This window comes from Bacillus sp. FSL R7-0672 (assembly GCF_038601465.1).
Taxonomy (GTDB): domain Bacteria; phylum Bacillota; class Bacilli; order Bacillales; family Bacillaceae; genus Bacillus; species Bacillus pumilus.
This window is the reverse complement of record NZ_CP152010.1, coordinates 2934806-3050148: the sequence shown is the minus strand read 5'-3', so window position 1 is coordinate 3050148 and position 115343 is coordinate 2934806. Positions and strand designations below refer to the sequence as shown.

The 115343-nt window shown below is 41.5% G+C and carries 123 protein-coding genes, 1 other RNA gene and 2 riboswitches (2 of these 126 running past the window's edge); of the genes, 94 read left to right on the top strand and 30 right to left on the bottom strand.

Annotated elements, in window-relative coordinates:
• From MKY18_RS15600 to MKY18_RS15560, 9 genes are all read left to right on the top strand, one after another.
• Positions 1-1142: the 3' portion of a phosphoglycerate kinase gene (locus MKY18_RS15600; RefSeq protein ID WP_342497568.1), read on the top strand. 43 nt of this gene lie to the left of the window's left edge; 1142 of the gene's 1185 nt are visible here — the last part of the coding sequence; the start codon falls outside the window, past its left edge; the stop codon is at positions 1140-1142.
• A gap of 30 nt (positions 1143-1172) precedes the next feature.
• On the top strand, positions 1173-1934 hold the full coding sequence (gene tpiA, locus MKY18_RS15595) for a triose-phosphate isomerase (protein ID WP_003213530.1): 762 nt from the start codon (positions 1173-1175) through the stop codon (positions 1932-1934).
• On the top strand, positions 1927-3462 hold the full coding sequence (gene gpmI, locus MKY18_RS15590; RefSeq protein WP_342497567.1) for a 2,3-bisphosphoglycerate-independent phosphoglycerate mutase: 1536 nt from the start codon (positions 1927-1929) through the stop codon (positions 3460-3462). The genes tpiA and gpmI overlap by 8 nt, the downstream gene beginning before the upstream one ends.
• 29 nt (positions 3463-3491) lie before the next feature.
• A complete protein-coding gene (gene eno, locus MKY18_RS15585; protein ID WP_003212752.1) occupies positions 3492-4784 on the top strand; it encodes a phosphopyruvate hydratase in 1293 nt (430 codons plus the stop codon).
• Between the two features lie 257 nt (positions 4785-5041).
• Positions 5042-5311 carry a hypothetical protein gene (locus tag MKY18_RS15580; RefSeq protein WP_044138975.1) on the top strand — a complete coding sequence of 90 codons (270 nt, stop codon included), beginning with the start codon at positions 5042-5044 and terminating at the stop codon, positions 5309-5311.
• A gap of 58 nt (positions 5312-5369) precedes the next feature.
• Positions 5370-6137, top strand: a complete 768-nt coding sequence (locus MKY18_RS15575) for an ABC transporter ATP-binding protein (protein WP_342497566.1) — start codon at positions 5370-5372, stop codon at positions 6135-6137.
• The gene (locus MKY18_RS15570) at positions 6109-7506 is read left to right on the top strand and encodes a hypothetical protein (RefSeq protein WP_185107837.1); all 1398 of its coding nucleotides are present in this window, start codon (positions 6109-6111) and stop codon (positions 7504-7506) included. Before MKY18_RS15575 ends, MKY18_RS15570 begins: the two co-directional genes overlap by 29 nt.
• On the top strand, positions 7503-7871 hold the full coding sequence (locus tag MKY18_RS15565) for a hypothetical protein (RefSeq protein ID WP_044138972.1): 369 nt from the start codon (positions 7503-7505) through the stop codon (positions 7869-7871). The genes MKY18_RS15570 and MKY18_RS15565 overlap by 4 nt, the downstream gene beginning before the upstream one ends.
• On the top strand, positions 7868-8149 hold the full coding sequence (locus MKY18_RS15560; protein ID WP_044138971.1) for a hypothetical protein: 282 nt from the start codon (positions 7868-7870) through the stop codon (positions 8147-8149). Before MKY18_RS15565 ends, MKY18_RS15560 begins: the two co-directional genes overlap by 4 nt.
• Positions 8150-8171: 22 nt before the next feature.
• Here the strand turns inward: MKY18_RS15560 and MKY18_RS15555 are convergent, their stop codons facing one another.
• Both MKY18_RS15555 and MKY18_RS15550 read right to left on the bottom strand, forming a co-directional pair.
• Positions 8172-8636, bottom strand: coding sequence for a GNAT family N-acetyltransferase (locus tag MKY18_RS15555; protein WP_106066225.1), 465 nt, complete (start codon positions 8634-8636; stop codon positions 8172-8174).
• A 15-nt stretch (positions 8637-8651) separates the two neighbouring features.
• Positions 8652-9116 carry a hypothetical protein gene (locus tag MKY18_RS15550; protein ID WP_185107839.1) on the bottom strand — a complete coding sequence of 155 codons (465 nt, stop codon included), beginning with the start codon at positions 9114-9116 and terminating at the stop codon, positions 8652-8654.
• A 117-nt stretch (positions 9117-9233) separates the two neighbouring features.
• Here MKY18_RS15550 and MKY18_RS15545 point away from each other — a divergent pair, with 117 nt between their 5' ends.
• Positions 9234-9866 carry an NAAT family transporter gene (locus MKY18_RS15545; protein WP_044138969.1) on the top strand — a complete coding sequence of 211 codons (633 nt, stop codon included), beginning with the start codon at positions 9234-9236 and terminating at the stop codon, positions 9864-9866.
• Between the two features lie 55 nt (positions 9867-9921).
• Here MKY18_RS15545 and MKY18_RS15540 read toward each other — a convergent pair whose 3' ends face one another.
• Entirely contained in the window at positions 9922-10458 is a 537-nt protein-coding gene (locus tag MKY18_RS15540; RefSeq protein WP_342497565.1) for a GbsR/MarR family transcriptional regulator, read from the bottom strand.
• A gap of 269 nt (positions 10459-10727) precedes the next feature.
• Between MKY18_RS15540 and MKY18_RS15535 the strand changes: the two genes are divergently transcribed.
• Genes MKY18_RS15535 through MKY18_RS15520 form a run of 4 tightly spaced genes read left to right on the top strand, consistent with a single transcriptional unit; the run spans position 10728 to position 14185 of the window.
• Positions 10728-11876, top strand: a complete 1149-nt coding sequence (locus MKY18_RS15535; RefSeq protein ID WP_003212926.1) for a betaine/proline/choline family ABC transporter ATP-binding protein — start codon at positions 10728-10730, stop codon at positions 11874-11876.
• A gap of 13 nt (positions 11877-11889) precedes the next feature.
• Entirely contained in the window at positions 11890-12543 is a 654-nt protein-coding gene (locus tag MKY18_RS15530; protein ID WP_003213477.1) for an ABC transporter permease, read from the top strand.
• Positions 12544-12556: 13 nt separating this feature from the next.
• A complete protein-coding gene (locus tag MKY18_RS15525; RefSeq protein WP_065098004.1) occupies positions 12557-13474 on the top strand; it encodes an osmoprotectant ABC transporter substrate-binding protein in 918 nt (305 codons plus the stop codon).
• A 21-nt stretch (positions 13475-13495) separates the two neighbouring features.
• Positions 13496-14185 (top strand): ABC transporter permease, encoded by a 690-nt coding sequence (locus tag MKY18_RS15520; RefSeq protein WP_065098005.1) that lies wholly within the window; start codon positions 13496-13498, stop codon positions 14183-14185.
• 80 nt (positions 14186-14265) lie between these two features.
• Here MKY18_RS15520 and MKY18_RS15515 read toward each other — a convergent pair whose 3' ends face one another.
• The 3 genes from MKY18_RS15515 to MKY18_RS15505 form a co-directional block, all read right to left on the bottom strand.
• Positions 14266-14586 (bottom strand): helix-turn-helix domain-containing protein, encoded by a 321-nt coding sequence (locus MKY18_RS15515; RefSeq protein ID WP_044138965.1) that lies wholly within the window; start codon positions 14584-14586, stop codon positions 14266-14268.
• An 82-nt stretch (positions 14587-14668) separates the two neighbouring features.
• On the bottom strand, positions 14669-15070 hold the full coding sequence (locus MKY18_RS15510) for a helix-turn-helix transcriptional regulator (protein ID WP_065098006.1): 402 nt from the start codon (positions 15068-15070) through the stop codon (positions 14669-14671).
• 130 nt (positions 15071-15200) lie between these two features.
• Positions 15201-15605 carry a helix-turn-helix transcriptional regulator gene (locus MKY18_RS15505; protein ID WP_044138963.1) on the bottom strand — a complete coding sequence of 135 codons (405 nt, stop codon included), beginning with the start codon at positions 15603-15605 and terminating at the stop codon, positions 15201-15203.
• 153 nt (positions 15606-15758) lie between these two features.
• Here MKY18_RS15505 and MKY18_RS15500 point away from each other — a divergent pair, with 153 nt between their 5' ends.
• The 8 genes from MKY18_RS15500 (at position 15759) to MKY18_RS15465 (ending at position 22191) form a co-directional block, all read left to right on the top strand.
• Entirely contained in the window at positions 15759-15992 is a 234-nt protein-coding gene (locus tag MKY18_RS15500; protein ID WP_106067294.1) for a helix-turn-helix transcriptional regulator, read from the top strand.
• 26 nt (positions 15993-16018) lie between these two features.
• Positions 16019-16309: an AbrB/MazE/SpoVT family DNA-binding domain-containing protein gene (locus MKY18_RS15495; protein ID WP_044138961.1), complete on the top strand. Its 291-nt coding sequence runs from the start codon at positions 16019-16021 to the stop codon at positions 16307-16309.
• A 186-nt stretch (positions 16310-16495) separates the two neighbouring features.
• Positions 16496-16729: a preprotein translocase subunit SecG gene (gene secG / locus MKY18_RS15490; RefSeq protein ID WP_003212746.1), complete on the top strand. Its 234-nt coding sequence runs from the start codon at positions 16496-16498 to the stop codon at positions 16727-16729.
• 123 nt (positions 16730-16852) lie between these two features.
• Complete coding sequence (locus MKY18_RS15485; RefSeq protein WP_044138960.1) at positions 16853-17599, top strand: carboxylesterase; 747 nt, start codon at positions 16853-16855, stop codon at positions 17597-17599.
• Between the two features lie 19 nt (positions 17600-17618).
• Entirely contained in the window at positions 17619-19961 is a 2343-nt protein-coding gene (gene rnr, locus MKY18_RS15480; protein ID WP_065098008.1) for a ribonuclease R, read from the top strand.
• A gap of 139 nt (positions 19962-20100) precedes the next feature.
• Positions 20101-20571: an SsrA-binding protein SmpB gene (gene smpB, locus MKY18_RS15475; protein WP_065098009.1), complete on the top strand. Its 471-nt coding sequence runs from the start codon at positions 20101-20103 to the stop codon at positions 20569-20571.
• Between the two features lie 176 nt (positions 20572-20747).
• Positions 20748-21109, top strand: a transfer-messenger RNA (tmRNA) gene (gene ssrA / locus MKY18_RS15470).
• A 362-nt stretch (positions 21110-21471) separates the two neighbouring features.
• On the top strand, positions 21472-22191 hold the full coding sequence (locus MKY18_RS15465; RefSeq protein ID WP_342497564.1) for a hypothetical protein: 720 nt from the start codon (positions 21472-21474) through the stop codon (positions 22189-22191).
• Positions 22192-22526: 335 nt separating this feature from the next.
• On the opposite strand, the gene MKY18_RS15460 is transcribed toward MKY18_RS15465, so the two are convergent.
• Complete coding sequence (locus MKY18_RS15460; RefSeq protein WP_278176568.1) at positions 22527-22766, bottom strand: hypothetical protein; 240 nt, start codon at positions 22764-22766, stop codon at positions 22527-22529.
• A gap of 245 nt (positions 22767-23011) precedes the next feature.
• On the opposite strand from MKY18_RS15460, the gene MKY18_RS15455 reads away from it, so the two are divergent.
• The 10 genes from MKY18_RS15455 (at position 23012) to MKY18_RS15410 (ending at position 33944) form a co-directional block, all read left to right on the top strand.
• On the top strand, positions 23012-24601 hold the full coding sequence (locus MKY18_RS15455; RefSeq protein WP_342487487.1) for a histidine kinase N-terminal 7TM domain-containing protein: 1590 nt from the start codon (positions 23012-23014) through the stop codon (positions 24599-24601).
• A 276-nt stretch (positions 24602-24877) separates the two neighbouring features.
• Positions 24878-25333, top strand: a complete 456-nt coding sequence (locus MKY18_RS15450) for a DUF6376 family protein (RefSeq protein WP_185107848.1) — start codon at positions 24878-24880, stop codon at positions 25331-25333.
• 99 nt (positions 25334-25432) lie between these two features.
• Positions 25433-25738, top strand: a complete 306-nt coding sequence (locus MKY18_RS15445) for a metal-sensing transcriptional repressor (protein WP_065098016.1) — start codon at positions 25433-25435, stop codon at positions 25736-25738.
• 74 nt (positions 25739-25812) lie between these two features.
• Positions 25813-26019 carry a copper chaperone CopZ gene (copZ, locus tag MKY18_RS15440; protein WP_012011271.1) on the top strand — a complete coding sequence of 69 codons (207 nt, stop codon included), beginning with the start codon at positions 25813-25815 and terminating at the stop codon, positions 26017-26019.
• An 80-nt stretch (positions 26020-26099) separates the two neighbouring features.
• Positions 26100-28535 (top strand): heavy metal translocating P-type ATPase, encoded by a 2436-nt coding sequence (locus MKY18_RS15435; protein ID WP_342497563.1) that lies wholly within the window; start codon positions 26100-26102, stop codon positions 28533-28535.
• The gene (locus tag MKY18_RS15430; protein ID WP_260564453.1) at positions 28532-28666 is read left to right on the top strand and encodes a hypothetical protein; all 135 of its coding nucleotides are present in this window, start codon (positions 28532-28534) and stop codon (positions 28664-28666) included. The genes MKY18_RS15435 and MKY18_RS15430 overlap by 4 nt, the downstream gene beginning before the upstream one ends.
• Positions 28667-28842: 176 nt before the next feature.
• Positions 28843-30120 carry a cation:dicarboxylase symporter family transporter gene (locus tag MKY18_RS15425; protein WP_003213370.1) on the top strand — a complete coding sequence of 426 codons (1278 nt, stop codon included), beginning with the start codon at positions 28843-28845 and terminating at the stop codon, positions 30118-30120.
• A 16-nt stretch (positions 30121-30136) separates the two neighbouring features.
• Entirely contained in the window at positions 30137-31582 is a 1446-nt protein-coding gene (gene aspA / locus MKY18_RS15420; protein ID WP_058013682.1) for an aspartate ammonia-lyase, read from the top strand.
• Positions 31583-31698: 116 nt separating this feature from the next.
• Positions 31699-33015, top strand: a complete 1317-nt coding sequence (locus tag MKY18_RS15415) for a sensor histidine kinase (RefSeq protein ID WP_065098019.1) — start codon at positions 31699-31701, stop codon at positions 33013-33015.
• A complete protein-coding gene (locus MKY18_RS15410; RefSeq protein WP_342487484.1) occupies positions 33012-33944 on the top strand; it encodes a response regulator in 933 nt (310 codons plus the stop codon). Before MKY18_RS15415 ends, MKY18_RS15410 begins: the two co-directional genes overlap by 4 nt.
• Before the next feature lie 17 nt (positions 33945-33961).
• On the opposite strand, the gene MKY18_RS15405 is transcribed toward MKY18_RS15410, so the two are convergent.
• Positions 33962-34570: a TetR/AcrR family transcriptional regulator gene (locus MKY18_RS15405; RefSeq protein ID WP_065098020.1), complete on the bottom strand. Its 609-nt coding sequence runs from the start codon at positions 34568-34570 to the stop codon at positions 33962-33964.
• An 89-nt stretch (positions 34571-34659) separates the two neighbouring features.
• Between MKY18_RS15405 and MKY18_RS15400 the strand changes: the two genes are divergently transcribed.
• Complete coding sequence (locus tag MKY18_RS15400) at positions 34660-35208, top strand: hypothetical protein (protein WP_126740893.1); 549 nt, start codon at positions 34660-34662, stop codon at positions 35206-35208.
• A 37-nt stretch (positions 35209-35245) separates the two neighbouring features.
• On the opposite strand, the gene MKY18_RS15395 is transcribed toward MKY18_RS15400, so the two are convergent.
• Genes MKY18_RS15395 through MKY18_RS15385 form a run of 3 tightly spaced genes read right to left on the bottom strand, consistent with a single transcriptional unit; the run spans position 35246 to position 37813 of the window.
• Positions 35246-36184, bottom strand: coding sequence for a metal ABC transporter substrate-binding protein (locus tag MKY18_RS15395; RefSeq protein WP_113768086.1), 939 nt, complete (start codon positions 36182-36184; stop codon positions 35246-35248).
• Between the two features lie 13 nt (positions 36185-36197).
• Entirely contained in the window at positions 36198-37070 is an 873-nt protein-coding gene (locus MKY18_RS15390) for a metal ABC transporter permease (RefSeq protein WP_044138947.1), read from the bottom strand.
• Entirely contained in the window at positions 37070-37813 is a 744-nt protein-coding gene (locus MKY18_RS15385; protein WP_058013687.1) for a metal ABC transporter ATP-binding protein, read from the bottom strand. The genes MKY18_RS15390 and MKY18_RS15385 overlap by 1 nt, the downstream gene beginning before the upstream one ends.
• A gap of 432 nt (positions 37814-38245) precedes the next feature.
• Here MKY18_RS15385 and MKY18_RS15380 point away from each other — a divergent pair, with 432 nt between their 5' ends.
• The 10 genes from MKY18_RS15380 to MKY18_RS15335 all read left to right on the top strand — a co-directional run bounded on the left by MKY18_RS15380 (position 38246) and on the right by MKY18_RS15335 (position 48950).
• On the top strand, positions 38246-40345 hold the full coding sequence (locus MKY18_RS15380; protein WP_113768084.1) for a heavy metal translocating P-type ATPase: 2100 nt from the start codon (positions 38246-38248) through the stop codon (positions 40343-40345).
• A 143-nt stretch (positions 40346-40488) separates the two neighbouring features.
• Positions 40489-41175 carry a DsbA family protein gene (locus MKY18_RS15375; RefSeq protein ID WP_058013689.1) on the top strand — a complete coding sequence of 229 codons (687 nt, stop codon included), beginning with the start codon at positions 40489-40491 and terminating at the stop codon, positions 41173-41175.
• Complete coding sequence (locus MKY18_RS15370) at positions 41172-41591, top strand: disulfide oxidoreductase (RefSeq protein WP_268454029.1); 420 nt, start codon at positions 41172-41174, stop codon at positions 41589-41591. Before MKY18_RS15375 ends, MKY18_RS15370 begins: the two co-directional genes overlap by 4 nt.
• Before the next feature lie 139 nt (positions 41592-41730).
• Positions 41731-42342, top strand: coding sequence for a trimeric intracellular cation channel family protein (locus MKY18_RS15365; protein WP_003212961.1), 612 nt, complete (start codon positions 41731-41733; stop codon positions 42340-42342).
• A gap of 322 nt (positions 42343-42664) precedes the next feature.
• Positions 42665-44680, top strand: coding sequence for a Na+/H+ antiporter (locus tag MKY18_RS15360; protein WP_003212699.1), 2016 nt, complete (start codon positions 42665-42667; stop codon positions 44678-44680).
• 63 nt (positions 44681-44743) lie between these two features.
• Positions 44744-45613: an ROK family protein gene (locus MKY18_RS15355; RefSeq protein ID WP_342487483.1), complete on the top strand. Its 870-nt coding sequence runs from the start codon at positions 44744-44746 to the stop codon at positions 45611-45613.
• Positions 45614-45682: 69 nt separating this feature from the next.
• Positions 45683-46528 (top strand): aldo/keto reductase, encoded by an 846-nt coding sequence (locus MKY18_RS15350; protein WP_012011253.1) that lies wholly within the window; start codon positions 45683-45685, stop codon positions 46526-46528.
• Between the two features lie 208 nt (positions 46529-46736).
• Complete coding sequence (locus MKY18_RS15345) at positions 46737-47240, top strand: hypothetical protein (protein WP_185107858.1); 504 nt, start codon at positions 46737-46739, stop codon at positions 47238-47240.
• A 110-nt stretch (positions 47241-47350) separates the two neighbouring features.
• Positions 47351-48013, top strand: a complete 663-nt coding sequence (locus MKY18_RS15340; RefSeq protein ID WP_044140931.1) for an ATP-binding cassette domain-containing protein — start codon at positions 47351-47353, stop codon at positions 48011-48013.
• Entirely contained in the window at positions 47988-48950 is a 963-nt protein-coding gene (locus MKY18_RS15335) for an ABC transporter permease (protein ID WP_342487481.1), read from the top strand. The genes MKY18_RS15340 and MKY18_RS15335 overlap by 26 nt, the downstream gene beginning before the upstream one ends.
• 29 nt (positions 48951-48979) lie before the next feature.
• Here MKY18_RS15335 and modB read toward each other — a convergent pair whose 3' ends face one another.
• From modB to MKY18_RS15315, 4 genes are all read right to left on the bottom strand, one after another.
• Positions 48980-49645, bottom strand: a complete 666-nt coding sequence (modB, locus tag MKY18_RS15330) for a molybdate ABC transporter permease subunit (RefSeq protein ID WP_044140928.1) — start codon at positions 49643-49645, stop codon at positions 48980-48982.
• Positions 49645-50421 carry a molybdate ABC transporter substrate-binding protein gene (modA, locus tag MKY18_RS15325; protein ID WP_319610286.1) on the bottom strand — a complete coding sequence of 259 codons (777 nt, stop codon included), beginning with the start codon at positions 50419-50421 and terminating at the stop codon, positions 49645-49647. Before modA ends, modB begins: the two co-directional genes overlap by 1 nt.
• A gap of 151 nt (positions 50422-50572) precedes the next feature.
• Positions 50573-52423 carry an LTA synthase family protein gene (locus MKY18_RS15320; protein ID WP_342487480.1) on the bottom strand — a complete coding sequence of 617 codons (1851 nt, stop codon included), beginning with the start codon at positions 52421-52423 and terminating at the stop codon, positions 50573-50575.
• 123 nt (positions 52424-52546) lie between these two features.
• Positions 52547-53038 (bottom strand): metal-dependent hydrolase, encoded by a 492-nt coding sequence (locus MKY18_RS15315; RefSeq protein WP_044140925.1) that lies wholly within the window; start codon positions 53036-53038, stop codon positions 52547-52549.
• 171 nt (positions 53039-53209) lie between these two features.
• On the opposite strand from MKY18_RS15315, the gene MKY18_RS15310 reads away from it, so the two are divergent.
• The 3 genes from MKY18_RS15310 (at position 53210) to MKY18_RS15300 (ending at position 55763) form a co-directional block, all read left to right on the top strand.
• Positions 53210-53638 carry a MarR family winged helix-turn-helix transcriptional regulator gene (locus tag MKY18_RS15310; protein ID WP_044140924.1) on the top strand — a complete coding sequence of 143 codons (429 nt, stop codon included), beginning with the start codon at positions 53210-53212 and terminating at the stop codon, positions 53636-53638.
• Between the two features lie 82 nt (positions 53639-53720).
• Positions 53721-53864 (top strand): small acid-soluble spore protein SspJ, encoded by a 144-nt coding sequence (gene sspJ, locus MKY18_RS15305; RefSeq protein WP_003213383.1) that lies wholly within the window; start codon positions 53721-53723, stop codon positions 53862-53864.
• A 121-nt stretch (positions 53865-53985) separates the two neighbouring features.
• Positions 53986-54164, top strand: a riboswitch (Lysine riboswitch).
• A 192-nt stretch (positions 54165-54356) separates the two neighbouring features.
• A complete protein-coding gene (locus MKY18_RS15300; RefSeq protein WP_319610284.1) occupies positions 54357-55763 on the top strand; it encodes an amino acid permease in 1407 nt (468 codons plus the stop codon).
• 74 nt (positions 55764-55837) lie between these two features.
• Here MKY18_RS15300 and MKY18_RS15295 read toward each other — a convergent pair whose 3' ends face one another.
• Positions 55838-56737 (bottom strand): iron-hydroxamate ABC transporter substrate-binding protein, encoded by a 900-nt coding sequence (locus MKY18_RS15295; protein WP_342497562.1) that lies wholly within the window; start codon positions 56735-56737, stop codon positions 55838-55840.
• 259 nt (positions 56738-56996) lie between these two features.
• Between MKY18_RS15295 and MKY18_RS15290 the strand changes: the two genes are divergently transcribed.
• The 20 genes from MKY18_RS15290 to MKY18_RS15195 all read left to right on the top strand — a co-directional run bounded on the left by MKY18_RS15290 (position 56997) and on the right by MKY18_RS15195 (position 78459).
• Positions 56997-58049 carry an iron ABC transporter permease gene (locus MKY18_RS15290; protein ID WP_065098029.1) on the top strand — a complete coding sequence of 351 codons (1053 nt, stop codon included), beginning with the start codon at positions 56997-56999 and terminating at the stop codon, positions 58047-58049.
• On the top strand, positions 58050-59072 hold the full coding sequence (locus MKY18_RS15285; RefSeq protein ID WP_065098030.1) for an iron ABC transporter permease: 1023 nt from the start codon (positions 58050-58052) through the stop codon (positions 59070-59072).
• Positions 59073-59093: 21 nt separating this feature from the next.
• A complete protein-coding gene (locus MKY18_RS15280; protein WP_065098031.1) occupies positions 59094-59909 on the top strand; it encodes an ABC transporter ATP-binding protein in 816 nt (271 codons plus the stop codon).
• 175 nt (positions 59910-60084) lie between these two features.
• Positions 60085-60807 carry a response regulator transcription factor gene (locus MKY18_RS15275; protein WP_113768078.1) on the top strand — a complete coding sequence of 241 codons (723 nt, stop codon included), beginning with the start codon at positions 60085-60087 and terminating at the stop codon, positions 60805-60807.
• Between the two features lie 3 nt (positions 60808-60810).
• Positions 60811-62565 carry a HAMP domain-containing sensor histidine kinase gene (locus MKY18_RS15270; RefSeq protein WP_265208501.1) on the top strand — a complete coding sequence of 585 codons (1755 nt, stop codon included), beginning with the start codon at positions 60811-60813 and terminating at the stop codon, positions 62563-62565.
• A 136-nt stretch (positions 62566-62701) separates the two neighbouring features.
• On the top strand, positions 62702-64138 hold the full coding sequence (gene uxaC, locus MKY18_RS15265; protein ID WP_185107872.1) for a glucuronate isomerase: 1437 nt from the start codon (positions 62702-62704) through the stop codon (positions 64136-64138).
• A gap of 68 nt (positions 64139-64206) precedes the next feature.
• Positions 64207-65217, top strand: coding sequence for a LacI family DNA-binding transcriptional regulator (locus tag MKY18_RS15260; RefSeq protein ID WP_065098035.1), 1011 nt, complete (start codon positions 64207-64209; stop codon positions 65215-65217).
• 59 nt (positions 65218-65276) lie between these two features.
• Positions 65277-66734 (top strand): tagaturonate reductase, encoded by a 1458-nt coding sequence (locus tag MKY18_RS15255; protein WP_065098036.1) that lies wholly within the window; start codon positions 65277-65279, stop codon positions 66732-66734.
• On the top strand, positions 66731-68224 hold the full coding sequence (locus MKY18_RS15250; RefSeq protein ID WP_065098037.1) for an altronate dehydratase family protein: 1494 nt from the start codon (positions 66731-66733) through the stop codon (positions 68222-68224). The genes MKY18_RS15255 and MKY18_RS15250 overlap by 4 nt, the downstream gene beginning before the upstream one ends.
• A 20-nt stretch (positions 68225-68244) precedes the next feature.
• Positions 68245-69636, top strand: coding sequence for a glycoside hydrolase family 28 protein (locus MKY18_RS15245; RefSeq protein WP_065098038.1), 1392 nt, complete (start codon positions 68245-68247; stop codon positions 69634-69636).
• A 172-nt stretch (positions 69637-69808) separates the two neighbouring features.
• Positions 69809-70759, top strand: a complete 951-nt coding sequence (locus MKY18_RS15240) for an ABC transporter substrate-binding protein (protein ID WP_065098039.1) — start codon at positions 69809-69811, stop codon at positions 70757-70759.
• Entirely contained in the window at positions 70725-71783 is a 1059-nt protein-coding gene (locus tag MKY18_RS15235) for an iron ABC transporter permease (protein WP_217012151.1), read from the top strand. Before MKY18_RS15240 ends, MKY18_RS15235 begins: the two co-directional genes overlap by 35 nt.
• Positions 71780-73060 (top strand): heme ABC transporter ATP-binding protein, encoded by a 1281-nt coding sequence (locus MKY18_RS15230; RefSeq protein ID WP_065098041.1) that lies wholly within the window; start codon positions 71780-71782, stop codon positions 73058-73060. The genes MKY18_RS15235 and MKY18_RS15230 overlap by 4 nt, the downstream gene beginning before the upstream one ends.
• A gap of 123 nt (positions 73061-73183) precedes the next feature.
• Positions 73184-73753, top strand: a complete 570-nt coding sequence (locus tag MKY18_RS15225; protein WP_065098042.1) for a cob(I)yrinic acid a,c-diamide adenosyltransferase — start codon at positions 73184-73186, stop codon at positions 73751-73753.
• Between the two features lie 166 nt (positions 73754-73919).
• Complete coding sequence (locus MKY18_RS15220) at positions 73920-74312, top strand: hypothetical protein (RefSeq protein ID WP_065098043.1); 393 nt, start codon at positions 73920-73922, stop codon at positions 74310-74312.
• A 15-nt stretch (positions 74313-74327) separates the two neighbouring features.
• Positions 74328-74990 carry a PspA/IM30 family protein gene (locus MKY18_RS15215; RefSeq protein WP_065098044.1) on the top strand — a complete coding sequence of 221 codons (663 nt, stop codon included), beginning with the start codon at positions 74328-74330 and terminating at the stop codon, positions 74988-74990.
• A 111-nt stretch (positions 74991-75101) separates the two neighbouring features.
• Positions 75102-75971: a DUF4097 domain-containing protein gene (locus tag MKY18_RS15210; protein WP_106067281.1), complete on the top strand. Its 870-nt coding sequence runs from the start codon at positions 75102-75104 to the stop codon at positions 75969-75971.
• A 30-nt stretch (positions 75972-76001) separates the two neighbouring features.
• The gene (liaF, locus tag MKY18_RS15205; RefSeq protein ID WP_044140904.1) at positions 76002-76766 is read left to right on the top strand and encodes a cell wall-active antibiotics response protein LiaF; all 765 of its coding nucleotides are present in this window, start codon (positions 76002-76004) and stop codon (positions 76764-76766) included.
• The gene (gene liaS, locus MKY18_RS15200) at positions 76763-77827 is read left to right on the top strand and encodes a two-component system sensor histidine kinase LiaS (protein WP_044140903.1); all 1065 of its coding nucleotides are present in this window, start codon (positions 76763-76765) and stop codon (positions 77825-77827) included. Before liaF ends, liaS begins: the two co-directional genes overlap by 4 nt.
• Positions 77824-78459, top strand: a complete 636-nt coding sequence (locus MKY18_RS15195; protein WP_268454003.1) for a response regulator transcription factor — start codon at positions 77824-77826, stop codon at positions 78457-78459. Before liaS ends, MKY18_RS15195 begins: the two co-directional genes overlap by 4 nt.
• 47 nt (positions 78460-78506) lie before the next feature.
• Here the strand turns inward: MKY18_RS15195 and MKY18_RS15190 are convergent, their stop codons facing one another.
• Genes MKY18_RS15190 through MKY18_RS15175 form a run of 4 tightly spaced genes read right to left on the bottom strand, consistent with a single transcriptional unit; the run spans position 78507 to position 82536 of the window.
• Entirely contained in the window at positions 78507-78875 is a 369-nt protein-coding gene (locus MKY18_RS15190; protein WP_003212877.1) for a hypothetical protein, read from the bottom strand.
• Positions 78876-78912: 37 nt separating this feature from the next.
• Complete coding sequence (locus MKY18_RS15185) at positions 78913-80034, bottom strand: Ger(x)C family spore germination protein (RefSeq protein ID WP_065098046.1); 1122 nt, start codon at positions 80032-80034, stop codon at positions 78913-78915.
• Complete coding sequence (locus MKY18_RS15180; protein ID WP_106067280.1) at positions 80031-81125, bottom strand: endospore germination permease; 1095 nt, start codon at positions 81123-81125, stop codon at positions 80031-80033. Before MKY18_RS15180 ends, MKY18_RS15185 begins: the two co-directional genes overlap by 4 nt.
• Positions 81112-82536: a spore germination protein gene (locus tag MKY18_RS15175; protein ID WP_034620118.1), complete on the bottom strand. Its 1425-nt coding sequence runs from the start codon at positions 82534-82536 to the stop codon at positions 81112-81114. The genes MKY18_RS15180 and MKY18_RS15175 overlap by 14 nt, the downstream gene beginning before the upstream one ends.
• A gap of 114 nt (positions 82537-82650) precedes the next feature.
• On the opposite strand from MKY18_RS15175, the gene MKY18_RS15170 reads away from it, so the two are divergent.
• Together MKY18_RS15170 and fumC are read left to right on the top strand one after the other, a co-directional pair.
• Positions 82651-82818: a YvzF family protein gene (locus tag MKY18_RS15170; protein WP_003213147.1), complete on the top strand. Its 168-nt coding sequence runs from the start codon at positions 82651-82653 to the stop codon at positions 82816-82818.
• Between the two features lie 88 nt (positions 82819-82906).
• Complete coding sequence (fumC, locus tag MKY18_RS15165) at positions 82907-84301, top strand: class II fumarate hydratase (protein ID WP_065098049.1); 1395 nt, start codon at positions 82907-82909, stop codon at positions 84299-84301.
• 79 nt (positions 84302-84380) lie between these two features.
• Here the strand turns inward: fumC and MKY18_RS15160 are convergent, their stop codons facing one another.
• Positions 84381-85259 carry a TetR/AcrR family transcriptional regulator gene (locus MKY18_RS15160; protein ID WP_342497561.1) on the bottom strand — a complete coding sequence of 293 codons (879 nt, stop codon included), beginning with the start codon at positions 85257-85259 and terminating at the stop codon, positions 84381-84383.
• A gap of 192 nt (positions 85260-85451) precedes the next feature.
• Between MKY18_RS15160 and spxO the strand changes: the two genes are divergently transcribed.
• Complete coding sequence (spxO, locus tag MKY18_RS15155; protein WP_095285802.1) at positions 85452-85616, top strand: anti-adapter protein SpxO; 165 nt, start codon at positions 85452-85454, stop codon at positions 85614-85616.
• A gap of 20 nt (positions 85617-85636) precedes the next feature.
• On the opposite strand, the gene MKY18_RS15150 is transcribed toward spxO, so the two are convergent.
• Positions 85637-86968 (bottom strand): HAMP domain-containing sensor histidine kinase, encoded by a 1332-nt coding sequence (locus tag MKY18_RS15150; protein WP_065098051.1) that lies wholly within the window; start codon positions 86966-86968, stop codon positions 85637-85639.
• Positions 86965-87642 carry a response regulator transcription factor gene (locus tag MKY18_RS15145; protein WP_185107886.1) on the bottom strand — a complete coding sequence of 226 codons (678 nt, stop codon included), beginning with the start codon at positions 87640-87642 and terminating at the stop codon, positions 86965-86967. Before MKY18_RS15145 ends, MKY18_RS15150 begins: the two co-directional genes overlap by 4 nt.
• 336 nt (positions 87643-87978) lie before the next feature.
• Here MKY18_RS15145 and MKY18_RS15140 point away from each other — a divergent pair, with 336 nt between their 5' ends.
• Positions 87979-89349, top strand: a complete 1371-nt coding sequence (locus MKY18_RS15140; protein ID WP_044140893.1) for a trypsin-like peptidase domain-containing protein — start codon at positions 87979-87981, stop codon at positions 89347-89349.
• A gap of 45 nt (positions 89350-89394) precedes the next feature.
• Here MKY18_RS15140 and MKY18_RS15135 read toward each other — a convergent pair whose 3' ends face one another.
• Positions 89395-90240, bottom strand: coding sequence for an oxidoreductase (locus MKY18_RS15135; RefSeq protein ID WP_260406834.1), 846 nt, complete (start codon positions 90238-90240; stop codon positions 89395-89397).
• 111 nt (positions 90241-90351) lie between these two features.
• On the opposite strand from MKY18_RS15135, the gene MKY18_RS15130 reads away from it, so the two are divergent.
• From MKY18_RS15130 to MKY18_RS15120, 3 genes are all read left to right on the top strand, one after another.
• Positions 90352-90798, top strand: a complete 447-nt coding sequence (locus MKY18_RS15130) for a YusW family protein (protein WP_170965972.1) — start codon at positions 90352-90354, stop codon at positions 90796-90798.
• Positions 90799-90946: 148 nt separating this feature from the next.
• Positions 90947-91777 carry an ABC transporter ATP-binding protein gene (locus MKY18_RS15125; protein WP_003213584.1) on the top strand — a complete coding sequence of 277 codons (831 nt, stop codon included), beginning with the start codon at positions 90947-90949 and terminating at the stop codon, positions 91775-91777.
• Between the two features lie 72 nt (positions 91778-91849).
• Positions 91850-92101 (top strand): YusU family protein, encoded by a 252-nt coding sequence (locus MKY18_RS15120; RefSeq protein ID WP_044140890.1) that lies wholly within the window; start codon positions 91850-91852, stop codon positions 92099-92101.
• Between the two features lie 32 nt (positions 92102-92133).
• On the opposite strand, the gene MKY18_RS15115 is transcribed toward MKY18_RS15120, so the two are convergent.
• The 3 genes from MKY18_RS15115 to MKY18_RS15105 are packed head-to-tail and all read right to left on the bottom strand — an operon-like array spanning position 92134 to position 92908.
• Positions 92134-92481: a spore coat protein gene (locus MKY18_RS15115; RefSeq protein ID WP_106067276.1), complete on the bottom strand. Its 348-nt coding sequence runs from the start codon at positions 92479-92481 to the stop codon at positions 92134-92136.
• Positions 92482-92492: 11 nt separating this feature from the next.
• Complete coding sequence (locus MKY18_RS15110) at positions 92493-92726, bottom strand: hypothetical protein (RefSeq protein WP_260406843.1); 234 nt, start codon at positions 92724-92726, stop codon at positions 92493-92495.
• A gap of 44 nt (positions 92727-92770) precedes the next feature.
• Positions 92771-92908 carry a YuzL family protein gene (locus tag MKY18_RS15105; protein WP_003212904.1) on the bottom strand — a complete coding sequence of 46 codons (138 nt, stop codon included), beginning with the start codon at positions 92906-92908 and terminating at the stop codon, positions 92771-92773.
• Positions 92909-93107: 199 nt separating this feature from the next.
• Between MKY18_RS15105 and MKY18_RS15100 the strand changes: the two genes are divergently transcribed.
• The 20 genes from MKY18_RS15100 (at position 93108) to MKY18_RS15005 (ending at position 110828) form a co-directional block, all read left to right on the top strand.
• Positions 93108-95495 (top strand): 3-hydroxyacyl-CoA dehydrogenase/enoyl-CoA hydratase family protein, encoded by a 2388-nt coding sequence (locus MKY18_RS15100; protein WP_185107890.1) that lies wholly within the window; start codon positions 93108-93110, stop codon positions 95493-95495.
• 12 nt (positions 95496-95507) lie between these two features.
• The gene (locus MKY18_RS15095; RefSeq protein WP_113768066.1) at positions 95508-96683 is read left to right on the top strand and encodes an acetyl-CoA C-acetyltransferase; all 1176 of its coding nucleotides are present in this window, start codon (positions 95508-95510) and stop codon (positions 96681-96683) included.
• 14 nt (positions 96684-96697) lie between these two features.
• Positions 96698-98479 (top strand): acyl-CoA dehydrogenase family protein, encoded by a 1782-nt coding sequence (locus MKY18_RS15090; RefSeq protein ID WP_185107891.1) that lies wholly within the window; start codon positions 96698-96700, stop codon positions 98477-98479.
• 309 nt (positions 98480-98788) lie between these two features.
• Complete coding sequence (locus MKY18_RS15085) at positions 98789-99145, top strand: arsenate reductase family protein (RefSeq protein ID WP_034317446.1); 357 nt, start codon at positions 98789-98791, stop codon at positions 99143-99145.
• 66 nt (positions 99146-99211) lie between these two features.
• Entirely contained in the window at positions 99212-99595 is a 384-nt protein-coding gene (gcvH, locus tag MKY18_RS15080; protein WP_003213614.1) for a glycine cleavage system protein GcvH, read from the top strand.
• A gap of 44 nt (positions 99596-99639) precedes the next feature.
• Positions 99640-99876, top strand: coding sequence for a YusG family protein (locus MKY18_RS15075; RefSeq protein WP_342497560.1), 237 nt, complete (start codon positions 99640-99642; stop codon positions 99874-99876).
• A 128-nt stretch (positions 99877-100004) separates the two neighbouring features.
• A complete protein-coding gene (locus MKY18_RS15070; protein WP_044140882.1) occupies positions 100005-100349 on the top strand; it encodes a toprim domain-containing protein in 345 nt (114 codons plus the stop codon).
• A gap of 12 nt (positions 100350-100361) precedes the next feature.
• Positions 100362-100664, top strand: coding sequence for a thioredoxin family protein (locus MKY18_RS15065; RefSeq protein WP_106067272.1), 303 nt, complete (start codon positions 100362-100364; stop codon positions 100662-100664).
• A 120-nt stretch (positions 100665-100784) separates the two neighbouring features.
• Positions 100785-101126: an SCP2 sterol-binding domain-containing protein gene (locus MKY18_RS15060; RefSeq protein WP_003212918.1), complete on the top strand. Its 342-nt coding sequence runs from the start codon at positions 100785-100787 to the stop codon at positions 101124-101126.
• Positions 101127-101228: 102 nt separating this feature from the next.
• Positions 101229-101337: riboswitch (SAM riboswitch) on the top strand.
• A 154-nt stretch (positions 101338-101491) separates the two neighbouring features.
• Complete coding sequence (locus tag MKY18_RS15055) at positions 101492-102517, top strand: methionine ABC transporter ATP-binding protein (RefSeq protein WP_106067332.1); 1026 nt, start codon at positions 101492-101494, stop codon at positions 102515-102517.
• Positions 102510-103178: a methionine ABC transporter permease gene (locus MKY18_RS15050; protein WP_044140880.1), complete on the top strand. Its 669-nt coding sequence runs from the start codon at positions 102510-102512 to the stop codon at positions 103176-103178. Before MKY18_RS15055 ends, MKY18_RS15050 begins: the two co-directional genes overlap by 8 nt.
• Before the next feature lie 14 nt (positions 103179-103192).
• Positions 103193-104014 carry a methionine ABC transporter substrate-binding lipoprotein MetQ gene (metQ, locus tag MKY18_RS15045; protein ID WP_003212678.1) on the top strand — a complete coding sequence of 274 codons (822 nt, stop codon included), beginning with the start codon at positions 103193-103195 and terminating at the stop codon, positions 104012-104014.
• Between the two features lie 104 nt (positions 104015-104118).
• Positions 104119-104487 (top strand): carboxymuconolactone decarboxylase family protein, encoded by a 369-nt coding sequence (locus MKY18_RS15040; RefSeq protein ID WP_003212803.1) that lies wholly within the window; start codon positions 104119-104121, stop codon positions 104485-104487.
• Between the two features lie 215 nt (positions 104488-104702).
• The gene (locus tag MKY18_RS15035) at positions 104703-104840 is read left to right on the top strand and encodes a hypothetical protein (RefSeq protein ID WP_162839378.1); all 138 of its coding nucleotides are present in this window, start codon (positions 104703-104705) and stop codon (positions 104838-104840) included.
• Positions 104841-105051: 211 nt separating this feature from the next.
• Complete coding sequence (gene sufC / locus MKY18_RS15030) at positions 105052-105837, top strand: Fe-S cluster assembly ATPase SufC (protein ID WP_044140878.1); 786 nt, start codon at positions 105052-105054, stop codon at positions 105835-105837.
• Positions 105838-105855: 18 nt separating this feature from the next.
• Positions 105856-107169 carry a Fe-S cluster assembly protein SufD gene (gene sufD / locus MKY18_RS15025; RefSeq protein ID WP_268453979.1) on the top strand — a complete coding sequence of 438 codons (1314 nt, stop codon included), beginning with the start codon at positions 105856-105858 and terminating at the stop codon, positions 107167-107169.
• The gene (locus MKY18_RS15020) at positions 107169-108389 is read left to right on the top strand and encodes a cysteine desulfurase (protein ID WP_268453978.1); all 1221 of its coding nucleotides are present in this window, start codon (positions 107169-107171) and stop codon (positions 108387-108389) included. Before sufD ends, MKY18_RS15020 begins: the two co-directional genes overlap by 1 nt.
• The gene (gene sufU, locus MKY18_RS15015; RefSeq protein WP_003212941.1) at positions 108379-108825 is read left to right on the top strand and encodes a Fe-S cluster assembly sulfur transfer protein SufU; all 447 of its coding nucleotides are present in this window, start codon (positions 108379-108381) and stop codon (positions 108823-108825) included. The genes MKY18_RS15020 and sufU overlap by 11 nt, the downstream gene beginning before the upstream one ends.
• A gap of 17 nt (positions 108826-108842) precedes the next feature.
• Positions 108843-110240: a Fe-S cluster assembly protein SufB gene (gene sufB / locus MKY18_RS15010; RefSeq protein ID WP_003213112.1), complete on the top strand. Its 1398-nt coding sequence runs from the start codon at positions 108843-108845 to the stop codon at positions 110238-110240.
• Positions 110241-110693: 453 nt separating this feature from the next.
• On the top strand, positions 110694-110828 hold the full coding sequence (locus tag MKY18_RS15005) for a hypothetical protein (protein ID WP_306461731.1): 135 nt from the start codon (positions 110694-110696) through the stop codon (positions 110826-110828).
• Between the two features lie 528 nt (positions 110829-111356).
• On the opposite strand, the gene MKY18_RS15000 is transcribed toward MKY18_RS15005, so the two are convergent.
• Complete coding sequence (locus MKY18_RS15000; protein ID WP_137054428.1) at positions 111357-112082, bottom strand: DUF5626 family protein; 726 nt, start codon at positions 112080-112082, stop codon at positions 111357-111359.
• Between the two features lie 327 nt (positions 112083-112409).
• The gene (locus MKY18_RS14995; protein ID WP_268453974.1) at positions 112410-113060 is read right to left on the bottom strand and encodes an NAD(P)H-dependent oxidoreductase; all 651 of its coding nucleotides are present in this window, start codon (positions 113058-113060) and stop codon (positions 112410-112412) included.
• A gap of 83 nt (positions 113061-113143) precedes the next feature.
• On the opposite strand from MKY18_RS14995, the gene MKY18_RS14990 reads away from it, so the two are divergent.
• Positions 113144-114076 (top strand): WYL domain-containing protein, encoded by a 933-nt coding sequence (locus MKY18_RS14990; protein ID WP_106067268.1) that lies wholly within the window; start codon positions 113144-113146, stop codon positions 114074-114076.
• Between the two features lie 76 nt (positions 114077-114152).
• Here MKY18_RS14990 and MKY18_RS14985 read toward each other — a convergent pair whose 3' ends face one another.
• Positions 114153-115343 carry the 3' portion of a DUF418 domain-containing protein gene (locus MKY18_RS14985; protein ID WP_065098064.1) on the bottom strand. 9 nt of this gene lie beyond the right edge of the window, so only the last 1191 of its 1200 coding nucleotides appear in the window; its start codon lies beyond the right edge, outside the window; the stop codon is at positions 114153-114155.

Genomic DNA, 115343 nt, shown 5'->3' with positions numbered 1-115343 from the left:
TTGTGTTCTGCCGCGTAGATTTTAACGTTCCAATGAAAGACGGAAAAGTGACGGATGATACTCGTATTCGCGCAGCATTACCAACGATTGAGTATTTAACAGGACAAGGCGCAAAGGTACTATTAGCTAGTCATTTGGGTCGTCCGAAGGGTCAAGTTACTGAAGAACTGCGTCTGACACCTGTAGCGAAACGTCTTCAAGAGCTTCTTGGACAAGAAGTGAAAAAAGCGGATGAAGCTTACGGCGACAACGTGAAAAAGCAAATCTCTGACTTAAAAGAAGGAGATGTGTTAGTGCTTGAAAACGTTCGTTTCTATCCTGGTGAAGAAAAGAACGATCCTGAACTATCAAAAGCATTTGCTGATTTAGCCGATGTGTATGTCAATGATGCGTTCGGTGCTGCACACCGTGCACATGCATCCACTGCTGGTATTGCAGCATATCTTCCGGCTGTTTCGGGCTTCCTCATGCAAAAAGAGCTTGAGGTTCTAGGAAAAGCCATTTTAAACCCTGATCGCCCATTTACAGCGATTATTGGTGGCGCCAAAGTAAAGGATAAAATCGGTGTGATTGAAAGTCTTCTTGATAAAGTGGACAACCTCATCATCGGCGGCGGACTTGCTTACACATTTGTGAAAGCACTAGGCCACGAAGTAGGAAAATCTTTATTAGAAGAAGACAAAGTAGATTTAGCGAAATCCTTTATGGACCGTGCAAAAGAAAAAGGCGTGAACTTCCTGATTCCAATAGATGTTCTGGTAGCCGACGACTTTTCAAATGATGCGAATACAAGCATTGTGCCAATCTCTGAAATTCCAAGTGATCTAGAAGCACTTGATATTGGAACAGAGACAATAGGCAAGTACGCTGATGTTATTAAAAACAGCAAACTTGTTGTTTGGAATGGACCAATGGGTGTATTTGAAATCGACGCATTCGCTAAAGGAACAAAAGCAATCGCAGAAGCACTGGCAGAAGCAAAAGATACATATTCTGTCATTGGCGGTGGAGATTCAGCAGCAGCTGTTGAGAAATTTGGTCTTGCTGATCAGATGAGCCATATTTCTACAGGCGGCGGCGCTTCACTTGAATTTATGGAAGGCAAAGAGCTTCCAGGTGTTACTGCATTAAACGATAAATAAGACCAAAACTGCTATAAGGAAGTGTCAATCATGAGAAAACCAATTATAGCTGGGAACTGGAAAATGAACAAAACACTTGGCGAAGCGGTTAGCTTCGTTGAAGAAGTCAAGTCATCCATTCCATCTCCTGACAAAGTGGAATCCATTGTCTGTGCGCCAGCCCTTTTCCTTGAAAAGCTAAACAGCCTTTCTAACGGAACAGACCTTAAAATTGGTGCACAAAACATGCACTTTGAAGAAAATGGTGCATTCACTGGTGAAATCAGCCCTGCTGCACTAAAAGATCTTGGCATCGGCTACTCAGTGATCGGTCATTCAGAGCGCCGTGAATTCTTCGCTGAAACAGATGAAACAGTGAACAAAAAAGCACATGCTGCATTCAAGCATGGCATCGTTCCAATTATCTGTGTAGGTGAAACGCTTGAAGAGCGTGAAGCCGGCAAAACAAATGAACTTGTCGCTGATCAAGTGAAGAAAGCACTAGCTGGTTTAACAACTCAGCAAGTCGCTGAATCTGTTATTGCATATGAGCCAATTTGGGCAATCGGTACTGGGAAATCTTCTACAGCGAAAGATGCAAACGACGTTTGTGCGCATATCCGTCAAACGGTTGCAAGCGAATATGGTCAAGAAGCGGCAGACAGCCTTCGCATTCAATATGGCGGAAGCGTGAAACCTGCGAATATTAAAGAATATATGGCAGAATCCGATATTGACGGTGCTTTGGTAGGCGGCGCAAGCTTAGAACCTCAGTCTTTCGTTCAATTATTGGAGGAAGGTCAATATGAGTAAGAAACCAGCTGCATTAATCATCTTAGACGGATTCGGTTTAAGAGGCGAAACAGTTGGTAACGCTGTTGCCCAAGCAAAGAAACCGAACTTCGACCGCTACTGGAACGAATTCCCGCATCAAACCTTAACGGCTTCTGGTGAGGCAGTAGGCCTCCCGCAAGGTCAAATGGGGAACTCTGAAGTTGGGCATTTGAACATCGGTGCAGGACGCATTGTGTATCAAAGCTTAACAAGAGTGAATGTTGCCATTCGTGATGGGGAATTTGAGAAAAACGAAACGTTCCTAGAGGCAATGACTTATGCAAAAGAGAATGACAAGGCCCTTCATTTATTCGGTCTCCTGTCAGACGGCGGTGTGCACAGCCACATTCAACATCTCTTTGCCCTGCTAAAGCTGGCGAAAAAAGAAGGCTTAACAAAGGTATACATTCATGGCTTCTTGGACGGACGTGATGTTGGTCAGAAGACAGCCAAAGTGTACTTAAAACAGCTTGAAGAACAAATCAAAGAAATCGGTGTCGGAGAAGTGGCAACACTTTCTGGACGCTATTACTCAATGGACCGTGACAAACGCTGGGATCGTGTGGAGAAAGCATATCGCGCGATGGCGTATGGTGAAGGCCCAAGTTATCAAAACATCTATGATGTCGTTGATGACTCCTATGAAAATGGAATCTACGATGAATTCGTTATTCCATCTGTCATCACGAGAGAAAATGGTGAGCCAGTTGCAAAAGTAAACGACGGCGATTCTGTGATTTTCTATAACTTCCGCCCAGACCGTGCGATTCAAATTTCGAACACCTTCACAAATGGAGATTTCCGCTCGTTTGATCGCGGAGAAGCACATCCGAAGAATTTACACTTCGTCTGCTTCACACACTTCAGTGAAACAGTTGATGGCTATGTTGCCTTCAAACCAGTGAATTTGGATAACACAGTAGGAGAAGTGCTAGCGCAAAATGGATTAAAACAGCTGCGGATTGCTGAAACAGAGAAATATCCTCACGTGACGTTCTTTATGAGTGGTGGACGTGAAGAAGAATTTCCTGGTGAAGACCGCATCTTGATCAATTCGCCAGATGTGGCAACCTATGACCTCAAGCCAGAAATGAGCGCTTATGAGGTAAAGGATGCACTTGTTGCAGACATCAATGCTGACAAGCATGATGCGATCATCCTGAACTTTGCTAACCCGGATATGGTTGGTCATTCAGGTATGCTCGAGCCAACAATCAAAGCCATTGAAGCAGTAGATGAGTGCTTAGGAGCTGTTGTCGACGCAATCCTAGCAAAAGGCGGACATGCCATCATCACAGCAGACCACGGTAACGCAGACGTGCTGATTACCGAAGAAGGAAAGCCGCATACTGCACATACGACAAACCCTGTTCCAGTCATCGTAACGAAAAAAGGTGCAACGCTTAGAGAAGGCGGCATTCTAGCCGATCTATCTCCAACGCTTTTAGACTTACTTGGTCTTGAAAAACCAAAAGAGATGACAGGAACATCATTGATTCAGAAATAACAAATTGATTCAAAAGGAGAGAAATAACGATGCCATACATTGTTGACGTATATGCACGCGAAGTATTAGACTCTCGCGGTAATCCAACAGTTGAAGTAGAAGTTTACACAGAATCTGGCGGCTTTGGCCGTGCACTAGTACCAAGTGGTGCTTCTACTGGTGAATATGAAGCAGTAGAACTACGTGACGGAGACAAAGACCGTTACCTTGGAAAAGGTGTTCTGACAGCTGTAAACAACGTAAACGAAATCATTGCACCAGAGCTTTTAGGCTTTGATGTCACTGAACAAGTAGCAATTGACAAAATGTTAATCGAACTTGACGGAACAGAAAACAAAGGGAAATTAGGCGCAAACGCAATCCTTGGCGTATCTATCGCTGTAGCACGTGCGGCTGCTGATTTCTTACAAATTCCACTTTACCAATACCTTGGTGGATTCAACTCCAAAACGCTTCCAGTGCCAATGATGAACATCGTCAACGGCGGAGAGCATGCGGATAACAACGTAGACATTCAAGAATTCATGATTATGCCTGTAGGTGCTCCGAACTTCCGTGAAGCACTTCGCATGGGCGCACAAATCTTCCATAGCCTGAAATCTGTATTAAGTGCAAAAGGCTTAAACACTGCTGTAGGTGACGAAGGTGGATTCGCTCCAAACCTTGGTTCTAACGAAGAAGCACTTCAAACAATCGTTGAAGCGATTGAAAAAGCTGGTTTCAAACCAGGTGAAGAAGTGAAGCTTGCAATGGATGCTGCATCTTCTGAGTTCTACAACAAAGAAGACGGTAAATATCATTTATCAGGCGAAGGCGTTGTGAAAACATCTGCTGAAATGGTTGACTGGTATGAAGATATGGTATCTAAATACCCAATCATCTCGATCGAAGACGGCCTTGATGAAAACGACTGGGAAGGTCACAAACTATTAACTGAGCGCCTTGGCAGCAAGGTTCAGCTAGTAGGAGATGACTTGTTTGTTACAAACACGAAGAAGCTTTCTGAAGGAATCAAAAACGGCGTTGGTAACTCAATCCTAATCAAAGTAAACCAAATCGGTACATTAACTGAAACATTTGATGCAATCGAAATGGCAAAACGTGCAGGATACACAGCTGTTATCTCTCACCGCTCTGGTGAAACAGAAGACAGCACAATTGCAGACATCGCTGTTGCAACAAACGCTGGACAAATCAAAACAGGTGCTCCGTCTCGTACGGATCGTGTGGCGAAATACAACCAATTACTTCGCATCGAAGATCAATTGGCTGAAACAGCACAATATCACGGCATTGCAACATTCTATAACTTAAATAAATAATGCCAGCAACGCGCTGCGTTCCGCTCTTATATCAGAGTGGGCGCAGCGTTTTTTGTGTTGAATGAGATCCCGCAGCTGTTTCAATAGTCTCATCCTATTTTTGTAAAAAGTCATCCTTCAGTCAGAGGAAAAACGCGCAGCTCCACCATTTATAAGCAATAGATCATGAAAAATCGACTAAAAATATGATCTGAAATGAACTTATGTTTTCTGTATGTGGGATGGTATCATTTTACATATATTGGGGGGGTGATGAGATGCTGAATCCTTTTAGCCTTCGTTTTCCAGTAGGTGTGTATATGTATATCCTTCAACTACTGGCGGCATATGATGAAAGGAAGCAACGAATTCTAACTTCTAAGAATGTACAGAAAAACGCATTTTGGATTTATGTCCTTGCCGCTATATTGGGCATTATTTCACTTGGAGCATTGATTTGGGCATGTAAGACCTTTGGAAAGGGCTCCAAATTTTTAGGAGAGTTCAAATTATTAGGCATGTACGTTAAAATCCAATGCGGTTTCTAACAGGGATGAGAACAGATGCAAGGTCATCTGTTCCATCTGAAACAAACGGAGGGATATGATGCTGTCACTACAATTACAAGAAAAAACGTATAGCCGCACCTTCTCTCTCCGTAATATTCAAATGAACGTGGAGAAAGGCCAGACGATGCTTCTTTTAGGGCATAATGGTGCAGGAAAGACAACGATGATTCAAGCTATGTTTGGGCTGACGCCATTTACTGGATACGTTTCCTTACATGGTGAACAGCTGAACCTTCAATCCGCAGCTCATATTTCCCTTTTGAAAAAACATGTTTCCTATATTTCTGACGATCATGCGTTGTTCGATTATTTAACACCGAGGGAATACTTTCAATTACTTCAGCTGCCAAATGAGAAAGATGTCACACGAGAAGAGACATTCACCGATTTGTTTGAGCTGAGTCCGTATATGGATCAGCCAATCGCTCAGCTGTCCCATGGCAATCAAAAAAAAACACAGATCATTTCGCAGCTTCTCAGACCATGTGATTATTATGTGTTCGACGAGCCAACGAACGGACTTGATCCAGATATGATGATCATCTTAAAAAATGTGCTCATGAAGCTGAGAGATCAAGGCGCTGGCATCCTGATTTCAACTCATCATTTGAGCTTTGGTGATACATTATATGATCATCTCATGATCTTAAGAAATGGTGACGTGAAGCTGAATATGTCCCGCCAAGAAACGAATGAGACATTTCCTCATCAGGCACTTGAAGAGATTTATAAAGAAGTAAATCGAGATTACTATATGCAGGTGGAGAGGTTACTCAATGATTTGGACACGACACGTTCTTCATAAAATCGAATGGGGCATGCTGACAACGAAAGGAAAGCAGCTTGGAAAAAAGTATCCTTTGCAGCTTCTCGCAGCTGCCGTTTTTTTCTTGCTCATCTATGCAATATACGTTGTCATCAGCCTGCGCTTTTACATGCAGGCAGGTGAAAGTGAGCCAGCTGCGCTATACCTCCAATTTGTCAAAATGTCGCTCTTACTATTAGGAGCAGGGATTGTGTTATCCCGCAATAAACTGAAGCGCCAAGAATATCAATTCTACTTTTTGAACAGTGCGATACAAAGTGTACCCTTTGTCCTTTGTGCGTATTTCTTTCCAGTGCTTTTTTGCTTCCTCATGGCTGGATTACTTTTTTTACCGATTGTATTAGGTCTTTTGATCACGGGTGTCACCCCATCTCTGTATTGGATCATCGTTGTTTGCATCACATGCGGCATATTGGCACTTTATACGCTCTCTTCATGGATGCTAATGCGGATCGGTGTAAGTCATTTCGTATCAAAAACAAAGGAGCATTTACTGCTACAAACAATCGGCTTTGCGGCATTTCAAGTACTCATATTTCATCTTTTTCAAAAAGCAGTGGAGATGATCCATGTATGGCCGGCTGTCTATCTGACGTTGCTGGTGATTCTTCTAAGCGCTGGCTGGCTATGGGTGAAGGGCTTAGCAGCTTGCTATGTTCATCAAATGTTTTTGCAGCTGAAAACAGAGGTAAAGTCATTTTCTTACCAGAAAATTAGGACGTACTCTTCCTTTCTGACGCATGTGCGGCAGGAAATGGTCTATTTCATCCGATCAGCTGTTTTTAAAGAACAAGGCATTTTGTTCCTCTTTCTTGTTTGTTTGACGATTGGGCTGCCATTTGTTTTTACGCCGGAAGAAACTGGATGGCTGTATGCCTTTATTGTGCAGTTTGCGTTAAAGGAAATATTGATCATGCTTCCGCTGATGATTGGCAGAGAATATCATCTCAATCAACGGGCCATCTTTATGTTAAATACATCAAAGGGCGCGTATATATTGTCGAGAATTTTATTTTATTACGCAATCAATTTACTCATTTATTTTGTGTATATTGGCCTTGCTTATTTGGTGATCGGTATTGAAAGTGAAGGTCATGGCTTGGCGAGTTTGTCCATTTTATTCATGACCGTCATGGCAGCCTGTACGGGGTTTGTCGTGAAAATCAGTGATTTTAATAAACTGTTTGTCATCGTGATGATGATTGCTGTATTCAGCTTCATCGATATGCTTTTATTAGAGTGGCTGTCATCTAATATGTCTCTACTCGCCACCGCTTATCTGCTTGGTTCACTTGCCTTTTTCAGTTGTATATATGCAGTGATGTTAAAAAGGCCGATATTGCGATGATGGGGCTTGTCATTAGTTTACTAGCGGTTGTGCTCATTCATGAACTCGGTCATATGCTGATGATCATGGTGTGCAACAAAATTGAAAAAAGACCGCTCTTTGATTTTGTGGTCACGATTGATTGGAAGCATGTGGCGATCGTCCATGAGACATTTGCCAGGCCGAGCTTTAATCTGATGGTGGCACTTGCGGGTCCGCTGTTTCCGGTGCTCTGCTCGATTGTGCTTTTCTTAATGTGGAAGCATCCGGTGAGTCATCAGCTGCTGTTTTTTTCTTTACTGAACACTGTGATGCTGCATCCAGCTTGCCCAGACGGGAAAAATATCACAGCCAGTTTAAAAGAGATGAAGGAGAGAAAGAGATGATCAAAGTATTTCATTCGTTTTCTAGCGGCTTAACACTTGCGATGCTGTATATATTTTCTGTGTTTATGACCCCTGTCTTTTTACTGCTGCTAGAGGTCAATCATATTGAATCAAGTCCAACGCTGTTTGGCATGCCATTTTATATTATGAAAATTGAAGAGTATCAATTCAGCTCTGAGGCGACGCTTTTTGGATGCGTTGTCTGCTTTTTAGCTGGCGCTGTGCTTTATTTTTTCATTCAATATGTGATTCATGCTATGAAGAAACGAAGAGCATAAGAAAAGCAGGCTGAACAAATAGTCAGTCTGCTTGAAATGTGAGAGACAGCCGTACCATATCCATACACTGAATCCCGTTTTCATAAATTGGTTCATCATAATGCTTAAGGAAGAAATCGTGATCGATCGACGTTAGGCGGAAGCCGCATTTTTGATAAAGTGCGAGCTGCTGAATACTCGAGTTGCCTGTGCCGATTTCAATCGTATGAAAACCAGTGGCTTTCGCTTCAGCGATCGCATGGCGGATCAACTGCTTCCCAATTCCCCTTCCTTGCCATGACTCCTTCACAGCAACATTCATGATTTCCACTGAATGCTGAGAGAGCGATGATAGCACATAGACACCAATCACTTCCTGTTCATGAAAGGCGGCATAACAAGAGCCGGATTGCACATAAGCGAGAACCTTTTCCTTTGAAGGATCAGCTAATAGTAAAAGATCCATAGGGAGAGATTGATCATGAGATAATGGCCGAATCTGTATCACATTTTTTCATCCTTTCTATTCTTTAATATACCCTTGTTTCACGCCCCAATCATATTGGTCCTGTACCCACTGAGAGGGAGGATGATGAGTGACATTCGGGTCTTTTTTGACAGTTGGTTTCCTTGTAGACTGAGTGGTCTGCTTATTTGCTTGAGCAGTGGCTTTTGCTGCCGTCAGCTCTTTTTGAAGCTGGTCGACTTTTATCTCAAGCGCTTTACGCTGTTTGACCTCTTTTTCATAGGCTTTCTTTTCTTTTTTGAGCTTTTTTGTGACGGTGGCTATTTGCTTTTTTTGTTCATCGTTTTTATGCTTCATATCTGTTTGATCTGATGTTAACTGCGAGAGCTTCAGATCGCTCGTTTTGCTTTCTTGCTGGAGTGTTTTCTCTGCTTTTTCGATGGTCTGCTGCTGCCAAACAATCCAGCCACCTAAGGCAATAACTGCTACAGAAAGAAGAATGATCGTCATTGTTTTCTTCATGTGTGAACCCCTTTCTTTAAACCTCTATTATCATCGGTTAAAGATATACAGGTTTTAACATCACAAGGGCATATTCACATCAGAATGGCAGACACTATGAAAAAAGGAGGGTGTCTGTTGATTTCCTTTATGATTCATGTTGTCGTCTCATTATTTGCTGTATCAAATCCCATTGGAAACGTACCTCTTTTCATCACCTTAACAGAGGGCTATACAGAGAAAGAGCGCTCCCAGACAGCCAAAAAAGCCATCGTGGTCTCTTTTATTATTCTGATTGCCTTTCTATTAGCAGGCAGGCTCATTTTCAAATTGTTTGGGATCGATATTCATGCACTCCGCATTGCTGGCGGTATTTTTATTTTTGGTATCGCTTACAATTTGCTGAATGCAAAAGAATCGCACGTCCAAAATCCTCATTCGGAGGAAAAGGCAGAAAGCAAAGAGAAGGCAGATATCTCCGTTACGCCGCTCGCCATTCCGATCATCGCTGGTCCCGGTACAATCGCTACAGTGATGAGTTTAACCCCGGGAAGTCAAGGGATGCTCCACATGTTTTCGATTCTAATCGGCATTGTCATCGTTCTTGCCATGACGTATTATGCCTTTCATTATTCAAGTTTTATTATGCGGAAAATGGGGAAAACAGAGATGAATGTCGTGACGCGTTTGATGGGATTAATTCTGGCTGTAGTGGCAGTTGAAATGATCGGCGCAGGCTTAAAAGGGATGTTTCCGATGTTTATATCATAAGTGTATATAAAAAAGCTGTTTTTTTCTACAATGATGTAAAATAAAACAGCTTTTTTTAAGGTTTCGGCACATGCTTAAATACTTCTTCACTTTCAAAGAACTCAATTAAGCGGCTAATCCAATCATAGTAATCAAGACTTTCCTTGATTTCTGAAAGAAGCAGGTTGATTTTATCCTCTGTTTCTTCTGGTAAATCTTCCCGTTCAAGCAGCTCTTGCAATTCCTTGCACGTTTTCTTATGTGCTTTACGGTTTTTACTGACAACACGTGTCCAATTGGCTGCAAACAATGAAATAAACGTTTGGTATTGATCTTGCTCAACATCATAAAGATCTTTACGTATTCCTTTTTCATAAACCTTTTCCGCAATATTTAAATCAAGCATTTCTCGAACGACTTGACTCATCCTCGTTTTGCTCATGCCGGTCGCCTCTGATAGCTCTTCCAGCGTCATTGGTTTACGGTTCATGTGAATGATACCAAGCACTCTACCCACTGTAGAAGAAAGACCAAAGGCATTCATGTTCTCTGCAGCTTTTTCAATATAATGATCCTGTGCTTTTTGAATGGCGCCTAGCGCTTGCTTGTCCACTCCCCGCTTCATCCCTTCACGACTGACAATTTGTAACACAATATATCATATACCTGTTTGTTGATGAAAACAATAAATATTGAGTAATTGCTAGTAATTTGGAGGAAAAAGGAGAGATATCTAGATATTACGTCGTTAACTGAAAATTTTATATAAATGTTATGCAATACAAACACATTATAAACTTTTTATTTTATAAAGTTTGCACTATAATTAATAAGGTGTAAATTTTCTGAATATATAGATCCAACTAATTGGAGGTGTCTCATTTGCTGAAACTAGAGAATGTATCTAAGACGTATAAAGGTGGAAAAAAAGCTGTCAAAAATATTGATTTAGACATAGCAAAAGGAGAATTTATTTGTTTTATTGGACCGAGTGGCTGTGGTAAGACCACAACCATGAAGATGATCAACCGACTCATCGAACCTTCCTCAGGAAACATTTTTATCGAGGGAGAAAATATTATGAAAAAAGATCCAGTTCAATTAAGAAGAGAAATCGGTTATGTGATTCAGCAAATTGGACTGTTCCCCCATATGACCATCGCGCAAAACATCTCACTTGTGCCGAAGCTCTTAAAATGGCCGGAAGAAAAACGGAAGGAACGAGCACGCGAACTGCTGAAGCTCGTCGACATGGGCCCAGAATTTTTAGAGCGCTATCCTCATGAACTCAGTGGAGGACAGCAGCAGCGCATCGGAGTTCTTCGCGCACTGGCAGCAGAACCCCCTCTGATCCTCATGGACGAACCATTTGGTGCACTTGATCCAATTACACGAGATACATTGCAGGAAGAATTTAAGAAACTGCAAAAAACGTTAAATAAAACCATCGTATTCGTCACACATGACATGGATGAAGCGATTAAACTGGCTGACCGAATTGTGATTTTAAAAGATGGAGAGATTGTCCAAGTAGGCACACCTGAAGATATTTTGCGTAACCCAGCCAACGAGTTCGTAGAAGAATTCATCGGAAAAGAACGCCTGCTTCAATCAAATCCGAATATGGAACGTGTAGAACAAATGATGAACACGTCACCAGTCACCATTACAGTTGAACAAACGTTGACTGATGCCATCTACATCATGAGAGAAAAGCGGGTCGATTCCTTGCTTGTAGTAGACGAACATGATGTGTTAAAAGGCTATATCGATATTGAAACAATTGATGCGAACCGCAGAAAAGCGGCTTTCGTTGGTGAGATCCTAAATACAGAGTTCTATACTGTACAAGAAGGCGCACTTCTCAGAGACACCGTTCGGAAAATTTTAATACGCGGTATTAAATATGTACCGGTTGTCGATGCCAAAGGGCATTTAAAAGGCATTGTGACACGGGCAAGTCTTGTAGATGTTGTGTACGACTCCATTTGGGGAGACGATACGCCAGCGTCTGCCATTGAAATGAACTAAGGGAGGTGGACACATGGATCAAATCATCGATTTTCTAGAGAAAAATGGTGGGGAACTCCTCACAAAAATGTGGGAGCATTTATATATTTCCTTAATTGCTGTCGTGCTAGGAATTATCGTTGCCGTTCCTTTAGGCGTCGTTCTCACGCGAATGAAACGAGGCGCAGGCTTTGTCATCGGTGTCGTGAATATCTTTCAAACACTCCCTAGTTTAGCGATTCTTGCATTTTTTATTCCTATTTTGGGGGTTGGGAAAATACCTGCAATCGTTGCTCTCTTTTTCTATTCGGTATTGCCTATTTTGAGAAATACGTATGCCGGCGTCCAAGGTGTGAACAAAAATCTGCTTGAATCCGGTAAAGGGATCGGCATGACGACATGGGAGCAAATTCGTCTTGTGGAACTTCCGCTTGCTGTACCGATCATTATGGCAGGTGTCCGAACGTCAACGATTTATTTAATTGGTTGGACAACACTTGCTGCTTTTATCGGTGGAGGCGGTCTTGGTGACTACATTTTGATTGGACTTCAGCTATACCAGCCGGAATACATTATTGCAGGTGCCATCCCAGTCACTATTTTAGCGGTTATCATTGACTTTACATTGATGAAGCTGGAGAAAAAAGTAACACCAGAAGGCTTAAAAGGATTGAAGGAAGTTTCATAAGGAGTTGGCTTATGTGAAAAATCGAAAAACAAAATGGATCAGTGCACTGCTTGCCGGATGCTTGCTATTGATAAGCGGCTGTTCACTTCCTGGACTAGCCGGCTCCTCAGGCAATACGCTGCGGGTGGGAGCACAAAACTTTACCGAATCAGAAATAATGGCCTATATGGTTAGCGAAATCATCGAACATTACACAGATAAAAAGACAACGATTGTGAAAAACTTAGGCTCCAATACCGTACAGCAGAAAGCAATGGAAAACGGTGATATCGACATTTCGGCGACAAGATATACAGGGACAGATTTGACAAGTACGCTTGGAATGGATGCGGAAAAAGACCCGGAGCGTGCAATGGAAATCGTCCAAAAAGAATTTAAGAAACGCTATGATTACAAATGGTTTGATTCCTATGGCTTTGATAATACGTATGCCTTTGCCGTGACGCAAAAGATGGCGAAGGAAAACAAGTTAGAAACGGTCTCTGACTTGAAAAAGAATGCGAAGAATTACCGGTTCGGTGTCGATAATATATGGCTCAAAAAGAAAGGCGACGGGTATGAAGGATTCGTGAAAACATACGGAATTGAATTTGGAAGCACGTATCCAATGCAGATTGGTTTAGTCTACGATGCATTAAAAAATGAAAAAATGGATATTGTGCTTGCCTATTCAACAGATGGACGAATCAAAGCCTATAACCTCAAAATCTTAAAAGATGATAAGCGGTTTTTCCCGCCATATGATGCATCGCCCGTTGTCCCGGAAAAAGTTTTAAAAGAGAACCCAGGGCTTGATAAGGTGATCAACAGACTGATCGGAAAAATTGATACAGAACAAATGCAAGAGTTGAACTATCAAGTCGACGGAGAGCTTCAAGAACCAGCCACCGTTGCGAAGAATTTCCTGGAAAAGCACAATTACTTTGAGTAAGATGGGGAGGTGTCACGGCTGATGGACACACTGCAGCAATTATGGACGTATTATCAGCAGAACGGTTCATATGTGTTAGAAGAATTTTATCGGCATTTTCTCATGTCAGCGTATGGGGTGCTGTTTGCGGCGATAGTCGGAATTCCAGTAGGCATCTTTGTGGCGCATTACCGTAAGCTGAGCAATTGGATCTTCGCCATTACCAACGTCATTCAAACCATACCGGCGTTAGCGATGCTTTCCGTGTTGATGCTCGTGTTAGGACTTGGCGCAAATACAGTCATCTTATCACTCTTTCTGTATTCGCTTCTGCCGATCATCCGCAACACGTATACAGGAATTGTCAGCATTGAACATGCTTATTTAGAAGCGGGTAAAGCGATGGGCATGACGAAATGGCAAGTGCTGAGAATGGTTGAATTACCGCTTGCTTTATCAGTTATTATGGCTGGTTTAAGAACTGCACTGGTCATCGCCATCGGCATTACAGCGATTGGGACATTTGTTGGTGCAGGAGGTCTAGGTGATATCATCATCAGAGGATCAAACGCCACAAACGGAACAGCCATCATTTTAGCAGGCGCTATTCCAACTGCACTCATGGCCATTATCGCTGACCTAGTCATGGGCTGGCTTGAACGCTATTTAAGCCCAACGAACAAGAAAAAAGAAAGAAAAGCATTAGCTGAAAAAAACATGACATCTGCTTAAGCGGTTGAAAAGACAAAACCTCCCTTACATCTGTAAGGGAGGTTGTTTTATAATGATCAGGCAGTTCACATGCGGTTATTTTATGATTCGAGCGTGATCCATTCAGTAGACCACTTCGAAATTTCCTCAAAAACGGGTGCAAGGGAACGCCCCATATCAGTTAAAGAATACTCAATACGCACGGGTGTTTCAGCAAAAACCTCCCGTTTTACAATGCCTGCTGCTTCCAGCTCTTTTAATCTCTCAGATAATACTCTTCCGCTTAAATTTGTCAGAGCGGCCTCAATTTCACTAAAGCGCTGCGGACTTGAGAGAAGCTGAAAAACAATCAGTGCAACCCAGCGTTTACTCAATAACTCAACTGCTTTTTCAAACCGCGGGCATATGTCAGATTGATTCATCTTTCTTCACTCCAATCTGAACTCATTATACCGTAAATTTGTCATAAATCAGCTCTAAAAGCTTGTCAATGATCAAAACATTCTATGATGACGAACGGCTGTTTAATATAAATAACAGATAGCGGTTAAGATCTTCTATTTCTTTTTTCGAAAGAGTTGACCAAATGTCTCCATCAAATAGCTCGAGATCACCAAGTTCATATTGCGTTGCGGCTTCCTTTATTTTGGATAATGCAATTTCCTCTTCCTTCAGCTGATGGACAGAAGAGGCTTCCTCAATATAGCCCGCAGCCTGCATCATTTCCTCATAAGGGACCTTTAATGCACCGGCTAGTTTTTTTATCGTAGGAGGCTTCGGAATGCCGCGTTTCCCATTTTCAATACGAGAAATACCAGCAGCACTGACCTCTGAATACATCGCTAATTGGTTCACTGACAGCTTCTTTTCCTCACGTAATGCTCTTAAGTATGCACCAAAGTTCATCAAGGCAAAACCTCACATGGTTATAGATTAGATATGTCTATTTTACTTGATTTGTTGACTATTGGCAACAAGTATACCATGAAAATATTGACATTAGTTAATAGTGAATGTATCTTAGGGTTATGCCCCGCTATTTGTTCGTCTTTTTTTGGTTGATGAGCGTGAGAAAGTATTCATTCAGCTGGCTGATGTCTTGTGCGGATAGCCTTTCCCATAGGTCTCCGTCAAAAATGGGAAGATGTTCTACATCCTTTTGAAGCGCCGTTTGATAGATTTTCAACACGGATTCATATTTTGGTTTCATTTCATGAACTTGTTCCTGTTCAATATGACCGGCAAGCAGCATTAAATCCTCATAAGGCACCTTCAAGGCGTGTGCTAATTTTTTTATGGTTAAAGGCTTCGGCACACCACGCTTTCCATTTTCAATACGAGAAATACCAGCAGCGCTTACACCTGAATACATGGCGAGTTGATTGACAGACATTTTTCTATTTTCTCTTAAAATGCGTAATTGTTCACCAAAGTGATTCATGACATCGAACCTCACATTTCAGTATATGACTTATTTTAGTATGATCATTGACCAAAGGAAATAGCAGAGGGGTAAAAGTGTTGACTTAAGTTAATGGATCTGTTTCATGTGAGCACCTACACGTTGTACATATTGATTCCATAGGAGGTTGTAATGATGGTCGAAAAGATTCAGATCAGGCGGACTTTTGTCATGCAGTATATGATCGAAAACGATATGTCTTTAAATCAGCTCGCTGATGAAATTGGCATTTCTCCTGCCACACTCAGCAGGGTATTAAATGGTCATCGGAAACCAGGCCAGCTTGTCATTGGCAAAATGATTCATTACTTTGATAAAAAATTTGAAGATCTATTTTACTATGAAGATGTTGACAAAAGTCAATGAACAAAATGATCAAGGAGGCAATGTCGTTGAAAAGAACTGGGATGGTCAGACATATTGATTCACTAGGCAGAATTGTTCTGCCTTCAGAAATGCGCAAGGTACTCAATATTAAAGAAGAGCAGCTTTTAGAAATTTTCATTGAAGATCAAACCATTATGCTGAAAAAATATGATGCAGATAAGAGCTGCCTGTTAACTGGACAAGTGACGAAGTATAACAAAAGCTATGGAAATGGGAAAGTGATGCTGAGTCTTGAAGGAGCTGAACGTTTGTTAGTAGAATTAAAACAGCTATTGAAAGAAGAAGCAACCCGTTAAAAACGTGTTTTTAACCGAAAATTGCATATAAAAAATGCTGCATACTACTCTTTGGAATGAAATTGAATCAAAATAACAAATAAAGTCGACAATATAGAGGGAATCTTTATTTTGATGTTTCGTGACATGCACCTTGTTTTCATGTAAAATAAAGTTATGTGTACCAGTTTGTCTGGAGGTGTTTTCATGCACGCATTTGTTATCACATTACTCGTAATTGTCAGTATCGCACTTATCATCGTTGTATTGTTACAATCTAGTAAAAGTGCTGGACTGTCAGGCGCTATTTCAGGTGGAGCCGAGCAGCTTTTCGGTAAGCAAAAAGCGAGAGGTCTTGACTTGATACTTCACCGTTTAACGGTTATTTTGTCAGTGCTTTTCTTCATCTTAACACTTGCATTGGCATATTTAGGCGTGTAAAGCGCGAGTAACAGAAGGTCTGATCTTTTTTCAGACCTTTTTTTATTATCAGCACTCTTTTGTTTTGTTTCATACATACAAGTGGAAAATATAAACCATATCGGAAGGAAAGGAAGTCACATCATGAAAGTTGTTACACCAAAACCATTTACGTTTAAAGGTGGAGAAAAGGCGGTGCTTCTTCTTCACGGTTTTACTGGGAATACAGCCGATGTTCGAATGCTTGGCCGTTATTTGAACGAAAGAGGGTATACGTGTCATGCACCACAATATAAAGGACACGGTGTGCCGCCAGAAGAGCTTGTCCATTCAGGCCCTGATGACTGGTGGAAAGATGTAGAAGAAGGCTATCAATTCTTAAAAGATGAAGGCTATGAGGAAATTGCGGTTTGCGGCCTATCCCTCGGAGGAGTTTTTTCATTGAAATTAGGTTACACTGTACCTGTAAAGGGAATTGTACCTATGTGTGCACCTATGTACATAAAAAGTGAAGAAGTCATGTATCAGGGTGTACTAGAATATGCCCGTAACTATAAGAAATTTGAGGGTAAGTCAGAGGAGCAAATTGAACAGGAAATGGAAGAGTTCAAGAAAACGCCAATGGATACACTGAGGAGCCTGCAAGAACTCATTGCAGATGTTAGAAACAATGTCGACATGATTTATTCACCTACTTTTGTTGTTCAGGCACGTCACGATCATATGATTAATACAGACAGTGCGAATATCATTTACAACGAAGTAGAGACAGATCAAAAGCATTTGAAATGGTATGAAGAATCAGGCCATGCGATCACGCTTGATAAAGAGCGCGAGAAGGTTCATCAGGATGTATATGCATTCTTAGAATCACTTGATTGGTCAGTTTAAATATATAGGGGGTTAGAGTGTGCAAAAAGAAGAATTTATGAATGAATTACTCGCTTTTATGAAAGATGAAGCGTATAAACCGTTAACCGTTCAAGAGCTGGAAGTGATGATGGAGATTACCAATCCTGATGATTATAAAGAGCTCGTCAAAGCACTTGTGATCCTGGAAGATCAAGGGCTCATCGTTCGCACGCGCAGCGATCGCTACGGTGTACCAGAAAAAATGAACTTGGTAAAAGGGAAGCTGTCTGCTCATGCAAAAGGTTTTGCATTTGTGACACCAGAAGAGTTTGGACAGGATGATATTTTCATTCCACCTAATGAGCTAGGCACAGCGATGAATGGTGATACGGTCATGGTTCGTGTCAGTCACAAATCAAACGGCACAAAAAAAGAAGGGACGGTCATCCGAATTCTGGAGCGTAATACTCAGACGGTTGTCGGTACCTACACAGAAACGAAAAGCTATGGCTTTGTCATTCCTGATGATAAAAAAATCACAACCGATATCTTCATCCCGAAATCCGCTAAAAATGGAGCGGTCGAAGGGCATAAAGTGGTCGTGACGCTGACTAGCTACCCAGAAGGAAGAATGAGTGCAGAGGGCGAAGTGACTGAAATTCTTGGTCATAAAAATGACCCTGGCATTGATATACTATCAATCATTCATAAACACGGCCTGCCAGGGGAGTTCCCTGAAGAAGCGCTTCAGCAGGCAGTAGACACACCTGAAACGATTGATGAAAAAGACCTAGAAGGCAGACGTGACTTACGCAACGAAACGATTGTAACCATTGACGGAGCAGATGCGAAGGACTTAGATGATGCCGTTACGGTGCAAAAGCTGGATGATGGCAAATATAAGCTAGGGGTGCATATTGCAGATGTCTCTCATTATGTCACAGAGAATTCCCCCATTGATCAGGAAGCTTATGAGCGTGGAACGAGTGTGTATCTCGTAGACCGCGTCATTCCGATGATCCCTCACCGCCTGTCAAACGGTATTTGCTCATTGAATCCGAAGGTCGATCGTCTCACGCTGTCTTGTGAAATGGTCATTGATCGAAATGGGAAGGTCGTCAAACACGAGATTTTCCAAAGTGTGATCAAAACGACGGAAAGAATGACCTATACTGATGTGAATAAGATTTTAGTCGATCAAGACGAAGAGCTTATAGACAAATACGAGCCGCTTGTGCCAATGTTCCAAGAAATGGAGAAGCTTGCAGAGATTCTTCGCGAAAAACGAATGGAGCGCGGGGCAGTAGACTTTGACTTCAAGGAAGCAAAAGTGCTTGTAGATGATGAAGGAGCGGCGAAAGAAGTTGTCGTTCGTGAGCGTTCTGTCGCAGAGAAATTAATTGAAGAATTCATGCTTGTTGCAAACGAAACGGTTGCAGAGCATTTCCACTGGTTGAATGTACCTTTCATCTATCGAATTCACGAAGAACCAAATCCTGAGAAGCTTCAGCGCTTTTTAGAGTTCGTGACAACGTTTGGTTACATTGTAAAAGGAACGTCGACAAACATCCACCCGCGTGCACTTCAAAGTGTACTTGATGCTGTGAGGGATCAACCAGAAGAAGTTGTGATACAAACTGTGATGCTTCGTTCGATGAAACAGGCGAAATATGATCCAGAAAGCATCGGTCATTTTGGTTTATCAACGGAATTCTATACACATTTCACATCACCGATCCGCCGTTATCCGGATTTAATTGTGCATAGACTGATCAGAACCTATTTGATTCAGAAAAAGACAGACGAAGCAACTCTAGAAAAGTGGGGCCAGCTGCTTCCTGAAATTGCAGATCATGCGTCTACAATGGAGCGCCGCTCAGTTGATGCAGAGCGTGAAACAGATGATCTCAAGAAGGCTGAATTTATGCTTGATAAAATCGGTGAAGAGTTTGATGGAATGATTAGTTCCGTGACGAACTTCGGACTATTTGTTGAACTGCCGAATACAATTGAAGGTCTTGTCCATGTCAGCTACATGACAGACGACTACTATCGCTTTGATGAGCAGCACTTTGCCATGATCGGTGAACGCACAGGAAATGTCTACCGTATCGGTGATGAAATCACAGTCAAAGTGGTGAATGTCAATAAAGATGAGCACTCGATTGATTTTGAAATCGTCGGTATGAAAGGCACTCGCCGTAAATCGGCAAAAGATTTTAAGTTTAAAAAACGAACAGATTCACCAGCGAAAAAAGGGCGCGGAGGCCAAAATGCCTCTGGGGATAAAGCCAAAGAGGATAAAGGCGGAAGTGACTGGTTCTCAGGCCGTAAGAAGAAGAAAAAGAAAAAACGCGTATTTGATAACGCACCAAAACAAAAGCGTAAAAAGAAAAAGTAACGTGACAAAAAGCAAATAGGGCATCACGCTCTATTTGCTTTTTGACCACATAGCGTCAGCGTTGTCTAAAGCTGGATTGTTTGATAAAATAATCCGTACGATTTGGACCGTGTTTGTGTCAAAAGGAGGGTGTACGCCAATGCCAAAGGGAGAGGGAAAGGTTGTTTCCCAAAACAAAAAAGCAAATCATGACTATTTTATAGAAGAAACATTTGAAGCTGGCCTTGTGTTACAAGGAACTGAAATCAAATCGATTCGTGCAGGAAAAGTGAATTTAAAAGATTCTTTTGCCAAAATCGAACGAGGAGAAGTGTTTCTTCATAACATGCACGTGAGCCCATACGAGCAGGGGAACCGTTATAATCATGATCCGCTGAGAACGAGAAAGCTGCTGTTTCATCGCAAGCAAATCAGTAAATTGATTGGTGCGACAAAGGAAGAAGGCTACTCACTCGTGCCTCTGAAACTCTATTTAAAAAATGGCTTTGCCAAAGTGTTGATCGGAATTGGTAAAGGGAAAAAGAAATACGATAAACGTGAAGATCTGAAGAAAAAAGATGCAAAACGTGAAATCGACCGTGCCTTCCGTGATCGACAAAAGCAATTCTAGATTCATGCAGATGTCTTGCTGAGAGCGGAAGCATTATGCTACAATATGTTATGCAGTAAACAATCATTGCTTTTCTTACAGAAACCACCAGTTGTTTCAAGCGATGAGATTGTTATAATAGTTATATACGGAAGCAGTTAAGCTGAACGTTTCCATCCCGTATATCCCTTTTACAAGGGGACGTTACGGATTCGACAGGGGCGGTTCGAGCTTGAGCTGCGAGCCGAGAGGCGATCTCGTTAACACGCACTAAATGTAACTGGCAAAACTAAAAGTTTTAACCAAAACTTAGCACTAGCTGCCTAATAAGTGCAGCGAGCTCTTCCTGACATTGCCTATGTGTCTGTGAGGAGCCCAATGAAGTAGGCTACGCTTACGTTTCCGTCTGAGGACGTAAGAAGAGATCCATCAGACTAGCTCTCCAAGCGCCCGTCAGCAGGCATGAGGATGAGTGAACACCAAATATGTTGACTACGCTCGTAGACGCTTAAGTAATCGATGTCTCTGGACGTGGGTTCGACTCCCACCGTCTCCATCAAAACTTTTAGAATGCAGTCGTATCAAGGGTTTGAAAGCCCTTGATGCGGGTCTGGCATCATTTTTTCAACATGTTGTTCTAAACGATTGGTTAGCACAAAAGGATTTTATTAAAAACTTTAATAAAAAAAGACGCTAAAAATAGCGTCTTTTTTTTATTTAGTCATAGTATTATAACCTAAATTTTTATTCGGAGTCTCCTTGTTTACAGGTATTAAGAATTTAACTTTTATAGGAGGTATTTGTAAAGGTGTCGATGAATTTATTTTTTAAAAGAGTTTCAATTTTGACAGTAATTATCTTCACGATTAGTTCATTATCTACTCTAACTAGTTTCGCAGAGTCAGATATTGAGGAACAACTGTGTTAGAGGGAGTTCTAGTAGGTGAAACAGTAGAGGGTATAAATTCAAATGATGTTAAATTGAGTAGGGAAGTTTTATCTGAAGAGTTCGATCTTGTAGAAGAGGTTAGAAATATGCCTTCGATAGATGAAATGACGAAAGATGAGAGAAAACTTTTTGATAAAATAGTAGAAGAACAAACAGAGCTATCAAATGTTACTGAGAAGGAAATATTTAGAAAAGAACTAACAAATTTCTTCGATAAAGAATCTGATACATATAATGATTTGTCAGCAGCACAAGAAGAGTTAGTGGAAGAAATAAATGATTCAACTCTAGTAGATAATGAGGATTTTGCATTTTCTAAAGATCTATTTGTTTCTTCCTTTGGGGTTAAAGAAGTTGAAGCTGCTAAAAAGAAAAAATCATCAGGTATAAAGGTTGGTGTATCTGTTAGGTTTGCAGGTGCAGTTTTCAATGCTGTTATTGGTTTTGCTGTCGGGGGTGGCGTTGGTGTTATACAATCATTTATTATTAAAAAAGGCAAAGCAGAAGCGAAAAGAATATTCACTAAAACCGTGTCAAGTAGATTAAAGGCGTGGGGAGCTAAAAAATTAGCAGTTTCTATTGGTGTTGCTGTCGCGATTGCTCTAAATTATTTGGATATTGGAACCCAAATTGCTAAACAATTGGATAAAAGGGATAAACACCCTAATAATGGTTGGGTGGATATTTATTAGGAGGAATTTTGTGAAAAGTATAATGAAGTATGCTGTTATGATTCTCTTTATCAGTGTATTTTTCTATTATTACAATATGTTTGTACCAAAAAACTTTTTGTACATTATCATTGCACTTCCTATTTGTCTTATTGCTATTAACATTATTGATAAGTTATTTACTAATAAGTGATTATGAAAAATAAGCAGGCAGAAGCTTGCTTATTTTTTGTAAGATAATTCAATTGAAAATAATTTAATTGATCATTTACATTTAAATACTAGTTAGCTATCTATTTAACTTATAATTAAACTTGCAAAATAAGTACTAACATAGTCTCATTTTTGTATAGTTTTCAAGAACGTGTCTTCTGAGAAGACAACACCAACCGAACAAACAAAGGAAAAACGACAACCACGGCAATCATCATCAAAAATCCATCCGGCATAAGTTCCACAAACGTTGTCTGGATCACATAAATCGCAATCAGCAGCAAGTAACTGATCAAAAATATCAATCCAGAACTTCTCTTCTCAAAAGGCTTCTCCAAAAGAACCAGCATAAACTGCCCCGCCATGATAATCAAAAAAGTCATATACCTTGCAAGCCTCCTCTTCATTGATCCCAATCCCCACATTGTACAGATATTTCTCCGATTGCAATATATCTCTCCCTCAAATTAAGTAAAAAGTAGCGAAAATATAAGGCTTCACAAACAAAAAACAACCGACACTTTACAAAAAACCTCCAACCAAATCAAAATCACATCTTCCCATTTGTGACTTCCTCATATATAGTAAGATTAGACTAGTTCTAAATAACTGAAATTGGGGCGTTTACATGGATTCGATTGTTTTACATTTTATTGTGATCATGAGTGTTTCTGGCATTCTGTCCGTGATATTATCAATCATTGCTCATGCGAACCGCCACCGGTATATTGGCTGTCAATTGTTTATGTACATGTCTGGAGCAACTGCGATTTATATCTTTGGGCACACGTTTGAATTATTGGCAAGTACACCTAGGGAGATTATGTTCTGGGTTTGTTTTCAATACATGGGTCTTCCGTTCATCGCGCCATTCAGTCTAATGATTGTGCTGCAATTTACGGGATTCCATCAATATTTCACAAAGCGCCGCGTGCTTCTCATCTTACTGATTCCAACTCTCACCACCATTATGGTGTTCACCAATTCTTTTCATTCACTCTTTTATCGAAGCATCACGATGAATCCGGTAGACGGATTTTTATTGGCTGACTTTACGATTGGCTATTGGTATATCATTCATGGTGTCTATACATTTGGCTGTTCGATGCTGGCTATTTTTATGCTGGTTTGGTTTTTGCGTGTCACAAAAAAAGAATATTTAAAGCAGATTCTAATTTTGCTAGTGGGCATGTTACTGCCAATCACGACATCTTTTATCTATTTATTAGGTGTGACACCTCTTCATATTGACCCGGTCCCTGTGGTGATGTTTTTAACCAATGCACTCTACTTATGGGCGATTATGTCGTTCCAGCTCTTTAAGCTCTCTCCCATTGCGATGGAGCGTGTGTTTGAGCATATGTCTGAGGGGGTTCTCATTTTAGATCGATACCGGACACTCATAGATTACAACCCCGCTGCTGCATCGATCATTCCAGCACTTTCTAATAAAAAGGGGATTGGCTATAAAATAGACGATATTTTCTCAGGAATCATCAAAGATACTGACTTCATTCAGTGGCTACGTTCTCCGCAGGATCATTCGCAATTTGATTTAATGTTGAAAAGGGAAAAAGATCATTCCAGCTATTATCACTTGACCGCATCGTCCCTATTTAATAGGAGAGGAGAGATCGAGGGTAGGCAAATTGTGATCAGTGATGTAACAGAGCAGCGTTTGCTTCAGGAAGAGCTGGAGCGCCGTGCGTATATTGATGGATTGACGAATATCTTTAATCGGTCTTCATTTATTGAACGAACGCAGATGATCCTAGAAGAGGATGCGCAAGATACGGCTGTTATGCTGTTTGATATTGATTTTTTTAAACAAATCAATGACACGCACGGACATCATATTGGAGACGAGGCGCTGCGTCATGTTGTCACCATTTGTCAGCAGCATTTACAAATGGACGATTTATTCGGACGATATGGCGGAGAAGAGTTTGCTATTTGTCTGCCGCATCATTCTTTTGAAGAGGCATGCCATATTGCGGAGCGAATTAGACATTCCTTTGAGATGAGTTTCTTTGAGAATGATGAGGAAAAAGTGCGGGTGACAGCGAGCTTTGGAATTGCTCACACAGCTTATGATCCCAATGTATTAGAAACTCTTCTATTTGAAGCAGACCAAGCTTTGTATATGTCAAAACGCCAAGGACGCAACCGGATTTATGCGTCCACTGGAGCGGACTATATGCTTTATGAAGAGCATTAACCTGCTGCTAGCTTCTCATTGACGGTTGTCCTGACATTCGATATGATAAACATAACATTTGAACGGTTTCCTAAAGGGGAGTAGCTTTTACGGTTTGGTCGTCATTACAGAAACATCCGTTGTTTCTCGGCTATTCCGGCATGAACATGTTAGCCAGACCTTTGCCTATCACACATGAGGCAAAGGTCTGGCTTTTTTAGGTCTTATTGCATCTGTGTGATGGGGGGAGCGGGACAAATGATGCTTTCAATACCTCAGATGAAAGGATGATCAATCTTGAAAAAATATGTGATCTCTTTGCTCTTTTCCGGCACGCTTGTATTAAGTGGATGCTCTGGTTTGCTTGACCAAGTAAGTGATACAACGACATATGTCACAGAGGCAAATGAGTATGTGGCGGACATTCAGCAATTTACGGAGGACTTTCCACAGCTCGCAGAAGAAGCTGTGAAAAACGCCGCCAAAAAAGCAGAATTAACCCAGCAGTTAGAATCATTGAAAGCAGACATTCAAGAATTTAATGAAATCACAGCACCCAAAATAGCAGAAGACCTGCATGCGCAGATCATTGAAAAAAATAAGGTGCTGTCAGAGGAAATACAAACGTATTTACAGCAATTGAAAGCAGACAACATCGACGTTGCCGCCATGCTTGAGGATCAGCAAGGATTGATCAAGCAGCTTCAGCAGTCCGTCAATCTATTGCAGGACATTGAACAATTAACAAACTAAAGCAAACACTAGAGTGTAATCAGCATATCTTTGCCTTTTCCGGTGGAGATATGCTTTAATTTAAGTAAAGATAAGTCATATTAGAAAAAAGGTGATCACATGACAGAACATGAAGAAAGACATATGGCTTCGCCAAGAGCCGACAAGGATAAAGATCAATTGATCAATCGGTTGAAACGAGTGGAAGGACAAGTGCGTGGGATTCAGCAAATGATTGAAAACGATCGTTACTGTATAGATGTTGTCAATCAAATCTCCGCTGTCAATGCGGCTTTGAAAAAGGTCAGTCTTCAATTGATGGAAAAGCATACCCATCATTGTGTAGCAGATGCAATCAAGAGCGGCAATGGGGATGAAGCCATTGAAGAGTTAATGACGGTCTTTACGAAACTGACAAAATCGTAGCATTTATATGTTTACATTGATACCCTACTAGGGTATAGTAAGGTGTAGAAAATGATTGATGGAGGCGATGAGAAGTGGAACAAGCAACACTTCAAGTGCAGGGCATGTCTTGCGGACATTGCGTGAAAGCAGTCGAAGGAAATGTAGGAGAACTAGCAGGTGTTGAATCTGTGAAAGTCCATTTAGACAAAGGAGAGGTGGAAGTTTCATTTCACCCAGATCAAGTCACGTTACACCGTATCTCTGATGTAATTGAAGAACAGGGATATGATGTCGTATAAATGAACATACGTGCTGCATAACAGCACGTATTTTTTCCAAAAAAAGATACCCCTATGGAGTATATGAAGAGGTGAGATGAATGAAAAAGGAAATTGATTTTCAAATTACGGGGATGACCTGTGCTGCCTGTGCAGGACGCATCGAAAAAGGATTGAACAGGCTGGAAGGTGTGGAGGATGCCAATGTGAATTTGGCGCTTGAAACATCTCATATTGTGTATGAAGCAGAACAACTCACACCAGATGATCTCAAGCAAAAAATTCAATCCTTCGGCTACGATGTGGTGATGGAGCAAGCGGAATTTGATATAGAGGGAATGACGTGTGCAGCGTGTGCCAACCGAATCGAGAAAAAAATAAACCGGATGGATGGTGTTGATCACGGATCTGTGAACTTTGCGCTGGAGACCCTTCAGGTCACGTATCACCCAGGCCAAACGTCTACAAGTGATATAAAGGAAGCGGTTCAGTCCATTGGGTATTCTTTAATTGAACCAGCTGTAGATGAAGCAGAGGAAGGAAAGAAAGATCATCGCCAAGTAGCAATAGAGAAGCAAACGGCACGCTTTTTATTTTCAATGATTCTGTCACTGCCGCTTCTTTGGGCAATGGTCAGTCATTTTTCTTTCACGTCTTTTATTTGGCTGCCTGAAGCGTTCATGAATCCTTGGGTTCAGCTAGCGTTAGCAGCGCCCGTTCAGTTCATTGTCGGCTGGCCCTTTTATGTAGGTGCGTATAAAGCGTTACGTAATAAAAGTGCCAACATGGATGTTCTTGTCGCACTTGGGACGTCAGCTGCGTTTTTCTATAGTTTATATGAAAGCATTCAGTCAGCGGTTCAAGGCACACATGAGGCAGCCCTCTATTATGAAACAAGTGCTGTACTCATTACGTTGATCGTGCTCGGAAAATTAATGGAAGCAAGAGCAAAAGGGAGATCATCAGAAGCGATTCAAAAGCTGATGGGCCTACAAGCGAAAGAAGCGGTCATCGAGCGAGATGGGAAAGAGATGACCGTCCCTATTTCCGAAGTGAAAGTGAATGATCTTGTGTTTGTCAAACCGGGAGAGAAAGTGCCGGTAGATGGAGAGATCGTGGAGGGAACAACCGCAATTGATGAGTCCATGATTACGGGCGAAAGTCTGCCTGTTGATAAAACGGCTGGTGATGCGGTCATCGGGGCAACGATCAATAAAAATGGGTTTGTGAAAGTGAAAGCGACAAAGGTTGGAAAAGAGACCGCCCTTTCACAGATTATTAAAGTCGTAGAACAGGCACAGGGCTCAAAAGCACCGATTCAAAGGATGGCCGATCAAATATCAGGGATATTCGTACCCATCGTTGTAGGAATTGCTGTGCTCACCTTCCTTATATGGTTTTTCTTTGTTGATCCAGGGAATGTGACTTCAGCACTTGAAACCTTTATAGCGGTCATCGTCATTGCGTGTCCTTGTGCACTTGGTCTTGCTACACCAACCTCTATTATGGCGGGTAGCGGTCGTGCGGCTGAATCCGGCATTCTGTTTAAAGGCGGAGAGCATTTAGAAGTGACCCAATCACTGGATACGGTGGTTTTAGATAAAACAGGGACTGTGACAAAAGGGGAGCCGAGTCTGACAGATGTAATAGTGTCTGCCAATTGGACAGAAAATACGCTCCTACAGTTAGCAGGATCAGCTGAACAACAGTCGGAACACCCGCTTGCCAGAGCGATCACAGATGGAATGAAGGAACAAGGTCTAGAAGTGGTCGAGATTGAAGCCTTCCAAGCTGACCCAGGTCATGGAATTGAAGCAAAGGCGGCAGGACACAGGCTTTTGATTGGAACGCGTAAGCTATTACAGAAACATCATATCCCATATGATCAAGTCGAAGCATCCGTCACAACGCTCGAGCAGCAAGGGAAAACGGCTATGCTTGTTGCCGTTGATGGAGAAGTCGCCGGCATTGTCGCGGTCGCAGATACGATCAAATCATCTTCACCTCAAGCGATCAAGCGTCTGAAAAAGCAAGGGATTCACGTCGTGATGATGACAGGTGATAACAAGATGACAGCAGAGGCGATTGCGAAACAGGCGGGCATTGATCATGTCATTGCTGAAGTTCTGCCTGAGGAAAAGGCTGCTCACATTGCGGCGCTTCAGGAACAAGGAAAGAAAGTCGCCATGGTCGGAGATGGCATCAATGATGCACCGGCCCTTGCGACAGCAAATATTGGGATGGCAGTTGGAACAGGGACAGATGTCGCCATGGAAGCAGCAGATATCACACTCATGACAGGAGACCTCCATGCCATTGCTGATGCGCTTGAATTTAGTCGAAAAACGATGAGAAACATCAAGCAAAATCTATTTTGGGCGCTTGCTTATAATTGTATTGGGATACCGATAGCTGCTTTAGGACTTCTTGCGCCATGGCTTGCAGGAGCAGCAATGGCCTTTAGCTCCGTGTCGGTTGTATTGAATGCGCTCAGATTGCAGCGACTGAAACCGGTTAGAGAGGGAGTGGCACAATGAAGCTGAATGTCAAATGGATTTGGACGATTAGTGCATTGTTCTACGTTGCTCTGGTCCTTATTGGATATGCGATATACGATGGAGCTTATTTACAAAAAGATACACCAAGTGAACAAATACAAAATCATTAGGACTTCGCTCAAAAGCGAAGTCTTTTTTTAACAATTTTGTGGAAAAACCCACCTTTTAAAAGATTTTTCATAAAAAATTCACTTCTTTTTGTTCCTTTTTGTCGTTTTTTGTAGGTTCATCGTTAAGATGCGATTAAGCAACAAAGAAAGCGTTATCAAAAAAAGGGGGTTCACGTATGAAAAAGTTAGGTTTAGCTTCTCAAATACTCATTGCGCTTGTTCTGGGTGTTATCGTGGGAGCGCTGTTTTATCAAAATGAAACCGTTATTAATGTGTTAACGCCGATTGGCGATATATTCATCCATTTAATTAAAATGATCGTTCTTCCAATTGTTATTGCTGCGTTGATTGTAGCAGTAGCTGGTGTAGGGGATATGAAAACCATCGGAAGACTCGGTGGGAAAACGATTCTTTACTTCGAAATTGTCACAACGATTGCATTAGCAGTAGGACTGCTTGCAGCAAACGTCTTCCATCCTGGTACAGGAATTGACATGAGCAACATGGAAAAAGGCGATATCTCTAAATATGAAGAGACATCGAAAGCTTCTTCCGAAAAAGCAAGTTTCTCTGAAACGATTGTGCATCTAGTGCCAACAAACGTTTTCCAATCCATTGCAGAAGGTGATCTATTACCAACGATCTTCTTTACAGTCTTATTCGGATTAGGAATAGCCGCAGTAGGAGACAAAGGGAAACCAGTGTTAGGGTTCTTTGAGGGTATACTAGAAGCCATGTTCTGGGTGACCAATAAAGTGATGAAGTTTGCACCATTTGGTGTATTCGCGCTCATCAGTGTGACGGTGATCAAATTCGGGGTCGGAGCGCTTCTCCCGCTAGGTAAACTGGTACTTGTCGTTTACGGCACAATGGCATTCTTCGTGATTGTCGTACTTGGCATTATCGCAAAATTAGCTGGAACAAGCGTCTTTACACTATTTAGAGTGCTAAAAGAAGAAATAATTCTTGCATTCTCAACAGCAAGTTCAGAAGCTGTACTGCCTAGACTAATGGATAAAATGGAGAAGTTCGGCTGCCCGAAAGCGATCACGTCGTTCGTTATCCCAACAGGCTACACCTTTAACTTAGATGGAAGTGCCATCTATCAATCCATTGCCGCCATATTTGTTGCACAAATGTACGGCATGCCACTTTCCATCTATGAGCAAATTACGTTACTATTAATCTTGATGCTGACATCTAAAGGAATGGCTGGTGTACCAGGTGCATCAATCGTTGTTGTCATCACAACACTTGGTGCAATGGGACTGCCGCTTGAAGGACTTGCCTTCATCGTTGGGATCGACCGTATTCTTGACATGGTTCGTACAACTGTTAACGTATTTGGTAACTCACTTGCAGCCATTGTCATGTCTAAGTGGGAAAAAGTTTTTGATCAAGAGAAATCGAAGAAGTATATTGAGGAATTAAAACAACAAACAAAAGCAGCGTAAAAGGAGATCTTTTCAAATGACGAAGCTACAGGACAAGCAAGTTCGAATCGAACGAGACTTTCTAGGTGAAAAGGAAGTAGACACTCAAGCGTATTATGGAATTCAAACATTACGTGCAGTAGAGAACTTTCCAATTACTGGCTACCATGTTCATGAGGAACTCATCAAAGCATTAGGGATTGTCAAAAAGGCAGCCGCACTTGCAAATATGGATACACAGCGACTATATTCTGGTCTTGGAGACAAAATTGTTCAAGCCGCAGACGAAGTTATTGAAGGAAAATGGAACAATCAATTTATTGTCGATCCAATTCAAGGCGGGGCTGGCACTTCAATGAATATGAATGCCAATGAAGTCATTGCAAACAGAGCGCTTGAACTACTAGGAAAGGAAAAAGGTGCTTATACTGAGCTAAGTCCAAACACGCATGTGAACATGTCGCAATCAACAAACGACGTTTTCCCAACAGCGATTCATATTTCAACATTGAATATGATTGAAAAACTACTTTATACGATGGAAAACATGCATCAAGTCATGACAGAAAAAGCGCAAGAATTCGATCATGTCATCAAAATGGGACGTACGCATCTTCAGGACGCTGTTCCAATCAGACTTGGTCAAGAGTTTAGTGCTTATGCAAAGGTTCTTGCTCGTGATATTAAACGTATCAAGCAGTCTAGACAGCATTTATATGAAGTCAATATGGGAGCAACAGCAGTCGGAACTGGATTAAATGCTGATCCTAAATATATTCGCCAAGTGGTTGGCTATCTATCTGACATTAGCGGATTACCGTTAGTTGGAGCTGAAGACTTAGTCGATGCCACGCAAAATACGGATGCTTATACAGAAGTATCAGCTGCACTGAAAGTATGTATGATGAATATGTCCAAAATGGCGAACGATATTCGCTTGATGGCATCAGGTCCAAGAGCAGGCTTTGGTGAGCTTCACTTGCCGCCAAGACAGCCAGGTTCATCCATCATGCCAGGGAAAGTCAACCCAGTGATGCCTGAGGTCATGAACCAAGTGGCATTCCAAGTCATCGGAAATGACCACACGATCTGTCTTGCATCAGAGGCTGGTCAGCTTGAGCTGAACGTGATGGAACCAGTCCTTGTGTTCAACTTGCTTCAATCTCTCAGCATCATGAAAAATGTATTTGAGTCCTTCGTAGACAACTGCTTGCGTGACCTAAAAGCAGATGAATCTAGATTAAAAGAATATGTAGAAAAAAGTGCTGGTGTCATGACGGCGGTCAATCCGCATATTGGTTATGAAGCTGCTGCACGAATTGCCAGAGAAGCGATTCTTACAGGCGTATCTGTACGTGAGCTTTGTCTGCAAAATGATGTTTTATCAGAGGAAGAGCTTGATGTCATCTTGAATCCTTTTGAAATGACTAAACCAGGTATTGCTGGCGCATCACTTTTAGAAAAGGATCGTTTAGAAGATTAAGCGGCATCATGAGAAGCGCACACCGACAAAGTTCCGGTGTGCGCTTTTTCATGGATGTTTGTTTTTCTCAAGCCCACATAGTATACTATCGTCAATTATTAGGGATGTGACTGCGTTTGAATCTACTGAAAAAATGGCTAAATACAGAGCCTTATTTAATTGTGATGCTCATTGTACTGACACCGATTGGCGGAGAGTTTAAATTTTATCCTTTTGAGGACAGCTTTCGGGTCAGCTTTGGAACCGTTGTCTTTTTCTTTATCCTGCTTCAAATGAAAAAATTCCCGGCATGGGCAAGCGGTATCATTGCAGGGGTTTCTGTTTTTGCGTTTCGCGTGCTTCTTGATACAGCCGTCACAGGTCATCTTCCGCTGGAAGAGGCGATTTCATTCAGATTTCCTCCCCTGCTTTATTACGTCGTCTACGGCACGCTCTTTTATTTATTAAAGGTCAGACGTTTCCGCGATCAGCCTTGGCTGATTGGAGCGACAGGTATCATCATGGAGCTATGTGCGAGCGTTGTTGAAATGATTGCACTTCGTGGCACCATCGATGAAATTTTAACGATGCGGACGCTGTTTCAACTTTTCGTTTTAGCGATTTTTAGAAGCTTTTTCGTGTTGGCTTGTTATACAATGATTCGCTTATATGAAGAGCAGGCGAGAGAGCGTCAAATGAAAAAGGAAAAGGAACATCTGCTCATGCTCCTGTCTAATCTTTACACGGAATCTACATACTTTCATAAAACACTTGCACATGCTGAGCACATTACAGCGACATCCTATCAATTGTATCAATCTCTGCATCACGCAAAGGATGCAGAGTCAGTGGATTTGAAAAAGCTCGGAAAAACAGCCCTGCAAATTGCAGGAGAGGTGCATGAGATCAAAAAGGATAACCAGCGGATTTTTTCTGCCTTATCAAAGCTGATTCATGAAGAAAATTTCCAGGCTTATGCAAGTCCTGCCCATATTGCTGGGCTTGTGATTCGTATCCATGAAAATTACGCAGAATCTCTTAAAAAAAACATTGTCTTTCATTATGATGAAGATGGGCAGCATCCCGCCTATCACGTGTATACCATTCTATCTTTGTTAAATAATATCGTTTCCAATGCTGTCGAAGCCATTCCGGTGGATGGAGAGGTGTCTCTCTCTATTTCCCAGAAAGAGAACCATGTGATCTTTCAAATTAGTGACAACGGGCCTGGCATTAAAGAGCGTAATCATCATGTGATTTTTAAACCCGGTTTTACTTTAAAATACGATCAGGCTGGGAATCCATCAAGCGGTATCGGGCTTTCCTATGTGAAGGATACAGCGGAGAAGCTTGGCGGAAGTGTTGAGATGAGGAGTATCCCAAATAAACAAACGATTTTCACGTTAACGATACCATTGGATCAAGTTAGTAGAAAAGAGGGGGTTGGGAGATGAGATTTTTTATTGTGGATGATGATGAAGCCGTGCGTTCTTCACTGGCTCAGCTTATTGAAGATGAAGAGCTTGGCATTGTCGCGGGGGAAGCAGAGGATGGCGCAGAGTTAACAGCAAGCTACTTAAATGATTTGCATATTGATATCTTATGTATTGATCTATTGATGCCGGAACGAGACGGACTTGAAACGATTCGAGCTATTAAGGATGAGTTTCATGGGAAATACTTAATGCTGTCACAGGTAGAAACAAAGGAATTAATCGGCCAGGCGTATACGCTTGGTGTTGAGTATTATGTGACAAAGCCAATCAATCGTGTAGAGGTCTTAAGTGTGCTCCACCTCATGATTGAGCGGCTTCATTTAGAGCATTCAATTGAAAATATTCAGCACTCACTCAAATCCGTCATGCAGTTTCAGCAGCGCGGTCAGACGAAAACGAAGCAGCGGGGGAAAAGTCTTGCAGAGGCAGGTCAGTTCTTGCTGGCGGAGCTTGGGATTGTCGGTGAGAAGGGGTCTAAAGATTTATTAGATATGATTCTCTTCACAGATCAATATTTAGCGCTGCATACCGATCATCATGATTCCTTTCCTTCTTTAAAGGTTATTTTCACGGGCGTCACCGAGGGAAAATTAAATGAGCCTTACACATCGGCAGACATTGCAAGAGAAGCGAAGGCAGCGGAACAGCGAGTAAGGCGTGCGATCAACCAATCATTGAAACATATCGCATCACTTGGGTTAACCGATTTTTCTCATCCGACCTTTGAAAATTACGCATCTAAATTCTTTGATTTCACCATCGTGCGAAAGAAAATGAGTGAATTAACAAAAGAGACGAGCGGTAGAGAAGAACATACCCGTATCAATGTGAAGAAATTTGTGCAGGTGCTCTACTACGAAGCAAAACGTATTTTTATGGAAGATTAAAAAAAAGACATGCTCCCTCATGAGGGAGACATGTCTTTTTTGGTGATGGATTGCAGGTGCATCTGCAGTACGGAGCGTATGAGCTGAGGCGGTAAGCGATGAGGCTGCAAGATTCCATTCAATGCAAGTCCGTTGATGACCGCATAAAGCCGCTCAGTTTCGACTAAAAGATCGATATGATCAAGCAAGAGCCCATCCTCTTTTAATTTCATTAAACAATATTGGGTCATTTGGAAAAGCTCGTCATACATCTTTGCATTGAGCGGCTGTAAATCAGGTTCAGTCATCGACTTGACTGTAAAAGCCTGCCACACCTCCATTTCAAATCTTCGTTCTTCGTCAAGTGGAAGAACCTGCTCCAATAACGCGAGGACATTTTCTTCCGTTGAACCGTTCAGCTGAAGTCCTGTCATCCGCTCTTTGACTCTTTCCTGAATCAATGTCATAGAGAAAAGAAATAGCTCCTGCTGTGTGGAGAAATAATGGCGCATAGAGCCCGCTGAAATGCCAGCTTCTACCGCTACTTTTCGTACAGAAGCGTTCTCCAATCCATTCTGTTTAATCACTCTCATGGCAGCTTGAGCGACTTTTTGTTTTTGTTTATGGTGATCGACGATTTTTGGCATACATTGATTTTAGCACAGCTATTGTTTTTTTAACACAGTTGTGTTACTTTTTATTTAATACAATTGTATTAAAAAGGATGTGGTGAATATTGATCGGGTTATTGATTGTGGCATGTGAAATTGGATTTTGGCTGTTTATTCTGGTGGGTTTAACACTTCGTTATGTGTTTAGACAGAAAAAGTGGGGCGCCTTTTTTCTCATTTGTACACCGATTTTGGATCTCATTCTTCTTGCAGCGACGTATATGGATTTAAGGCAGGGGGCTGTGGCGAGTGTCATTCACGGGCTCGCGGCTGTTTATATTGGGGTGAGCCTCGCTTTTGGACATCAAATGGTGAAATGGGCAGATGTCCGGTTTGCTTATCGATTTGCAGGAGGCCCTAAGCCGAAGGGAAGACCAAAGTACGGGAAGGAACGGTCTGTGTATGAAATAGTCGGCTGGACGCGGCATCTCGTCTCTTATGTCATCGGAGCCGGTCTACTAATTGGGTTATCCTACCTCATCCAAGCACCAGAACGAACGGAAGCACTGATGCAGCTAGCGAGAGTATGGGGAATGGTCTTAGCCATTGATTTCGTCATTAGCATCAGCTATGTGATCTGGCCGAAAAAACACCCGCAAAATATAGCCAGCTAATAAAAAAGACAGGCGAAATCACTCCGCCTGCCTTTTCTTATGATGAAAGCCCTTTGTAAATGGTGTCAATATTCCATTTCATCATCTTATAGTAGCTGTCCCCATCTTCACCTTTCTTTCCAATGGAGTCAGTAAATACTTTTCCTTTAATCGGAACCCCAGTTTCTTCAGATAGGCTTTCAAGGCTGCGTTGATCGACACTTGTTTCAAGAAAGAGCGCAGGCACTTGATGATCTTTGACGAAATGAATGATGCGCTTCATTTGTCCAGGTGTTCCTTCATTTTCTGTGTTAATCTCCCAAATGTAGCCTGCCTTCAGTCCATAGGCATCTGCAAAATACTTGAAGGCTCCCTCACTTGTCACAAGACGCTTTTTGTCTTTTGGCAGCTGGTCGAACTTGTCTTTTGCTTCATCATGAAGCGCTTGAAGCTTTTTGATATAGGCTTCTGTATTTTTTTCGTAATCCTCTTGATGCTCAGGGTCCGCTTTAATAAGTGCATCTCTGGCATTTTTAGCATACAGAATCCCATTTTCGACATTTAGCCAGGCATGGGGGTCCTGCTGGCTTTCCAGTCCTTTTGAAGACAAGTGCTTTACTTTGACGCCTTTACTTAATTCGGCTACAGGTGCATCATCCCCGTCCTTGCCACTCGATTCGAGCAGCTTTTGAAACCAGCCATTCCCTGTTTCAAGGTTTAAACCATTATATAGAACAAGGTCTGCATCCGTTGTATGCTGAACATCCTTTGGCAGTGGGTCAAATTCATGTGGGTCTGTACCAATGGGAACAATGCTGTGAATAGAGACGTGCTCTCCGCCTACTTCCTTCACAATGTCATAAAGAATGGAGTATGTCGTGACGACTTTTAATGTGCCGTCATCTTTGCCGGAATTATTTTGTTTTGTAGAACAGCCTGTGATGACCATAAGGGCAATGAATACTGCGGTCAAACGGATTGCAAATACCTTCTTCATATATGTCCTCCTTTTACATAGACGCTTCCTTTTTTAGCTGCGTTCGTTTTCGTTTAGACCTTAATGATCTCCATAGAATTCCTTGCTTTGGTGAAAGGATAAAGGCACTCCCGAATAAAATGGTCGCAACTAGCACGATAGAAGCGCCAGACGACAAGTTATACGTAAAACTAAGCCCAAGTCCGACGACGGCAGAAACTGCCCCGAAAAATGCAGATAAATAAATCATAATCCATAGCCGGTCTGTTAAGAGATACGCAGTGGCTGCCGGCGTAATAAGCATGGCAACGACAAGAATAATCCCAACAGTTTGCAATGAAGCAACGGTCACAAGGGTCAACAACGTCATGAGAAAATAATGGATCATTCGATTCGGTAAACCGTAAACCGAAGAAATCACCGGATCAAATGAACTAATGAGCAATTCTTTGTAGAAAACGATAACGGCCAGCAGGATAAAAATGCCGATGCCAAGCGTAATCCACATATCAGATGATCGAACAGCTAGAACGTTTCCAAACAAGATATGATATAAATCACTGGAACTTTTCAAAAATGTGATCAAAATGATCCCGATTGAGAAAAAAGCGGTGAAGACAATGCCAATCGCAGAGTCATTTTTAATGCGGCTGTTTTGACTCACGTATCCGATCCCAATCGCTGTTAATACGCCAGTTAAGACGGCTCCGAAGAAAAAGTTAATTCCCAGCATATAAGAGATGGCGACACCTGGCAGCACAGCATGCGATATGGCGTCTCCCATCAATGCCATGCCCCGTAAAATGATAAAGCAGCCAATGACCCCGCAAATAATGCCTACCATCACGGATGTAAATAACGCTTTTTGTAAAAACGCATATTCAAAGAGTCCGGTTAAAAATTCCATTACACGTCTCCTCCTGCTGATTTTAAGAATGGTAGCTGCGTTTCATATGCCTCCAGCATGACCTCTGGGCGAAGGATGTCGTGTACAGGTCCCGCTTTGATGAGTTTTTTATTTAACAGAACGAGATGACTGAAGTAATCATCGGCTTTACTTAAATCATGATGGACCACTAAAATGGTTTTTCCTTCATCCCGTAATTCCTTCAAAATGCGAATCATTGTTTCTTCACTTGCCATATCAATTCCAACAAATGGTTCATCCAAACAGAAGAGCTGTGCGTTTTGCGCAAGTGCTCTTGCAAGGAAGACACGCTGTTGTTGACCGCCGGATAACTCACCAATTTGTCTTTTGGCAAAGTCCTGCATGCCGACTTTTTCTAAACAGTGGTATGCATATGCCCGGTCTTCTTTTTTCGGACGTTTGATCAGGCCAAGCTTCGGATATGTTCCAAGTAGGACGGTATCCAGCACATGAATAGGAAACGTCCAGTCTAGATCATTTCTCTGAGGTACATAGGCGATCTGTTTTCTAACTTGTTTAAAGGGCTGTTCAAAAAAGCGAATATCCCCTTGGTCTTTTTCAATTAAATCTAAACATGCTTTGAGTAAAGTCGATTTACCGGCACCATTTGGACCTATGATTCCTGTCATCGTTCCTTCCTGTATGGAAAGAGAGATGTTCTCTAAAGCATCCTGCCCATGATATGAGACATGAAGACGGTCGATTGTTAAAGCATTTGGCATCTCTTGCGGCCCCTTTCAATCATCATTGCACTTCCTAAAGATATATGCATACATTAAATAATTTTGACTAAAGGATGAAATGATTCTCTAATGCTATTTTGTTTCCTTAGGGAAACTTTTATTTTATTCTAAGCGTCTGTCCTTCTTTTGTAAAGAGAAAAACTATATCTTATTCTGTCAGAGGGCAAATGATCGTTTTTATGTTATGCGCAGAGCGGTGGGCATGAGCTTGGTTTATTGAAAATCCGTGTGACAGAATGGGACACAAAAAAACCAATTATTTCTTCATAAATGATTGACAGAAGATAAGAAATCCTCATATAATAAGGGTAATCCAATATATGAATATATGCTCATATATAAAGTTTTTAATTTTTAATAGGTTGAATCGATCCAGGGAACGTTACTTATCATATAGAAAAAGGTGAGAACATGAAAAAGATGAAGGATGAATACGTATTAAGCGGTCTTGATTGCGGCAACTGTGCACGTAAAATAGAAACAGGTGTCAGCAAAATGGATGGAGTGGAAGCTTGCTCTGTTAACTTTGCGACAGGCACCTTGACTGTGACGCATGCAGATAAGCAAGAAACGATGTCAAAGCGAATTGAAAAAACTGTTCAGTCCATTGAACCTCATGTGAGTGTATCACCGAAAGAAGATGGTCATCATCACGATCATGATCACGGGACGAAAAATTTAAAAACGATTGTGCTGAAATTAATTGGCGGTGCAGTCATTGGAACAGCCGCTTTCTTTATACCTGAAGATGGTATATTAAAGTTCCTTATGTTCTTCGCAGCATATTTACTAGTCGGCGGTGATGTGGTTTTTAAAGCGCTGAAAAATATCGTGCGAGGCCAAGTATTTGATGAGAACTTTTTAATGACCATTGCAACAGTTGGTGCTTTTGTTATTCAGCAATATCCAGAGGCACTGGCAGTGATGCTCTTTTACCAAATTGGAGAGCTCTTCCAAGGGGCGGCAGTGAACCGTTCAAGACGTTCAATTAGTGAATTAATGAATATACGTCCAGAATACGCGAATCTAAAAGTCGGAAATGAAACGAAAAAAGTGAATCCAGAAGAAGTAAAAGTCGGTGACCGTATTGTCGTGAAGCCTGGTGAAAAAATTCCGCTGGATGGGCTCGTTATTGAGGGCTTCTCACTTGTTGATACATCCGCATTAACAGGGGAGTCGGTGCCGCGGGATGTAGAAGCGGGAAAAGAAGTTCTTGCAGGATTTGTGAATCAAAACGGTATACTTGAAATTGAAGTGCAAAAAGAGTTAAGCGAATCGGCCGTGACGAAAATTTTAGATTTGGTTGAGAATGCAAGCAGCCGAAAAGCGCAGACAGAAAATTTCATTACAAAATTTGCGAAATATTATACACCGGCTGTCGTCGTGCTCGCCTTATTGCTTGCCTTTGTGCCGCCGCTTCTTATTCCATCAGCACAATTGTCTGATTGGGTGTACCGGGCACTTGTCTTTCTCGTGATCTCTTGTCCTTGTGCTCTTGTTGTATCCATTCCATTAGGATTTTTCGGGGGAATTGGGGCAGCGTCTAAACGAGGCATCCTTGTCAAAGGCAGTAACTATTTAGAAGCATTGAATTCTGTGAAATATGCGGTATTTGATAAGACGGGCACGCTTACAAAAGGAAACTTTACAGTGACCAATATTGTCACAGCCAGTGACAAGTGGTCAGAAGAAGAGCTGCTTTCTTTTGCAGCACTAGCAGAAGCCCATTCCTCTCATCCTATTGCAGAATCGATTAAAGCGGCGTACAGCTCACCGCTTGATGAAAGTCAGATCGAAGCATATGAGGATATCGCGGGACATGGAATTAAAGCGACCATCAGCGGTTCTCACGTCTTAGCGGGAAATTACCGCTTGATGGAGCGAGAAGGTATTGCGTATGAAAAAGAAAAAAGAAGCGGAACCGTTGTGTACATGGCAATTAACGGTGAGTTTGCCGGATCAATCTTGATCGCAGATGAATTGAAGGACGATGCAATCGAAGCCGTTTCTGCTCTAAAAGCGTCTGGTATTCAAACCGTCATGCTCACTGGTGATGCTAAGCAAGTCGGAACTGCGGTCGCTAAGCAAATTGGCATTGATGAAGTACATGCAGAATTATTACCTCAGGATAAAGTAACGAAATTAGAAGAAATTGATCAGAAAAAAGCGCCTCAAGAAAAGCTATTATTTGTTGGGGACGGCATTAATGATACACCGGTATTAGCAAGAGCAGACATAGGAATTGCAATGGGCGGGCTTGGTTCAGATGCAGCTGTCGAAGCCGCTGATATCGTCATCATGACGGACCAGCCATCAAAGGTAGCAGAAGCCATCGCTGTCGCAAAACGAACAAGAAGGATTGTATGGCAGAATATCGCATTTGCCCTTGGTGTCAAAGGCGTTTTCCTATTACTCGGAGCATTCGGAATTGCGACGATGTGGGAAGCGGTCTTCTCGGATGTCGGTGTCACCGTACTCGCTGTTTTAAATGCGATGAGGGTCATGAAATAAAATTGTAAGGAAAATTTCATGAATACCATCTTTCATAATGGACCCCCTCTTGTTAAAATAGAAGAAGTTGGATAATGGCATTTTTCTAAGCTATTATCCAACTTCTTTTTTAAAGGAATGATAAAGATAAGGTAGGTGCTTATGTGAGTAAGAAAAATAATCAATCTTCATCCATTAAATTTGCTGTCATTTTAACCATTATCGCAGCTCTTCTCATCGGTATATTTGTTGTGATTGGAAACAAGAACAGCCAAGAAGCACAAACAGTTGACAGTAAGCCTTCGATTAAAGGACAGCCTGTCATAGGAGACAAAAACGCAGCGGTGCAAATTGTCGAGTTTGGGGACTACAAATGTCCGTCATGTAAATCATTCGAAACAGACATTTTCCCAAAACTGAAAGCAGACTACATAGATAAAGGCGATGTATCATTTTCATTTATTAACTTGCCACTGCCTGTTCATGGAGATGGCGCAGTGTTAGCAGCACTAGCTTCTGAAGAAGTATGGAAAGAAGATCCAAAAAACTTCTGGGCATTCCATGAAGCTGTCTATCAAGCACAGCCAGATAGTGAAGCAGAATGGGTTACGCCTGCTAAGCTGACTGAATTAGCGAAAAAGACAACAAAAATTGATACGGACAAACTCAAAGATAACCTATCAAAGAAAACGTATCAGCCGCAGCTGAACACAGACGATCAGCTTGTGAACAAATACAAAGTGAATTCAACACCAACGATTTTGATTAACAATAAACAAGTTCAAAACTTCTATGACTATGATGAAATCAAAGAATTAATTGATCAAGAGCTCAAAGGGAAGAAATCATGAAGAATAAGCTTATTTACTTGTACAGTGCTTGGATTGTCTCGATCGTTGCGACGATGAGCAGCCTGTATTTAAGTGAAATTAAGAAGTTTATTCCATGCGATATGTGCTGGTTCCAACGCATTTTCATGTACCCGCTCGTGCTTTTACTTGGAATTGCTACGTTCCGGGGTGATGTCAAAGTGAAGTATTACGTACTGCCTTTGGCTGTGATCGGTGCTGGCTTTTCCATCTATCATTATATGGAACAAAAGATCCCAGGCTTTGCGTCGATTCGCCCTTGCCTCAGCGGTATTCCTTGTTCTGTTGATTATTTGAACTGGTTTGGTTTTATCACCATTCCGCTGTTAGCACTTATTGCATTTATTCTGATCATCATCAGTATGCTGCTGTTAAATGCAAAAGAAGATGAGAGATAGCCTGCTTTTCAGCGGGCTATTTTTTATTTTTGCAAAAAGATAAAATTTAAAGAAAATTTGTATTGCTTTTCGCTTATGTCAGATATACATTAAGGGAGTAGTGTTAGATGATCAGATCATGTAAGGAGATAAGCGGAAAATGGCATGGGAAGTCTTAAGTATCATTGGTATTATCGCATTCGCCATTAGTGGTGCGATAGTGGCAATGGAGGAAGAGTACGATATTCTTGGTGTGTACATTTTAGGGATTGTGACAGCATTTGGCGGTGGAGCGATTCGGAATCTATTAATCGGTCTTCCGGTGTCTGCTTTATGGTCACAGGGCAAGATGTTTACCATTGCTCTTGTATCCATTACGATTGTGTTTCTTTTTCCAAAGCTTTTGCTCAAGCACTGGAGCACATGGGGGAATTTCTCGGATGCGATTGGCTTAGCAGCGTTTGCGATTCAAGGTGCATTATTTGCTGTGCAAAGAGAGCTTCCACTCAGTGCGGTCATTGTGGCAGCCATTCTGACTGGAAGCGGTGGCGGAATTGTGCGTGATTTATTGGCAGGGCGAAAGCCGCTTGTGCTAAAAGCAGAGATTTACGCAGTCTGGGCAGCACTTGGCGGCTTACTCGTAGGACTCGGTTTAGCACAAGGAGAGATTGCTTTGTATTTGCTGTTTCTCATCCTCGTCGTATGCAGGGTTTGTTCCTATCTATTCAAATGGCGGCTTCCCGCTAGGTCTTATTTTTTAAATAAAGGGTAAAACGAGAAAAGAGCGATTTCGCTCTTTTTTTTGTGTTTGATACGAGCTGGATGTCAGCAGGTAATGGAGTTTTCGTGTAAAATAAAAGCAGGGTCTTTTTGTTCATCATTGGAACAATACATATGATGAAAATTTTGTCAGCTGGCTGAATATCTGGATTCAGCCTTTTTTTGCCTAGATGGATTGTTATGTGTTGGTTTCACATTTTGCGGAATACTAAAGAAGCTCCTATGATCGGACGGATGAATCAACTCGAAATGAACACATCTTTGCATGTAAGCAAAACTTGACGAAAAAATTAAAATAGGAGGGACACGTACTAGTGGAGATTTTTTTGGCAGTGCTCGTACTACTTGCACTCATTGCATCATCTAATATTATCAATCGTTTTGTCCCCTTTATTCCAGTCCCGTTAATTCAAGTGGGCTTAGGAATACTGGTGGCAGCTTTTCCTTCAGGTTTACATATTTCTTTAAATCCTGAACTATTCTTCGTTTTATTCATTGCGCCGCTGTTATTTAATGACGGGAAGCGTACCCCAAGGGACGAGCTGTGGAAATTAAGAGCGCCGATTCTTCTGTTAGCCCTAGGATTAGTATTTGCGACAGTCATTGTCGCGGGATATACCATCCATTGGATGATCCCAAGCATTCCGCTTCCAGCCGCATTTGCGCTTGCAGCGATTTTATCACCGACAGATGTGGTAGCAGTCAGTGCTCTTTCCAGCCGTGTGAACATGCCAAAGGGCATCATGAGATTGCTGGAAGGCGAGGGATTAATGAACGATGCATCAGGACTTGTTGCCTTTAAATTTGCCATTGCAGCAACAGTAACTGGCGCTTTTTCAATTGCTGAGGCATCCTTTAGCTTTGTCTTAATTGCCGCAGGTGGTCTATTGACTGGATTTATTCTATCCTTTTTTATCATTCGTTTTCGCTATTTTCTCCGCCGTTTAGGAATGGACGATGTCACGATGCATATCATTCTGCAAATCCTTACACCATTTGTCATCTATTTAGCAGCTGAAGAAATTGGTGTATCCGGTATTTTAGCCGTTGTTGCTGGCGGTGTGACACACGCTATTGAGCAGGATCGAATGGAAGCAAATTTAGCCAAACTGCAAATTGCTTCATCAAACACTTGGAATATTATTTTATTTATTTTAAACGGACTTGTTTTCGTTATTCTTGGATTACAGATTCCTGATGTATCGACAGTGATTTTCCAGGATGAAGCGTTTAATAATATGCAGGTCATCAGTTACATCTTAATCATCACGCTATGTCTCATGATCCTGAGATTCTTATGGGTATGGCTCTTCTGGGCAGGTAACTGGAGTGTAACGAAAAAGCAGAATGTGAAAAAACCGAAGCTGCGTGCTTCGATGCTGATGACATTCTCTGGTGTTCGTGGTGCTGTCACTTTAGCTGGTGCCTTCTCAATACCATTTACGCTTGCGGACGGATCACCATTCCCCGAGCGGCATTTGATTATTTTCCTCGCAGCAGGCGTCATTTTATGTACACTCATTTTAGCTAGTGTATTATTGCCTCTTTTATCTGAGAAAAAAGACAAGCAAATCGCCGTGGATTTGGATACAAAGGTTCAGCATGCGAAACGGAAGCTGCTGAGAAGTGCCATTAAAACCTTAAGAGAAGGAATGAATGAAGACAACAGGGAAGTGTCTCTAGCACTCATTAATGATTACCGAATGAAGCTGCGTAATATCCAGCGTGAGCCGTACCAATTCGGGATGAGAAGACAGGAACGAAAAATCAGATTGCATGGAATTAAAGCAGAACAAATGAAGCTTCAGCAATTAATTGATGAAGAGAAATTAGATAAAGAAGAAGCCTATGAGCTACAGGAGAGATTTCATGAGCTGGAAATGCTGTATTCAAACTCCTTCAAAATTCGTTTTTCAAAAGTGAAGTTCCTGCGCTTGCTTCAATGGCTCCAATTATGGCGACCGAATCAGCTCGTTTCCAGCGGTATTTTAGAAAACGAAGACTCGTACAAGCAAATCCGTAAGAAAACGGCAGAGGCTGCTGTGGACTCGATCAAACAGCATATGACCGATGAAAATAAACAAACGTGTCACCAAGTGATTGGCTTTTACAACCAAGTCATTTATCGATGTGAACACGGTCCAAGCTTCTTTCAGCAAAAAGATCGTTCGTTTGACCGGAAGAAAAAAGAGCTTAACTTCCAAGCTGTACAGACGATTCGAAATGAAATTCAAACTTTGTATGAAAATGGTGAAATCAATCGTGATATTGCCCATCATTTAAGGGAGTATATCAATGATATGGAAGCTGTTCTCTTGACCAATACGTAATGTTGTCATCTTTTCCCCTATGTTTTATGATGAAGAAAGAGAACGAGCAGGGGGAGATCAATGATGGCGTATTATGGAGCAATTGAAGCTGGCGGTACAAAGTTTTGTTGTGCAATTGGCAATGAGTACGGGGACATTCTCGAAGAAATGACGATTCCTACAGAGCACCCAGAAAAAACGTTACAAAAGCTCATCCCATTTTTCGAGCAGCATGACATTGAAGCATTAGGGGTCGGCTCCTTTGGACCGATTTGTGTCCAAAAGGACGACCCTTCTTATGGTTATATCATGAACACGCCGAAAGTAGAGTGGAAGCATTACCCGTTCATCCCAGAGCTAGAGAAGCAATTAGAAGTCCCAGTATCTTTTACAACAGATGTCAATGCGGCAGCTTTAGGTGAATTAACAAAAGGAGCAGCCAAAGGGCTGAATAGCTGTATGTATATCACGGTCGGTACGGGGATCGGTGCTGGCGCTATTGTAAAAAACGAGCTTCTTCACGGTCATTCGCATCCAGAGATGGGGCACATCCTTGTCAGGCAGCATGAATCAGACCCATTTGAAGGAGTCTGCCCAGCGCATGGAACGTGTTTAGAAGGACTGGCAGCTGGCCCAGCGATTGAGAAAAGGTGGGGGAAATCTGCCAAAGAGCTCACAGAGGAAGAAGCAGTTTGGGCACTTGAAGCCGATTATTTGGCGCAGGCACTGATGCAATACTCGCTCATTTTAAGCCCAGAGCGCATCATTATGGGCGGGGGCGTCATGAAGCAAAAACAGCTGTTTCCACTAATTCGAGAGAAGCTTGCTGCTTATCTCAATGATTATGTAGACCTGCCGCCGCTTGATACATACATTGTCTCTCCTGGACTTGAGGACAAGGCAGGCATGACAGGAGCTTTGCTGTTAGCCATCGAAGCGAAGAAAAACGCCTGATAATAGAGTTTTAATGGACAACGTGAGATAATGAAAAAGATGGAATCTATGAAAAAGGTGGTTGTTAAAATGGTTAAAAGCTTGAATGATACCGTAACACTGAATAACGGAGTGGAAATGCCTTGGTTTGGTTTAGGTGTATTCAAAGTGGAGGACGGCAATCAAGTGGTAGATGCCGTAAAAGCAGCCATACGAAACGGATACCGCAGTATTGATACGGCTGCCGTTTATAAAAATGAGACAGGCGTAGGCAAAGCGATTAAAGAATCTGGCGTGAAACGAGAAGATTTGTTCATTACGTCTAAAGTATGGAATACGGATCAAGGCTATGATAAAGCACTGGCTGCATTTGACGCAAGCTTGAATCGATTAGGTCTTGATTACTTAGACCTCTATTTGATTCATTGGCCTGGCCCAAATGCAGAAACATTTAAAGACACATGGCGTGCGCTTGAGAAGCTTTACAAGGATGGGAAAGTGAGAGCCATTGGCGTCAGCAACTTCTACATTCAGCATTTAGAAGAGCTGTTAAAAGATGCTGAGGTTGTTCCAGCCGTGAACCAAGTTGAATTTCATCCGAAACTGACACTTGTCGAACTGCGTCAATACGCAAAAGAAAAAGGCATTCAAATTGAAGCATGGTCTCCGCTCATGCAAGGAAAGCTATTAGATCATGACGTATTAAAGGACATGGCTGCACGCTACAACAAATCTGTTGCTCAGGTCATCTTGCGCTGGGATCTGCAAAGCGGCGTCGTGACGATTCCTAAATCAATCAACGAAGAACGCATTAAACAAAATGCAGATATTTTTGATTTCGAACTTTCAAAAGAAGACATGGAAAAAATCGATGCATTAAACAATAACGAGCGCGTCGGCTCGAATCCAGAGACGATGACGGTTGGGTTTGAATGATAATGCAATAGAATAATGATAAGAACACCTTTCGATAGGCGTAGGAGTGAGACACTTCTATGACTAATAGAAAGGTGTTTTTTTATTAATGAAAGATAATCTATGATCCTAAGAACTCCTTAAATCCACCTTAAATATAATTGGATTTATGGAATTATAATGAAGTATATGGTAAATTATTAACTGTAAATAAAAGGAGGTTAATTATATGAAAAAAGTCATTCTTGGCTTGTCGTTAACTTTGGGTGCCACGATTCTACCTACGACATTTGCCGAAGCAACAAATGTTGGTTTAAGTAAGGAGCAAAAAGTACTTCAAGAAGATTATTCTAGTAGTACCATGTATGTACAAACAGTAAAGGAAACGAATAAAGGTGAGATGTCTACAAGTGCTTCGAAAGTGTATGCTAAAAGGCTAACCACATCTAGAGGGAGCTTTATGGCTTGGTCCAAATCATATGTAGATTGGAAATATTCTTCGGGTAAAGTCAAATCGAGTTCTGGTTCTCAAGATGCGGGCTATGTCTTCCCTAACAAAGTGGTGAAAAATGGGTCTAAAAGATACTATAAGGGATCTAAACTTCATAAATGGGCACATAAAACAACCCTTAAATTTGGAACACCCACTCCGTGGGGAGATGTTACCTTTGTGAGTAACTCTTTTACAGATCGAGTTTGGGTTAATGGAAAAGGGAAACATGGTTGGGATTAATATAATAGATTAATAGAAAAGGCGCTACTTAAGAACTATTTACAAATCATAGTAGCGCTGTTTAAATATTATAAATAATCTCAAAAAATACTAAGAGGGGTTTTTGGAAAATGATCCATGTAAAAGGATTGACAAAAACATATCGACATCAGCCTGTATTTGAAGATTTACATATTCAAATAAAACATCAAAAAATAAATTTCATCATGGGCAAGAATGGATCCGGAAAAACAACTTTTATGAAATGCTTACTCCAATTAGAACACTATGAAGGGGAAATCTTGTATAACGATCAGCCAATTGACCAAGTAAGAAATGAGATTCAGGTGATGTTTGATGATACTCCACTCTATTTAAATCTAAACGGTTATCAAAATATAAGATTATTGTTAAATAGCCCTGTTGATCAAAAAAAGTGTGATGAACTGGCAAGAGAATACCTGCCACATGAGATTCTCAAGAAAAAGGTCAAACATTACTCATATGGACAAAAAAAGAAGCTAAGTTTCATATTCATTGCCTTAACAAAACCAACATATTTATTCTTAGATGAGATATCAAATGGTTTAGATTATGGAACAATGATGGAATTAAAAGCAATGATTAAGAAATGGTCTGAAGACATGACGATTATTGCTACAGGTCATCAGTTTGAATTTTATTCATCTATTGTGGATGAATTGTTTATTTTAAAAGACAAATCAATGATTCAAATCCATGACTTTCAGGAAAAAGGAGAGGATTTGGGTGACATCTATCAAACATATCTTTAAATTAATGAAAAAAGAGTTTTTATATCAATATTATGCAAAAGCATTTCTTGTCTTGTTCATTCCATTAATGCTGATTTCGTTATGGAATGTATATGCTCAATATGAAACAACAAAATCCAACTATGCCCAATATGTAAAAACAGAAAGTGAATACAAAGAGCTCGGGATTGATATTAAGAAGGCTTTGACGATGCCAGTCAACATAGAAGAAGGAGAACTAGCCGGAGCTGAGGGGGAAGTTGTAGAAAATGTCTTGAAATATGATTATGAGCAGTTTATTCATTCACTTCATTTGATGGAACCCACTCAAACGATTTCAACAACTTTAGAATGGATGGGATTTATCTTTTATCCTCTCGTATTTGGTTTATATGCTATTTATTTATCAACATATGATTTTAAATATAAAACGCTGAAAATAAAGGCAGTTCGATATCAGTGGAATGATGTATTGTTTTCTAAGCAATTATCTCTGTATGTCATCATTCTATTATTGATTCCTATTCTTTCTCTTATTTCTTATATAGCTAGCCATATCTTTTATTCTGCCATATCAAATGATATATCTGTTCAATTGTTTACATATAAAGATAGTAATGAACATTCTATATTGCTTCAATTCATGTTTGTTGTTTGTACTAGTTGGTTATTTAGTACAATTGTTTTTTATTTAGGCAGTTTATGTCGAAGTTTTATATTATCAGGGATCATCTATATGGTCTATTTTTTACTGATCCCTAACTTAGGTGTCTTTGATTTAAAAAACATGGTCGCCAACTTAGCTTTGCACCTTTTTTCGTTTAAAGGAAACTACCAATTATTTGAGCCTATTCCCATGAATATAACCACCATTCTGATTAGTATTTCATTGCTATTCTACCTGTCATCTTTGATGACTTATACTATTGTAAAACGTCAAAGTAAATATGTAGTCTAAATCCCCCTATTCTCATATAGAGGGATTTTTTATGTACTGCTTCTTCGCACAGCCAAGAGCATAATAAAAGATAAAATCACAATACAAATCGTCCATGCCCAAGCAAGCTCCATTCGTCCAGAATCAATCGCCACATAAATAGCGGTTGGGAGTGTTTGGGTTTTTCCTGGGATGTTGCCGGCAAACATTAAGGTCGCTCCGAATTCTCCAAGGGCTCTTGCAAAGCTGAGGATGCTGCCTGACAAGAGGGATGGCAGGGCAAGAGGTACCGTAATATAGGCAAAGACTTGGAATGAATGAGCGCCATCTACTTTTGCAGCCCCTTCAATATCTGACTCAACTGTAGAAAAGCCAGCCTTTGCTGATTGATACATGAGCGGGAATGCCACGACTGTCGAAGCAATGACCGCCGCCCACCATGTGAAAATGACCGGCTGATGGAAAATCCATTCAATCACGCCCCCTATTACACTATGCTTTCCGAATACGACGAGCAATAAAAAGCCAACGACTGTTGGCGGGAGAACGAGCGGCATCATCAGGAGCGTTTCCACAATCATTTTCCCTTTAAAAGTTGTTCGCTTCATCCAGAAGCCAATCGTTGTGCCAAAGACAGTGGCCAACAGTCCGCTAACGATGGCCACTTGAACGGACAGCCAAATGGGTGATAGAAAGTCTTCAGTGAGCATAGGCATTACGACACTTGAAAGCCGTATTTCTTAAAAATGGATGTGGCTTTATCAGATTGAAGAAATTGAAAAAAGGCCTTGGCTTCCGTTAGATGTTTTGTCCCTTTGACAATCCCTACTGGATATATAACCGGGGAGTGCATGTCCGAATTTGCCTCAGCTGTAATCTTTACCTTTTTGGAGACGAGGGCGTCTGTTTTATACACAACACCTGCTTCGACATTTTCAGTTTCAACGTAGCTTAGAACTTGTCGTACATCTTTGGCATAGACAGCATTCTTTTTCACTTGGTCCCATATGTTCAGTTTTGTGAAGATCTCTTTTCCATATGTACCAGCAGGAACCGATTCAGGTGTGCCAAGAGCAATCTTTCCTTTTATGTGCTGGACGTCTTGAAAGCTTTTAATAGAGGAAGAGCCATCTTTTGGCACAATAAGGACTAGCTCATTTTGTATGGCGTCCTTGATATATTCTCGGTCAATGTCTCCAGATTGAACAAGTTCATCGAAGGGCTCTTCAGCTGCTGAGAAAAAGAGATCCGCTTTTGCTCCTTGAGCGATTTGCTGCTTCAATGCGCCGGATGACCCGAAGTTATTCGTTAATGTCACATGTGGATGCTGTTTGTGAAAGGAGGCTTCAATTTCCTTTAGTGCATCCTGAAGACTTGCCGCTGCTGAAATCACAAGCTCTGTTTTTTTATTCGAATTAGATGGCTTCATCTCTGTTTGGCATCCACTCAGAAGCAAACATATGGAGATGAAGGCTAAGAATATATACTTCATGTTCACACCTCTTATCATTCAATATCATGTAGTTCCCTTTATTATAAGCAAACTTATTTGAGCATTCATAGGCTTTCAATAAAAAGAGAAAAGAAAAAGCCGCCAAATGGCGACTTTCAGCGTGACGACGAAGGAGATCGTTCTATCCTGTTTACTGCTGATAAAAACGCAGCAAATTCCCATTGATCACCTTGTCTGATAAGGAGAGCTCTTTATTGGCTTTTTCGATATAAGGCTGACATACCTCATCCTGCTTCACGGGTTCTTTTGTTTTTTGATCATAGCAGGTGTTTTTTGTATAGAGATAATCATCTGTAATAAAGTTACCGTTTCTCAGTACAGCGAAAGGCGTCCGTTCATTTGAAAATAAATCATTGCCGAATTGAATGGAATCCTTCGTTTCAATCCCTAGTAAGTGAAGAAGTGTTGGCTTTACGTCTATTTGACCAGCTGTTTCAGAAATCGTCTGCGGTGCTTGATCCGTGACACCAGGAATGTAAATTAAAAAGGGAACACGCTGCAGTTTGACCGCATCAAACGGTGTGATTTCCTCTTTATTGAGCAACTGTGCCATTGCCTCATGATGTGCCTCAGAGATGCCATAATGGTCACCCATGAGGACAAACATCGTATTGTGATACAATCCTTCTTCTTTCATACGGTCAAAAAATGTCTTAATTGCTTCATCTTGATAGCGGACGGTCGTCACATAGCGATTTAAAATGGTACTGGACGAATCATATTCATCAATAAACTGATCCTTCGGGTCAATTTCAAATGGAAAATGGTTGGTCAAAGTAATAAACGTACTGTAATAAGGCTGCTTCAACTTTTTTAAATGATCAACGGATTGATCAAAGAAGTCGATATCCTTTAAGCCCCAGCCAGTGGAATTCAGTTCATTGACATGATATGAATCGACATCATAAAAACGATCAATTCCTAGAGATTCATACATCACATCACGATTCCAAAACGTTTTATTATTTGCATGAAATTGGACGGATTCATAGTTTTCTTTTTTCAACTGCTTGTATAACGTGTCATATTCATTGTCACTTGCTGTGAAAAAGACAGCGCCGCTACTAGAAGGATAGAGGGAATTAGCGACAATAAACTCTGAATCGGACGTCTTCCCCTGCTCTGTCTGCTGATAAAATTCATCAAAATAAAAACTCTTTTTAGCCAATTGATTTAAAAAGGGAGTGATATATTGTCCATTTACCTTTTGGTTCATGACAAATTGCTGCGTGGATTCAAGTGAAATGAACACAACGTTTTTGTCTTTAGCAAGTCCGAAGTACTCTTCGTTTGGTCCGCTGTAATCAGCCTTTGTGTAGTTTGCTACAGTAGAAAGCGTATCTTCATCTGCAAAGGCCTTTTGTCCAATGCGTGCCGTTTGGGCAGCACCGTCATACAGATGGAATTGGAACAGCCCGAGGTTTCTGACAATGACTTCACGATCATAAGAGCTTGTCAGAAATCGAGGGTGATCCATCATAGCTGAGCTGACATGAAACAATAGGAAGCTGCAACAGATCGCATAATATGTTTTGATCGTCTTGTATGACGCTTTTGGGACTAATGGTTTGCGCTTGAGCAGCCAAGCAAGTACAACAAAATCAACGAGCATCAGCACAAAGAGCGGGTGGAATAATTCCGTCATACTGCTGCCCATATCTCCCATGTTCTTCGCTTGGAATAGCACGGGAATGGTAATGAAATCAATGTAAAAACCATAAAAGATCGTATTCGATATAAGAATCGCCGTAAGAATAAAATTTGCAGTCAATAAAAAGACCTTTTGTTTGGTTTCATTTAAAAAAAGAGCTATCCCAAACAAAGGGAGTAGAAAGCTAAGTGGATTGATCAAAAGCAGCCATTCATGAAACAGATTGGCCGTTCGTATGTGAAATCCTAGTTGATAAATGATGTATGTTTTCATCCACATGAAGAGGATGGAATACACTAAAAACCAGTGATTTTTGAAAAACGCTTTCATTTATGTATCTCCTCATCATTCTGTATTCAGCTGCAAGGCAAAAACACTTATCTTAAACCTACTAAAAAAATGAGGAATGATCAATTGATATCTTATTTTTTCGCAAAACTCTTTTTTATTCTGTTAGAACTGAATGGGGATAGATATGCCGCAGATGACGGCGATGTAATAGCAGGTGACGACAGTGAGAGCAGCTAGTACGACTTGTTCTCCTGTGCTGCCTGTTTTGACATAGAAGGGGAGACGCACTTTAATGGAAGCTGGAAATAAAAATTTAATGCCGTTTACTGTTCCAGCATCAAGGATAAGGTGGCTCGTCATTCCAACTAGTAAACCGATACTTAGGCTGTCATTTGGTATATATGTTGTCGCGAGAAAATAAATGATCAGCAGAAATAATAAACTGTGAGTGAACGTGCGATGACCGAATACGCTGCTGATCATTGCCGAGAGCAGCGGAAATTTTCTACCGATTTTACTTTTTGTATGGCAAAGGTCGGGGATCAAAGCACCTGCTGATCCAGCTGCAGCCATGATGACTGGGTCAAATCCGTAGTAGTAGGCGACGGCTGTTGAGGCGGCGATTCCGCCCATAATATGTGTTTTTCCTGTCATGATGCGTACTCCTGTTCTATCTTTTGTTCAAGTACCCACTATATCAAGGGTGAATTCATTCAGCAAGGCTTATTTCTAAAGAAAAAGAGGACAAAAGGGTTGGCTGGTTGGAAAAACATTCTATAATAAGGGGGAAGTCATGTTGATACTAACGATAAGGATGCGATTCGGATGGGTAATGCAGACATTTTAAAAGAAATTGTTCTTGTACATTATGAAGTCAGCCGTAAATTAAACCGCAAGTTACTTGAGTTAGAAAAAGACATCACGCCTCCGCAGATATATGCTCTTTCTATTTTGATACAAGGCAAAGTATCACATGCCGAAGAGCTGAAACAAAGACTCTCTTTAAACCCAGGTGCAGCCTCCATTGCACTCAATAAATTATGTGAGCAGGGCTATATTCAGAGAGAACGGGACAAAGACGACCCCTCGCTCGTCCGTTTAGAAGCCACCGAAAAAGGGCAGGCGATTTATGAGAAGCATACACGTCTTTTCGGAAAGGTGATTCAGCATATGATGTCAGACTTCACAAAGGAAGACTTAAAGACCTTTTTGACGTACCTGCAAAAAATGAGACAGACCTTTCATGATGATTGAGCCTTTCCACTTTGTATAATGCGGCGCACTGTAGTACAAATTAAACAGGCAACCGCATTTTATGAAAAGGGAGGAAACAGCGATGTCATTTTTCCAAAAGGATAAAAAGGCGAAAAGCGAGAAAGACCACAAGCAAGTAGATCAGCTGTTAGAAGAAGCAAGCAAAGAGCTAGCAGGCGATCCGCTTCAGGAAGCTGTACAAAAGAAGAAAAACAATGATCAATAAGCAGGTATAGGGCAGAGAAATGATTCTCTGCCTTTTTTCTATGTTTTTCCCTTTGACAGAAGTGAGAATGTTTGATAACCTTCGTGTAGTAAAAATGAATAGAAATCCTCACGCTATGTCTCAGTGAGGTAGAGGTTGCGCGGATGATGAGTCACTCATGGGAGAGATGGAATCGAAGATCATGAGAAAAAAGGCATCAGCGCCGAAGTGTAGAGAGAGCTCCAACTTTCTTTATGCTGGGTCTGCATTGAATAAATGCAGGACTGCCACGTCTTTGAAGCGTGGAGGGCTATCCGGAGATCAAGGTGTATGTTTTGAAAAGCATGGACTGTTGTTCAGGCTTTTTTTTATGTTCTGAGTACCGAAGATAAGGGTATGCTGTTAAGAAAGTGACCCATGATGAACATAAAGAATACAAGTCATTGCTTCACAAATATATCAATGAAGATACTGCCGGGTCTGGTCCGAAGTGAATATAACGGAGGTACGGAAATGGAACAGACAAAAAAATGGGGTTTTTGGTTATTGACGGCTTTTGTCGTCGGAAATATGGTAGGTTCAGGCATCTTTATGCTGCCAAGTACGCTTGCCCAGCATGCGAGTCCTTTAGGTGTGACGATGGCATGGCTTGTCACAGGTGGCGGTGTGCTGATGATTGCACTTGTTTTTGGGCATTTGTCCATTCATAAGCCGCAGCTAACGGCTGGACCACAAAGTTATGCAAGAGCGCTTTTTAACGATCCGAAAAAAGGGAAAGCGGCCAGTTTTACAATGGTTTGGGGATATTGGGTAGCAAGCTGGATTAGTAATGTCGCGATTATTACGAGTCTTGCCGGTTATTTAACGACATTTTTTCCTATTCTCACAGTGAAGACGGAGATTTTCACCTTTGGAAAAGAAGCGATCACACTTGGTCAGCTGACAACATTTATTGTATGTACCATTCTTCTTTGGGGAACACATACTATCTTAATTACAAGCTTAAGTGCTGCAAGTAAATTAAACTTTATTACGACCTTTTCAAAGGTACTTGGATTCGTCCTTTTTATTGTTGCGGGATTATTTGCATTCCAAACGGCATTATTTGAACATTATTACTTCCCAGTTGCAGCAAAAGGCGAAGGAATGCTCGGACTTGGAGGCCAAATTCATCATGCGGCCATTTCCACACTATGGGCATTTATTGGCATCGAATCTGCTGTCATTTTATCAGGAAGAGCGTCCTCGCAGCGCGATGTGAAACGTGCAACGATTACAGGTCTTTTAATTGCACTTTCTATCTACATGGTTATTACTTTGATTACAATGGGCGTCCTACCGCACGATCAGTTGCAAGGCTCAGATAAACCATTCGTTGACGTGCTTCAGCTCATTATAGGACCGGCTGGCGGAATTGTAATGGCATTGCTTGCGATTATTTGTTTATTTGGTTCGATGCTCGGCTGGATCTTACTTGGTTCAGAAGTACCGTATCAAGCAGCAAAGGCTGGCGATTTCCCGGCAGTATTTGCAAAAACAAACAAAAAAGGCAGTCCTGTTTTTGCTTTAACGGTTACAAACATTATGTCACAGCTGTTTATTTTCTCAGTGATGTCTCGTACGATTAATGAAGCTTTTACCTTTTTAACGACATCAGCGACACTTGCGTATCTCATTCCGTATATTGTGTCTTCGATCTATAGCTTTAAAGTCATCATGCAAGGTGACACGTATGATCTTCAAAAAGGGAAGCGAACAAGAGACGGAATCATTGCACTTGTAGCGATGGGGTATTCCGCTTGGGTCATTATTTCTGGAACAGCTGATTTGAAAACATTTGGACTTGGCATCGGTCTGTTCTTAGTAGGTATTTTGCTTTATCCATTCATGTCAAAAGGATTTGCCAAAGGAACAGAATAAGGGAAACGTTTCTTCACTTGTGGAGAAACGTTTTTTTATGATGCAGATGTTAAACGGTCCACAATAAACTCAAGCTATCCTTCTAGTGACACTGGGTCATTAAAGAAGTAACCGACAGGATCGATTTCAAATACGTGTTTATTTTGTACAGCAGGAAGTGATGCCCAAATGCTGCTTTCATACACCTGGTCTCCTTTACTTTTTGAACCGCTCCATGGACTAGTGAAAATATAGTCGCCTGCGTATTCTGGCAGCTTTTCAAGGGAAATGTTTGCATAGCCGACCCCGCTGTCGATGGCATCTTTTTTAACTGCCTTTGGCGCACGTAATTTCAACTCGTCATAAATAATTTCGCCTCCGCGTGCAAAGGTGTTTCCAAAGATATAGATACCTTTATCAAAAGGTGACACGATTGAAACGGTTTTGCTGCCGATCGCTTTTGTTACTCTAGGCTTTACCTCAGCAATTTTGGTGTCCCATTTCGTGATCCATTCTGCTGCTTTTTTCGGTGTACCTGTCATTTTACCGAATTCTTTTAGCTGATCTTTAAAGGAATATTGATTGTATTTAATGGCAACGGTTGGCGCAATTTTTTTGTATTGATCAAATTTCTCGTCTTCTCCCCAAGCGATAATCATATCTGGATTCAAAGCGGCTACTTTTTCGACAGAAGGGGTTGTTCCAAGGTTTTTAACACCATCCGCTTTTCCTTTATAGAAAGGGTTTTTAAAGATGGGGGCAGTTGTAGCAATCGGTGTCTTGCCAAGTGTCACGAGGTCTCCGTAGTAGCTTTCTGCCAGAAGAACAATTCGTTTCGGATCTTTAGGGAGTTTAACTTCACCTTTGACATCTTGATAAGTGATTGTGTCATTCTGGTTGGCGCCAGATTTTTTATTTGAAGTGCTGCCGCAAGCAGCTGTAAACAGCATAAGAATGGCTAAGGAAATCAAAAGAAATCCAGATCGTTTTTTCACAAAGATTCTCTCCTATTCACTTTATTGTGATAATGATTCTCAATTTCAATTGTATCGTAACATGATGGGATGAAAAATGCATCGGCTATTTTAGGTCCTAAAGAAAAATGGTAAATTTCTCACGGTTTTTTGATGAAAATAAAGAAAATGTTCAGAACAATGATTTCAAAAAGAAAAGAAAGTGATATACTAGACTTCGAGATTGATAATCATTATCACTAATGAGGAATAGATTTGAACGGAAAGGAAGAGACTGGTTTTGGGCTCACAATCGAATAAACAGCTGCCGGCCAAAGACGATGCAATGGATATTGTCACAAAGCCCTTTGGAACAGCAGCTGTTGTCATCATAGGAATCATCGCTTTAGCATTTGGTCTTTTTTTATCGGTATCATTAGGAGCGGCAAACATTCATTTGCACACTGTGTGGGAAGCCATTTTTTATTTTGATCCACAACAAACTTCACATCAAATCATCCGGGAATTAAGGCTGCCTCGTACAATTGGAGCAGCACTCGTCGGTGCCTTTTTAGCCGTATCGGGGGCTATTATGCAAGGCATGACAAGAAATGCGCTTGCGTCTCCTGAAATTATGGGTGTGACAAATGGCTCTGCATTTGCGATTGCCATTGCGTTTGCTTTTTTCCCAGGACAATCTTCTTTTACATTAATTCTTTGGTCATTTGTTGGTGCGGCACTCGCTGCCTCTATTGTGTTTGGTGTCGGTACTCTTTCAAAAGGTGGATTGACCCCAGTGAAGCTCGCACTAGCTGGTACGGCTGTTGGGGCACTTTTAAGCTCCATCTCCTCAGCAATTGCCATCCGGTTTGACGTCGCTCAAGACATGAGCTTTTGGTATGCTGGCGGCGTGGCTGGTGTGAATTGGAGCAATATTAAGGTCATCATTCCAGTTGCGGTTGCGGGGCTGATCATCGCAATGATTCTTGCCCGCTCGATCACTGTTCTCAGCTTAGGTGATGAATTGGCAAAAGGGCTTGGACAGTACACGAAAACTGTCAAGGTACTTGGAATATTGGTCGTCATTCTTCTAACAGGTGCTGCTGTCTCAGTGGCCGGTTCTATTGGCTTTATCGGGCTTGTGATTCCTCATGTCACTCGTTTCTTGGTCGGAGTTGACTATCGATGGATTATCCCATGCTCAGCTATTTTAGGGGCGGTTCTGTTAATTTATGCAGACATTGCTGCAAGGCTGGTCAATGCCCCATTTGAAACGCCAGTCGGTGCCATTACTGCAATTATAGGCGTTCCTTTCTTCTTATATTTAGCTAGACGTGAAAGGAGCGGGATTTAGATGGAAATGGTGCAGCAGGCAAAGAAAAAGAAATACAAACGAACGATGCTCATGATCTTTTTGGCGATCGTGGCTGTGTTCCTTATTAGTTTAAATACCGGAGAAATTCGCATTTCTCCGATGGATACATTGAAAACATTTTTTGGATTCGGAAGTGAAATGGATGAGCTTGTATTATTCGAGTTCAGACTTCCAAGAATGGTCATCGCTTTACTTGTTGGCGCTTCTATCGCTGTATCAGGAGCGATTTGGCAAGGTGTTTCTCAGAACGGTTTAGCCGATCCAGGCATTCTTGGTGTCAATGCGGGCGCAGGCTTTGCAGTGGTTTTGTTTATTTTTGCTTTCCAAGGTACGATGTCAAACCTAGGTGATTTTACGATCTTTGTACTGCCGCTCTTCGCTTTTGTAGGTGCAGGCTTTGCTGCATTTCTCATCTATGTGTTAGCGTGGAAAAAGGGCATCACACCTGTTCGTTTGATCTTAACTGGTATTGGTGTCAATGCTGCATTTTCAGCAGCGATTGTGGTGATTCAATTAAAAATGAGCCCAAATGATTTTAACCAAGCCATTGTGTGGTTATCTGGAAGCATTTGGGGCTCAAGCTGGACGTATGTCCTGGCTGTCCTGCCATGGATGCTGATTTTCCTTGTATTAGCGGTTGTAAGAGCACGCTACTTAAATATCATGAATTTGGGTGACCAGCTTTCCTACGGCTTAGGGATCTCGGTTCATAAAGAAAGAAGCTTTTTTATGCTGATTGCTGTTGCATTAGCAGGTGCTAGTGTCGCTGTTGCAGGTAGTATCTCGTTCCTAGGGTTAGCCGCACCGCACTTGGCGAGAAAGCTTGTTGGACCAAAGCATCAAGGAATGATACCAGCCTCCGCGTTGATTGGCGCATTGCTATTATTACTGGCAGATACACTTGGCCGCGTCATACTTGCACCATCAGAGGTGCCAGTTGGTCTTGTCGTTTCGGCTTTAGGCGCACCTTACTTCATTTACTTATTGATGAAAACGAACTAAGAAGGAAGGAGAGTACAACATATGAAATCGCTCGAAACAGAAAAGCTTTGTATTGGCTATAATGACCGTTTGATTGTAGACGATTTAAATATCAGTATCCCAAAAGGCAAGGTGACGACATTGATTGGACCGAATGGGTGCGGGAAATCAACGATTTTAAAAACAATGTCCCGTATCATGAAGTCCAATCAAGGAGCTGTTTACTTAAATGGCCAGGCCATCCATCAAACGCCAACAAAAGAAATTTCAAAACAAATGGCGATCTTACCGCAGACTCCCGAAGCACCAAGCGGGCTGACAGTCTATGAGCTTGTGTCATATGGACGTTTCCCGCATCAAAATGGATTTGGACGCTTATCAAATGAAGATAAACGAATCATCAGATGGGCACTTGAAGAAACGGGTATGATTGCTTTTCATGACCGGCCAATTGAAGCACTTTCTGGTGGACAGCGTCAGCGTGTATGGATTGCGATGGCACTTGCCCAGGAAACAGAACTGCTTCTATTGGATGAGCCGACGACGTATTTGGACCTTGCACATCAGCTCGAAATTCTTCAGCTGTTAGAACGGTTAAACAGAGAGCAGGGACGAACTGTGTTGATGGTCATTCATGATTTAAATCATGCGGCACGTTTTTCTCATTACATGATTGCCCTCAATCAAGGAAAAGTTATCAAAGATGGGTCGCCTCATGAGGTCATGACCAAAGAGGTGCTTGGTCAGGTATTCCACATTGATGCAGAAATTGTACTTGATCCTAGAACAAATAAGCCGATCTGTTTAACATATGACTTAATGAATCACGAAAGAAAGCTAGAAGCTGTGAATGGATAATAGATGGACAAGGAACTCGGTGTGACTACCGGGTTTTTTTGTGTCCTCGAAAATACCTAGTGTTTCCATTTTCTCCAGTTGATATTTTTCGCTTTTATGCAGAAAAGAGGTACTTTTTTACTTTAGACAATGGTAATATACGGTTAGAGATCATAGCTAGAAAGGAAAGAGATGCGTGGAAACAGCAAAAATATTGATTGCAGATGACGAAGAAGCAATTGTCAAAATGGTTGAACGCGTATTAAAAAAAGAAGGATTCAAGCATATATATAAAGCCTACCATGCAGATGAAGCATTAGATATTGTCAAAAACGAGGACATCCACCTCTTACTTCTAGACGTGATGATGCCTGGTAAGTCTGGCTTTGATGTTCTTCCTGAAATGAGAAAATATACGAAAGCGCCCATTTTCTATTTAACTGCAAGAACGTCTGATGTAGATAAACTGACCGGCTTTGCGCAGGGGGCAGATGATTACATTACAAAACCATTTAACCCGCTAGAGCTAGTGGCTAGAATTAAGGCTCACTTAAACCGAACTTATATCTCCTTGCAGGAAGACCAAGATGATGCCCAAAGCCGATATGAATATGCCCATTTCTCCTATCATCCTCATTCAGCCGAATTGAAAGTAAGAGGAGAGGTGACTGCATGCTCAGCCCAGCTTCTCTCCTTGCTGAAGTACTTTTGTGATCATCCGAATGTGGTTCTTTCAAAAGATCAAATCTATGAGAAAGTATGGGGCGTCCCATCATATGGTGATAACAACACCGTGATGGTTCATATCCGAAAGCTGAGAGAAAAGATCGAGTTAGATCCGAGTCAGCCAGAATATATTGTGACGATCCGTGGTATGGGCTATAAATTTATACCGCACCCAGCAAAGGTTCTTAAATAATTTATGAATTTACGAGCAAAACTCTTCTTTCACTTTGTTGGACAAATGTTTATTGTGATTGCCATTTTGATCATCGGAAATACGTTCTCTGATAATTTATATTTAAAAAAATACTACGAGAACATGGCTGAAACCGGTTTAACAAAAGCTGATGGAGATACACTCATGAGCTGGCTTTATTTTAACGAGGATGGAGAAATGGAAGCTGATGATCAGCTGAAACAAGCAGTGAGAAAACGAGACGGCTGGCTGCAAGTCATTGATTCAAAAAAACACAACGTCTATAGCTATCACCGCCCTAAGTCCATTCCAACTTCCTATCAAAAGGATGAAATGATCAAGATCTTTGAAAAAAGACAATTCAAAGATTATAAGATGTACTTCTGGCCAATTGAGATTGATCAAAAAAGCTTTATCGTGCTATATGGGTTTAAAACAAACAGCACAAAGGTCGCCAATTATCTGAAGCAGCACGAGAAAGACTTGGCTGCACTCTCTCAATATTCGGTTGAAACGAAAGAATTCTTGAAGAGAATGAATGGATCGGTGCATCTGTTCAATGATGAAGGGGAATATTTACAAGGTATTCGAGCCAATACCAATTTGAAACATGAGGTAACAGATGTTGAACTGCTCAAGTATCAATCAAAGCCTTGGGAGTTTAGAAGTGATCTGTCTTATATCAGGGTGAATAAAAACCGGTATATCATTATTTCTGTACCAAATAAAGTATACAGCCCAGATGGATTATACGATAAAGAAACAGACGCTTTAAATCAATATACGACCATCTTAATTGCAGGTCTTGCGATTACGATTATTATCGTCATGACATTATGGTACTCGTATCGCTATGGACTGCCGATCTATCACATTATCCGCTGGCTGATTTTCTTATCTAGAAATAAATTACAGGAACCAACAAATAGAAAAGGAATTCCAATTAGTAAAAATAAAAAAGGTCGTATTAAGCGGGAATACCGATTATTTGAGGATATTCTAAAAACAATGGATCAGCTCACGCTTACATTAAAAGAGAATGAAGCAAACCGAAGAAAAATTCAAACCACAAGGGAAGAATGGATTGCAGGATTGTCGCATGATTTGAAAACACCCCTTAGTACGATTTACGGCTACGGGCTCATGCTTGAATCTGATCAATATCAATGGTCCAAGGAAGAAGTCATGGAAATGGGACAGGTGATTCGTGAGAAATCAGAATACATGTCGACCTTGATTGAAGATTTAAACCTTACGTATCGATTGAAAAATGGGGCCTTGCCTATTAATCGAAAGCCGGTCGAGCTGGGTGAATTTTTAGCCTCTATTATGGACGAGTTTTCAAGAAGCTCTTTTTCTGAGGATTTTTCATCCTCTTTTGAAGATCAAACTAACGGTGTCATCTTTGAGATCGACAAAGCTTGGTTCAGACGAGTGATTGAGAACCTGCTGGCGAATGCAGTCAAGCATAACCAAAAAGGCACGCATATTACAGCTGTTTTGTCTGAAACAAATGAAGAAGTTCGGATCGAAATGAAAGACAACGGATGCGGAATGGCACAAGAAACGGTCGATCACTTATTTAACCGCTACTATAGAGGGACAAATACAAATGACCCAACGAATGGAACAGGACTTGGTCTGGCAATAGCAAAAGAGCTTGTCTTGCTGCATGACGGTGATATTCAAGTAGAAAGTGAACCAGGTGCAGGAACAACTATTGCGATTATCCTAAAAAAATCACCTCCTGTAAAATAGCCAAAAAACGATTTTCCTTTCTTAAGGAGATCGTTTTTTCCTGTTTTAGGATTGAAATCAACTTTATAAACGATTACAATTAAATTGTTAACGTGAACAAATTATTTTCATACGATAAGAGGGATGGGGGAATTTGATGAAAGCCTTTTTAGATGAGCAGTTTTTACTAAACAGTCCAACGGCGGAAAAGTTATACCATGAGTTTGCAAAGGATCTTCCAATCATAGATTACCATTGTCATTTAAGTCCTAAAGACATCTATGAAAATAAAACCTTCCGAAATATTACCGAGGCATGGCTTTATGGAGATCATTACAAATGGCGTGCCATGAGAGCAAACGGCATCCCTGAAACGCACGTCACGGGGGATGCATCTGATTATGATAAATTTTTGGCGTGGGCGAAGACCGTCCCTATGACCATAGGAAATCCGCTCTATCACTGGACCCATCTAGAGCTGAGAAGGTATTTCGGAGTCGAATACCTATTAAATGAAAAAAATGCAGATATCATTTGGCAGAAAATCAATGAAAAGCTGCAAGGAGAGGGATTTGGGGCGAGAGACTTCATCATGAAATCAAACGTTGAAACCGTTGTGACAACAGATGATCCGGTCGATTCACTTCAATATCATCAAAAACTGCGGGAAGAAGGATTTTCTGTACAAGTGCTTCCAGGGTTTCGACCTGATAAAGCACTCGATATAGCGAATGATCTGTTTGAAAAATATGTTCATGAGCTGGCAGAGGCTTCAGCTATCCCAATACAATCCTACCAAGACTTCTTGAATGCCCTCCGTGCGAGAATTGATTTTTTCCATGAACACGGCTGCTTGATCTCGGATCATGCCATTAATGAAATGACATATGAAGAAACGACACAAGAAGAAGTGGAGACCATCTTTCATAAAAGAATGTCTGATCATCCATTGACGGAAAAAGAGAAGATTAAATTTAAAACAGAGACATTCATTATGCTAGGTCAGGCTTACTGTGAGCGTGGCTGGGCAATGCAGCTTCATATCAATGCACTTAGAAACAACAATACGAAAATGTTTGAGAGGCTTGGACCAGATACGGGGTACGATGCGATGAATGACGAAGACATTGCAAAGCCGCTTTGCCGAATATTAGATCGTTTAGAACAAGAAGATGCATTGCCAAACACGATTCTGTATTCCTTAAATCCAAGGGACAATGTAGTGATATCAACATTGGCTGGAAGCTTTCAAGACGGGAAGACACCTGGGAAGATGCAGCACGGCACAGCTTGGTGGTTTAATGATACGAAGCAAGGAATGACAGAGCAGATGATGGCTCTTTCCAGTATCGGACTGATCAGCCGTTTTATCGGGATGCTGACAGATTCACGAAGCTTTTTGTCCTATACAAGGCATGAATATTTCCGAAGACTGCTTTGTGATATCATCGGGGATTGGGTAGAAAAAGGAGAAGTGCCCTATGACATTGAGCTGTTAGGGGAGATCGTGAAAGGAATCAGCTATGAAAATGCGAAGCGATATTTTCAATTTGACCGGGCAAAGCAGCTCCATCATCAAAGTAAAATCACATGAGGAAAAAGGCGAGAAAATGAAAGCGGTTTTATGATAAGATGGAAAAAAATCATAAAAGGCGGAATAGCATGACAGTCACAATTAAAGACATAGCAAAATTGGCAAATGTCTCTCATACCACAGTATCAAGGGCTTTGAATAACAGTCCTTTTATTAAAGAGAAGACAAAACAAAAGATTTTGTCGATTGCAAAACAGCTGAATTATTCACCAAATGTCCATGCCAGAGGCCTTGTATCACAAAAATCGTTTACAATCGGTCTGTTTTTTACGAGTTTAACAGAAGGCACATCCTCAAGCTTCTTTGTGGATGCGTTAAAAGGCGTCAATAGCGTCATGACAGAGCATTACAATCTGTTTGTTAGGGGTATTGACGATTTTCACGATTACACAACCATTCATAAACAGCGCTACGATGGCATTTTGCTGATGAGTCAAAGCGAGCACGATGAAGCGTTTATCCATCATGTCAAGAAACAGGGCATTCCAATCATTGTGCTGAACCGCCGTGTAGAAAGTAATGAAGTGATGAATATATTAGCAGATGATAGTCAAGGAGCATACCAGGCAGCGCACTATTTCATTCAGAAAGGCCATCAACAAATCGCCATCATTGAAGGAAAAGAAGGCTTTAAATCGACTCAGGAGAGAAAAGCTGGCTTTCTCCAAGCGTTAATTGATCACCATATTCCTATGAAAAAAGAATATATGATCAAGGGTGACTACCATATGAAAAGCGGCTATGAATCAATGGAATCCCTGCTGACACTTGATCATCCGCCAACAGCGCTTTTTTGCTCTAACGATGACATGGCCATTGGTGCGATGAATGCTTTATATGCAAAGGGCAAGACGTGTCCAGACGATGTCTCTATTATTGGTTTTGACGATATTGCATTTTCATCCTACACCACGCCTGCACTGACCACGGTAAAAAAGCCAATCGAAAAAATGTGTGCACTTGGAGCAGAAGCCATCCTATCGGTCATAAACGGTGAAGAGCAGGAAGAGGATCATATGGAAAAAGTGTATGTCCACACAGAGTTGATGATCAGAGATTCAGTCAAAAAGGTGCAGTAATCAGCATCTTTTATAGAAAAATGTTCACGTGTGCATAAATTGTAGAGAGGGGAATCCATTTGAAACGTTTATCAAAAACCATATACCCGGTGCCTGAGTATCCAGAAACGATTTTGCAGATTGGTGAAGGGAATTTTATGCGAGGCTTTATTAATTGGCACATCCAAAAGCTGAACGACTGCACAGATTTTAAAGGAAGAGCTGTTGTTGTTCCTCCGAGAAAAGGATCTGTTGCAGCTTTAAATGAACAAGATGGCTTATACACATTATGTATACAGGGCTATCATGACCAGCAAGAAATGAATGAGCGCATGGTCATTCAATCGATCAGCAGAGGAATCAGTACTTATACGGATTATGATGTTTTTTTAAAAGTAGCTGAAAACCCCGATCTCCGTTTTGTCTTCTCCAACACGACAGAGGCAGGACTTATGTTCAGAAAGGAGGATCGCTTGGAGGATCGACCGCAAGCGAGTTTTCCAGGAAAGCTGACAGCGTTCTTATATCACAGGTTTAAAGCATTTGCTGGAGATGAACAAAAAGGGCTGATCATCCTTCCATGTGAGCTGGTCGAACATAACGGTGACCGCTTGAAGGGATATGTGATAGACATGGCAGCTGAGTGGGATCTGCCGCTTGCGTTTATCACATGGATCAAGGAAGCTAATACGTTTTGTAATACGCTTGTGGATCGGATTGTTCCTGGGTTTTCTAAGGAAGCAGCTGAAACTGTCCAAAAGGAAGAGGGGTATATCGACGAGTTGCTTGTCACGGCAGAATACTATCAGCTCTTTGTTATTGAAGCACCCGTCTTCGTACAAAAAGAGCTACCCTTTCAAGAAGCAGGTTTAAATGTCCTTTTTGTAGAGGATATTGCGCCTTATCGCATGAGTAAGGTACGGATTTTAAACGGTGCCCATACAGCGATGGTGCCAATCGCTTACTCATGCGGGGTAGAAACTGTAAAAGAGGCTGTGGATGATGAGGATGTTGGTACGTTCATCCGGCGGATGCTGGAGGAGGAAGTGCTGCCAGGGCTTGAGCTCTCTCGAGATGAGCTTCTTCTTTATACACAATCGGTTTGGGATCGCTTTTGCAATCCATTTGTGAAGCATCAATTGCTGGATATTGCGCTCAATGGTGTATCTAAGTTTCGAACCCGTATTCTTCCGTCATTGCTTGATTATGTTGAGCAAAAGAAACAGCTGCCAATGAAACTCGTGTTTTCACTCAGTAGCCTCATTTTTTTTTACAGATCACATGCAGATAAGATAAAGGATGATGAGACTGTACTGGTTTTCATGAAGGAAGCCTTTGAAGGAGAGAACCAATCTAATGAAGCGATCGCAGCTAAGATTCTATCATGTGAGTCATTATGGGGGAGAAATTTAACGGATATAAATGATTTGGTTCACGCTGTAGCTGATCAGCTTACCTTCATACAGGAGCAAGGGATGAGAGCGGCTGTTCAACGAATGCTGCAACATCATTATGAAAGTCAGGGGGAGAAGGCATGAAAGATTTTATTGTGATTCACCCTTCAGATAATGTCGGTATTGCTTTAAAAGTACTTGAACAAGGGGAGGAGCTGCAGCATCAAGATCATTCCGTTGTTTTAAAAGAGACCATCGCCAAAGGTCATAAGTTTGCATTGGCTGATATCAAGCAAAGAGAGAATATCATGAAATATGGCTACCCCATTGGGCATGCAACGACTGCCATTTCTGCTGGAGAATGGGTGCATACACATAACATCAAAACCAATCTATCAGGCAAGCTTGATTACGAATACAAGCCTTCATTCACAGATAACCCCTATGAAAAAACGAATCTTACATTTAAAGGATATAAACGAAAAAACGGGGAAAGCGGGATTCGCAATGAGCTTTGGATTGTCCCAACCGTTGGATGCGTAAATGGCATCGCCGATCAAATCATCCAAATTTTTACCGCTGAAATGGGCGGAAGCATCCATCCGTTTGAAACAGCACTCGTATTAAAGCACAATTACGGATGTTCACAGCTTGGGGACGATCATGAAAATACAAAAACCATTTTACAAAATGCCGTGAAGCATCCCAATGCTGGAGGAGTGCTCGTCCTCGGACTTGGTTGTGAAAATAACGATATTGAAGATTTTCAGTCTACATTAGGTGAATATGACCGTGAGAGAGTGAAATTTTTAAGAAGCCAAGAAGTAGGTGATGAAATTGAGACGGGAGTCGCTTTACTCAAAGAAATTTATGAGGCAGCGAAAGAAGATCACCGTGAAGAGGTCCCGTTATCTGAGCTGAAAATCGGCTTGAAGTGCGGGGGATCAGATGGATTCTCCGGCATTACCGCAAATCCGCTTTTAGGAAGGCTGTCCGATTTTATTGTTGCTCAAGGAGGCACGACAGTGTTAACAGAAGTGCCCGAAATGTTTGGAGCTGAAACGATTTTAATGGAGAGAGCGGAATCAGAAGCGACTTTCGACAATATTGTGCAAATGATCAATGACTTTAAACAATACTTCATGGATCATCGACAGCCAGTATATGAAAATCCTTCCCCGGGAAATAAAGCAGGTGGAATTTCGACATTAGAGGATAAATCTCTCGGCTGTACACAAAAAGCAGGGACTTCTGACATTCAAGATGTGTTGAAATATGGGGAATTGCTGAAGCGAAAGGGCTTAAATTTATTAAGTGCGCCGGGGAATGATTTGGTTGCTTCATCTGCTCTTGCCGCTTCTGGCTGTCAGCTTGTCCTTTTTACAACAGGCAGAGGGACACCATTCGGCACGTTTGTCCCAACAATGAAGGTCTCGACGAATACAGCCTTATATGAAACAAAAAAACATTGGATTGACTTTAATGCGGGAGAATTGCTTGAAGATGTACAAGAAGATATTGTGTTAGAAAAATTCATTTCAACTGTCATTGATGTGGCGAGCGGAAAGCGATTAAATCATGAAAAAAACAATTTTAGAGAGCTGGCTATTTTCAAAACAGGTGTCACACTTTAAGGCGACTGGGGGATGAGAACATGTCTAAAAAACGGGATTTAATGTATATCACAGCAGGAACGGTACTCACAGGAATCGGACTCACTCGTTTAGCAAGGCAAGGGAAGAAAGACAAAGAAGCAAAAGGAATCGATCAAGTGTTAAAGCAGATAAAAGCACCGCTGTTCCCTGATCGTGAATTTAATGTGGTTCATTATGGTGCAGATGCGAAGGGGACCGAGCTTTCAACAGATGCTATCCAGTCTGCCATTGATGATGCGCACCGTTTGAAAGGGGGACGTGTGCTGATTCCAGAAGGGACGTTTGTGACAGGTGCGCTAGAATTGAAGAGTCATGTAGAATTGCATTTGCATGAGAAAGCGTATGTGGCATTCAGCCAAAACCGAAAGGACTATTTGCCGCTTGTACTGACAAGATATGAAGGGGTTGAGCTTTATAATTATTCACCTCTCATTTATGCACACCATGCAGAAAACATTGCCATTACAGGAGCTGGAACGCTTGATGGCAGAGGGGATGAGCATCATTGGTGGCCTTGGAAATATGGCACGAATGGCCAGCCTTCTCAAGATCGAGATCGTCAGCTTCTATTTGACATGGCTGAAAAAAGAATACCAGTAGAAGAAAGAGTGTTTGGAGAAGGGCATTATTTAAGATCAAGCTTTATCCAACCTTACCAATGTCAGCAAGTTCTTATTGAGGGAGTGACAGTGAAGGATTCACCGATGTGGCAAATTCACCCTGTACTAAGTGAAAATGTGATTGTCCGTGGAGTCCATATTATCGGGCATGGACCAAACACAGATGGTGTCAATCCAGAGTCTTGCCGGAATGTGCTCATTGAAGATTGTTATTTTGATAATGGCGACGATTGTATTGCCATCAAATCTGGAAGGAACGAGGACGGACGGAGAATAGGGATTCCATCTGAAAACATTGTCATTCGTAGAAATAAGATGCGTGATGGACACGGCGGAGTGACGATTGGGAGTGAAATCACTGGCGGGGTAAGGTATGTCTATGCAGAGAATAATGTCATGGATAGTCCGAATCTTGACCGGGCACTGCGGATTAAAACCAACTCTGTCAGAGGTGGTACCATTGAACATATTTACTTTAAAAACAACACAGTCAAAAGCCTAAAGCATGAAGTGGTCTGTATCGACATGATGTATGAGGAAGGGGATGCGGGTCCACATCGTCCTGTTGTACGTCATATTCAAGTAGAAGGACTGAAAAGCAGCGGCGGACGATATGGTGTGAAAATAGCCGCCTACTCACATTCCCCCGTGACAAACTTCAACATGAAAAATTGCGTCATAGATCATGTGACGTATCCACTTTCTTTGGAGCATGCAGTAGCGCCTTCATTTCAGAAAGTTGTCATCAATGGGGAACAAATTAATAAATAGATGGGCGTAAAACAGTCTTTTTAGAGGCTGTTTTTCTTTTATCAGAACGAAAAAGACGCTTTTAGAAATCACATATACAACCTATCTGCACTGTAGTATAATATTCCCGAAATTAGAAAAGAATTGACGAAAGAGATTTCGTCAAGCAGTACATAAATCAGGGGGTTCATTCATGAAAAAGTTAACGGCCATTTGGCTATCGCTCCTGCTTGTGATGGGTGTTTTAGCAGGATGTGCAGGTGCTGAGACAGATCATAAAGCAAAGAGTTCACAAAATAACGAAACAACGACTGCGGCATTTCCTGTCTCGATTAAAGATGCAGCTGGTAAAACAGTCGAAATCAAAGAACAGCCTAAACGAATTGTTTCATTAATTCCAAGTAATACAGAGGTTGCGTATGCGCTTGGTCTTGGAGATAAAATGGTTGGACGATCTGATTTTGACAATTATCCAAAGGAAGTTGAAAAGGTAGAGAAAATTGGCGGACTTGAATTCAATGTCGAGAAGGTGATTTCATTAAAGCCTGATCTTGTACTAGCTCATGCCTCACAGATGGGATCAAAAGAGGGATTTAAACAGCTAGAGGATGCAGGAATTCAAGTACTGACTGTAAATGATGCCACTTCTTTTAAGGATGTGTACAAATCGATCAATATGATCGGTGAAGCAACAGGTGTAAAAGAAGCATCAACAAAGCTTGTAGACGAGATGAAAGCAAAATTGAATCACATCAAGAAACAAGCAGAAGCGATCTCCAAAGACAAACAAAAAACAGTCTTTGTTGAAGTTTCAGGTACTCCTGAAATTTATACAACAGGTACTCATACATTTATGGATGAAATGCTTTCTGTTATCCATGCGAAAAATGCTGCTGGTGATCAAACTGGCTGGGTACAAATGACAGAGGAATCAATTATCAAACGAAACCCTGACGTGATCATCACAATTGATGGTTCCAGTTTAGCTGATCTGAAAAAGAGAGACGGCTGGAATGCGGTCAAAGCAGTGAAGGAAAAACAAGTCTTTCAATTGAATACGGATCTCGCATCAAGACCGGGACCGCGATTGGTTGAAGGAGTCGAGGCTCTTGCGAAAAGCATCTATCCTGACACGTTCAAATAAATTCATCATCGCATACACACTAAGTGCTTTACTTCTTGTGGTGAGCATTGGAATGGGAATCTCCTTTGGAAGCTTAGGGATTCCCATTCCTTCTATTCTCCGTATATTTGTTCATGAACTATTCGGTGTGCAGATAGGCACAATAGATTCAATTGATCGCAATATTATGATGAATATCCGGCTGCCGAGAGTGATATTAGCGGCACTAGTCGGAGCAGCGCTGGCGTTATCTGGTGCAGCCTTTCAAGGTTTATTAAAAAATCCTCTTGCTGACCCATATACACTGGGTGTATCTCAAGGGGCATCAGTTGGAGCCGTCGCGACCCTATTTTTCAGTTTGCAGCTCCCTTTGCTCGGCAGTTTCACACTCCCTTTTTTCAGTATGATAACAGCGCTTGTGACCCTATGTCTCGTCCTCTTTTTTGCGCGTCTTGTTCATCGGGGGATGAGCATTTCCTCTTTAATTTTAACAGGAGTGATTTTCAGCTCTTTTTTGGGCGCGCTTATATCATTAATGATTGCTTTAACGGGTGATGATTTAAAAGAGATTATTCATTGGCTTCTTGGCAGTGTGTCCATGAGGGGCTGGCGCTATATTGCGCTTTTCCTTCCTTTCTTTCTGGTTGGGACCTTTGCATTAATGCTGATTGGGAGAGATTTGAATGTCATGACGTATGGCGAGGAGAAAGCAAAGCTATTAGGTGTACATGTGAAAAGGAGCAAATATATCGTGCTGCTTGCTGGATCGATTCTGACTGGTAGTGCAGTAGCGGTGTCAGGTACGATCGGATTTGTGGGACTTGTGATTCCGCATTTTATTCGCCTCTTAGCGATCACAGACCACCGGCACCTCCTGCCTTTGTCTATGCTGAATGGCGCTTCCTTTCTCGTTTTAGCAGATGTGTTATCACGTACGATCATTGAGCCGACTGAATTGCCGATCGGCATCATCACAGCGTTAATTGGTGCCCCTGTATTCGGCATCATCCTCATCCGTAAATATAGAGGAGGGACGCATCTATGATTCAAGTGAAGGAAATCAAAGGTGGATATGGAGAGAAAGAGGTCATACGCGGCATCAGTCTTGAGGTAAAGCAAGGGGAATTTCTCGGTATACTTGGTCCAAATGGAAGCGGGAAGTCGACCTTGCTTAAAATGATCTCTGGGTTGCTGGAACCTGATAGTGGTGAGGTACGTCTGAGCGGTCAACTGATTCAATCCTATCGTCCAAAGGCGCTTGCGCAAAAAATGGCTGTTCTACCGCAGAAAACGGACCAAGCCTTCTCATTTACAGTGGAAGAAACGGTTCAATTCGGTCGTTATCCATATCAAAAAGGATGGCTACAATCTGTTACCCAAGAGGATATGCGAATCGTAAACAAAGTAATGGAACAAACGGATGTTGCTCAATTTAAGGATCAATCTATTCATGAGCTAAGCGGGGGAGAACAGCAGCGTGTGTACTTGGCACAGGCACTAGCCCAGCAGCCTGAATATTTATTGCTGGATGAACCAACCAGTTTTCTTGATTTGGCCTATCAAAAAGACTTGCTTGATTTAATTAAAGAAGAGACCACTTCCTCTAGGTTGACGGTGATCGGTGTGTTTCATGATGTGAACATCGCCAGTTTGTATTGTGATCGGCTGCTGCTACTTGATGAAGGGAAGACAGAAATAGTAGGGCTGCCGTATCACGTCTTGACGCCTGAGCGAATCAACCGTGTATATGAAACAGATGTAACACCGCTCCAACACCCGCGAAGGGCAAACCCTCAGTTGACCATTGAACCTGCGGGGGCTTCTGTAGCATCAAATGCAAAGTTAGCGGATGGGTGGAAAACGTATGGCGGAGAAGGAATGACGTTTTCCCTCAAACAGCCGCTCCGCATCCTTTCCTCACATCAGAAAAAGGGCGGCTTCTTTTGGAAAAGGTCTCTCGGAACGGGAAGTGAGATGCTTCGTGACGAGTTGGATGATCGTGAAGGACTATTGTTTTACGATCAAACAAGTGGACTAAAACAATTTGCTGCTGAAGACACAGACGACGACATGGTGCTTTACGGCATGCGTCATCAAGAAGAGTTGACCATTTGGCTTGTACTGAAAGAGTCTATATCAGACGGATCGTCTGTTCAGCTCATGGGGCAGCTTGTCCACATGATGAAACGGGAGACGAGCATGTTCATTCATCATCTATGTATCGCTGCTGCGGGTATGCAAGAAACGGAAGATGATGAGCATTTACACGAAAGATTAAAGCAGAAAGTGCACCTTCTTCTTTATTCATTGAATGCCATTTAAAAGTGAACCAAAGGGTTCGCTTTTTTGTTTATGATGCGATTACAGTACTTTAGTTAAACAAATACATCCTTTTCACTTCAGGTTATACTAAAAGGACAAAGCAATAGACAAGGAGGAACACCAATGAAACTTTATACAAAAACAGGGGATCAAGGTCAAACAGGCTTGATCGGCGGGAGAGCCGATAAGGATGATGTGAGAGTAGAGGCGTACGGCACGTTAGATGAGGCGAATAGCTTCATTGGACTCGCGCATGCACATTTACGTCAGCATGGCGAATTGTTTCAAGACATTTTGTCAGAGCTGATTGTGATACAGCACGAGCTGTTTGACTGCGGCGGTGATTTGGCAGCAGTGAAACCACCGAAAGAAGGTAAATTAACTGAAATGTCTGTATCAGTCCTTGAGCAAAGAATGGATGTCTATGTAGAAGAAGCCGCGCCACTCACGAAGTTTATTTTACCGGGCGGCCAGGAAGGTGCAGCTCTTTTACATGTGGCGCGGACAGTCGTCAGAAGAGCAGAGCGGCATATGGTGACGCTTGCGAAGCAGGAGGAGATTCCATCAGTTGCGCTCACATATGTAAACCGGCTTTCTGACTATTTATTTGCAGCTGCCCGAATCGTGAATCATCGGCTCGGTGAAGCGGATGTTGAATATGAACGAAGTGCAAACGTATTTCGGTCTAAATAAAGAACAGCACTCTTCAAATGAGAAGAGTGCTTTTTTATTGGATTCTACCGCTCAGTCTGAGCGAAGTTACGACTCTGGTCGCAACGAAAGATCAATCTGCGACACGTTTTGCCAGCTTTCTTTTTTGACTATAGTAAAAGCAAGGAGCAAGAAAGGAGGCATGAAGATGAAAATAACAAGTAAAACCATCATCGGTTCGATTTTAATGTTTGTCGGTCTATCCATCTTCTTCGGTGGTTCACTAGGAGGGCTGATCCCGATTCTGATTGGGGCGTGGCTCATCTATGTAGGTGTAAAGAAATATGAAAAAGGCAGTAAAACCTTCGGCGTCATTCTAGCAGTCATTGGTGTCATGATCGTTGTGCAAGCTCTGCCGTTTATCCTTGGAATCGCATTGGCTGGGGGGCTTCTCTACTTCGGCTGGACGATGATCAATGGTGAACAGGCAAAAGAATCATCAAGTAGATCATATATGGAGCCAAACACGTCACCGAAAATGGAAGAACCTATGCACACGTCATTTGATCAAGAATGGGAAGATTTTTTAAAGAAAAAATAAGAGGAGGAAATTCAAATGGTATTCAGAAGAATGAGAGATATGTTTGTTGCAACGGTCAATGAGGGCTTAGATAAAATGGAGAATCCACGTGTCATGCTAAATCAGTACGTTCGTGATATGGAGGACGATATTGCCAAAGCGAAACATGCGATCATCAAACAGCAAACGATTCAACAAGGCTTCCTGCGCAAAGCAGAAGAGACGGAAGCATTTGCTGATAAAAGAAAGAAGCAGGCTGAGCTGGCATTTCATGCAGGAGAAGAAGAATTAGCACGAAAAGCGCTCACAGAAATGAAGTATTTTGAAGAAAAGCATCAGGAATATCAGGAAGCTTATCAGCAATCTGTGAAACAATTAAAAGAGCTGAAAGAGCAATTGCAGCAGTTAGAAACGAAGCTGCGTGATATTAAAGACAAGAAGCAGGCACTCATAGCAAGAGCAAATGCCGCACAGGCAAAGCAGCATATGAACGAATCTATGAATAAAGTAGATAGTGAAAGTGCATATAAAGAATTTCTTCGAATGGAGAACCGTATCGAAGAAATGGAGACAAAAGCGGGCAGCTATACACAATTTGAGGATCAAGGAGCATATGCTCATCTAGACTATGCTGATGAGGTTGAAAAAGAATGGCAGAAGCTCAAGCTGGAGAAGAAGCCTGAGCAGCAAGCAAACTAAGAAATCAATGGCAGATCGGAAGAAAAGCAGGATTTTTCTTCCGATATTTGATTTCTTTCTGTTTCGCTTTTCCTTATAATGAAAAGGTCAGAAGATAAAGGGATGGTATGAATGAAGCGGTTAATCGGTCTAATTTGTATACTTGTAGGTGTCTTTTTAATGATTGGGATGCTTTTCAAAAACGAAGATCTCTTTCATTTGAGTTTCTCCCGTGAAAAAGCAGTCACAACAGCTTCAGCGAAAAAAGATGAAATTGATCAATTAGATATTTCTCTTTCTGGATTTCGCGTGAAGGTAAAGCCTGAAAATCGTTCCGATATTTCCGTGATGGTCGTAGGTGGAAAAGGGAAAATGTATGCGGAACAAACAGGCAGTACATTTAACGTCCGTGCTGAAAATAAAGGATTCTTGTTTTTCTCTTCATTTGAAAAAGGAGAACTCTTAGTCAAAATTCCAACAGATTATCATAAAAATGTGAAGATTACGGGTGGAAGCGGCGTCAGTGAGGTGGACGGCGAAGGGAAACTGTCTCTTCAAGATGTGACGCTTAAATCAACAAGCGGAAACCTCAATGCCGAGAATTTCTCAGCAAACAATGTCGAAATCAAAGCGACATCCGGCAGACTCTCTGTGTCTTACATCGATGCGAAAAATAGTGATATTGGAGCAACCTCAGGCCGTGCCGATATTAAAGATGTCAAAGGCGAACTGCAGCTAGAAATGACGAGTGGTAGATTGACGGCAAGCTTTGATACCATTGAATCACCTGTCTCCTTTCACATGACATCAGGCAGCGCAAAATTTAACCTGCCGGATGAAGGAGATTTTAACGTCAAAGTGAAAAAAACAAGTGGAAGTGTGGATCACTCCTATCATTTTGATCAAGCAGATAGTGAAGGTCGAGGCTTTACAGGTACGCAGGGAAAAGGGACACACTTAGTCGATATTGAAATGACAAGTGGAAACTTAAAGCTGCGGTAATGAACGGAAGAAAGGAAGGAGGCGAGTCAACTGCGTTTTTCAAGGAATCAAATTTTAGGCATCATTGTCGTGATTTTTGGTATTAATCTATTTCTCAAAATTATTGGGATCGGAGCCGAATTGTTTTGGCCCGTGTTTTTTGCGCTGGCAGGCTATTGGCTGCACTCAAGATCCAAACGTTGGCTCGGTTCAGTTTCCTATATTTTTGCCGGCTTTCTCTTTTTAAAATTCCTGCTCAATATTACATTTAGTCTCACAGGATATTTATTTGCGGCCTTTTTGATATATGCCGGCTATCGCTTATTGAAAAACAAACCCGTTTTTGATGTCGATAAAAAGGAAGCATCGGAGGGCGATAAGCCTTCTCTGAAAGTCAATCTTGAAAAAGAGGGCGAGCAAAAGAAAACAAAGAGCCAGACAAAGCCGCGCAAGGAGCATGACTTTTTTATCGGTGAAGTCAGGCTGATGAAAAAGCCGTTTCAATTAAGTGATTTGACGATTTCAGGGTTTATCGGGGATGTCAAAATCGACTTATCAAAGGCCATCATCGCAGAAGAAGAGAGCACGATCGTGATAAGCGGGCTCATCGGAGATGTGGATATTTTCGTACCGCAGGATATTGAAGTATGTGTGAGTGCTTCAGCTGCCATTGGTGATATGAAAATTATTGATGAAAAAAGAAGCGGATTCGGCAGTAAAGTGTATGTGATGACCGACAATTACGATGAGAGTAAACGAAAAGTGAAAATCTCCATCTCTTTACTGATCGGAGATGTGGATGTGAGATACTTATGAGGAAACTCCATCTAGGTATCCAGTGGCAATCTATTCGTCTTGGAGTAGGGATCTCGCTTGGTGTTGTCATCATGACGATGCTGCCCATGTTTTTTTATTATCAGCTTGATCCGATGATTCTCCTCTCTACCCGCTGGTTCGGCATCCCATTTTTTTGTATTTTACTGATCATTAGTCTTGCCATTGGGGTTTCTGCCTCACATGTATTTGGCTATCAGCATAAAAAGCGTCTTGATCAGCTTGTAGAGTCGATTTTAAAGTTTGAAAATGGGAACTTTGCATACAGACTGCCGTCTCTTGGCGACGATGAAATTGGCTTAGCGGCAGATCAATTAAATGAAATGGCGAAACGAGTGGAAGGTCAAGTAGCCTCTTTGCAAAAGCTCTCGAATGAGCGGGCAGAATGGCAGGTGCAAATGAAAAAGTCGGTCGTCTCAGAAGAACGTCAGCGTTTAGCACGAGAACTGCATGATGCGGTCAGCCAGCAGTTATTTGCGATTTCAATGATGACCTCTGCGATTCTTGAAGTCATGAAGGAAAAGGATGAAAAGATTTTAAAGCAGATGCGCCTAGTCGAACGAATGGCTGGCGATGCACAAAATGAAATGCGTGCCCTTTTGCTTCATCTCAGACCGATCACCCTTGAAGGAAAAGACTTGAAAAAGGGCTTGATTGAGCTCCTAAATGAATTTCAAGCAAAGCAGCCGATTGATATTGATTGGGAAATAGAAGATGATGTTCCGCTGTCTAAAGGAGTAGAGGATCACCTCTTCCGAATTGTACAGGAAGCCCTGTCAAATGTGTTCAGGCATGCAAAGGCGACAAAGGTGACGGTGCGTCTGCTCATTCGAAATCGGCAGGTGCAGCTGAAGATTATCGACAATGGGATCGGCTTTCAAACCGATCATGTGAAGACGGCCTCCTACGGACTGGAATCAATTCGTGAAAGAACAAGTGAAGTAGGCGGTGTCGCAGAGATTATGTCATTTGAAGGAAAAGGAACACAAATTGATGTGAAGGTTCCCATTTTTGATGAAGGAAAAGGAGAGAACGTTCGATGATTCGAGTGCTTTTAATCGACGATCACGAAATGGTGAGAATGGGGCTTGCTGCTTTTTTAGAGGCACAGGCTGATATTGAAGTCATTGGTGAAGCGTCAGATGGACAAAGAGGTGTAGAGCTAGCAGTTGAATTAAGGCCAGATGTCATTTTAATGGATCTTGTCATGGAAGGCATGGATGGCATCGAAGCAACGAAAAGAATTTGTCAGGAAATTGAAGATGCACGAATTATCGTTCTGACGAGCTTTATTGACGATGATAAAGTTTATCCAGTGATTGAAGCAGGTGCTTTAAGTTATTTGTTAAAAACATCCAAGGCAGGAGAAATTGCAGATGCCATTCGGTCTGCAAGTATCGGCGAACCAAGACTAGAATCAAAAGTAGCTGGAAAGGTGATGAATAAACTTCGTCATTCCTCAAATGGATCGATCCTTCATGATGCATTAACAGCAAGGGAAATGGAAATCTTGAAGCTGATTGCCGATGGGAAATCGAATAAAGTCATCGCTGAGGAACTATTTATTACAATTAAAACAGTGAAGACACATATTACAAACATTCTTTCCAAACTCGATGTAGAAGACCGGACGCAAGCGGCTGTGTATGCGCATCGTCATAAGCTGATTCAATAAAATAAAAAAACAGCTTTCAAAAGAAAGCTGCTAGAACATGCGTAAATTTAGTCCTTCTGTCCTGTGATCGGACGTTCGGAAAGTTGATGGAGCTCAGGAACTGGAAAAGCCTCCTGCTCCTCGGCCGATTTGTCTTCTAGGGCTTTCTTCATCTCGGATAATAGCTTTACGCTCTCCTTTGCCAATGCTGCCTTTTTCTCTTGCAAACCAATGATCTGTGAAAGTCCGACGAATATACCGCCTCCAACAAGAAGGAGCGCAGGGGTTTGTCCATAATAAATCACGATCAAAAATGTGCTCGAAAAGCTGTCGGCTTCAATGAAGAAATCTTCTTTTGATTGCATGAATACAACGACTAACAGGAGTATTCCTAGAATCAAAAATAGAATGCCGGCCGAAAGTAAAGCTCGTTTCATGATTGACACCCTTTTTTTCTTACCATTTTAACATACTCTATAAGGATTGTGTTGCGCCCTTAGTCCCGAAGTCACGGATTTTCACATTTGCTTTGTAACGAATATCTGATTCACTAAAAATTTCATCCCAATGTTTTGCTTCTTTTCGAAAATCCTTCGGGTAGGCAATACTCGCCTTTTGATAGAACCCGCAAATATCTGCTTTGATCTCATGCTGTAATTCACCGATGAAATCTTTAACGCTTGTCTCTAATCGACGCTTGACAACGCCTTCAATTTCTCTGAGATACTTTTCATTAAAAGCGTTTTCACGTTCATTCCAATCCTCAGACAATCGTCCATCAAGCTCCACTGACACATCAAATTGATATTTTCCGCTGGCTGATTTATTGGTTTTAATATGGTGCTTGAGTTTGAAAATCTCAAAAGAGTAGCTGCTGTGTTCATATTCAAATTCAATGACTCCACCCAGTCCGTCTCCAGTTAACAGATTGTATGACTGTACTGCTAACGGAGAGATATTGGTGAGAAATCGCTTATTCTTAATAATAGAGGCTCCATCGAGCATTAATTTTCCTTGATCGACGCTGACTTTCGGAATAGCGAAAGATACATTGTTTTGCATGGCAGAAGAAATATCTCCTAATGAGACAGTCTTAAACATGAGAATGGTCGATTTTCTATTCTCAGAAAGATCGTATAAGGTCGTAGAGGCTGGCTGTCCGTCGTCATTGATTTTCAGCATGTCTCCAGGATTCTTAGAGGTCATAAAGACGAGGCCTCCTCTCCTCGTTTCATTGTCTCGAATGAATTGATTAATGACGAGGTCGAAATCATTCTCATTGATGAGTTCCTCAGAAAACAATAACACCCGTAGCTGCTGTGCGAAAATGCGATGGCTTTTCAGCGCCGTTGTGCGGAATATTTGATGCACAGAATCCCCGTTTGTTTCAATGATTTTCGTAGGGTCTTTGATGTTTGATTCCTGAGAGATCTTTTGAGGAACGAGGACTTGCATAGATACCTTTAATTTATTCCCTTGGTCCCCTTTGTCTACTGCAAATCCAATCGCCATGTTAAGCTCCTCAATATTTGTGCTATCCCAGCAACCACTTAATAGAACCAGCGTCAAAAGAGCAACAGCTACTTTCTTTTTCATGTTGTGTTCCGCCTCCTTTTGAAAAACACGATGATAAATAAGAGAAACGGGAGAATGCCGAACAGCAGGAAAAAGAGGTTGTTCACATAGGTTAAATAATTTCGCACTGTATCGACATCCTTTGGAAAAATCGCTGCAAAGTAAATGACAATTCCCATTAAAACAAGGACCACTTTTTTAGGAAACTTGGTCAGTTTAGACACCCCGATTGCAGCAAAAAATGTATATCCGACAAAGCTTGTATAAAGCTGAATCAGCCAAACGATAAGCAAAAAGGAGTCAATTCGTTCAATAAAAATCCCCTGAATATCAAATGATTGAAATAAGGCAATGGTCGGCCAAGTCAAAGTCGCCGTTTCTTTCACCGTGAACGCACCAACCACAAGAATATAGGTGAAAATATAGATGATCGCAGGAATCAAAAAGCCGACTGTACCATAAGCAAAGGTGTGTTTTTGCGTGTTCAAATAGGCAGGCATAAACAGCATCATTTCAATGCCCACAAACGAAATGGCTGATGCGTTCAAAGATTTGAAAACAGGGGAGAATCCCTCTCCTAAAACGGGACGGAGGTTATCTAGCTTAAATTCTTGCACGCTCAGTCCGTAAGCGACAAATAAAATGATGAGCGTCACAATCAGAATAAAAGGAAATAGCCTGGCTAAATCACCAATCCCTCCAATGACAAGATAAAAACCAACCAAAATAAAGCTGATCATTGTCATCGCTACAGGTGTGTTTTGAAGCAGAAAGAACTTCACCATTTCCGACATAGCCCGTACTTCATAGCTAGCAACGCCAAGAAAATAAATAATAATCAAGAGGTTGGCAAGCGCGCCAATCCATTTTCCAAGTCCCTCATTCGTATAATCATAATATGAGGAGAAGGGGACTTTTTTCATCATCAGGACATTTGCAAAAATAAACACAATGTAAATGACACTCATGAGTAAGAGTGCAATCCAGCCGTCAGGTGTAGCCGCAGCCTGAGCCATTGCTCTTGGCAGAATCATCATACTTGCGCCTAGTGTTGTATTTGCAATAATGGCACTTGCCTGATAGCTTGATATCGACTCTTTATGATTGACCATCTCGTTCTCCTTTCTGTTGATTTTTTAAGGGCAATCGAATAATGGAATTGTCCTCGTTTTTATAGCTGAACACAAAATCTGGTGAGAAATATGGTGTGCCAAAACTTTTTTGCCGTGTGAGATGAGTAAGAAGTACGAGCATAAACAGCACAATCCCGTATAAACCAAAGGTAGCCGCAGCAAACATGGACACAAAGCGGAGCACACGAAAGGACATGCCCATCCCGTATTGAGGAACAGTAAAGGACGCAAGGGCCATCACACTGACGATAATCACCATGATTGAGCTCACAATATGAGCCTGAACGGCTGCCTGCCCAATGACAACCCCGCCAACAAGTCCGATCGTTTGACCGAGCGGGTTTGGCAGCCTTAAGCCGGCTTCCCGCAGAAGCTCAATCGTCATCTCCATGATGAGTGCCTCCACAATAGGCGGAAAGGGGACATTTTCTCTTGTACTTGAGATCGAAATAGCTAGAGTTGTTGGTAAAAGTCCTTGATGGAACGACACAAGCGCAATATAAATGGCTGATAAAAATAATGTCAGAAAGATCGAGGTAAACCGCAGCATACGAATGAGAGAGGCGGCGATCCATCTTTCATAATAATCATCCGGTGATTGCATAATCGTCGCGAGCGAAGCAGGTACAATTAACACAAAAGGCGAATGATCGACAAAGATGGCGACTCGCCCATTGTTCAAAGCAGAGGCGACTTTATCAGGCCGTTCTGTGTTTTGAATTTGCGGAAAAGGAGAATACACATTGTCTTCAATGAGCTCCTCAAGAACACCAGAGTCTTGTATATCATCAATGGTGACTTGTTTGAGCCGTTTTTTTACCTCTTTTAAAACAGAGGTTTCGACGATACCGTCAATGTACATGATGGTCACTTGGGTGTATTTCTTTTCCCCGATCTTCATGTTAACTGTTTTGAGGTCAGGGTTTTTCAAGCGCTGTCGCACGAGAGCTAAGTTCGTGTTTAAATCTTCAATGAAGCCAACTTTCGGCCCTCTTACGACTGTTTCAGATGTAGAATCCCCTAAACTGCGTTTCTTTGTTCCATGCGTTTCTAAAATATACGCATGCTGAAATCCATTAATCAGCACCACGCAATGCCCTTCAAAAATCGCATCGACCAATTCTTCAGAGGTCTTCACCGAACGTGTCGTCATCATGGATAAATTAGATTCCAGCTTCTCTTTTGTAAGAGACGTATGATCTTGGAGAAGCAGCTTTAAAAAGGTTTGAATCTCCATCTTTTCGTTCATTTCTTTTATGTATAAATAGTAAACAACCTGCCCGTGAGGCAGCGTTTTTTTCTCATGGACTAAATCATCCATTTCCTTTAATTGAGGGAGAATGACGGAGAGATTATCGTATAAGTGCTCTTTCAATGGAGTCTGATTCAAAATGATCACCCGCCTCAAATAACTTTTTCTTAGCATTACCTGCTTGAAAAAACAATATTCTGTGTTACATTATTTTGTGGTAAAAGAAAGAATGAGGGTTTTGGAGGAAACAAGATGGCACAAATTCGTTTAGCAGGAACAAAAGAGGAGATTGACCGTATTCTACAGTCGTTTGACAAGCATTATGAAGTGACATATACATCAAAGGATTACGGAAAAACAAACCCAAAATACAAATATTCGAAAGATGTCCGCGTTTATATTGAACTAAAATTAAAATAAAGATAAAATTTTAATTGAAAACGCTTAAAGGATTTTGGTTTTTTGTATAGAATAGAGTTGAGTGTATAAAGCTATGGAGGGATACATAATGACAGAATTTAGAATCGAAAAAGATACAATGGGCGAAATCAAGGTGCCAAAGGACAAGTTCTGGGGTGCACAAACACAACGAAGCAAAGAAAATTTCAAAATCGGTTCTGAGAAAATGCCAAAGGAAGTTGTGAATGCGTTTGCAATTTTGAAACGTAGCACAGCGATTGCCAACGAACGTCTTGGCAACCTTGAGAGCGAAAAAGCAGAAGCAATTGCTGCTGTATGTGATGACATCATCAGCGGAAAGTATGACGAGCATTTCCCGCTTGTTGTATGGCAAACAGGTAGCGGGACACAAAGTAACATGAATATGAACGAAGTCGTTGCAAATAGAGCAACTGTTTACTTGAAAGATAAAAATAGTGAGTTCAGCATTCATCCGAATGATGACGTCAACCGCAGCCAAAGCTCAAATGACACATTCCCAACTGCTATGCACGTGGCAGCTGTTTTAGCTGTGTACAAAAAATTATTGCCTGCGATTGATCAATTAAGAGCGACTCTTGATGAGAAAGCAAAAGCATATCAAGAGATTGTTAAAATCGGTCGTACGCATTTGCAAGACGCAACTCCACTGACAGTAGGTCAAGAAATTAGCGGCTGGGTGTACATGCTGGACCGTTCAAAAGAAATGATTCTAGAATCAACTGAAAAAATGAGAGAGCTTGCGATTGGCGGAACAGCTGTTGGTACAGGAATTAACGCACATCCTGAGTTTGGTCAATATGTCGCTGAGGAAATCAGCAAGCTGACAGGTCAAAAATTCAATTCTTCACCAAACAAATTCCATGCGCTGACAAGCCATGATGAAATTACGTATGCACACGGTGCCCTAAAAGCACTTGCAGCTGATTTAATGAAAATTGCCAACGATGTGAGATGGCTGGCAAGTGGTCCTCGCTGCGGAATTGGTGAATTGATCATTCCTGAAAATGAGCCAGGAAGCTCCATTATGCCAGGTAAAGTCAACCCAACTCAAAGTGAAGCTTTAACAATGATTGCAGCACAGATTATGGGGAATGATGCAACGATCGGTTTTGCTGCCAGCCAAGGAAACTTTGAGCTGAACGTATTTAAGCCGGTTATCATCTATAACTTCTTGCAATCAGTTGAATTACTTGCTGACGGCATGAACTCATTCCATGACAAGTGTGCAGTTGGAATCGAACCAAACCTAGAAACAATCGAGAAAAACTTGAACAATTCATTGATGCTTGTGACGGCACTTAACCCGCACATCGGATATGAAAATGCAGCGAAAATTGCAAAGCTTGCTCACAAAGAAGGTTTAACGTTAAAAGAAGCAGCACTTCAATTAGAGCTGTTAACAGAAGAGCAGTTTGAAGAGTTTGTGAAACCAGAAGAAATGGTGACACCGAAAGCAAAATAAGAACCAGGGGCGGCTGCCCCTGGTTTTTTTCATTGAACGTGATGTGGACAAAAATGAAACCCAGGTTGTGACTTGGGTTCTACAAATGATCTTCTTTCAAAATACGCAAAAGTGATTCAGAGTGGGTTTGGAGCGGTGCGTATAATTTTAATTGATGCAGCATGCCTTTCACGATGACTTGTCTAGGTTTCTGTTTGTTTAATTCATTTTCTAGAATGCCGAGTGCTTCAAATAAATCAGGCTCGTCTTTCACTTCATAGTGTGCTTCAGCCTGCTCTCTTAATCCTTTTAAAAGAGATTCTGTCAGCGGGTCGAATGACCGTTCATAAATAGGACCAAACCAATCGCTCGCTTGATCTACAGAGATGAGCGGAAGATCATGTCGCTCCATCATACCGCCCATCAAATCATCGATACGGTGAATCATCGTTGCGGCTAGCTCCTCAGCCTCTAGCTGAAAATCATATAAAATCGCAAGCTCGAAATAAACGTGGCTCATTCCCTCAATCGTCAAACAAAGATCAGCCATATAAGGAATCGCTGCATCTCCATATACCTGCTTAATGTTATCAATGTGAAGCTGAATGGTGGCAAGTCTGATTTGTTTTGCGAGCTGCTGCGTTTCTTCATTCATTGGCAGTGCTCGATCGCTCAGCTGCATTTTAATAAAATCCTTTTGCTGCAAGATATTATCGTAGTAGACAGTGAGCTGCTTACGGTAGGCTTCCTTTGGTGTGCCTCCCTCTGTTTGAACCTCATGGATCCGGGTAAATACCTTATCGTAATAGTAATGTAAGATTGAAATGAGCAGTGCTTCCTTTGATTTAAAATAAAGATAAAAAGCACCCTTTGACATGTGGCATTCATCCGCAATTTCCTGAACAGACGTTGTATTGTAGCCTTTACTGGCAAACAATTTCATGCCGGCCTCAATGATCATTTTCTCTTTCTTCTTCAATATGAATGTCATCCTTTCTTACCGAGAGACAAATGTCTTAGGAAACGTGCGCAAAGAGATGTGACTTATCGGTCATAAACGACGAAAGTTTTCAAAAATTAATCAGATTGTAACTTGTTTTTTACAGTGTAATTCTTTATATTATAAAGTAAGGTGACCAACTGGTCAAAAAATGTGAAAGGATGATGTTCCATGAGAGAAATCGATGATATGATGAGACGCTTGCGAACAAAAGGAATTCAAGTAGAAAAAGTCAAAATGCCGAAAGAGACAACCATTGAAAAGAAATGGATGTATCAAGCTGGCAAGAAAATCAAAGCCACATACCGTGATTTCAATGGGTATTCATTCATCTAAAAAAGACTGCGGTCAAAAACCTACAGTCTCTTCTTTGGTACCGTGATCGTATAACGTACACCTAGATCATCATTTTCAATTGATATAGACGCTTGATGCATGGAGAGAATTTTTTTGACAATGCTTAATCCAATACCGAATTCGCCCTTTTTTCCCTTACTAAAAGGTTCGTATAGGTTGGATAGCATATGTTCTTCAATTGGAGGACCGTCATTACGAATAACAATGCGTATTTGATCCTCTTCCTGTTTCATTTGAATATCAATTTTCCTTTTTGCGTAGCGAAGTTGATTTTCTAGTACATTCTCAAATAATTTGCTCCATTGTTCTGGATCGCCTTCAAGAGTAGCCTCATCATCTAAGTCCACGTTCCACTGTAATTCATTTTTCGACCAGCGTATTCGGTCGACCACTTCCAGCATCGTATTACTCAGTAGGAAGGAAGCATGTGCAGGGTGTTGATTTGATAAATAATCAAGCTTTGTTAAGTACAGCAAATCCTTGATTTTCTTCTCAAGCTTTTCCGCTTCACCTTCAATGACTTCCACCGTTTGTTCAAGATCTCCCTTAGGAAAAATACCATCTTTAATCGACTGCGTATAGCCGCGGATGACCATGACAGGAGTCTTTAAGTCATGTGATATATTTTGCAAAAGAGTCCGTTCTGTTTCATCCTTTTGAATGAGTTTTTGTCTCATTTCTTCAATGGTATGACCAAGCTTTCCGATTTCATCTTGCCGGTCAACGATGACAGGATCGTCCCAGTCCTCTTGTGCAATCCGCTTCACGTGCTTTTCAAACGCAACGATTGGACGGGATAAGTAGCGGGCAAGCCAAATCGATGGAATCCAGCTTAATAAAATAACGGTGCCCAAGATAAAGATCAGCTGTTTAAACAGCGTAAAGGAAAGGTCATCTCGATAAGAGTCTGGCGCATAAGACAAAAGAATATATTGTGTATTGCCTGTTGATACTTTTTTGATGACAAAAAAGATGTGCTGGCCATTCACCTCTTCAGAATAGCGTTTCGTTGCGCTTTTTTGTTTTTTCACAAAGGATTGGATTTTCTCAATAAAGGCGTGCGGGAAAAACTGCGCCATTTGGTTTAATTCATCTGACGGAATCAGAATGTGCTGCACCGAGCGGTTTTCCGGTGTCGACTTTGGCGAGCCGTCTCGGTTCAACGGATATTCTGTGAGAACCTGTTGTTCATTTTCGATATTTTTATAAATTTCATTCGTGAAAAAATTTCGTAATGTATTGGAAAATAGAATGATCAGGACAATCGAGATGGTGAGCAAAATACCAGAGATGACGATCCAAATTTGAAAAGCGAGTGGTTTGTTCTTCATCCTTTTAGCATCCTATAGCCAAATCCATAGATGGTCTCGACCTTTAAGTCGGGCATTTTTTTGCGCAATCGTCTGACAAGGTCATCCACCACACGATCTGTCCCGAAGTAATCGTGTCCCCAAATTTTGACGAGAATATCTTCACGAGAAAAAGCATGTCCTTGATGATGTGTAAATAAAAGCAGCAAGTCAAATTCCTTAGAAGTTAAGTTAATCAGCTGATCTCCTTCATACACCTCTCTTACATCCTCATGAATGACATAGGAGGAGACGGGTGTGACACTTTGCTGCTGCGGAGTATCGCTGTTTTTGTACACAAGCTCAAGCAGCTTTTGCACCCGAATGATCAGCTCGCGCGGAAGAAATGGCTTCGCAATATAGTCACTGCTCCCTAGCTCTAAACCGAGGACACGATCAATATCTGCGTCGCGTGCTGAAATGAAAATGACCGGTACGTCAGGTGATGCGGCTTTGATTTCTTTAATCAGTGTGTAGCCATCTGTATCAGGCAGCATGATATCTAAAATCCATAGATGCGGCGGCTTATCCATTGCTTCGCGTGCCGCTTCTCCGGTTAAAAAAGAGGAGACATTCCAATTTTCACTTTCTAAATATTTGGTTAAAAGTTCGTTTAAGTTTTGTTCATCTTCCACTAAATAAATGGTGTACGACAAAGTCTTCCACATCCTCTCACCGTCATTATAACGGGATACAAAGGCGGCATGTCAACAATCACATGCTTTTTTCACAATTTCACATATTCTTCTCATCATTATCCCATAATGTTTGTTTATGATAAGCTCAAGGGAAAAAAGGGCATAGACAAAAGGCAGATCAATAGGTGCTTTTCACGAATGTGCGCACCTTGCTTTTTTTCTATGAATAAGTATTATATAATTTGACATATTGTCATGTAGTATTTTCAATGATGTTGCCATTAAGAGGACATGAGTCCGATCTACACATATGAATCAAGCAAGTCATGAACATGATGTAAAGGAGTGTAAGCGATGGATTTCCGAAGAGAAGATGAAGAGAAGAAGTTGAATCAACAAGAAGATGTACATCAAGAGAATGAGAAACAAATAGACGAACCTGAAAAAGAAAAGGAACTCGTTTTTCAACCTCATGAAAACGAAGCTTCTGCCACTCAGGAGAGTGTGACAAACCATTCTCCTCAAATGGGGGATGACCGTGTGTCGAAAAAGGAGAAAAAGCGGAAAGCAGCATGGCTCAGTCCGATCCTTGGAGGAATTATTGGCGGAGGCCTTGTGCTTGGCATTACACCGCTTTTGCCGCAGTCACAGGACACAGCAGCAAACACTCAAACGCAAACAGCGTCAAGTGAACCTGCAGCTTCTGAAAATTTCTCAACAAAACAAATTACCAATGCCACGAATGTCTCTGATATGGTAGAAGATTTAGAGCCAACCATTGTGGGAGTCTCAAACTATCAATCTACCCAAAATTCGTTTGGCCTTAGCGGTGATTCAACAGAAGCTGAAGCTGGAACGGGTTCTGGTGTCATCTTTAAAAAAGATGGCAAAAAAGCGTACATTATTACAAATAACCACGTAGTCGAGGGTGCCAATAAACTGAAAGTCACACTTTATGACGGAAAAACAAAAGAAGCGAAGCTTGTCGGCAGTGACGTGATGACAGATTTAGCTGTTGTAGAAATCAATGCAGACGGCATTGATAAAGTGGCGAGCTTTGGTGATTCTTCTAAGCTCCGTGCTGGGGACAAAGTGATCGCAATTGGGAACCCGCTTGGTGCTCAGTTCTCTGGTACTGTGACAGAAGGGATTATTAGTGGTCTTGATCGTACAGTTGAAGCGAACACGTCATCTGGTACGGTGGAAATGAATGTACTGCAAACAGATGCAGCGATCAATCCAGGAAACAGCGGTGGACCGCTTATCAATACAGATGGTCAAGTCATTGGTATCAACAGCTTAAAAATTAGCGAAAGCGGTGTGGAATCACTCGGCTTTGCAATTCCAAGTAACGATGTCAAACCGATTGTAGATGAGCTGTTGAAAAACGGAAAGGTTGAACGTCCTTACCTTGGCGTACAAATGATTGACCTTGAGCAAGTGCCTGAAACGTATCAAGAAAATACGCTCGGCCTATTTGATAAACAAATCGGCAAAGGGATTTACGTAAAGGATGTATCAAAAGGATCACCTGCACAAAAAGCAGGCTTGAAGTCTGGAGATGTCATCATCAAGTTTAAAGGAAAAAACGTGGCGAATAGCTCTCAGCTGAAAGAAATTTTGTACAAAGAAACAAAAGTCGGCGATAAAACGACAATGACTGTTATTCGTGAAGGGAAAAACAAGAACCTAGACATTACCCTCGGACAGTCTGAAACTGAATAAATGAAAAAACAGGTGGACGTTAAAGGTCTACCTGTTTTTTTATGCTTATTTTTTTGAAGAGAGTGTACGTAATATGATCTTTTCCCACATGCTCCAAGGCAGGAGCTGCTTTGCTGTAAATGAAAACCGCACTCCTTTCCCAATTGGATATCTCAGCTTTTTCAGTCGCTTCTTCTCGGCTAATCGAATCACAAGATCTGCGACTTCACGCGGGTCCCCGTAGTTTGATTTCTGGGCATTGATATGAGCCATCATTTTTTGATAGATGTGTATGTATTTCGAGCCTTCCTCTGGCTGCAACATGTGCTCGTTCATAGACGTGTTCCAAATATTCGTTTGGAAAGAGCCTGGCTCGATCAAGGCTACCTGTATACCGAACGAGGCCAGTTCAATGCGTAAGCTCTCTGTGTAGCCCTCTAAAGCAAACTTGGAGGATACATAAGGAGAAAGTGCGGGCATTCCCATTAATCCGCTGATGCTACTCATATTGAATATTTTTGCACCATTTGTCATCAGCGGAAGGACGGCTTGTGTCACTTCCATGACTCCGAAGACATTGACATCAAATTGCTGGCGGTACGTGTTAACAGGAACCTCTTCAGCAAAACCCGCATAGGCTGTTCCTGCATTGTTGACAAGCAGGGTAATTGGGGCGTAAGCATGTAGCTTTTTCTGAAATGCTTGAATTGACTGCGTGTCTGTCACATCTAATGCTTCAATATGTATCGATGCGGATAACGAGGCTTGCTCGATTTCTTCAGCAAGCTTTTTTGCATTCGCTTCCTGCCTGACACCTGCAATCACTTTATAGCCTTGCTTGGCGAGACCTATCGTGATGAGCTTGCCAAAGCCGCTATTGGCACCAGTTACAATGGCTGTCCTTTTCATCATCTCGTACCTCCTTTTTGTTTCAATTTACCATAGCCCGCTCTTTTATTGAATAACGAAAAGAAGGATGGAGAAGAATAAAAAGCGATGATAAGAAATAGGAGGTAGCACATGATGTGTTGGAAGAAGGCGGGACAAATAGGAGTGCTGCTTTTTATGCTGTCTGGCTGTCAATCGATTGAGCCGCTCCAGCAAACAAAGGAAGCAGAAGCAGAGAGTCTCTCAGCGGTTCAAATGAAGGAACTTCCATTTGAGCATCTCCACCTGCATGTTCAATACGGGCAGAAAAGCGAATTATACGAAGCCACCTATCGTCAGGCGAAAGGAAAAGAAGAAGCACTTATTCGTGATCATATGAACGGTGTCCGCTATGAAGGTGAAGAAGCATTACGCGAGATGAAGATGAAGCTAAATGATATGTCGATTCCTAGTGCGAAGATCAATGAAACGTATGTAAATGAGCTATTAGCTGCTTTTAATTTAGACGATGATTATCAGCGAATTCAGGTCGATATGAAGCTTGAAGATGGGACCAAACGTACATTCCAAAAAAAGAAGTAAAACGGAACTTTCTCATTTTTTAATTGAAAATGATTTTCAAGATCATTTAAATCTGATACACTAAATTGAGATAAGTGATCTTTTGCGTCTATATATAGACGATATTTCATATAAAAAATTTGCATGAGAAAAGGAGCGTTTGAGCGGAATGAGTGCCATTTCTACTGAAGGTTTAAGCTTAGGCTACGGAGAAACAATGATCATAGATGAACTAAATGTATCAATCCCTAAGGGTGAAATCACAGTATTTATTGGTAGCAATGGATGCGGTAAATCCACGCTACTTCGCTCTTTGGCCCGTCTCATGAAGCCAATGGGTGGTTCTGTCCTGCTTGAAGGTCATTCCATTGCCAAATTACCAACAAAGGAAGTAGCGAAACAGCTCGCCATTCTTCCGCAAGGACCAGAAGCGCCAGAAGGATTAACCGTGCATCAGCTAGTGAAGCAAGGCAGATATCCTTATCAAAATTGGCTGAAGCAGTGGTCAAAGCAAGACGAGGAAGCAGTGAATCGTGCACTGAAGTCAACAAAGATGGAAGACCTTGCTGATCGAACGGTCGATTCATTATCAGGTGGACAAAGGCAGCGTGCATGGATTGCGATGACGTTAGCGCAGGAGACGGATATCATTTTGTTAGATGAGCCGACGACGTATTTAGATATGACGCATCAAATTGAAATTCTCGACCTTCTGTTTGACTTAAATGAAAAAGAGCAGCGCACGATTGTCATGGTTCTTCATGACCTGAATCTCGCATGTAGATATGCTCATCACCTTGTAGCGATTAAAGACAAGACGATTTATGCAGAAGGAAGACCAGAAACGGTCATTAATTGTGATCTTGTGAAAAATGTCTTTGATATGAACTGCCAAGTGACAACAGATCCTTTATTCGGAACTCCATTATGTATTCCGCATGGCAGAGGACGCTGTATTGTGCAGCAAGCGCAAGCGGAGACATTTCTCGCTGCAAGATAATCGTATGTCAAAAGCCTGACATCTGTTACGTACAGAGTCAGGCTTTTTTCTGAAAAAAGGAGCGGAAGATCAATGGGAAATGAACTAGACGAAAAGCTGGAAGGCTTGCTTGAGAAATATACTGAGCTGTTGCTTGGCGAATCAACAGACGCACTGAAACAAGATGTGAAACAGTGGGTAATCTATTCTCATATTGCAAAAAGTATGCCGCCTCTAGCAAAGCACTTTAATGAAACGTATCCAGAGGCTAAGGAAGAAATCAAAGAAACAATTCAGCGGATCAAACAAATGAACGAAGCTCATCGAGCGAATCAAGATCGCTAAAAAACTGCCAGCTCCATACTGGCAGTTTTTCTTTATGACATCTGTGATGGTCCGTATGGAGATTGTTCTGTCAGTGTTTGCTGGAATTTCTGGTGCGCCTGCTGGAGCTTTTGCTGTTCAGCGGCTTCAACAGAATACCAGCCATATCGGAACATGACATCATATAAATGTCTTTGTGTTTTCTGAGTTTCTAGTGCAATTCGCTGAATATCCTGATAAAGAGATTCATGACTGAATTCATTGAGCGCTGTGTTGTATCCGCTTGTGATATATTTTTCAGTCGACAAGAGATCTGTGACAAAATCACGATCATTCATGTTTGTTGTCGTGGGAACCGGAGTTTGAGGATTCCCGATTTTTTGTTGGTTTTGTTGTTCCATGTTTTTCCCTCCTATTGCATAAAGCCAGTAGACTGGCCTTGCCCTGAGCTGCCTAAATGCTGAAGAATTTGTGTGTAATGCTGATGGTGCATTTGGCCCACTTGATTTAATTCTTGTTTCAATGTTTGGTCCTGGCAATGCTCGGACATAAAGTGAGCCTTTTTCATAGCGATCAAGTTCCAATTCAGCATATCCTCTAAGTACAAGGAATCCTTCACTGAAATGACTTGCGGGGGCATATTCATTTGCTGATTGTTCAAGGTGTGTTCCTCCTTACGATTTTGTTTCCTTACTGATTCTTTTTATATTGTTGATTTTGACTAGTCTTTTTGCCGCCTAGGTCTGCTTCCTGTGATGGACCTGCGTTTCCTTTTACACTTGCAGCACTTACGCCTGCTTTCGATGGGTTTTTCTTCAAACGAGACATGTGGACATCACCTCCATTCTTACAATGCCCTCTCATCTTTAATTCATACGCCGCAAAGTAAGGCACATGAGAATGTGTGAATTTTTGAAATCCGCTCTTGAACTGTTTCGGAAAATCTTTTAAGATAAAGAAAGAGGCATTGCTTTTTTTTGGACAAAAAATGAATGACTGTTCATTCAAAATGTTTAGGGGGATATTTATGGGCAAACATATTCGCAAGGCGGCTGTCATTGGTTCAGGTGTCATGGGCTCAGGCATTGCTGCGCATCTAGCCAATATCGGGATACCAGTAACATTGCTAGATATTGTGCCAAACGAACTGACAAAGGAAGAAACGGCAAAAAAGCGAACGCTTGATCACCCTAGTGTTCGGAATAGATTAAGTCAAGAAGCGATGAAAAAATTGTTAAAGCAAAAGCCAGCACCTCTTACTTCAGCAAAAAACCTATCATACATCACACCGGGAAATCTCACAGATCACCTTTCCTTATTACATGATGCTGACTGGATCATTGAAGTCGTCACTGAAAAGCTCAGCATTAAACAACATGTATTCTCTCTCATCGACGAACACCGCAAAGAAGGCAGTATCGTATCAAGTAACACATCTGGAATTTCGGTTGAAAAAATGGCAGAAGGCCGATCAGAGGATTTTAAACGTCACTTTTTAGGCACACATTTTTTTAACCCAGCTCGTTATCTAAAGCTTTTAGAAATCATTCCTATTCAAGAAACAGATCCAGAAGTACTCCAATTTATGAAAACGTTTGGCGAGGATGTACTTGGTAAAGGCGTCGTTGAAGCGAAAGATACGCCGAACTTTATTGCCAATCGTATTGGTACTTATGGACTCCTTGTGACAGTGCGTGAAATGCTTGAAAACAAATACACCATTGGAGAGGTGGATTCGGTCACAGGACCTCTCATTGGAAGACCGAAAAGCGCGACTTTCCGTACACTTGATGTTGTAGGGCTCGACACGTTTTTCCATGTAGCCCGCAACGTATATGACCAAGTAGAAGGAAAGGAAAAAGATATTTTCCAGCTGCCTGAGTTTATTGAACGAATGCTTGAAAAAGGATGGATTGGCAGCAAGGCAGAGCAAGGATTTTATCAAAAAAATGGAAAGACCATTTTAGAACTTGACCCTGTGACGCTCACATACGGAGAACGAACGAAACTGAAAGATCCAGGCATTGAGATGGCAAAGCAGCAAAAGGGAACGAAAGCGAAATTGAAAGCGCTTATTTATCAAGATGGCCGTGCAGGACAATTGCTCTGGAACATGACGGCACCTGTGCTCCTTTATTCAGCTCAGTTAACAGGCGAAATTGCGGATGATATTCAGTCCATCGATAACGCAATGAAATGGGGATTTGGCTGGCAGCACGGTCCATTTGAGCTATGGGATGCAATCGGTGTGAAAAAAGCAGTCGAACGCATGGAAGCAGAAGGACACAGCATCCCGCAGTGGGTGCAAGACATGCTGTCAGAAGGACACGATACATTCTATCAAGAGAATGCTGATGGAGAGCGTGCGTTTTATCACAATGGGGCTTATGAACAGGAAAAAGGAAACGACAAGAATATTTCCTTAGCGAGATTGAAAAAGAAGCAGGGCGTGATTTTTAAAAATGCTGGTGCGAGCTTGATTGATATCGGTGATGATGTCGCCTTGCTCGAATTTCACTCCAAAAGCAATGCCATTGGACTAGATGTCATTGACATGATCAATCGCGCTGTCGATGAGGTGGAACAGAATTATAGAGGGCTTGTCATCGGAAACCAAGGGAAGAACTTCTGTGTTGGAGCTAACCTTGCTTTGATTTTAATGGAAGCTCAGGACGATAATTTCTTTGAAATTGACTTTGTGATCCGCCGCTTCCAGCAGGCAATGATGAAGGTGAAATATAGCGACCGTCCAGTCGTTGCTGCTCCGTTTGGTATGACACTCGGAGGCGGAACTGAGGTTTGTATGCCGGCAGCAGCTATTCAGGCGTCCAGCGAATCATACATGGGTCTTGTCGAAGCGGGAGTTGGACTGATTCCAGGCGGCGGTGGAAACAAAGAATTATACCTTCGCCATCTTCAAGGATCAGCTAAGCCGCCAGAGACCGCTATACAAGACGCCACGATGAAAACATTTGAAACAATTGCAATGGCGAAAGTGTCCACTTCGGCAGAGGAAGCGAGGGATATGAACATGCTTCGCGCGAGTGACCGAATCAGTATGAACGGAGATCACCTGATCTATGATGCGAAACAACTTGTGCTCTCTCTTGATGAAGCGGGTTATCGTGCGCCGCTCAAGCAAAAGGTGCCCGTCATGGGAGAAACAGGCTATGCAGCAATGATATTGGCGGCCGAAAATATGAGATTGTCTGGATACATTTCAGAGCATGACATGACCATTGTTAAAAAATTAGCTCATGTTATTTCCGGCGGGAAACTGCCATTTGGAACAGAGGTAGAGGAGCAATACTTATTAGAGCTTGAAAGGGAAGCCTTTTTAAGTCTTGTAGGAGAAGTGAAATCACAAGCACGCATGCAGCACATGCTCGTCAAAGGAAAACCTTTACGTAACTAAGGGGGAGTCAAAATGAGAGAAGCAGTCATTGTCGCTGGCGCGAGAACACCAGTAGGGAAGGCGAAAAAAGGATCGTTAAAACATGTTCGACCTGATGATATGGGCGCATTGTGTGTAAAAGAAACATTAAAGCGTGCCGGTGATTACGACGGACAGATAGATGATTTGATCATCGGATGTGCAACACCAGAAGCTGAACAAGGATTAAATGTGGCTCGTAATATTGGAGCATTAGCAGGGCTTCCATATACAGTACCTGCGATCACCATTAACCGCTACTGCTCATCTGGTCTTCAGTCAATCGCTTATGCGGGTGAACGAATCATGCTCGGTCAGGCAGAAACAATCTTAGCCGGTGGAGTCGAATCGATGTCACAGGTGCCAATGATGGGTCACTCCATTCGTCCGAATGCTCATTTGGCAGAGCAAGCGCCTGAATACTATATGAGCATGGGACACACGGCAGAGCAGGTGGCGCAAAAGTATCAGGTCACACGTCAAGATCAGGACGCCTTTGCGGTAAGAAGTCATCAAAAGGCAGCCAAAGCATTACAGGAAGGAAAGTTTTTAGATGAAATTGTATCCGTTGATGTAACAGAGCGGCGGGTAGGGGAGCAATATCAATTAGAAGAACATCAATTCAAGTTTTCACAGGATGAAGGCGTGAGAGCAGGGACAACGGAAGAGATTCTTTCTACTTTGCGTCCGGCTTTCTCGACAAAAGGCACGGTGACCGCAGGAAACTCTTCACAAACAAGTGACGGCGCTGCATGTGTGATGATGATGGATCGTGAGAAAGCATCCTCACTTTCCCTTCAGCCTCTTGCCAAGTTCCGGGCGTTTGCTGTTGGTGGTGTACCGCCTGAGGTGATGGGAATCGGTCCGATTGAAGCCATTCCGCGTGCGCTGAAAATCGCTGGACTTGAGCTGAAGGATATCGGGCTGTTTGAATTAAACGAAGCGTTTGCCTCTCAGGCCATTCAAGTCATTCGTCATTTAGGAATCGATGAAGAGAAAGTGAATGTCAATGGCGGGGCAATCGCGCTAGGACATCCGCTCGGCTGTACAGGAACGAAACTGACACTGTCACTCATTCATGAAATGAAGCGGCGAAACGAGCAATTTGGCATTGTTACAATGTGTATCGGCGGGGGCATGGGAGCAGCAGGAATTTTTGAATTGATCTAAAGGGGGAAATCAGAATGAAAGCAATGGAAGAAGTAAAAAAGGGTGGAAGCTTCTTAATTGATGAGACGAATTATGAACATATCTTTACACCAGAGGATTTCTCTGATGAGCATCAAATGATTGGAAAGACAACAGAGGATTATATTTTACAAGACGTTGTTCCATATATAGATCAAATTGAAAACCATGAATTTGAGCATTCCGTCAGGCTTCTCAAAAAGGCTGGAGAGCTTGGGCTGCTAGGAGCTGACGTGCCTGAAGAATTCGGCGGACTTGGATTAGATAAAATTAGTTCAGCCATTATTACCGAGAAATTCTCCAGAGCAGGGAGCTTCTCGCTTTCCTATGGCGCCCATGTAGGCATTGGATCTCTGCCCATCGTGCTGTTTGGAAATCAAGCACAAAAGGAAACATATCTTCCTGGACTCGCTTCTGGAGAAACGATTGCAGCGTACGCCCTCACTGAACCAGGATCAGGCTCTGACGCCCTTGGAGCAAAGACAACTGCGGTCTTAAATGAAGCCGGAACTCATTATGTGCTGAATGGTGAAAAACAATGGATCACAAACTCCGCATTTGCCGACGTCTTTGTCGTATATGCGAAAATTGATGGTGAACACTTCTCTGCTTTTATCGTAGAAAAGGATTTTCCAGGTGTCCAAACGGGACCTGAAGAGAAAAAGATGGGCATTAAAGGGTCATCGACGAGAACATTAATACTTGAAGATGCTCAAGTGCCGAAGGAGAATTTACTAGGTGAGGCTGGCAGAGGTCACGTCATTGCCTTTAACATTTTGAATATCGGACGCTACAAGCTGGCTGTCGGGACAGTTGGTGCGTCAAAACGTGTCATTCAATTATCGGCAGAATATGCAAATCAGCGTAAGCAATTCCAAACGCCTATTTCTCGATTTAGCTTAATTGGTGAAAAAGTAGCCAACATGTCGGCAAAGCTCTATGCGATGGAAAGTGCTGTTTACCGCACAGTCGGATTATTTGAACAGCGCATGGGCCTATTAAGTGAAGAAGAGCAAAAGGACGGCAAAAAAATCGCCCAGTCCATTGCAGAATATGCGATTGAATGCTCTCTTTGTAAAGTGCTTGGCTCTGAAACTTTAGATTATATTGCGGATGAAGGTGTGCAGATTCACGGCGGATATGGATTTATGCAAGAATACGAGGTCGAAAGAGCCTATCGTGACTCACGGATTAACCGTATTTTTGAAGGGACAAACGAAATCAACCGTCTGCTTGTACCAGGCACATTCTTGAAGAAAGCGATGAAGGGAGAGCTTCCGCTGCTTCAAAAAGCGCAAACCTTACAGGAAGAGCTCATGATGATGATGCCGGAAGAGCCGGGTGATCAGCCGCTCGATCAAGAAAAATACTTGCTCGTCCATGCGAAAAAGATCGCCTTAATGGTATCTGGAATGGCGGCGATGAAGTATGGAAAAGCATTAGACAAAGAGCAAGAGATTCTTGTGAACATAGCGGATATCGTCAATGAACTGTTTGCTGTTGAATCGGCGATTCTGCGTACTGAAAAGGCAATCGCTGCATCAGGGCTAGATAAGAATACTCAAAAGCTTGCTTACACACAAATTTTCACGCAGGAAGCCTTCTTAAAAATTGAAGCCCATGCAAAAGAATCCTTGATCGCGATGGAAGAAGGAGATTCACTCCGCATGAATCTGTCAGCTCTTCGCAAACTGACAAGATTCACCCCGATCAATGTCATCGCCAAAAAGCGCGAAGTGGCGAAACGAATCTTTGAAGCAGAGAAATATATCGTATAAGACGGCTTAAAAGGTGCGGATATCACTCCGCACCTCAGATTGTTGACAAAGGGCTAAAATGATCTTTATTTTAGCCCTTTGTCTTCTTTTCAGCGTGATAGAAAACCTTTGAAGTCTAGGAAGGACGAGCATCGGAGCGGAGCGAATTTGACATTCGTGAGCACCGAAGCGCAGACCTGACACCGAATGCGAGGGTTTGTCTACACGCTGAGGTGCGGGTATCACTCCGCACCTTTTTGTAAGCATACATTTAGGTTTTTAAAATATTTTGTGATAAAATGTTCTCACTACTTGCAGGAGGTGAAAATAGTGGCTTTAGATTTTTATGAATACCCATCTTGCGGTACATGCCGAAAAGCAAAAAAATGGCTGGAAGAACACAATAAAGACATCAACAGCATACATATCGTCGAAGAGACGCCTGATAAAGAAACATTAAAAGCGCTTTACGAAAAAAGCGGCTTAGAGCTGAAGAAGTTCTTTAATACAAGCGGACAGAAATACCGAGAGCTACAGCTGAAAGATCAACTTCCTGCAATGTCAGAGGACGAGCAGCTCGAATTACTCGCATCTAACGGAATGCTGATCAAGCGTCCGATTACAACAGACGGTAAACGAGTCACAGTTGGATTTAATGAAGATACATTTAAAAGCGTCTGGAAATGATGTAACTTTCATTCAGATTGTGGTATCTTCAATATAGATTGAAAGAAAAGACTGGAGGGGTATTGAATGAGCACACCAAAAGATTTACGTTATTCAGAAGAACATGAATGGGTCAAAGTAGAAGGAGATAAGGTGCGTATCGGTATTACGCATTTTGCTCAATCTGAGCTAGGCGATATCGTGTTCGTTGAGCTTCCTGAAGTAGGAGACAAAATTACAGCGGACGAGCCTTTCGGAAGTGTAGAATCTGTGAAAACAGTTTCTGAGCTTTACGCACCGATCAACGGTACAATCGTCGAAGTGAACGATGAGCTGGATGACAGCCCTGAATTCGTCAACGACTCTCCATACGAAAAAGCATGGATGATCGTGGTAGAGCCAGCTGATACATCTGAAATTGAGAACTTGATGACTGCTGAGCAATATGAAGAAATGACAAAAGAAGACTAATTCACGTGAAATTGGACACTCTACCTTTATGGGGGGTGTCCAATTTGTCTTTTCAAAAAGAACATGTGGATATAACAGATCATGTCACTGGACGATTCAAAGAAAACGGCATGGTGTTGTATCATCAAAATGAAGAGATTGGCACGATGATTAGTGAAAACCAATATGAGTTAAAATCAGGTTATTCCTATGATCAAAATCGTTTTTATCGTCTGACGGATACATTGACCCACGGGACAGAAAAATATGTAGACTGTAATGATGAAAATGGCTGGTGCTAATCACAGATGAGGCTGCAGTGAGCATAAGCTGCAGTCTTTTTAGTGCAAGCGCCTAATCTTTACAACCTGAATGAAAAATTGTAATCTAAGGGAGAAGTGAACAACGTCAAAAGGGCCGGGTGATCGTGATGAATGTAGAGGTAGAAAAGGTCATCATTGTAGAAGGTAAAACAGACAAACAAAAGCTAAAAGAAGTCATAAGTGAACCTGTTACCATCATTTGCACCAATGGCACGATCAGTACATCGAAGCTGGATCAGCTCGTAGACGAATTATTGGGGAAAGACGTTTACATATTAGCAGACAGTGACGATGCAGGCGACAAACTGCGGAAGCAATTTCGAAAAGAATTCCCTGAAGCACTTCATCTTTTTGTCGACAGAACGTACCGCGAAGTGGCCGCTTCACCGTCAGCCCACATTGCATCTATCCTATTAGCTGCAAACATTGATGTTCATTCGAAATATATATGAGGGTGGACGTATATGAAAGAGATTGAAGAACACGAATTCAAGGAGATAAAGGACGATTTATTTCTTTTATACTTATATACACCGTTTTGCGGAACATGTCAGCTGGCAAAGAAAATGCTGGCTGTCGTAGACACCATGCAGCCGGATGTACCTTTTTATGAAAATAACTTAAACTACTCACCAGGCTTTGCGAAAACTTTTGAAATCGAAAGTGTTCCTTGCTTTCTACTGTTTAAAAAAGGTGAGCTGGTGCAAAAAGGCTATGCCTTTCACTCCGTTCCATATCTTCATGAAATGATTGAAACCGCTAAATAAAGCGGTTTTTTGTCATATTTCAAGCACTTCATCTGAAAATTTGTCGAGTTATTTATAAAGGACAAGCGAATGTTTGTAGAGAAATGTTATGTATAACCAAATGACAGGGAGGTTATACATGTGGAAAAAGTGAAAACCCATGGAAACACAGGGCAGCGATTATTGCTAAAGCCGCTGCTCTCATCATCATCCTTGAAGATTACATTTGAGGCGGAAACTGACTCTTGTACATTGATTGTGGATGAGCGTGGTGAAGTGAAGAAACTACCTGCAATTGAGTTATCGGATCTCATCTTTTATGGTGAGAGAAAAGAAATACTTCAATTATTAGATGGAGATATGTCCTTACAGCAGTTAATTAGCAGGGGACAAGTGAAAGTAAAAGGGTCATTCCGTGCGCTCCTAAGACTAGAGGCGGTACTTTGGCTGACGAACGGTTTTTTTCGAAAAATGATAACTTAGTCGTTTACTTGGAAATTAGCGATTTACAGCGTTGACATATCTCGGGTAGCATGATATTCTACGTTAGTAAAAACATGAACATCACATAAAACAACATATTTTCTCTTATTAAGAGAGGTGGAGGGACGTGCCCTATGAAACCCGGCAACCGTCAGCATAGCTGAAATTGGTGCCAATTCACTCAAAGCCGCAATGCTTTGAAAGATGAGAGAAAGGCGTATTGAACATAAAAGGCCTTTCTGCTTGCATTGCAGTTAGGTCTTTTTTACTGACCTCACGTCAGGCACGAGGCATGGCAGCAGGAAGAATAAATAACGTATGTGATGGCAACCTATAGATTCAGCAAGAAAGCAGGTGAACAGACTGTGATCCATTTACAGAATGTATCAAAAACGTACCACTCAAAAAGCGGAAATGTTGATGCCGTGAAAGACGTCAACTTGGATATTGAGAAAGGTGAAATATTCGGAATTATCGGGTATAGCGGTGCCGGAAAAAGCTCGCTGATTCGCCTATTAAACGGTCTGGAGCTGCCAACAGCAGGAATTGTTGAAGTGGCAGGCAACCGGATCAATGAAGTATCGAATGCGAAACTTCGGATAGCAAGACAAGAAATCAGCATGATTTTCCAGCACTTCAACCTACTTTGGTCAAGAACGGTGAGACAAAATATTATGTTCCCACTTGAAATCGCAGGTGTAAAGGCATCAAAACAAAGAGAACGTGCGAATGAACTGATTAAATTGGTCGGTTTAGAAGGAAAAGAAAATGCGTATCCGTCTCAGCTAAGCGGCGGACAAAAGCAGCGTGTGGGAATTGCGAGAGCATTAGCAAATGATCCAAAGGTTCTTCTTTGTGACGAAGCGACGTCAGCGCTTGATCCGCAAACAACGGATTCTATCCTTGAGCTTTTAGCGGATATCAATAAACGATTAGGGCTCACGATTGTGCTGATTACGCACGAAATGCACGTTATTCGCAAAATTTGTCATCGCGTAGCGGTGATGGAGAATGGACGCATTGTCGAAGAAGGCGAAGTATTACGCGTCTTCAGACAGCCGAAGGAAGAAATGACGAAGCGATTTGTACAGCAGCTTGCTGAACCAGAGGAAGCGAAAGAAACAATCGAGCACGTCTTAGAGCGTGTAAAAGAAGGTCAGGTCGTACGGTTGTCCTTTATTGGCGATTCTGCCGAGCAGCCGCTCATCACTGAAATCGTTCGATCCTTCCAGGTCGATGTGAACATCCTTCAAGGAAAGATTTCTCAAACGCAGGAAGGCGCGTTTGGAACACTCTTTATCCATATTAATGGAGAAGAGACCGAGGTAGAAAAAGCCATCGCCTATATCCAAAGTAAACAGGTTGAAATTGAGGTGATGACACATGTTTGAGAAATGGTTTCCGAACGTTGATTTAGATGTCATTTGGAATGCAACGGGTGAAACAGTCTATATGACACTCATTTCATTGGCGTTTGCATTTGTCATCGGAATTATTCTTGGACTCCTGCTTTTCCTTACAGGAAAAGGCGGTCTTTGGGAAAATAAACCGATCAATGCTGTCATCGGTGCAGTCGTCAACATTTTCAGATCGATTCCTTTTATCATTTTAATTATTCTTTTATTAGGGTTCACGAAATTCTTAATGCATACAATTCTAGGTCCAAATGCAGCACTCCCTGCCCTTGTCATTGGGTCAGCTCCATTCTATGCACGTCTTGTCGAAATTGCACTGCGTGAGGTAGACAAAGGAGTCATTGAAGCAGCACGGTCAATGGGAGCGAAAACATCGACCATCATTTTCAAAGTATTGCTGCCAGAATCATTGCCAGCCCTCATTTCAGGTATTACCGTAACAGCGATTGCTTTAATTGGCTCAACTGCGATTGCAGGTGCAATTGGAGCAGGCGGACTTGGTGACCTTGCTTATGTGGAAGGATACCAATCTGGTAATACAGATGTCACACTTGTAGCCACTGTGTTTATTCTCATCATCGTCTTTATTATTCAAATAATCGGTGATTTGATTACAAATAAAATTGATAAACGTTAAGGGAGGATTTATTCATGAAGAAATTGATTTTAAGTGCACTATTTCTAGCATTTGCAGGCATCTTAGCTGCATGCGGTTCATCTAATAACGCAAGTGATAGCAAAACCATTACGGTTGCCGCTTCAAAAACACCCCATGCCGAGATTCTTGAAGAAGCAAAACCACTTCTAAAAGAAAAAGGCTACGATCTAAAAGTGAAAGTACTTAGTGATTATAAAATGTACAACAAAGCATTAGCTGAAAAAGAAGTGGATGCAAACTTTTTCCAACATATCCCTTACTTAAACGAAGAAAATAAATCAAACAAAGATTACAACCTAGTTAGTGCTGGTGCGGTTCACCTTGAGCCTTTCGGTATCTACTCTAAGAAATACAAATCAGTAAAAGATATTCCAAACGGCGGCACGATCATCATGACAAACAACGTAGCTGAACAAGGCCGTATGCTTGCACTATTGCAAAATGCTGGTGTCATTAAGATTGATCCTAAAGTTGATACAATCAACGCAACAGTAAAGAACATCAAAGAAAACCCGAAGAACCTAAAGTTCAAAAAAATCGCTCCTGAACTAACAGCGAAAGCTTATGAAAACAGTGAAGGCGATGCTGTGTTTATTAACGTCAACTATGCGATTCAAAATAAATTGAATCCGAAAAAAGATTCAATTGAACTTGAGCAAACAAAGAACAACCCATATGCAAACATCGTGGCGGTTCGCAAAGGTGAAGAAAAATCAGATAAGATTAAGACATTAATGGAAGTTCTTCACTCTGATAAAATCAAAGAATTCATCGACAAAAAATATGACGGTGCTGTACTACCGGTATCTGAATAACAATGTGTTAACCTCGCTTTCATCAAAGCGAGGTTTTTTTGTGTATTTTTTCAAATCTCGCTCATAATAAAAATGTACAAATGACCTGAAGGGATGGAATGAAGATGAATGAACAGCATATGAGCGGATCCATGCAGCAATCACTGACTGATTATAAAACCGCAATGGGTGAATTTCAGAAGAAAATGCCGGTGTTTGGGAAGAAATTCAATGAATTCACGGAGCAGTGCTTTCAGAGCGATTCATTAACGCAAAAGGAAAAACAAATGATTGCCCTTGGCATCAGTATTCATGCACAGGATGAATACTGCATGATTTATCATACAAAGGGAGCGCTCGACCAAGGCGCGACAGAAGAGAATTTGCTAGAGGTCGTCAGTGTGGCGGCAGCGTTCGGCGGCGGTGCTGCACTAAGTCAAGGCATCACAGTTGTTCAGCAATGTATTGACGAATTTGGAGGACAGACGCATTAAGGGAAGGATAAGATGGCATTTATCCATATCAGGGAGTTGAGTCCTTCTCAGCCGATTGTGTGAGAAAATATGCCAGCATAGCGCGTCATATCCCTTTTGAGTGAAGCCACATGTCTTTGATACAATGAAGCTACACTCAAAGAAGGGAATGGTTTATTATTTGTTCGGACCATAGTACACTGGGATTGGATTATACCGCCGAGATGGAAAAGGCCATGCATAAGGCTCATGGCATGAGCTATGCAGAGTACGAAAGAGACCATGACTTACGGATGAAAGTGGAATATAAACGAGAGCAGTCCTATCGAGATGAGAAAAGACAGCTCGCAAAAATGAATATACGAGGCTATTAAATAGCTAAGGGGCGGGGAGAACAGATTCCCGTCCTTTCTTTATGAAAACAGTCTTTTCGACATAAATCCTTTTATCTACCGGCTTTTTTTGTTAGAATTTTGAGAGCATCCTCTCACGCATATCGTGAATGTGTTGTATTCAGTTTTAATTTGTTATAAAATTAGAATGAGAATAAATTGAGAATAATGATTATTTTGGAGGTATCGATATATGACTGCTTCGACATTAACAATTAAGGACTTGCACGTTGAGATTGAAGGGAAAGAAATCTTAAAGGGTGTAAACCTCGAGATAAAAGGTGGAGAATTCCACGCAGTAATGGGACCAAACGGTACAGGTAAATCAACTTTATCTGCTGCCATTATGGGTCATCCTAAATATGAAGTAACAAAAGGCAGCATTTTGCTTGATGGCGAAGATGTACTTGAAATGGAAGTAGATGAGCGCGCTCAAGCAGGTCTTTTCCTTGCGATGCAATACCCATCTGAAATTAGTGGTGTGACAAATGCGGACTTCCTTCGTTCTGCTATTAACGCTCGCAGAGAAGAAGGCGATGAAATCTCTCTAATGAAATTCATCCGAAAAATGGACGAAAACATGGAATTCCTTGAAATGGACCCAGACATGGCGCAGCGCTACCTAAACGAAGGTTTCTCAGGCGGGGAGAAAAAACGCAACGAAATTCTTCAATTAATGATGATTGAACCAAAAATTGCGATCCTTGACGAAATCGATTCTGGTCTTGATATCGATGCGTTGAAAGTGGTTTCTAAAGGGATTAACAGATTGCGCGGCGAAAGCTTCGGCTGCTTAATGATCACTCACTATCAGCGTCTACTGAACTACATCACACCAGATCACGTTCATGTCATGATGCAAGGACGTATCGTGAAATCTGGCGGACCAGAGCTTGCACAACGTCTAGAAGCAGAAGGCTATGACTGGATTAAAAAAGAGTTAGGAATTGAAGACGAAACTGTTGGTCAAGAAGCGTAAGCGTTAGGAGGATTATTGATGACATTAGAAACGAAATTATCAGTAGATCAAGATTATGTCAAAAGCTTCTCCGAGAAGCATCAGGAACCGGCATGGATGAGTTCCCTTCGCTTACAGGCTCTTGAAAAAGCAGAAGACCTTCCAATGCCAAAGCCTGACAAAACGAATATTTCTAAATGGAATTTAACCAATTTCAAACAGCATACAGTCGAAAGTGCGCCATTTGGATCATTAGAAGAGCTTCCTGAAGAAGTGAAATCTCTCATTGATTTAGAGGACGCGGATAAGACAGTCTACATTCAGCGTGATCAAACGCCAGCATACTTGTCCCTTTCAACGGAAGCGAAAGACAAAGGCGTGATCTTCACTGATCTTCATACAGCGCTTCGCGAACATGGAGATCTAGTGCAGAAATACTTCATGACTGATGCAGTGAAAGTAGATGAGCATAAACTAACCGCTTTACATGCTGCTTTAGTGAATGGTGGAGCTTTCCTCTATGTACCAAAAAATGTAGAACTTGAAGCGCCAATTCAAGCCATCTACCTGCATGAAAATGACGACACGACTTTGTTCAACCATGTCATCGTCGTAGCAGACGATCATAGTGCAGTCACATATGTAGAAAACTATATTAGTACAGCAAAACCTGAAGAAGCAATCTTCAATATCGTGTCCGAAGTGTTCACGGGAGCTAATGCCCGCGTCACTTACGGTGCAGTAGATAACCTTTCAGAAGGTGTCACAGTCTATGTGAACAGACGCGGTATGGCAAATGGCCGTGACAGTAAAATCGAATGGGCGCTTGGCTTGATGAATGATGGAGACGTCGTGTCTGAAAACATCACAAAGCTTATGGGCGACGGGACATTCGGTGATACAAAATCAGTTGTTGTCGGCCGCGGGAATCAAACGGAAAACTTTACAACAAGCATCATCCACTTCGGTAAAAACTCTGAAGGGTATATCTTGAAGCATGGTGTGATGAAGGATCAAGCATCCTCTATCTTTAACGGAATTGGTAAAATCGAGCATGGCGCAACGAAGTCAAATGCCGAGCAGGAATCACGTGTTCTCATGCTGAGTGAGAAAGCACGCGGTGACGCAAACCCGATTCTATTAATTGATGAAGATGATGTAACAGCAGGGCATGCTGCTTCTGTTGGACGTGTCGATCCAATTCAACTGTATTACCTCATGAGCCGCGGGATTTCCAAAGAAGATGCAGAAAGACTTGTGATTTATGGCTTCTTAAATCCAGTCGTCAAAGAACTGCCGATTGAAGGAGTTAAAAAGCAGCTCGTTTCTGTGATTGAAAGGAAAGTAAAATAATGAATATCAAAGACGTTCGTGAGCAGTTTCCAATCCTTCATCAGCAAGTGAACGGACATGATTTGGTGTATTTGGACAGTGCGGCGACTTCTCAAAAACCAAGAGTGGTCATTGATGCAATGAATGAGTATTACCGGTCTTACAACTCGAACGTCCACCGGGGTGTTCATACCCTTGGAACAAAAGCAACGGACGCATACGAGGGTGCCAGAGAGAAAGTTCGTGCATTCATCCGTGCTTCATCTGTCCAGGAGATTATTTTTACTAGAGGTACAACAACCGCACTGAATACAGTGGCGATTAGCTATGCCAGAGCAAACCTCAAAGAAGGCGATGAGATTGTCATTACGCACATGGAGCATCATGCGAATATCATCCCTTGGCAGCAAGCGGCAAAAGCAACTGGCGCCACATTGAAATATATTCCGTTACAGGAAGACGGCACGCTATCGCTTGAAGATGTGAAGCAAACGATCACACATCAAACGAAAATCGTCGCTGTCACACATGTCTCAAACGTACTAGGAACCATCAACCCGATTAAAGAAATCGCCAAAATTGCACACGATCATGGTGCCATTATTGTCGTCGATGGTGCGCAAAGCACGCCGCACATGCAAATTGATGTTCAAGATCTAGATTGTGACTTTTTCGCATTCTCTGGGCATAAAATGTGTGGACCGACTGGCATTGGTGTGCTTTACGGGAAGAAGGACCTTTTGAATAATATGGAGCCTGCTGAGTTTGGTGGTGAAATGATCGACTTTGTGGATCTGTATGATTCCACTTGGAAAGAGCTCCCGTGGAAATTTGAAGCGGGAACACCGATTATTGCCGGAGCAGTTGGACTAGGAAAAGCGATTGATTTCTTAAATGAAATCGGTATGGAGGAAGTCAGCCGTTACGAGCATCAGCTTGCCACTTACGCGCTTGAGCGCTTTAAGGAGCTTGAAGGTGCGACTGTTTATGGACCGCAGCACCGGGCTGGGCTTGTGACGTTTAACTTAGACGACGTCCATCCGCATGATGCGTCAACTGTTCTGGATACAGAAGGTGTCGCCATTCGTGCTGGACATCACTGTGCACAGCCGCTCATGAAATGGCTTGGTGTATCAGCGACTGCAAGAGCAAGCTTCTATCTGTACAATACAGAAGAAGAGATTGACGAGTTCATTGCAGCGCTCCGTAAGACAAAGGAGTATTTTACGAATGTCTTTTAATGTAAACTTAGACACACTGTACAGACAAGTGATTATGGATCATTATAAAAATCCGAGAAACAAAGGTGTGTTAAACGACAGTATTGTCGTCGATATGAACAACCCAACGTGTGGTGACCGCATTCGTCTCACGATGAAAATCGAAGACGAAAAGGTCATGGATGCGAAATTTGAAGGAGAAGGATGCTCGATTTCAATGGCATCTGCCTCTATGATGACGCAGGCGATTAAAGGGAAAGATATTGAAACAGCTTTGAAAATGTCTCAGATTTTCTCCGATATGATGCTAGGAAAAGAATACGACGATTCCATTGATCTTGGTGACATTGAGGCGCTGCAGGGAGTGGCAAAATTCCCAGCCCGCATCAAATGTGCAACATTATCCTGGAAGGCGCTTGAAAAAGGCGCATCTGCCGAAGATAACGGCAAATCATAAGATTGGAGTGAAAATGGATGGCTAAAAAAATGCCAGATGTTGGTGAATATAAATACGGCTTTTCTGATAAAGACGTTTCCATTTTCCGTTCAGAGCGCGGACTGACAAAAGAGATCGTTGAAGAAATTTCTCGTATGAAAGAAGAGCCTCAGTGGATGCTCGACTTCCGTTTGAAATCTCTTGAGCTCTTTTACAACATGCCGATGCCACAATGGGGCGGAGATTTAAATGCATTAAACTTTGATGAAATTACGTACTACGTAAAGCCATCAGAGCGCTCTGAGCGTTCTTGGGATGAAGTACCAGAAGAAATCAAAGAAACCTTTGATAAGCTTGGGATCCCAGAAGCAGAGCAAAAGTACTTAGCAGGTGTATCTGCTCAGTATGAATCTGAAGTTGTGTATCACAACATGAAGCAAGACCTTGAAGATCTAGGCATTGTGTTTAAAGATACAGACAGCGCATTAAAAGAGAACGAAGACATCTTCCGTGAGCACTGGGCAAAAGTCATTCCTCCGACTGACAACAAATTTGCTGCGCTTAACTCGGCTGTATGGTCTGGTGGTTCATTTATCTACGTACCAAAGGGCGTCAAAGTAGATACACCACTTCAAGCATACTTCCGTATCAACTCTGAAAACATGGGTCAGTTCGAGCGTACACTTATCATCGTTGATGAAGGCGCACATGTGCATTACGTAGAAGGCTGTACAGCACCAGTTTACACAACAAACTCACTTCACAGTGCGGTTGTTGAAATCGTCGTGAAAAAAGGCGGCTACTGCCGTTATACAACGATTCAAAACTGGGCAAACAACGTCTTCAACCTTGTCACAAAACGTACAGTATGTGAAGAGAATGCGACAATGGAATGGATTGATGGAAACATCGGTTCTAAGCTGACAATGAAATACCCAGCGGTCATCCTAAAAGGTGAGGGCGCTCGTGGTATGACATTAAGTATTGCCCTAGCAGGTAAAGGTCAGCACCAAGATGCAGGTGCAAAAATGATTCACCTTGCACCAAACACATCTTCAACGATCGTATCGAAATCGATTTCCAAACAAGGCGGTAAAGTCACATACCGCGGAATCGTTCACTTCGGACGTAAAGCAGAGGGTGCACGCTCAAACATCGAGTGTGACACACTCATCATGGATAACAAATCAACATCTGATACGATCCCTTACAATGAAATCTTAAACGACAACATTTCATTAGAGCACGAAGCGAAGGTATCAAAAGTATCAGAAGAGCAGCTATTCTACTTGATGAGCCGCGGAATTTCTGAAGAAGAAGCAACAGAAATGATCGTCATGGGCTTCATCGAGCCATTCACAAAAGAACTGCCAATGGAATACGCCGTTGAAATGAACCGTTTGATTAAGTTCGAGATGGAAGGTAGTATAGGTTAACCGTTGATATACCGGGGATTAAAGGTGTTTAGGCATTACATTTTTATCAAGCACCCACAAAACACCCACAAAATTTAATTATTTAACATACCGCAGATACATTTCCATTGCTTGGTCTTCAATTTTTTTTGTGACATGGAAATACGTATCTGCGGTTGTTTTTATGCTAATATGTCCTAACCACCGTTCCGATACATATTTAATATTCATGCCTGCTTCTAAAAGGTGTATAGTGTGAGCTGAAACTAGCCAAGATAGTTCACCCGCTGCTTTTACTTTCAATTCTTTAAGAGTATTTGTTCGTTTTCTTGTTTTAAAAACGCATAAGTAAACTATATGAAGTCTCTATATATCACAGTCCAAACCACAGCAAACAAAGCCAAAGAAGCAGACGCAGCAAGTCACTCAGTTTTCGTAAACTGATTTAGTACAGGTTTAAGCTGGCACTCTACTGTGAATGAGAATGTCATTTATCAGCGTTTACCACTAAACGAAAATGAATGGCATGTAGGGAATGACAGAGGAACGGGCTACATGAAGTCGATCGGCATGGAACTTTGGGATATTAATTTCCGAAATATGGTTTAAAATGCTTAATTGTTGATTCGCAGTTAACGCAGGAGTAAGGTATTTCACTTTCAAACATTACCGAGTGTTAAACAAATAAAATCAGCACCATCCAAAATAGAAACTTCCAAGCCTGCTAAATAGTCAACTGGTATTTTAAAAGTTATAAAGCCTCTAAAAAAAGATCAGCACTAAAAGCCGTACAACAAACTTTCGCTACTGCATACTACTACCCTAATAAAAACAACAGTAGTGATGGCTATTCAAATTTGATTAAATGTTTCAGGATGTTACATGGGTTTGTAGTAGACGGCATATGTTGTCCAAGACAAGATCAATGTTAGAAAGATTGTTGAAATAGTAGACCCCTCTAAAGAGGGGTCTTGCTGTCGAGAAAATCGACAGTTTTTTTTTATTGGTCAGCTTGACTTTTTTTATATTTTTTTATTGCAAACATTGTAAATCCTATTAAAAATAAAGCTGGTATACCATAAACAAATGCTTTGTATACAATATCTCCCACTGCCACTCAATAACCCCCAAGTGATCTTAGTAGTAAGTGTTGCCCTGTGCCTTAGCTTTATTTTTACCTACGATAAGTGAAACACTTCGTGTTATACTGCCTATTCCTCCGCCGATAACCAATGTAGCTGAAAGTCTAGCTTCTGCTTTTTTGAAATCAGTTTCTTTCTTTCTGATGATTCTCATCTTTGGATTACTGTAACTACCCGTTACTGTCCAAATATTCCATTTTCCAGCACTAGTGATTGATCCAAATCCACCCTGAATAAGTGAATAGTTGGCTTTAAAACTCAATGAAAATGTACCACTATTATTGTAATAAATTTTCCTTCCAGAGCAGTTAACATAACCTGATCCACCTTGGCACTTTCCCTTCTCAATGCCTACACCTGCAACAGAGAAACCGGGTTCATCAACAGCCGATTGGGAATAGGATCCATCTGCAAAAATGTAAGTTATTTCATAACCGTCACCTGTTTCTTTTTTAATAGTATTAACAGCTTTTTCTTCTGGTAAAACAAAAGAATCCAAGGCTTCTCCTTTAGCAAGCTTCTTCAATAGCTTATCCTGAGTCTCAGAAGATACTACTCCTTCAATCTCCATGTTTTGCTTCACTTTATCTAGTTGCTCCTTAGTAAAACCAATTTGGTCTTTGGAACTATTGTTTTGAGTTTCTTGGGCAGATACTTGTTGTGGTAAAGATAAACCAATTGTCGTAAAAATAACCACAAATAAAAGAACCAATTTTTTCATTTTTCCCTCTCCCTTAACAATTCTTGTTTTCCTAGAATTTATACCTTCACAACCAACTCTCTAATCAGATTGCAATAAGTCTATAAGCACACCTCCCTAAGACAAATATTAACATGTAAAATATGAAAAAATAAATGTTTTTATACTTAAATGGTAAAATGTTACTACATTATTTGGGATAAATTAATTATAAAGTTCCTTCAGATATTTTTTTGATTTGTAAAGAATACAATTAATTTTTTATCGAAGTTATATAATAATAGAACGCTTGTTCTTATATGGGTGGTTTGCCTGTCTTATTATATTTTTGTTTTGAAAGAACATAGCTTACATCCCGCTAGGTGAGTAAAACGCATCAAAGGCTTTAGACAAATCGTCAGCTGCAGATGTCAAGATCGTTTCTTCTTCTAAAATCGCTGTTCCTTGTGCCCGGACAATATGAAATTGTTGAAAACCCATCAAGTTTTGGAATATTTCCTTTAGATAATAATATGAAAATTCCAGTGGTGTGTACCGATCGTTATTTGTGAAAATTGAGCCGCTTGCTTGAAGCAAAAGTACACGATAATCATCAGTCATCAGACCAACTGAACCATCTTCTGTATACTTAAACGTTTTTCTAGCAATCAAAATATTATCTATATAATCTTTCATACGTGACGTCACATTAAAATTATGAACAGGTGATACAATCACGATTCGATGATGTGCTTTGAATTGAGCCAATAAAGCAGATGAAGCAGCAGCGATTTTTTCTTCGGTAGCTGTTAATGTTTGTTCAGATGCTTGCTTATCCCAAATACGTAGCAGTTGGTCTTTTTCGATACGAGGAATTTCTGTTTCATGTAAAGGTAAAATTGTTGGTTCTTGATGAGGGAATCTTTCTTTAAACTGTTCTAAAAATAGTGTTTGCAGTTTGTTTGAATAACTTTCTCGATGAGTGAAATCAGGGTGCGCATTAATGATTAATGTTTGCATATACATGCTCCTTTTCTTTTGATAAACTGAGTATAAAATATAAAGGTGACAAAACATGTCACCTTTTTTAAAAGGAAATTCATATGAAAAAATCAGAACGATTAAACCAAGAGCTTATTTTTTTAAGTGATAAATACTCATTTCAGTTAAAGGATTTAGAAACCGAATTTGGCATATCGAAACGTACGGCTTTGAGAGATATGGAAGAGCTAGAGTACATGGGTTTAGCTTTTTATGTTGAACCTGGCAGACATGGAGGATATCGACTGGTGAAACAATCTCCAATGGTCCCTATTTATTTCAATACCGATGAAGTTCAAGCTATTTTTTTCGCGCTTAAAGCGCTAGACCTGGTGTCAGCAACACCATTTAAAAAGTCCTACTCACAAATTCGGCAAAAGCTGTTTGCCACAATGTCTGATGAGAGAAAACAAATGATCACAGAGACTTTGGATGTGATTCATTACTATAATGTTGCACCAGTTAGTGAACAAAATCATTTGGAATTGATTTTACAGGCGATGATGGAAGATCAAATCGTGAAGATGACGTACACGCAATATGAAAATAAAAGGATCAGGCTGCAATTTCTTGAGTTGTTTTATCGAAATGGGATTTGGTTCACCAAAGCATATGATGTTCAAAATAAAAAGTTGGCCATCTATAGATGTGACTTTATGAAGGACTTGATCATTGAAGAAGAAGGCAGAGGCACCTTTACGAAGGAAGAATTAAAAGAATTGCAGCTCAAGTACGAAAAAACTTATCATGATATCTCATTTAAATGTCGTTTAACAGAACAAGGAAAAGAAAAGTTTTTGAAGAATCATTACCCGAATATGAGATTGGAGATCATTGATGATACTCCATATATTGTAGGTGGGTACAACCAAGAAGAATTATCGTATATGACTCACTATTTGATCTCATTTGGGAAACATGTGAAAATTGAATACCCAGATGAATTAAAAGAGAGTTATTTGACTCAATTACAAGAAATGATTGAGCAGTATTGAAAGTGAACGGATTGTCTCTGAATTACAAACTTAACATATTAAAAAAGGCGAACTGTAGCCATTCGCCTTTTTTCTTTTACTTCGCCGCATGAAATGTATTGGTTTTCGATCTGTCATTGACCTTCCCATACGTCAGCTGACGCCAAATAAATTCCATCGGTCCATACTTAAACCTCTTTAACCAAAACGTACTGAAAAGCACAAGGAAGACATACACGCCAATAGCCATGAAGAACGTACCAGCCGGCTGAAGATGATCGACAAGCCCCACTCCATATTTTAGAAATAGCATGGTTCCAATGATTGAGTGAAGCAAATAACAGGACAGTGACATCCGCCCGACTTTGGTAAATACCATCAAAGCACCTCGCAGCTGAGGAACGTGCAGAAACAGCATCGCAAGTGTACTCATATAAAACATACTGCCAGTTAATCCTCCGTTTTGTTCCAGAGCAGTGGCCATGTTCACCCAGAGTGTATTTTCAAAAGGATTGATCGCTGCTATGATCGTACTGCCTTGTGTGATGAGAAAAGCGATGGTACAAATGATCCAAATGCGATTCCAAATCGTTTTTTTCGCCTCCATGTTTTTGAAAAACTCCATTTTCACAAAATACACACCAAGTAAAAACATGAAGAACATGGAATAGACGATTGAAAATGAGCTGGAAGCCATCGTCACCATATCTGTCCATCGGTCACCAATAGATGCTAAATAAGTCAGACTGTTGTGGCTGGTCAAATCAAAATCGGCAAGGTCCGGCTTGCCCGATGATCCTGTACTGATGGTATTGAGCAGCATCGTGAAAAAGGGTGTGAGCAATTGAATCACAAAGAGTGTGATCAGCCAGTTTCGGATGGTTTTGGCTGTGCGTTTGTAAAAGAAAAGCAATAAAAAGCCAGCAACTGCATAATAGGCCAAAATATCACCAATCCAAACAAAGGTTAAATGCAGAAGGCCAAACCCTAAGAGAATGGTTAACCTGCGGGCAAACAGCTTGTTCGGACTGTCCACCTTTTGGGCAGCTCGATCCATAAAAATCATAAAACCAACCCCGAATAGGAAGGAGAACAACGTAATGAATTTCCCAGAGGCAAACCAATTCACCAAGTTGTGAAAGATATCATTTGATTCCATATCGAATCCCTTCGCCGAATCCACGATCAAAAAGTAATTCACCAGAATAATTCCCATTAAGGCAAATCCCCGTACGATGTCTAAGAAATGAACCCGATCTTTCAAACTCATCGCGTGTGCTACTTTGTT

What these genes read in the sequence shown, in the direction of transcription:
- MKY18_RS15120 (WP_044140890.1), top strand. Translation starts at nt 91,850, where the DNA reads ATGGGAAATGAACTAGACGAAAAGCTGGAAGGCTTGCTTGAGAAATAT.
- MKY18_RS15500 (WP_106067294.1), top strand. Translation starts at nt 15,759, where the DNA reads ATGATGGTCGAAAAGATTCAGATCAGGCGGACTTTTGTCATGCAGTAT.
- MKY18_RS15065 (WP_106067272.1), top strand. Translation starts at nt 100,362, where the DNA reads ATGAAAGAGATTGAAGAACACGAATTCAAGGAGATAAAGGACGATTTA.
- MKY18_RS15530 (WP_003213477.1), top strand. Translation starts at nt 11,890, where the DNA reads ATGGATCAAATCATCGATTTTCTAGAGAAAAATGGTGGGGAACTCCTC.
- MKY18_RS15000 (WP_137054428.1), bottom strand. Translation starts at nt 112,082, where the DNA reads ATGAAAAAATTGGTTCTTTTATTTGTGGTTATTTTTACGACAATTGGT.
- MKY18_RS15220 (WP_065098043.1), top strand. Translation starts at nt 73,920, where the DNA reads ATGAAAATAACAAGTAAAACCATCATCGGTTCGATTTTAATGTTTGTC.
- MKY18_RS15355 (WP_342487483.1), top strand. Translation starts at nt 44,744, where the DNA reads ATGGCGTATTATGGAGCAATTGAAGCTGGCGGTACAAAGTTTTGTTGT.
- MKY18_RS15380 (WP_113768084.1), top strand. Translation starts at nt 38,246, where the DNA reads ATGAAAAAGATGAAGGATGAATACGTATTAAGCGGTCTTGATTGCGGC.
- MKY18_RS15350 (WP_012011253.1), top strand. Translation starts at nt 45,683, where the DNA reads ATGGTTAAAAGCTTGAATGATACCGTAACACTGAATAACGGAGTGGAA.
- MKY18_RS15245 (WP_065098038.1), top strand. Translation starts at nt 68,245, where the DNA reads ATGTCTAAAAAACGGGATTTAATGTATATCACAGCAGGAACGGTACTC.
- MKY18_RS15210 (WP_106067281.1), top strand. Translation starts at nt 75,102, where the DNA reads ATGAAGCGGTTAATCGGTCTAATTTGTATACTTGTAGGTGTCTTTTTA.
- MKY18_RS15250 (WP_065098037.1), top strand. Translation starts at nt 66,731, where the DNA reads ATGAAAGATTTTATTGTGATTCACCCTTCAGATAATGTCGGTATTGCT.
- metQ (WP_003212678.1), top strand. Translation starts at nt 103,193, where the DNA reads ATGAAGAAATTGATTTTAAGTGCACTATTTCTAGCATTTGCAGGCATC.
- MKY18_RS15455 (WP_342487487.1), top strand. Translation starts at nt 23,012, where the DNA reads ATGGATTCGATTGTTTTACATTTTATTGTGATCATGAGTGTTTCTGGC.
- MKY18_RS15505 (WP_044138963.1), bottom strand. Translation starts at nt 15,605, where the DNA reads ATGAATCACTTTGGTGAACAATTACGCATTTTAAGAGAAAATAGAAAA.
- MKY18_RS15445 (WP_065098016.1), top strand. Translation starts at nt 25,433, where the DNA reads ATGACAGAACATGAAGAAAGACATATGGCTTCGCCAAGAGCCGACAAG.
- MKY18_RS15570 (WP_185107837.1), top strand. Translation starts at nt 6,109, where the DNA reads ATGATTTGGACACGACACGTTCTTCATAAAATCGAATGGGGCATGCTG.
- MKY18_RS15170 (WP_003213147.1), top strand. Translation starts at nt 82,651, where the DNA reads ATGGCACAAATTCGTTTAGCAGGAACAAAAGAGGAGATTGACCGTATT.
- MKY18_RS15510 (WP_065098006.1), bottom strand. Translation starts at nt 15,070, where the DNA reads ATGAACTTTGGTGCATACTTAAGAGCATTACGTGAGGAAAAGAAGCTG.
- MKY18_RS15310 (WP_044140924.1), top strand. Translation starts at nt 53,210, where the DNA reads ATGGGTAATGCAGACATTTTAAAAGAAATTGTTCTTGTACATTATGAA.
- MKY18_RS15110 (WP_260406843.1), bottom strand. Translation starts at nt 92,726, where the DNA reads ATGAATATGCCCCCGCAAGTCATTTCAGTGAAGGATTCCTTGTACTTA.
- MKY18_RS15095 (WP_113768066.1), top strand. Translation starts at nt 95,508, where the DNA reads ATGAGAGAAGCAGTCATTGTCGCTGGCGCGAGAACACCAGTAGGGAAG.
- MKY18_RS15365 (WP_003212961.1), top strand. Translation starts at nt 41,731, where the DNA reads ATGGCATGGGAAGTCTTAAGTATCATTGGTATTATCGCATTCGCCATT.
- sufC (WP_044140878.1), top strand. Translation starts at nt 105,052, where the DNA reads ATGACTGCTTCGACATTAACAATTAAGGACTTGCACGTTGAGATTGAA.
- MKY18_RS15340 (WP_044140931.1), top strand. Translation starts at nt 47,351, where the DNA reads ATGATCCATGTAAAAGGATTGACAAAAACATATCGACATCAGCCTGTA.
- MKY18_RS15105 (WP_003212904.1), bottom strand. Translation starts at nt 92,908, where the DNA reads ATGTCTCGTTTGAAGAAAAACCCATCGAAAGCAGGCGTAAGTGCTGCA.
- MKY18_RS15125 (WP_003213584.1), top strand. Translation starts at nt 90,947, where the DNA reads ATGAGTGCCATTTCTACTGAAGGTTTAAGCTTAGGCTACGGAGAAACA.
- MKY18_RS15090 (WP_185107891.1), top strand. Translation starts at nt 96,698, where the DNA reads ATGAAAGCAATGGAAGAAGTAAAAAAGGGTGGAAGCTTCTTAATTGAT.
- MKY18_RS15135 (WP_260406834.1), bottom strand. Translation starts at nt 90,240, where the DNA reads ATGATGAAAAGGACAGCCATTGTAACTGGTGCCAATAGCGGCTTTGGC.
- MKY18_RS15115 (WP_106067276.1), bottom strand. Translation starts at nt 92,481, where the DNA reads ATGGAACAACAAAACCAACAAAAAATCGGGAATCCTCAAACTCCGGTT.
- sufU (WP_003212941.1), top strand. Translation starts at nt 108,379, where the DNA reads ATGTCTTTTAATGTAAACTTAGACACACTGTACAGACAAGTGATTATG.
- MKY18_RS15405 (WP_065098020.1), bottom strand. Translation starts at nt 34,570, where the DNA reads ATGCCAAAAATCGTCGATCACCATAAACAAAAACAAAAAGTCGCTCAA.
- eno (WP_003212752.1), top strand. Translation starts at nt 3,492, where the DNA reads ATGCCATACATTGTTGACGTATATGCACGCGAAGTATTAGACTCTCGC.
- MKY18_RS15410 (WP_342487484.1), top strand. Translation starts at nt 33,012, where the DNA reads ATGAGATTTTTTATTGTGGATGATGATGAAGCCGTGCGTTCTTCACTG.
- MKY18_RS15460 (WP_278176568.1), bottom strand. Translation starts at nt 22,766, where the DNA reads ATGACTTTTTTGATTATCATGGCGGGGCAGTTTATGCTGGTTCTTTTG.
- MKY18_RS15430 (WP_260564453.1), top strand. Translation starts at nt 28,532, where the DNA reads ATGAAGCTGAATGTCAAATGGATTTGGACGATTAGTGCATTGTTCTAC.
- fumC (WP_065098049.1), top strand. Translation starts at nt 82,907, where the DNA reads ATGACAGAATTTAGAATCGAAAAAGATACAATGGGCGAAATCAAGGTG.
- smpB (WP_065098009.1), top strand. Translation starts at nt 20,101, where the DNA reads ATGCCAAAGGGAGAGGGAAAGGTTGTTTCCCAAAACAAAAAAGCAAAT.
- gpmI (WP_342497567.1), top strand. Translation starts at nt 1,927, where the DNA reads ATGAGTAAGAAACCAGCTGCATTAATCATCTTAGACGGATTCGGTTTA.
- sufD (WP_268453979.1), top strand. Translation starts at nt 105,856, where the DNA reads ATGACATTAGAAACGAAATTATCAGTAGATCAAGATTATGTCAAAAGC.
- MKY18_RS15240 (WP_065098039.1), top strand. Translation starts at nt 69,809, where the DNA reads ATGAAAAAGTTAACGGCCATTTGGCTATCGCTCCTGCTTGTGATGGGT.
- MKY18_RS15575 (WP_342497566.1), top strand. Translation starts at nt 5,370, where the DNA reads ATGCTGTCACTACAATTACAAGAAAAAACGTATAGCCGCACCTTCTCT.
- MKY18_RS15395 (WP_113768086.1), bottom strand. Translation starts at nt 36,184, where the DNA reads ATGAAGAAGGTATTTGCAATCCGTTTGACCGCAGTATTCATTGCCCTT.
- liaS (WP_044140903.1), top strand. Translation starts at nt 76,763, where the DNA reads ATGAGGAAACTCCATCTAGGTATCCAGTGGCAATCTATTCGTCTTGGA.
- MKY18_RS15185 (WP_065098046.1), bottom strand. Translation starts at nt 80,034, where the DNA reads ATGAAAAAGAAAGTAGCTGTTGCTCTTTTGACGCTGGTTCTATTAAGT.
- MKY18_RS15260 (WP_065098035.1), top strand. Translation starts at nt 64,207, where the DNA reads ATGACAGTCACAATTAAAGACATAGCAAAATTGGCAAATGTCTCTCAT.
- MKY18_RS15130 (WP_170965972.1), top strand. Translation starts at nt 90,352, where the DNA reads ATGTGTTGGAAGAAGGCGGGACAAATAGGAGTGCTGCTTTTTATGCTG.
- MKY18_RS15485 (WP_044138960.1), top strand. Translation starts at nt 16,853, where the DNA reads ATGAAAGTTGTTACACCAAAACCATTTACGTTTAAAGGTGGAGAAAAG.
- MKY18_RS15565 (WP_044138972.1), top strand. Translation starts at nt 7,503, where the DNA reads ATGATGGGGCTTGTCATTAGTTTACTAGCGGTTGTGCTCATTCATGAA.
- secG (WP_003212746.1), top strand. Translation starts at nt 16,496, where the DNA reads ATGCACGCATTTGTTATCACATTACTCGTAATTGTCAGTATCGCACTT.
- MKY18_RS14990 (WP_106067268.1), top strand. Translation starts at nt 113,144, where the DNA reads ATGAAAAAATCAGAACGATTAAACCAAGAGCTTATTTTTTTAAGTGAT.
- MKY18_RS15580 (WP_044138975.1), top strand. Translation starts at nt 5,042, where the DNA reads ATGCTGAATCCTTTTAGCCTTCGTTTTCCAGTAGGTGTGTATATGTAT.
- modA (WP_319610286.1), bottom strand. Translation starts at nt 50,421, where the DNA reads ATGAAGTATATATTCTTAGCCTTCATCTCCATATGTTTGCTTCTGAGT.
- MKY18_RS15520 (WP_065098005.1), top strand. Translation starts at nt 13,496, where the DNA reads ATGGACACACTGCAGCAATTATGGACGTATTATCAGCAGAACGGTTCA.
- aspA (WP_058013682.1), top strand. Translation starts at nt 30,137, where the DNA reads ATGACGAAGCTACAGGACAAGCAAGTTCGAATCGAACGAGACTTTCTA.
- MKY18_RS15515 (WP_044138965.1), bottom strand. Translation starts at nt 14,586, where the DNA reads ATGAATCAATCTGACATATGCCCGCGGTTTGAAAAAGCAGTTGAGTTA.
- MKY18_RS15100 (WP_185107890.1), top strand. Translation starts at nt 93,108, where the DNA reads ATGGGCAAACATATTCGCAAGGCGGCTGTCATTGGTTCAGGTGTCATG.
- MKY18_RS15190 (WP_003212877.1), bottom strand. Translation starts at nt 78,875, where the DNA reads ATGAAACGAGCTTTACTTTCGGCCGGCATTCTATTTTTGATTCTAGGA.
- spxO (WP_095285802.1), top strand. Translation starts at nt 85,452, where the DNA reads ATGAGAGAAATCGATGATATGATGAGACGCTTGCGAACAAAAGGAATT.
- MKY18_RS15180 (WP_106067280.1), bottom strand. Translation starts at nt 81,125, where the DNA reads ATGGTCAATCATAAAGAGTCGATATCAAGCTATCAGGCAAGTGCCATT.
- MKY18_RS15390 (WP_044138947.1), bottom strand. Translation starts at nt 37,070, where the DNA reads ATGGAATTTTTAACCGGACTCTTTGAATATGCGTTTTTACAAAAAGCG.
- MKY18_RS15070 (WP_044140882.1), top strand. Translation starts at nt 100,005, where the DNA reads ATGAATGTAGAGGTAGAAAAGGTCATCATTGTAGAAGGTAAAACAGAC.
- MKY18_RS15040 (WP_003212803.1), top strand. Translation starts at nt 104,119, where the DNA reads ATGAATGAACAGCATATGAGCGGATCCATGCAGCAATCACTGACTGAT.
- MKY18_RS15320 (WP_342487480.1), bottom strand. Translation starts at nt 52,423, where the DNA reads ATGAAAGCGTTTTTCAAAAATCACTGGTTTTTAGTGTATTCCATCCTC.
- MKY18_RS15035 (WP_162839378.1), top strand. Translation starts at nt 104,703, where the DNA reads ATGCATAAGGCTCATGGCATGAGCTATGCAGAGTACGAAAGAGACCAT.
- MKY18_RS15280 (WP_065098031.1), top strand. Translation starts at nt 59,094, where the DNA reads ATGAAATCGCTCGAAACAGAAAAGCTTTGTATTGGCTATAATGACCGT.
- MKY18_RS15215 (WP_065098044.1), top strand. Translation starts at nt 74,328, where the DNA reads ATGGTATTCAGAAGAATGAGAGATATGTTTGTTGCAACGGTCAATGAG.
- MKY18_RS15020 (WP_268453978.1), top strand. Translation starts at nt 107,169, where the DNA reads ATGAATATCAAAGACGTTCGTGAGCAGTTTCCAATCCTTCATCAGCAA.
- MKY18_RS15425 (WP_003213370.1), top strand. Translation starts at nt 28,843, where the DNA reads ATGAAAAAGTTAGGTTTAGCTTCTCAAATACTCATTGCGCTTGTTCTG.
- MKY18_RS15345 (WP_185107858.1), top strand. Translation starts at nt 46,737, where the DNA reads ATGAAAAAAGTCATTCTTGGCTTGTCGTTAACTTTGGGTGCCACGATT.
- MKY18_RS15150 (WP_065098051.1), bottom strand. Translation starts at nt 86,968, where the DNA reads ATGAAGAACAAACCACTCGCTTTTCAAATTTGGATCGTCATCTCTGGT.
- MKY18_RS15285 (WP_065098030.1), top strand. Translation starts at nt 58,050, where the DNA reads ATGGAAATGGTGCAGCAGGCAAAGAAAAAGAAATACAAACGAACGATG.
- MKY18_RS15435 (WP_342497563.1), top strand. Translation starts at nt 26,100, where the DNA reads ATGAAAAAGGAAATTGATTTTCAAATTACGGGGATGACCTGTGCTGCC.
- MKY18_RS14995 (WP_268453974.1), bottom strand. Translation starts at nt 113,060, where the DNA reads ATGCAAACATTAATCATTAATGCGCACCCTGATTTCACTCATCGAGAA.
- MKY18_RS15315 (WP_044140925.1), bottom strand. Translation starts at nt 53,038, where the DNA reads ATGACAGGAAAAACACATATTATGGGCGGAATCGCCGCCTCAACAGCC.
- MKY18_RS15370 (WP_268454029.1), top strand. Translation starts at nt 41,172, where the DNA reads ATGAAGAATAAGCTTATTTACTTGTACAGTGCTTGGATTGTCTCGATC.
- modB (WP_044140928.1), bottom strand. Translation starts at nt 49,645, where the DNA reads ATGCCTATGCTCACTGAAGACTTTCTATCACCCATTTGGCTGTCCGTT.
- MKY18_RS15230 (WP_065098041.1), top strand. Translation starts at nt 71,780, where the DNA reads ATGATTCAAGTGAAGGAAATCAAAGGTGGATATGGAGAGAAAGAGGTC.
- MKY18_RS15270 (WP_265208501.1), top strand. Translation starts at nt 60,811, where the DNA reads ATGAATTTACGAGCAAAACTCTTCTTTCACTTTGTTGGACAAATGTTT.
- MKY18_RS15385 (WP_058013687.1), bottom strand. Translation starts at nt 37,813, where the DNA reads ATGCCAAATGCTTTAACAATCGACCGTCTTCATGTCTCATATCATGGG.
- MKY18_RS15300 (WP_319610284.1), top strand. Translation starts at nt 54,357, where the DNA reads ATGGAACAGACAAAAAAATGGGGTTTTTGGTTATTGACGGCTTTTGTC.
- uxaC (WP_185107872.1), top strand. Translation starts at nt 62,702, where the DNA reads ATGAAAGCCTTTTTAGATGAGCAGTTTTTACTAAACAGTCCAACGGCG.
- MKY18_RS15550 (WP_185107839.1), bottom strand. Translation starts at nt 9,116, where the DNA reads ATGAAGAAAACAATGACGATCATTCTTCTTTCTGTAGCAGTTATTGCC.
- MKY18_RS15050 (WP_044140880.1), top strand. Translation starts at nt 102,510, where the DNA reads ATGTTTGAGAAATGGTTTCCGAACGTTGATTTAGATGTCATTTGGAAT.
- tpiA (WP_003213530.1), top strand. Translation starts at nt 1,173, where the DNA reads ATGAGAAAACCAATTATAGCTGGGAACTGGAAAATGAACAAAACACTT.
- sspJ (WP_003213383.1), top strand. Translation starts at nt 53,721, where the DNA reads ATGTCATTTTTCCAAAAGGATAAAAAGGCGAAAAGCGAGAAAGACCAC.
- MKY18_RS15225 (WP_065098042.1), top strand. Translation starts at nt 73,184, where the DNA reads ATGAAACTTTATACAAAAACAGGGGATCAAGGTCAAACAGGCTTGATC.
- MKY18_RS15140 (WP_044140893.1), top strand. Translation starts at nt 87,979, where the DNA reads ATGGATTTCCGAAGAGAAGATGAAGAGAAGAAGTTGAATCAACAAGAA.
- MKY18_RS15560 (WP_044138971.1), top strand. Translation starts at nt 7,868, where the DNA reads ATGATCAAAGTATTTCATTCGTTTTCTAGCGGCTTAACACTTGCGATG.
- sufB (WP_003213112.1), top strand. Translation starts at nt 108,843, where the DNA reads ATGGCTAAAAAAATGCCAGATGTTGGTGAATATAAATACGGCTTTTCT.
- gcvH (WP_003213614.1), top strand. Translation starts at nt 99,212, where the DNA reads ATGAGCACACCAAAAGATTTACGTTATTCAGAAGAACATGAATGGGTC.
- MKY18_RS15195 (WP_268454003.1), top strand. Translation starts at nt 77,824, where the DNA reads ATGATTCGAGTGCTTTTAATCGACGATCACGAAATGGTGAGAATGGGG.